At 69.6% G+C, this 115343-nt stretch carries 91 protein-coding genes, 2 rRNA genes, 1 other RNA gene, 1 pseudogene and 2 riboswitches (2 of these 97 only partly in view); of the genes and pseudogenes, 48 read left to right on the forward strand and 47 right to left on the reverse strand.

Translation table 11 applies throughout. From position 1 onward, the window contains the following. From JHW38_RS21025 to JHW38_RS21040, 4 genes are all read left to right on the forward strand, one after another. Positions 1-2130 (forward strand): 23S ribosomal RNA (locus tag JHW38_RS21025) (it extends 735 nt beyond the left edge of the window). A 175-nt stretch (positions 2131-2305) separates the two neighbouring features. Further along, positions 2306-2420, forward strand: a 5S ribosomal RNA gene (gene rrf / locus JHW38_RS21030). Between the two features lie 401 nt (positions 2421-2821). Continuing rightward, the gene (locus tag JHW38_RS21035; RefSeq protein ID WP_207523248.1) at positions 2822-4384 is read left to right on the forward strand and encodes a glycosyl hydrolase family 28-related protein; all 1563 of its coding nucleotides are present in this window, start codon (positions 2822-2824) and stop codon (positions 4382-4384) included. A 719-nt stretch (positions 4385-5103) separates the two neighbouring features. After that, on the forward strand, positions 5104-6936 hold the full coding sequence (locus JHW38_RS21040) for an ABC transporter ATP-binding protein (RefSeq protein WP_207526453.1): 1833 nt from the start codon (positions 5104-5106) through the stop codon (positions 6934-6936). A gap of 222 nt (positions 6937-7158) precedes the next feature. Here the strand turns inward: JHW38_RS21040 and JHW38_RS21045 are convergent, their stop codons facing one another. From JHW38_RS21045 to JHW38_RS25800, 14 genes are all read right to left on the reverse strand, one after another. Next, positions 7159-8682, reverse strand: a complete 1524-nt coding sequence (locus JHW38_RS21045) for a DNA polymerase Y family protein (RefSeq protein WP_207523249.1) — start codon at positions 8680-8682, stop codon at positions 7159-7161. Positions 8683-8920: 238 nt separating this feature from the next. Further along, positions 8921-9991: an ATP-binding protein gene (locus tag JHW38_RS21050; RefSeq protein ID WP_207523250.1), complete on the reverse strand. Its 1071-nt coding sequence runs from the start codon at positions 9989-9991 to the stop codon at positions 8921-8923. Positions 9992-10293: 302 nt separating this feature from the next. Further along, on the reverse strand, positions 10294-10956 hold the full coding sequence (rpiA, locus tag JHW38_RS21055; RefSeq protein WP_207523251.1) for a ribose-5-phosphate isomerase RpiA: 663 nt from the start codon (positions 10954-10956) through the stop codon (positions 10294-10296). Positions 10957-11072: 116 nt separating this feature from the next. Beyond that, positions 11073-11543, reverse strand: coding sequence for an EVE domain-containing protein (locus JHW38_RS21060; RefSeq protein ID WP_207523252.1), 471 nt, complete (start codon positions 11541-11543; stop codon positions 11073-11075). Positions 11544-11596: 53 nt separating this feature from the next. Further along, positions 11597-12190 carry a 5-formyltetrahydrofolate cyclo-ligase gene (locus JHW38_RS21065; RefSeq protein ID WP_207523253.1) on the reverse strand — a complete coding sequence of 198 codons (594 nt, stop codon included), beginning with the start codon at positions 12188-12190 and terminating at the stop codon, positions 11597-11599. A gap of 96 nt (positions 12191-12286) precedes the next feature. After that, positions 12287-12473: non-coding RNA, 6S RNA (ssrS, locus tag JHW38_RS21070), on the reverse strand. 196 nt (positions 12474-12669) lie between these two features. Then, a complete protein-coding gene (locus JHW38_RS21075; protein ID WP_206411498.1) occupies positions 12670-12978 on the reverse strand; it encodes a cell division protein ZapA in 309 nt (102 codons plus the stop codon). 47 nt (positions 12979-13025) lie between these two features. After that, the gene (locus tag JHW38_RS21080) at positions 13026-13247 is read right to left on the reverse strand and encodes a TIGR02449 family protein (RefSeq protein ID WP_207523254.1); all 222 of its coding nucleotides are present in this window, start codon (positions 13245-13247) and stop codon (positions 13026-13028) included. A gap of 259 nt (positions 13248-13506) precedes the next feature. Beyond that, entirely contained in the window at positions 13507-14580 is a 1074-nt protein-coding gene (locus JHW38_RS21085; protein ID WP_207523255.1) for a class I SAM-dependent methyltransferase, read from the reverse strand. Positions 14581-14622: 42 nt separating this feature from the next. Then, the gene (locus tag JHW38_RS21090; protein ID WP_207523256.1) at positions 14623-16107 is read right to left on the reverse strand and encodes a class-II fumarase/aspartase family protein; all 1485 of its coding nucleotides are present in this window, start codon (positions 16105-16107) and stop codon (positions 14623-14625) included. 52 nt (positions 16108-16159) lie between these two features. Continuing rightward, positions 16160-17557 carry an adenylosuccinate lyase gene (purB, locus tag JHW38_RS21095; RefSeq protein WP_207523257.1) on the reverse strand — a complete coding sequence of 466 codons (1398 nt, stop codon included), beginning with the start codon at positions 17555-17557 and terminating at the stop codon, positions 16160-16162. Positions 17558-17600: 43 nt separating this feature from the next. Then, positions 17601-18626, reverse strand: a complete 1026-nt coding sequence (locus JHW38_RS21100; RefSeq protein WP_207523258.1) for an HOASN domain-containing protein — start codon at positions 18624-18626, stop codon at positions 17601-17603. 9 nt (positions 18627-18635) lie between these two features. Further along, positions 18636-19655, reverse strand: coding sequence for an HOASN domain-containing protein (locus tag JHW38_RS21105; protein WP_207523259.1), 1020 nt, complete (start codon positions 19653-19655; stop codon positions 18636-18638). Between the two features lie 364 nt (positions 19656-20019). Then, entirely contained in the window at positions 20020-20673 is a 654-nt protein-coding gene (locus JHW38_RS25800) for a MerR family DNA-binding protein (RefSeq protein ID WP_207523260.1), read from the reverse strand. Positions 20674-20941: 268 nt separating this feature from the next. On the opposite strand from JHW38_RS25800, the gene JHW38_RS26060 reads away from it, so the two are divergent. Next, positions 20942-21139, forward strand: coding sequence for a DUF6053 domain-containing protein (locus JHW38_RS26060; protein ID WP_428995263.1), 198 nt, complete (start codon positions 20942-20944; stop codon positions 21137-21139). Here the strand turns inward: JHW38_RS26060 and JHW38_RS21115 are convergent. Then, entirely contained in the window at positions 21049-25686 is a 4638-nt protein-coding gene (locus tag JHW38_RS21115; RefSeq protein ID WP_207523261.1) for an EAL domain-containing protein, read from the reverse strand. The genes JHW38_RS26060 and JHW38_RS21115 overlap by 91 nt on opposite strands. A 210-nt stretch (positions 25687-25896) precedes the next feature. Here JHW38_RS21115 and JHW38_RS21120 point away from each other — a divergent pair, with 210 nt between their 5' ends. Both JHW38_RS21120 and JHW38_RS21125 read left to right on the forward strand, forming a co-directional pair. Beyond that, a complete protein-coding gene (locus tag JHW38_RS21120; RefSeq protein ID WP_207523262.1) occupies positions 25897-26445 on the forward strand; it encodes a UPF0149 family protein in 549 nt (182 codons plus the stop codon). Between the two features lies 1 nt (position 26446). Beyond that, a complete protein-coding gene (locus JHW38_RS21125; RefSeq protein WP_207523263.1) occupies positions 26447-27781 on the forward strand; it encodes an aminopeptidase P N-terminal domain-containing protein in 1335 nt (444 codons plus the stop codon). Between the two features lie 426 nt (positions 27782-28207). Here the strand turns inward: JHW38_RS21125 and JHW38_RS21130 are convergent, their stop codons facing one another. Further along, complete coding sequence (locus JHW38_RS21130) at positions 28208-29104, reverse strand: LysR family transcriptional regulator (RefSeq protein WP_207523264.1); 897 nt, start codon at positions 29102-29104, stop codon at positions 28208-28210. A gap of 99 nt (positions 29105-29203) precedes the next feature. Between JHW38_RS21130 and JHW38_RS21135 the strand changes: the two genes are divergently transcribed. Beyond that, a complete protein-coding gene (locus JHW38_RS21135) occupies positions 29204-29800 on the forward strand; it encodes a short chain dehydrogenase (RefSeq protein ID WP_207523265.1) in 597 nt (198 codons plus the stop codon). A 3-nt stretch (positions 29801-29803) separates the two neighbouring features. On the opposite strand, the gene JHW38_RS21140 is transcribed toward JHW38_RS21135, so the two are convergent. The 10 genes from JHW38_RS21140 to rph form a co-directional block, all read right to left on the reverse strand. After that, complete coding sequence (locus tag JHW38_RS21140) at positions 29804-30256, reverse strand: nuclear transport factor 2 family protein (protein ID WP_207523266.1); 453 nt, start codon at positions 30254-30256, stop codon at positions 29804-29806. A gap of 259 nt (positions 30257-30515) precedes the next feature. Continuing rightward, positions 30516-30956, reverse strand: a complete 441-nt coding sequence (locus tag JHW38_RS21145) for a YybH family protein (RefSeq protein ID WP_207523267.1) — start codon at positions 30954-30956, stop codon at positions 30516-30518. A 33-nt stretch (positions 30957-30989) separates the two neighbouring features. Further along, a complete protein-coding gene (pepQ, locus tag JHW38_RS21150) occupies positions 30990-32324 on the reverse strand; it encodes a Xaa-Pro dipeptidase (RefSeq protein ID WP_207523268.1) in 1335 nt (444 codons plus the stop codon). Positions 32325-32534: 210 nt separating this feature from the next. After that, entirely contained in the window at positions 32535-32882 is a 348-nt protein-coding gene (locus tag JHW38_RS21155) for a PilZ domain-containing protein (RefSeq protein ID WP_207523269.1), read from the reverse strand. Continuing rightward, on the reverse strand, positions 32879-35161 hold the full coding sequence (locus JHW38_RS21160; RefSeq protein WP_207523270.1) for a DUF1631 family protein: 2283 nt from the start codon (positions 35159-35161) through the stop codon (positions 32879-32881). Before JHW38_RS21160 ends, JHW38_RS21155 begins: the two co-directional genes overlap by 4 nt. A 253-nt stretch (positions 35162-35414) precedes the next feature. Continuing rightward, complete coding sequence (gene hemW, locus JHW38_RS21165) at positions 35415-36620, reverse strand: radical SAM family heme chaperone HemW (protein WP_207526454.1); 1206 nt, start codon at positions 36618-36620, stop codon at positions 35415-35417. Positions 36621-36774: 154 nt separating this feature from the next. Continuing rightward, complete coding sequence (locus JHW38_RS21170; protein ID WP_207523271.1) at positions 36775-37350, reverse strand: hypothetical protein; 576 nt, start codon at positions 37348-37350, stop codon at positions 36775-36777. Further along, positions 37347-37940, reverse strand: a complete 594-nt coding sequence (gene rdgB / locus JHW38_RS21175) for an RdgB/HAM1 family non-canonical purine NTP pyrophosphatase (RefSeq protein WP_207523272.1) — start codon at positions 37938-37940, stop codon at positions 37347-37349. Before rdgB ends, JHW38_RS21170 begins: the two co-directional genes overlap by 4 nt. Then, positions 37937-38329, reverse strand: a complete 393-nt coding sequence (locus JHW38_RS21180; RefSeq protein WP_207523273.1) for a VOC family protein — start codon at positions 38327-38329, stop codon at positions 37937-37939. The genes rdgB and JHW38_RS21180 overlap by 4 nt, the downstream gene beginning before the upstream one ends. Positions 38330-38618: 289 nt before the next feature. After that, positions 38619-39383: a ribonuclease PH gene (gene rph / locus JHW38_RS21185; protein ID WP_207523274.1), complete on the reverse strand. Its 765-nt coding sequence runs from the start codon at positions 39381-39383 to the stop codon at positions 38619-38621. A 70-nt stretch (positions 39384-39453) separates the two neighbouring features. On the opposite strand from rph, the gene JHW38_RS21190 reads away from it, so the two are divergent. From JHW38_RS21190 to JHW38_RS21210, 5 genes are all read left to right on the forward strand, one after another. Further along, positions 39454-40314: a YicC/YloC family endoribonuclease gene (locus JHW38_RS21190; RefSeq protein WP_207523275.1), complete on the forward strand. Its 861-nt coding sequence runs from the start codon at positions 39454-39456 to the stop codon at positions 40312-40314. Positions 40315-40437: 123 nt separating this feature from the next. Then, positions 40438-41058, forward strand: coding sequence for a guanylate kinase (gene gmk, locus JHW38_RS21195; protein ID WP_207523276.1), 621 nt, complete (start codon positions 40438-40440; stop codon positions 41056-41058). 222 nt (positions 41059-41280) lie between these two features. Beyond that, on the forward strand, positions 41281-41580 hold the full coding sequence (gene rpoZ, locus JHW38_RS21200; RefSeq protein ID WP_057946389.1) for a DNA-directed RNA polymerase subunit omega: 300 nt from the start codon (positions 41281-41283) through the stop codon (positions 41578-41580). A 385-nt stretch (positions 41581-41965) separates the two neighbouring features. Beyond that, positions 41966-44146 carry a RelA/SpoT family protein gene (locus tag JHW38_RS21205; RefSeq protein ID WP_207523277.1) on the forward strand — a complete coding sequence of 727 codons (2181 nt, stop codon included), beginning with the start codon at positions 41966-41968 and terminating at the stop codon, positions 44144-44146. Between the two features lie 186 nt (positions 44147-44332). After that, positions 44333-44716: a RidA family protein gene (locus JHW38_RS21210; RefSeq protein WP_207523278.1), complete on the forward strand. Its 384-nt coding sequence runs from the start codon at positions 44333-44335 to the stop codon at positions 44714-44716. Between the two features lie 275 nt (positions 44717-44991). On the opposite strand, the gene JHW38_RS21215 is transcribed toward JHW38_RS21210, so the two are convergent. Next, positions 44992-46056: an AraC family transcriptional regulator gene (locus JHW38_RS21215; RefSeq protein ID WP_207523279.1), complete on the reverse strand. Its 1065-nt coding sequence runs from the start codon at positions 46054-46056 to the stop codon at positions 44992-44994. A gap of 169 nt (positions 46057-46225) precedes the next feature. On the opposite strand from JHW38_RS21215, the gene JHW38_RS21220 reads away from it, so the two are divergent. The 5 genes from JHW38_RS21220 to recG all read left to right on the forward strand — a co-directional run bounded on the left by JHW38_RS21220 (position 46226) and on the right by recG (position 53723). Next, complete coding sequence (locus JHW38_RS21220) at positions 46226-47461, forward strand: parallel beta-helix domain-containing protein (RefSeq protein WP_207523280.1); 1236 nt, start codon at positions 46226-46228, stop codon at positions 47459-47461. Between the two features lie 12 nt (positions 47462-47473). After that, positions 47474-48652, forward strand: coding sequence for an SO2930 family diheme c-type cytochrome (locus JHW38_RS21225; RefSeq protein ID WP_207523281.1), 1179 nt, complete (start codon positions 47474-47476; stop codon positions 48650-48652). A gap of 112 nt (positions 48653-48764) precedes the next feature. Then, positions 48765-51188 (forward strand): TonB-dependent receptor, encoded by a 2424-nt coding sequence (locus tag JHW38_RS21230; RefSeq protein WP_207523282.1) that lies wholly within the window; start codon positions 48765-48767, stop codon positions 51186-51188. A gap of 87 nt (positions 51189-51275) precedes the next feature. Further along, entirely contained in the window at positions 51276-51527 is a 252-nt protein-coding gene (locus tag JHW38_RS21235; RefSeq protein WP_207523283.1) for a hypothetical protein, read from the forward strand. Positions 51528-51605: 78 nt separating this feature from the next. Continuing rightward, positions 51606-53723 (forward strand): ATP-dependent DNA helicase RecG, encoded by a 2118-nt coding sequence (gene recG / locus JHW38_RS21240; protein ID WP_207523284.1) that lies wholly within the window; start codon positions 51606-51608, stop codon positions 53721-53723. A gap of 114 nt (positions 53724-53837) precedes the next feature. Here the strand turns inward: recG and JHW38_RS21245 are convergent, their stop codons facing one another. Then, the gene (locus JHW38_RS21245) at positions 53838-54602 is read right to left on the reverse strand and encodes a thioesterase II family protein (protein ID WP_207523285.1); all 765 of its coding nucleotides are present in this window, start codon (positions 54600-54602) and stop codon (positions 53838-53840) included. 331 nt (positions 54603-54933) lie between these two features. On the opposite strand from JHW38_RS21245, the gene JHW38_RS21250 reads away from it, so the two are divergent. The 4 genes from JHW38_RS21250 to JHW38_RS21265 all read left to right on the forward strand — a co-directional run bounded on the left by JHW38_RS21250 (position 54934) and on the right by JHW38_RS21265 (position 58930). Continuing rightward, the gene (locus JHW38_RS21250) at positions 54934-55581 is read left to right on the forward strand and encodes a DUF4166 domain-containing protein (RefSeq protein WP_207523286.1); all 648 of its coding nucleotides are present in this window, start codon (positions 54934-54936) and stop codon (positions 55579-55581) included. Beyond that, positions 55578-56513 carry a nucleoside hydrolase gene (locus JHW38_RS21255; protein WP_207523287.1) on the forward strand — a complete coding sequence of 312 codons (936 nt, stop codon included), beginning with the start codon at positions 55578-55580 and terminating at the stop codon, positions 56511-56513. Before JHW38_RS21250 ends, JHW38_RS21255 begins: the two co-directional genes overlap by 4 nt. Positions 56514-56674: 161 nt before the next feature. After that, complete coding sequence (locus JHW38_RS21260; RefSeq protein WP_207523288.1) at positions 56675-56917, forward strand: type B 50S ribosomal protein L31; 243 nt, start codon at positions 56675-56677, stop codon at positions 56915-56917. Positions 56918-57625: 708 nt separating this feature from the next. Further along, complete coding sequence (locus JHW38_RS21265; protein ID WP_242691022.1) at positions 57626-58930, forward strand: citrate synthase; 1305 nt, start codon at positions 57626-57628, stop codon at positions 58928-58930. Between the two features lie 219 nt (positions 58931-59149). Here the strand turns inward: JHW38_RS21265 and JHW38_RS21270 are convergent, their stop codons facing one another. The 3 genes from JHW38_RS21270 to JHW38_RS21280 all read right to left on the reverse strand — a co-directional run bounded on the left by JHW38_RS21270 (position 59150) and on the right by JHW38_RS21280 (position 63844). Beyond that, positions 59150-60154, reverse strand: a complete 1005-nt coding sequence (locus tag JHW38_RS21270) for a hypothetical protein (RefSeq protein ID WP_207523289.1) — start codon at positions 60152-60154, stop codon at positions 59150-59152. Positions 60155-60239: 85 nt separating this feature from the next. Next, complete coding sequence (locus JHW38_RS21275; RefSeq protein ID WP_207523290.1) at positions 60240-60893, reverse strand: hypothetical protein; 654 nt, start codon at positions 60891-60893, stop codon at positions 60240-60242. Between the two features lie 386 nt (positions 60894-61279). Then, the gene (locus JHW38_RS21280) at positions 61280-63844 is read right to left on the reverse strand and encodes a penicillin-binding protein 1A (protein ID WP_207523291.1); all 2565 of its coding nucleotides are present in this window, start codon (positions 63842-63844) and stop codon (positions 61280-61282) included. A 609-nt stretch (positions 63845-64453) separates the two neighbouring features. Between JHW38_RS21280 and JHW38_RS21285 the strand changes: the two genes are divergently transcribed. The 14 genes from JHW38_RS21285 (at position 64454) to JHW38_RS21350 (ending at position 82349) form a co-directional block, all read left to right on the forward strand. After that, positions 64454-65512 (forward strand): pilus assembly protein PilM, encoded by a 1059-nt coding sequence (locus JHW38_RS21285; RefSeq protein ID WP_207523292.1) that lies wholly within the window; start codon positions 64454-64456, stop codon positions 65510-65512. Then, a complete protein-coding gene (locus JHW38_RS21290; RefSeq protein WP_207523293.1) occupies positions 65512-66333 on the forward strand; it encodes a PilN domain-containing protein in 822 nt (273 codons plus the stop codon). The genes JHW38_RS21285 and JHW38_RS21290 overlap by 1 nt, the downstream gene beginning before the upstream one ends. After that, positions 66330-67028: a type 4a pilus biogenesis protein PilO gene (locus JHW38_RS21295; protein ID WP_207523294.1), complete on the forward strand. Its 699-nt coding sequence runs from the start codon at positions 66330-66332 to the stop codon at positions 67026-67028. Before JHW38_RS21290 ends, JHW38_RS21295 begins: the two co-directional genes overlap by 4 nt. A gap of 1 nt (position 67029) precedes the next feature. Further along, positions 67030-67587 carry a pilus assembly protein PilP gene (locus tag JHW38_RS21300; protein ID WP_207523295.1) on the forward strand — a complete coding sequence of 186 codons (558 nt, stop codon included), beginning with the start codon at positions 67030-67032 and terminating at the stop codon, positions 67585-67587. A 12-nt stretch (positions 67588-67599) separates the two neighbouring features. Further along, the gene (locus JHW38_RS21305) at positions 67600-69699 is read left to right on the forward strand and encodes a type IV pilus secretin PilQ (protein ID WP_428995333.1); all 2100 of its coding nucleotides are present in this window, start codon (positions 67600-67602) and stop codon (positions 69697-69699) included. A 341-nt stretch (positions 69700-70040) separates the two neighbouring features. Further along, positions 70041-71060: an AAA family ATPase gene (locus JHW38_RS21310; RefSeq protein ID WP_207523297.1), complete on the forward strand. Its 1020-nt coding sequence runs from the start codon at positions 70041-70043 to the stop codon at positions 71058-71060. Positions 71061-71264: 204 nt separating this feature from the next. Next, positions 71265-72161, forward strand: coding sequence for a DUF58 domain-containing protein (locus JHW38_RS21315; RefSeq protein WP_207523298.1), 897 nt, complete (start codon positions 71265-71267; stop codon positions 72159-72161). Beyond that, positions 72161-72622, forward strand: coding sequence for a DUF4381 domain-containing protein (locus JHW38_RS21320; RefSeq protein WP_207523299.1), 462 nt, complete (start codon positions 72161-72163; stop codon positions 72620-72622). The genes JHW38_RS21315 and JHW38_RS21320 overlap by 1 nt, the downstream gene beginning before the upstream one ends. After that, positions 72619-73647 carry a vWA domain-containing protein gene (locus JHW38_RS21325; protein WP_207523300.1) on the forward strand — a complete coding sequence of 343 codons (1029 nt, stop codon included), beginning with the start codon at positions 72619-72621 and terminating at the stop codon, positions 73645-73647. Before JHW38_RS21320 ends, JHW38_RS21325 begins: the two co-directional genes overlap by 4 nt. Next, entirely contained in the window at positions 73644-75389 is a 1746-nt protein-coding gene (locus JHW38_RS21330; RefSeq protein WP_207523301.1) for a VWA domain-containing protein, read from the forward strand. Before JHW38_RS21325 ends, JHW38_RS21330 begins: the two co-directional genes overlap by 4 nt. 5 nt (positions 75390-75394) lie before the next feature. After that, entirely contained in the window at positions 75395-77116 is a 1722-nt protein-coding gene (locus JHW38_RS21335; RefSeq protein ID WP_207523302.1) for a BatD family protein, read from the forward strand. Between the two features lie 196 nt (positions 77117-77312). Further along, complete coding sequence (locus JHW38_RS21340; RefSeq protein ID WP_207523303.1) at positions 77313-78677, forward strand: dicarboxylate/amino acid:cation symporter; 1365 nt, start codon at positions 77313-77315, stop codon at positions 78675-78677. Between the two features lie 357 nt (positions 78678-79034). After that, positions 79035-81032: a transketolase gene (tkt, locus tag JHW38_RS21345; RefSeq protein WP_207523304.1), complete on the forward strand. Its 1998-nt coding sequence runs from the start codon at positions 79035-79037 to the stop codon at positions 81030-81032. 180 nt (positions 81033-81212) lie between these two features. Further along, the gene (locus JHW38_RS21350) at positions 81213-82349 is read left to right on the forward strand and encodes an acyltransferase family protein (RefSeq protein WP_207523305.1); all 1137 of its coding nucleotides are present in this window, start codon (positions 81213-81215) and stop codon (positions 82347-82349) included. A gap of 154 nt (positions 82350-82503) precedes the next feature. Here the strand turns inward: JHW38_RS21350 and JHW38_RS25610 are convergent. From JHW38_RS25610 to JHW38_RS21390, 9 genes and pseudogenes are all read right to left on the reverse strand, one after another. After that, positions 82504-82851: pseudogene (locus JHW38_RS25610) on the reverse strand (transposase); the annotation flags it as partial. A gap of 110 nt (positions 82852-82961) precedes the next feature. After that, positions 82962-84989 carry an acetyl-CoA hydrolase/transferase C-terminal domain-containing protein gene (locus JHW38_RS21355; protein ID WP_207523306.1) on the reverse strand — a complete coding sequence of 676 codons (2028 nt, stop codon included), beginning with the start codon at positions 84987-84989 and terminating at the stop codon, positions 82962-82964. Positions 84990-85128: 139 nt separating this feature from the next. Continuing rightward, positions 85129-85782, reverse strand: coding sequence for a molybdenum ABC transporter ATP-binding protein (modC, locus tag JHW38_RS21360; RefSeq protein WP_207523307.1), 654 nt, complete (start codon positions 85780-85782; stop codon positions 85129-85131). After that, complete coding sequence (gene modB, locus JHW38_RS21365; protein WP_207523308.1) at positions 85779-86483, reverse strand: molybdate ABC transporter permease subunit; 705 nt, start codon at positions 86481-86483, stop codon at positions 85779-85781. The genes modC and modB overlap by 4 nt, the downstream gene beginning before the upstream one ends. Before the next feature lie 206 nt (positions 86484-86689). Then, a complete protein-coding gene (gene modA / locus JHW38_RS21370) occupies positions 86690-87475 on the reverse strand; it encodes a molybdate ABC transporter substrate-binding protein (RefSeq protein WP_207523309.1) in 786 nt (261 codons plus the stop codon). A 171-nt stretch (positions 87476-87646) separates the two neighbouring features. Next, positions 87647-88192, reverse strand: a complete 546-nt coding sequence (locus JHW38_RS21375; protein WP_207523310.1) for a hypothetical protein — start codon at positions 88190-88192, stop codon at positions 87647-87649. Positions 88193-88200: 8 nt separating this feature from the next. Beyond that, on the reverse strand, positions 88201-89097 hold the full coding sequence (locus JHW38_RS21380; RefSeq protein WP_207523311.1) for an MBL fold metallo-hydrolase: 897 nt from the start codon (positions 89095-89097) through the stop codon (positions 88201-88203). A 68-nt stretch (positions 89098-89165) separates the two neighbouring features. Beyond that, complete coding sequence (locus JHW38_RS21385; protein ID WP_242691023.1) at positions 89166-90020, reverse strand: S1/P1 nuclease; 855 nt, start codon at positions 90018-90020, stop codon at positions 89166-89168. Positions 90021-90275: 255 nt separating this feature from the next. Beyond that, positions 90276-90899 carry an OmpW/AlkL family protein gene (locus tag JHW38_RS21390; protein ID WP_207523313.1) on the reverse strand — a complete coding sequence of 208 codons (624 nt, stop codon included), beginning with the start codon at positions 90897-90899 and terminating at the stop codon, positions 90276-90278. Positions 90900-91133: 234 nt separating this feature from the next. Between JHW38_RS21390 and gap the strand changes: the two genes are divergently transcribed. Continuing rightward, a complete protein-coding gene (gap, locus tag JHW38_RS21395; RefSeq protein WP_207523314.1) occupies positions 91134-92138 on the forward strand; it encodes a type I glyceraldehyde-3-phosphate dehydrogenase in 1005 nt (334 codons plus the stop codon). 166 nt (positions 92139-92304) lie between these two features. On the opposite strand, the gene metE is transcribed toward gap, so the two are convergent. Beyond that, positions 92305-94584: a 5-methyltetrahydropteroyltriglutamate--homocysteine S-methyltransferase gene (gene metE / locus JHW38_RS21400; RefSeq protein ID WP_207523315.1), complete on the reverse strand. Its 2280-nt coding sequence runs from the start codon at positions 94582-94584 to the stop codon at positions 92305-92307. Positions 94585-94871: 287 nt separating this feature from the next. Next, positions 94872-94981, reverse strand: a riboswitch (cobalamin riboswitch). Positions 94982-95437: 456 nt separating this feature from the next. On the opposite strand from metE, the gene JHW38_RS21405 reads away from it, so the two are divergent. Then, positions 95438-96610, forward strand: a complete 1173-nt coding sequence (locus JHW38_RS21405; protein ID WP_428995264.1) for a hypothetical protein — start codon at positions 95438-95440, stop codon at positions 96608-96610. A gap of 110 nt (positions 96611-96720) precedes the next feature. Here the strand turns inward: JHW38_RS21405 and JHW38_RS21410 are convergent, their stop codons facing one another. The 3 genes from JHW38_RS21410 to JHW38_RS21420 all read right to left on the reverse strand — a co-directional run bounded on the left by JHW38_RS21410 (position 96721) and on the right by JHW38_RS21420 (position 99481). Then, positions 96721-97767 carry an aldo/keto reductase gene (locus tag JHW38_RS21410; protein ID WP_207523317.1) on the reverse strand — a complete coding sequence of 349 codons (1047 nt, stop codon included), beginning with the start codon at positions 97765-97767 and terminating at the stop codon, positions 96721-96723. Between the two features lie 111 nt (positions 97768-97878). Further along, the gene (locus JHW38_RS21415; protein ID WP_428995265.1) at positions 97879-98289 is read right to left on the reverse strand and encodes an acyl-CoA thioesterase; all 411 of its coding nucleotides are present in this window, start codon (positions 98287-98289) and stop codon (positions 97879-97881) included. Between the two features lie 154 nt (positions 98290-98443). Further along, positions 98444-99481: a ribonucleotide-diphosphate reductase subunit beta gene (locus JHW38_RS21420; RefSeq protein WP_207523319.1), complete on the reverse strand. Its 1038-nt coding sequence runs from the start codon at positions 99479-99481 to the stop codon at positions 98444-98446. A gap of 76 nt (positions 99482-99557) precedes the next feature. Here JHW38_RS21420 and JHW38_RS21425 point away from each other — a divergent pair, with 76 nt between their 5' ends. After that, positions 99558-99929 carry a four helix bundle protein gene (locus JHW38_RS21425; protein ID WP_207523320.1) on the forward strand — a complete coding sequence of 124 codons (372 nt, stop codon included), beginning with the start codon at positions 99558-99560 and terminating at the stop codon, positions 99927-99929. A gap of 22 nt (positions 99930-99951) precedes the next feature. Here JHW38_RS21425 and JHW38_RS21430 read toward each other — a convergent pair whose 3' ends face one another. Beyond that, positions 99952-102306, reverse strand: a complete 2355-nt coding sequence (locus tag JHW38_RS21430) for a ribonucleoside-diphosphate reductase subunit alpha (RefSeq protein ID WP_242691428.1) — start codon at positions 102304-102306, stop codon at positions 99952-99954. A gap of 412 nt (positions 102307-102718) precedes the next feature. Next, positions 102719-103024: riboswitch (cobalamin riboswitch) on the reverse strand. Between the two features lie 124 nt (positions 103025-103148). On the opposite strand from JHW38_RS21430, the gene JHW38_RS21435 reads away from it, so the two are divergent. From JHW38_RS21435 to JHW38_RS21465, 7 genes are all read left to right on the forward strand, one after another. Further along, positions 103149-105980: a DUF2339 domain-containing protein gene (locus JHW38_RS21435; protein WP_207523322.1), complete on the forward strand. Its 2832-nt coding sequence runs from the start codon at positions 103149-103151 to the stop codon at positions 105978-105980. Further along, on the forward strand, positions 105977-107347 hold the full coding sequence (locus JHW38_RS21440) for a DUF3999 domain-containing protein (protein WP_207523323.1): 1371 nt from the start codon (positions 105977-105979) through the stop codon (positions 107345-107347). The genes JHW38_RS21435 and JHW38_RS21440 overlap by 4 nt, the downstream gene beginning before the upstream one ends. Positions 107348-108307: 960 nt before the next feature. Beyond that, positions 108308-109483, forward strand: coding sequence for a phosphoglycerate kinase (locus JHW38_RS21445; RefSeq protein ID WP_207523324.1), 1176 nt, complete (start codon positions 108308-108310; stop codon positions 109481-109483). A 3-nt stretch (positions 109484-109486) separates the two neighbouring features. After that, a complete protein-coding gene (locus tag JHW38_RS21450) occupies positions 109487-110137 on the forward strand; it encodes an HAD-IA family hydrolase (RefSeq protein WP_207523325.1) in 651 nt (216 codons plus the stop codon). Positions 110138-110346: 209 nt separating this feature from the next. Beyond that, positions 110347-110577: a DUF6289 family protein gene (locus tag JHW38_RS21455; protein WP_207523326.1), complete on the forward strand. Its 231-nt coding sequence runs from the start codon at positions 110347-110349 to the stop codon at positions 110575-110577. A 195-nt stretch (positions 110578-110772) separates the two neighbouring features. Next, the gene (locus tag JHW38_RS21460; protein ID WP_207523327.1) at positions 110773-110997 is read left to right on the forward strand and encodes a DUF6289 family protein; all 225 of its coding nucleotides are present in this window, start codon (positions 110773-110775) and stop codon (positions 110995-110997) included. A gap of 96 nt (positions 110998-111093) precedes the next feature. Next, entirely contained in the window at positions 111094-111300 is a 207-nt protein-coding gene (locus JHW38_RS21465; RefSeq protein WP_207523328.1) for a DUF6289 family protein, read from the forward strand. 214 nt (positions 111301-111514) lie between these two features. Here the strand turns inward: JHW38_RS21465 and JHW38_RS21470 are convergent, their stop codons facing one another. Beyond that, a complete protein-coding gene (locus tag JHW38_RS21470) occupies positions 111515-112492 on the reverse strand; it encodes a GlxA family transcriptional regulator (RefSeq protein WP_207523329.1) in 978 nt (325 codons plus the stop codon). A gap of 109 nt (positions 112493-112601) precedes the next feature. On the opposite strand from JHW38_RS21470, the gene JHW38_RS21475 reads away from it, so the two are divergent. After that, positions 112602-113243: an HD domain-containing protein gene (locus JHW38_RS21475; protein WP_207523330.1), complete on the forward strand. Its 642-nt coding sequence runs from the start codon at positions 112602-112604 to the stop codon at positions 113241-113243. 31 nt (positions 113244-113274) lie between these two features. Here JHW38_RS21475 and JHW38_RS21480 read toward each other — a convergent pair whose 3' ends face one another. Then, positions 113275-113901, reverse strand: coding sequence for a GNAT family N-acetyltransferase (locus JHW38_RS21480; protein WP_207523331.1), 627 nt, complete (start codon positions 113899-113901; stop codon positions 113275-113277). Positions 113902-114081: 180 nt separating this feature from the next. Here JHW38_RS21480 and pyk point away from each other — a divergent pair, with 180 nt between their 5' ends. Next, positions 114082-115343, forward strand: the 5' portion of a protein-coding gene (gene pyk, locus JHW38_RS21485) for a pyruvate kinase (protein ID WP_207523332.1). It continues 205 nt past the right edge of the window; the window shows 1262 of its 1467 coding nt (coding positions 1-1262); the start codon lies at positions 114082-114084; the stop codon falls past the right edge of the window.

Genomic DNA, 115343 nt, shown 5'->3' on the forward strand with positions numbered 1-115343 from the left:
GTAGGGGATGAGGTGTGATTAGGAGTGAAAAGCTAATCGAACCCGGAGATAGCTGGTTCTCCTCGAAAGCTATTTAGGTAGCGCCTCGGACGAATACTGCTGGGGGTAGAGCACTGTTATGGCTAGGGGGTCATTGCGACTTACCAAACCATGGCAAACTCCGAATACCAGTACGTACTATCCGGGAGACACACGGCGGGTGCTAACGTCCGTCGTGAAAAGGGAAACAACCCAGACCCACAGCTAAGGTCCCAAATTTATCGCTAAGTGGTGAACGATGTGGAAAGGCACAGACAGCCAGGAGGTTGGCTTAGAAGCAGCCACCCTTTAAAGAAAGCGTAATAGCTCACTGGTCGAGTCGGTCTGCGCGGAAGATTTAACGGGGCTAAGCGATAAACCGAAGCTTGGGGTGCATACTTCTGTATGCGCGGTAGAGGAGCGTTCCGTAAGCCGATGAAGGTGGATTGAGAAGTCTGCTGGAGGTATCGGAAGTGCGAATGCTGACATGAGTAACGATAATGCGGGTGAAAAGCCCGCACGCCGAAAGCCCAAGGTTTCCTTGCGCAACGTTAATCGACGCAGGGTGAGTCGGCCCCTAAGGCGAGGCAGAAATGCGTAGTCGATGGGAAGCAGGTTAATATTCCTGCACCTCGCGTAAGTGCGATGGAGGGACGGAGAAGGTTAGGCAGGCCAGGCGTTGGTTGTCCTGGTGAGAGAGTTGAGGCGGTCCCCTTAGGCAAATCCGGGGGGGCAACGTTGAGACTAAGGACCGGCCCATTAGGGCTAGGCTGCTGATATCACGCTTCCAGGAAAAGCTCCTAAGCTTCAGCTTACGCAGACCGTACCGTAAACCGACACAGGTGGGCAGGATGAGAATTCTAAGGCGCTTGAGAGAACTCGGGTGAAGGAACTAGGCAAAATAGCACCGTAACTTCGGGAGAAGGTGCGCCCTCCACGGTTAATAGCTGAGGGGGGCCGCAGTGACCAGGCCGCTGCGACTGTTTATCAAAAACACAGCACTCTGCAAACACGAAAGTGGACGTATAGGGTGTGACGCCTGCCCGGTGCTGGAAGGTTAATTGATGGGGTCAGCCGCAAGGCGAAGCTCTTGATCGAAGCCCCAGTAAACGGCGGCCGTAACTATAACGGTCCTAAGGTAGCGAAATTCCTTGTCGGGTAAGTTCCGACCTGCACGAATGGCGTAACGACAGCGGCGCTGTCTCCACCCGAGACTCAGTGAAATTGAAATCGCTGTGAAGATGCAGCGTTCCCGCGGCAAGACGGAAAGACCCCGTGAACCTTTACTATAGCTTTACATTGAACGTTGAGTTCGTCTGTGTAGGATAGGTGGGAGGCTATGAAACCATGGCGCTAGCTGTGGTGGAGCCATCCTTGAAATACCACCCTGTCGTGCTTGACGTTCTAACCTGGGCCCGTTATCCGGGTCGGGGACCATGTATGGTGGGTAGTTTGACTGGGGCGGTCTCCTCCCAAAGTGTAACGGAGGAGCACGAAGGTACGCTCAGCGCGGTCGGACATCGCGCACTGTGTGCAAAGGCATAAGCGTGCTTGACTGCAAGATCGACGGATCAAGCAGGTACGAAAGTAGGTCTTAGTGATCCGGTGGTTCTGTATGGAAGGGCCATCGCTCAACGGATAAAAGGTACTCCGGGGATAACAGGCTGATACCGCCCAAGAGTTCATATCGACGGCGGTGTTTGGCACCTCGATGTCGGCTCATCACATCCTGGGGCTGTAGTCGGTCCCAAGGGTATGGCTGTTCGCCATTTAAAGTGGTACGCGAGCTGGGTTCAGAACGTCGTGAGACAGTTCGGTCCCTATCTGTCGTGGGCGTTGGAGATTTGAGAGGGGCTGCTCCTAGTACGAGAGGACCGGAGTGGACGAACCTCTGGTGTTCCGGTTGTCACGCCAGTGGCACTGCCGGGTAGCTATGTTCGGAAGCGATAACCGCTGAAAGCATCTAAGCGGGAAGCGCGCCTCAAGATGAGATCTCCCGGGAGCTCGACTCCCCTAAAGGAACCATCAAGACTAGGTGGTTGATAGGCAGGGTGTGTAAGTGCGGCAACGCATTGAGCTAACCTGTACTAATGATCCGTGTGGCTTGACCATATAACCTCAAGTTGCCTTGGTCTCTATGTGACACGTCACCTGACGTTCCAAACCAAACACTGACTCGCTACATTCCACTCTATTCGCCGACAACGGGATCCATTCCGTTGAAAGCAAACCAACGTGAGCGTGAGCGCAACTCGATCCATCGAGACCTGCGACCCTCCACCCTCTCCCTGGTGATAATAGCTGTGTGGAACCACCCGATCCCATCCCGAACTCGGAAGTGAAACGCACATGCGCCGATGGTAGTGTGGCTTAAGCCATGCAAGAGTAGGTCATCGCCAGGGGCTTTACCCCAGAAGGCCGGATCCCAAAAGGATCCGGCCTTCTTCTTTGCGTCGAATAAAAGCAACCAGAACGACCAGTTACCTGCGGCCATCGCCGATAAACTAAGTCGCGCCGACGTTCTTTGCTGCGCAGATAACCAGCGCCGATAGCGCGACCTGGTCCGGCGCAGGCCATGCGGCCACATCGCAACCCGCAGAAAATCGGCGCCGCTCCGCCCGTCGAATCATCGATTGAATATCGCCGGCCCAGCCGCTTGCCGCTATCGGATATCGATTAAATACGGTCCGGCGCGCAAGGCCGGCAGGCCTCGGCCAAGACTCAGTCCCGGAGAATCGCGGCTGCAACAATCGACCGTGCAAGATGCGGCGCGATCGACCATTCCGTTCATAAGGACATCCCCATGCAAAGACGCCAGTTCATCGGAGCCCCTCTGGCCTTCACCGCCGCGGCCGCTGCGGCCGCGGTGCCTTCAGTGGGCAGAGCCGCGAGCCCAGTGCCGGCCGACGATTACGTGACGTTCGAAGATTACGGCGCCGTCGGCGACGGCACGGCCGACGACACCGCGGCGATCCAGGCCGCGATCAACGACAACCCGCGCCGGCAGATCTGGGCGACCCGGCGCAACTACCGCCTCACCGCCGCGCTGCGGATCCTGCATCCGGTCGAACTCTGCGCCGCGCAAGGCGGCACGCAGTTGTTGATGGACGTGGCCGATCGCGACCACGTCGTAATCGGCGACGGCACCGAGGCGGGCATGATGGCGAGCCTCAATGTCGTGATCGACGGGTTCACCTTCGTACCCGGCGCGAACGCCGGCGTCTCCACGACCGGCTCGTGCATCTTCTTCAACTTCGCCTCGTTCTTCGACATCCGCAACTGCGATTTCTACGGCCGCTACGGCAACCAGTCGCGTTCGTTCCGCGGGCTGACCTTGCACCGTGCATCCGACGGTTTCATCCGGCATTGCCGCTTGCGCTTTTTCCGCGACGACGGCATCCATACCCAGGGTTCGCCGCATTCGAGCAACCCCAATCCCTACCGAACCGTCGACGTGCGCATGGAATCGCTGCGCGTGTATTCCTGCGGCGGTCACCAGATCTATTTCGGGCCGCATACCGGCGGCATGTTCGTCAACGATGCGATCCTGCTGCAGGCGGGGCAAAAGCCGGCGTTCTATATCGATTCCGATCCGGTGACCGAGGACGGCACCAACTTCTTCATCGTCAACGTCAATATCGAAGGCGGCGAAACCGGCAGCCGCGGGATCGTGGTCAACAAGGGCCAGAGCGTGCAGATCGTCGGCGGTTGGATCGGCGGCATCGTCGGCAACGGCGCCGCGGTCGAACTCGGCGCAGGCGCGAGTTCCTGCGAGATCAACGGACTCAAGGCCGATTTCTGCGGCCTGATCGTGGCCGGGCCGGCCAATTCGATCAAAAACTGCGAAATCAGCGGCGATCTGAGCGCCACCGTCAACGGAATCGCGCTCGCGGCGAGCGCGAGCGACACGCTGATCAGCGGCTGCCGCATCCGCCAGTTCACCGGCGCGGCCATCGCCATCGCCAAGCAGAACGGAGTCGGGCCGGCGCGTTGCGTGATCGAAGGGCTGACCCTGCGGGATTCGCCGTCGGTGCCTTACATCGATGGCGCCGACTACCGCGAGGGGCCGGTGGTGGAAGCGATCCGCAGCGACGCGGCCGCCTACCTCGGCGCGGCCGCGTCGTTGCCGTTGAACTACGGCGCGCCGTTCTATCAGGTGACCGGCGGGACGCCGATCCAGGACATCTCGCCGCGCAATCCGGGCCGTCGCGTCGTCATCCAGGCCGGCATGAACGGAATCAGCTTCGTCGGCAACGGCGCGTTGCAGCTCAAGGGCGGCGCCGCCAACGTGTCGGTACCGGCGTTCCGCACGATCGAGTTCTTCTGCGACGGCGTGACCTGGTTCGAATCGGGCGGAAGCCGCTGAGCGATCGGAACCGAGCCCGGCCGGATTCGCGAGAGTTCTGCCGTGGTCGATCAGTGTCCGGGTGCAAACGCATCGACGAACTTCGGCTTGCCCCGAACCCGGATCGGAGTCGCAGCGACGCGTTCGAACCTGTCGTCGAACGCGCCGTTCTGGGCCGACCGCGACCGGCCAAGGCCGGATCGCCGCGAACCTGCCGACGCGAGCGATCGCATCGGCGGCGCCGGCCATGGCCAGTACAAAAAGAAACGCGCCGATTCAGCACGCGTGTAGTGAGCAACGACCTTCATACGGTTACACTCGCCAAGCTGCACGCATCCGGCATCGCGCCGAGCGCAGCTCGCCGGCCATGGCGCCCCCGACGGGGCATGGCCGCGCCGCCGAATCCCGCCGCGCCACGTCGCCCCGGGACCGGTTCCGTCGAAAGGAGAGGCGCAAGATGAAGTTCACAACCACCGGCAAGGTCCGTCACCGTTAAGTCGGTGCGTTCGGCTCCGGACCTGTTCCGGGCCGCGTTTGGCTGACCGCTGTTCGTTCCAGGCCGCTGCGGTGGCCCTGGATCGCTCGCGCGCGTCCGCCGCCTCACTCCCGCTCTGCCCGATCGGCGCCTTCGGCGCCCAGTCGCTCGCGTGCTTCGTCCGTCCGCGCCGGTTCCGGCGCGCCGTCGGACCGACGCCGCAGCGGGAGCCGTTCCAGTTCAAACAAGGCAACAAGCCATGATGATTTTTCGTTGGTTCGAATCGCTGATCGATCCGTTCCGGCCGGCGCCGGCGCAGATGCCGCCGCGTTCGGTCGCGCGGTTCTACTGGCATTTCATACGCCAGGCCTGGCCTATCTTCGTGATCCTGACCGTGGTCGGCTTCTTCGTCGCCATCGTCGAAGTGCTCATGTTCGACTACCTCGGCAAGGTGGTCGACCTGGTCAACACCACGCCCGCGTCGGAATTGTTCGCCAGTCACGGCGAACAGCTGCTGTGGATGGCGGTGGTGATGCTGGTCGCGCGGCCGGTATGCCTGGGCCTGCACGATCTGCTGCTGAACCAGACCGTGCACCCGAGCATGACCAACCTGGTGCGCTGGCAAACCCACCGCTACATGCTGCGGCAGAGCCTGGGCTTCTTCCAGAACGACTTCGCCGGCCGCGTCGCCAACCGGATCATGCAGACCGGTCCGTCGCTGCGCGAATCCACCACCCAGGCGTTCGACGCGATCTGGTACGTGATCGTGTACTCGGCCTCGGCGGTCTATCTGTTCGCCCAGGCCGATGTCTGGCTGGTGGCGCCGCTGCTGGTGTGGATCGTGTTGTTCATCGGCCTGATGCGCTACTTCGTGCCGCGGGTGAAGCTGCGTTCGTGGCGCGCCTCGGATGCGCGGTCCAAGCTGATGGGGCGCATCGTCGACGGCTACACCAACATCGCCACGCTCAAGCTGTTCGCGCATTCGCGGCGCGAAGAGGACTACGTGGCCGAGGCGATGGTCGAGCAGACCCAGCGTTCGCGCGAGATGACCCGCATGACCACGCTGATGGGCGTCAGCATCACCTTGCTCAACGGCCTGCTGATCGTCGGCACCACCGGGCTGGCGCTGTGGCTGTGGCACAAGGGCTCGATCACCGTCGGCGCGATCGCGTTGGCGACCGGCCTGGTGATCCGCATCCACAACATGTCGGGTTGGATCATGTGGACGGTCAACGGCATCTTCGAGGACATCGGCACGGTGCAGGACGGCATCGAGACGATCTCGCGGCCGCTGACCGTGGTCGACCGCGAAGACGCCCAACCGCTCGCGGTGACGCAGGGCGAAGTGCGCTTCGAGAACGTGCACTTCCACTACGGCAAGGACGCCGGGCTGATCGCCGACCTCGACCTCACGGTCAAGCCGGGCGAGAAGATCGGCCTGGTCGGGCCGTCGGGCGCGGGCAAGTCGACGCTGATGAACATCCTGTTGCGTCTGTACGACCTGGAAGGCGGCCGCATCATGGTCGACGGCCAGGACATCGCGCTGGTGACCCAGGAAAGCCTGCGTTCGCAGATCGGCGTGGTCACCCAGGACACTTCGCTGTTGCACCGTTCGATCCGCGACAACCTGCTGTACGGGCGTCCGCACGCGAGCGAGGAGGAGATGTTCGAGGCGGTGCGCAAGGCGCGGGCGGACGAGTTCGTGACCCAGTTGGTCGATGGCGAAGGGCGCGTGGGTTACGACGCCCTGGTCGGCGAACGCGGAGTGAAGCTGTCCGGCGGTCAACGCCAGCGCGTGGCGATCGCGCGGGTGCTGTTGAAGAACGCGCCGATCCTGATCCTCGACGAGGCGACCTCGGCGCTGGATTCGGAAGCCGAGGCGGCGATCCAGGAAAGCCTGGAGACCTTGATGGCCGGCAAGACGGTGATCGCGATCGCGCACCGGCTTTCGACCATCGCGCGGATGGACCGGTTGGTGGTGATGGACAAGGGACACATCATCGAGACCGGGACGCATGAGGAACTGATCGCGCGCGATGGCTTGTATGCGCGGCTTTGGAAGCGGCAGACCGGTGGGTTCGTCGCGGTCGAGGCGTAAAGCGGCCCTCACCCCAACCCCTCTCCCGCGGTGCGGGAGAGGGGCTTTTCCGCACCTTCTCCGTTTCGGAGGAGGGCTCTTTGTAGGAGCGGCGCGAGCCGCGACCGCGACAACGCAACTACGCCGTCGCTCTGCGCATGCAGGTGTTTCGCCTGCGCGAGGCTTTCGGCGTGGGTGTCGGTTCGCGGTCGCGGCTTGCGCCGCTCCTACAGGGGGAAACGGTCAGAACAGCGAACCGGTGGTGCCGCGGCCGTCGTCGGGCGTGCCTGAGCGTTTGCGCGCCCAGCCGCCGACGCCGGAGGGTTGGTGCGCGGAGCCCGCTGCGGCCGGTTTGGGTTTGGGTTTGGGTTTGGCCGCGGCGCGCTCGCGTTCCTGGCGGTGCGCGCTTTCGGCCATCGCCTTGAACTGGCGTTCGCGCTGCAGCCACAGCTCGTCCATGCTCGGGTCGGCGACCAGGGCGACGGCGCCGAGATCGGCTTCGCTGGCTTCGTCGGGAATGTGCTGGAACGGAATGCGCATCGGCGCGGCGCCTTGCGCCAGCGCGTCCTGCATCGCGCCGAAATACAGGCGGTTGTTGCCGTAGCGCTGGTTCACCTGATCCAGCACGCGGGTCAGCGCCTGATTGCGTTCGCGCTCGGGAAACAGGGCGACGCTGTCGCCGGCGCTCGGCAGAAGATCGATCAACGACACCGCGACCGACAACGGCGGGTAACGTTCGATCCGCCAGCGGCCGCTGGCGGCGGCGCGCAGCAGCGGTTCCAGCGCGTCGGCCATGAGCTTGAGCAAGGTCGGCGAGTCGTCCAGCGGCGCGAACGAGAGGTCGCGGCTGAAGCGTTGATCGCGGCCGACGAAGCGCACGTGCAGGCTCAGGCCGCGCGCCTTGCAACGCTCCTGGCGCAGGCGCATCGCCGCTTTCGCCAACAGTTTGAACAGCACCGAGCGCATGCCCTCGGCATTGCGCATCTGCGGATCGAGCACGTGCGAGTGCCCGACCGAGGCGACCGCGGCGCGTTGCCGCGTCGGCGGTTCGATGCCGCGCAACTGCGCCCAGAAGCGCTCGCCTTCGATGCCGCCCCAGATCGCCTTGAGCCGCTCGCGCGGCGCGCCGGTCAGCTGCTCGACCGTGTCGATGCCGGCGTCGTTGAGGCGTTGCAGCATCGATGGGCCGATCCCGCACAGGTCCTGCAACTGCAGGCCGTGCAGCGCGTGCGGCAGGTCGGCCAGTTCGACCACGGTCAGGCCGTCGACCTTGTCGAGGTCGGAGGCGGTCTTGGCCAGGAAGGTGTTGGGGGCGATGCCGACCGAGCAGCGGATCGGATCCAGCTCGCGGTCGATCAGGGTCTGCTTGATCCTGCGCGCGATCGCCACGGCGTTGTCGCGCTCGCGTTCGCGGCCGATCAGGCGGCAGGCGACTTCGTCGATCGACAAGGGCTTGCCGTCGATGGGGATGCAGTCGTTGATCGCAGCGATCAGGCGGTGGTGCAGCTCGACGTAGCGCGCCGGCCGCGCTTCGACCAAGGCGATGTCCGGGCAACGTTCGAGCGCTTCGCGCACCGGCGTGCCGGTCTTGACCCCGTGGACCTTGGCTTCGCGGCTGGCCGCGATGCAGCAGGTGGTGGCCGCCATCACCGGCAGCACGCCGACCGGGCGCCCGCGCAACTCCTTGCGGTCGAATTGTTCGACCGAGGCGAAGTAGGAATTGAAGTCGACGAACAGGCAGCGCAGGGTCACGGCGGCGGGAGCCATGCTTGGGGCGTCAGTATCGCGCTGTGCGGGGCAAGGCGCAGCGATGCGGCGGCTCATGTTCCTGGCTGGCCGTCGCAGGTGGTGAGATTGTTTTTAAATTCAGTTGGTTACGAAGTAAGTTCGGCGTAGCGACTGTAGGAGCGACGCGAGTCGCGACCACGAAACCCGCTTGCGTCGTCGCTGTGGTTTCGCGGTCGCGGCTTGCGCCGCTCCTACAGGGGGGATCGGAGCTGCACGGTTACTTCAAACGGTCGACGGCTTGATAGATCGCCGCGAGCGAGTGGCTGCGGTTGCCGCTGCCGGCGACCGCGGCGATGGCGGCATCGGCGTCGAGACCGCGTTCGCCGGCCAGCCGGCGGATCAGCACCGCGGCTTCGTCGAGCCGCAGTTCGCGCGCGTCGACGTGGGCGAAGCAGCGGCCCGGCCGCACCAGCGCGTCGTCGAGGTCGCCGACGTTCGGCAGGTTGGTCGAGAAGACGATCTTGCGCCCCTGCGCGCGCACCACGCCGTCGGCGATGGCGAGGAAGCGGTGCAGGTGCTCGTTGCCTTCGGCGCGCGGACGCAGCAGGTGGTCGGCGTCCTCGACGACGAAGGCGTGGTCGTCGCCGGTGATGAACTTGACGTAGATCTCGTCGCATTCCAGCGCTTTCTTGTCGCCGGTGTACAGCGCCTGCGCGCTGCCTTCGTTGCGGCGCGAAATCTCGCCGAGGATCGCGCGGATCAGCCGGGTCTTGCCGGTGCCGGGCCGGCCCTGCAGCACCAGCACGGTTTCCTTGGCGCGCAGGTAGCGGTCGATGAAGCCGGCGACGTCGCCGATGTCGGGATAGGCCTCGTCCAGAAGCACGTCGTCGGCCAGTTCCTCGATGCTGGCGCTTTGCAGTTGGCCGTTGCCGCTGAGGAAGTTCCAGTCGATGGAGAACATCGGCTCGCGGATGCGCACGGGTTCGATGCGCGCCTGCACGGCTTGCAGCACCGCTTCGGCGCGTTCGACCGAATCGGCCCAGATGCCGAAGTAGAACGAACAGTAGTCGGCCTTGCTGCCGGCGTGGGCGTCGACGAAGACGCCGTCGCCGTCGAGCAGCAGGTTGCGGCCGTTCGGGCGGTGCGCGGCCAGGCCGAGCTGGGTCGCGAGGTCGTCGAACATGGCGTCGACCTGGGTGCGCGCGGCCAGGCGCAGCGAGCGGTGGATCGGGTAGCGGGCGACGCCGCGCTCGAGCGCGTCGGCGAGGCGGGCGTTGAGGATCAGCGAGGGCAGATCCCAGAGCTGATGATTGAAGAACGCGCCGTAAGGCTTGTGGTCGGTACTCATGTCGATGTGGGCGGGTCGCCCGGGTTGTGGTCGCAGCGTCCGTTGCCGCGACTGGAACGCGCCGGCCGCAGACGGCGGGCGCGCGCATTGTCCGGCCGCGAGGGGCCGGATGGAACCGGGTGTCCGTTCGGAAGCGACGAACGGAGCGGGGTGTGCGGTCGCCGGCGCAGGCGCGGCCGGCATCCGCGAGAGCTGCGGTTCGGGCGGCTATTCGGCCGCGAGCGATGAAACCCGATCGGCCGCCCGGCCGCGAGAGGCCGGGCGCGATCGTATCCGCGGCCGCCGACGGCCGCGGCGGAAACTTACAGCACCACCGGTGGCTCGCCGCCGACGATGACCACATCGGCCTTGCGCCGCGCGAACAGGCCGACCGCGACCACGCCGGGAATCTGGTTGATCGCGTTCTCCAGCTTGACCGGTTCGGCGATGGCCAGATTGTGGATATCGAGGATGACGTTGCCGTTGTCGGTGACCACGCCGTTGCCGGCGGCGTCCTGGCGCCACACCGGCTGGCCGCCGGTCAGCGCGACGAGCTGGCGCGCGACCAGGCTGCGCGCCATCGGAATCACTTCCACCGGCAGCGGGAACTTGCCCAGCACCTTGACCTGCTTGGACGGGTCGACGATGCAGACGAACTTGGCGCTGGCTTCGGCGATGATCTTCTCGCGGGTCAGCGCGGCGCCGCCGCCCTTGATGAGGCACTTGTTCGGATCGCACTCGTCGGCGCCGTCGACGTACAGCGACAGCTGGCCGGCGCTGTTGAGGTCGAGCACCTCGATGCCGAGCTCGCGCAGCAGCGCCGTGCTCTGGTCGGAGCTCGACACCGCGCCCTTGATGCGGTCCTTGATGCGGCCCAGGGCCTGGATGAAATAGGCGACCGTGGAGCCGGTGCCGACGCCGACGATCATGCCGTCTTCGATGTAGTCGATGGCTTTTTCGGCGGCCAGGCGCTTTGCTTCGCTCATTTTGGGTTCGAGATTGGGGATTGGGGATTCGGGATTGGTAAAAGGCGGAACGTCGGGACGGGATGGAGGCGTGGGCTTTGCGAATCCCGAATCTCCGATCCCGAATCCCGGCTTCTCTACTCCATCGCCAGCAACAGCTTCCACTGCGCCGCCGACACCGGCAGCACCGAGAGGCGGTTGCCGCGGCGGGTCAGGGCGAAGTCCTCGCCGAGTTCGTCGGCGCGGGCCTTGATCTCGTCCAGGGCGATGGTGCGCGAGAGCTTGCGTTCGAAGGCCACGTCGACCAGCAGCCAGCGCGGGTCCTCGCGCGTGCTCTTGGCGTCGTAGTAATCGGATTTGGGGTCGAACTGGGTCGGGTCCGGATAGGCCTCGGCGGCGATGGTCGCCAGGCCGACGATGCCGGGCACCGCGGTGTTGGAGTGATAGAACAGGACGCCGTCGCCGACCTTCATGCCGTCGCGCATGTAGTTGCGGGCCTGGTAGTTGCGCACGCCGTTCCAGGGTTCGGTGCGTACGCGTTCGAGATCGTCGATGGAAAAAGTGTCCGGTTCGGACTTCATCAGCCAGTAGCGGCGTCGTGCAGTCATGCGGGGGGCTCGCAAGGTTCGGATGCAGGGGCAGTTGCATCGCGGTTGGGGATTCAGGCGTACAGCGCGGAGCGGCAATCCACAGTGCCCGCTTCGGTGCACACGGCGTCCAGCGCGACATCCCAGTCGGCGGCGTCGAGGCGCTCGACGCGCTGCAATTCGAATGCGGCGCCGACCAGCCAAGGGGGGGCGGGTCGGCGTTGGCGGAAGGCGAAGCTGCGATCGTACCAGCCCCCGCCCATGCCCAGTCTGTGGCCGCGGCCGTCGAATCCAACCAGCGGCAGGACGATCAGGCTCATGTCCTCGGGCAGCAGCAACGAGCTGTCGGCCACCGCCGGCTCCGGGATGCCGAAGCGGTTGGCGACCAGGTCGTCGCCCGGCCGCCACGGCGCGAAGCGCAGGCGCTGGTCCTCGTGCAGCACCGGCAGGCAGTAGACGCAGCCCGGTGGCAGGCGCAGCTGCCACGCGTGCAGGGCGATTTCGCCGTCGGTGGCCCAGTAGCCGGCGACGTAGCCGGTCTGCGGCGCGAACGGCAGCGCCGACAGTTGCGCGGCGAGCGCTTCGGCGCCGCCGATGCGGGCGGCGGCGGGCTGGGTGCGGCGCAGCGCGCGCAGTTCGCGGCGCAGGGTGGTGCGATGGTCCGTCATGCGATCGGGGGGCTCGGCATGGTGAGGCGGGCAAGCGTACATAAGGAAACGGGCGCGAAATCACCTGGGGTGACGTCGCGCCCGTTTCGGGAAAAGTAGTCCTCCGCCAATGGCGATGCTTGCGAAACGACCTTGAACCCGGGGTTCAAGTGGGAACGCTTGGACGCCTTCGGGCTTCCCGCTGCTAGGCGGACCTGCACTCCAGGCTTCCGGCGCGTCCCCGGTGTCGTCATTAAGGGACAAGGCGAATGTTTGCGCACGCCGTCGCGCACAGCAGAGGACGTGCGCGGAGTATAGCGCGCGCCTGCCGGCGCGCGAATCCGCTCGTCGGCGATGCTGCGTTGCGGTTCATGGGCTTGATGCTAGACGGCATGAACAGGGCGCGCCGTGATGCGCGTCGCGCGGGTTTCTAGCGCGTGCGCCCGCTTCGGGCGTGTCGTGCGGGCGCTGCGCGGAGCGCCGCCGCGGCGCCGGCGCGCTCAGCGCGAGGCGGCGGCATCGAACAGGCTGTCGAGCTTGCGGTGCAGGTCGTCGAGCGTGCGCGCGAGCTCGCGCTCGCGGCCGCCGCTTTCGCCGCGCAGCTGCTGCAGTTCGTGGGCGAAGTTCAGCGCGGCCAGCACCGCGACGCGGTCGAGCGCGGCCATGCGGTTGCCGCCGCGGATCTCGCGCATCTTGCCGTCGAGCATGCGCGCGGCGGCGAGCAGGTCTTCGCGCTCGTTGGGCTCGCAGCCGACCGTGTACTCGCGGTCGAGCAGGCGGATGCTGACGGCTTCGCTCGTCGTACTCATGCGGGCAGGCTCATGGGCGAGGTCGGGGGACGGCGGGGGCGAACGGCTCAGGTGTGCTGTTCCAGGGACTTGAGTCGGGCGATCATGGCTTCGACGCGGGTGCGGGCCTGCTCGTTCTTGGCCAGCAGGGCCGAACGTTCGCCGACCAGCTGCTCCTGTTGCTGGCGCAGGCTGCGGTTTTCGTCGCTGAGCCGGCGCACGCGCTCGCCGAGTTCGTCGACCCGGGTCAGCACGGCTTGCAGTTCGGCGATGAGTTCGGCGCGATCCATCCCGGCACGATGGCAGGAGCGGGCGGGCGCGGTCAAGGCGGGGCCGGGGACGGTTGGGCTGCGGTCACGCAGCCGCGCGGCTGCGCGGGCGCGGGCGGCGCCGTCGGCGCCTGGCGCGGCGGCGGTCTTCGCGCCGCCGAGGCGGCACGCCGCGCGGCCGGTGTGGCGGGCCGGGCCGCGCGGGTGCCTGTTGAGGGGTGGACCTGTCGGGACGGGTCCGCGGACGCGCCGGCCGGGCCGGCGGCGCGCCCGCGCCGGCTCAGGGCCGCAGTTCGAACAGCGCCGGCAGCGGCGGCCGGTCGGACGGGACTTTGCGGAAACGGCCGAAACCGGCCGCCGTGGCCATCTCGCGGGCGCGCTTCTCGCCCATGAACGCGCCGAGCCCGGCGCCGTGGTGGGACAGCGAGCAGGTCATGCAGTACAGCGTGCTCTGCGGGTACATCACCCGGCCGAACAGGTTCATGTTCTCGTGCAGTTCTTCCGACAGGTTCAGCTCGACCATCAGGTAGGTGCCGTCGTCGGCCGTGGTCGCGCGCAGGTCGTGCAGCATCTGCTGCGGGTCGGCGGCGTCGTGGATGACCACGAAGGTGGTCACGAAGTCGAACTTCTGCCCGACCACCGCGTCGGAGTCGGCGACCTCGAAGCGGACCCGGTCGCCGACCCCGGCCGCGTGCGCGTTGGCGCGCGCGCGTTCGATCGAGGGCAGGTGGAAGTCGACGCCGACCACGCGCGCCTTCGGGTAGGCCTGGGCCATCGTGATCGCGGCCAGGCCGCTGCCGCAGCCGAAGTCGAGCGCGGTGCCGCCGGCTTCGAGCTTCTCCTTGACCCCATCGAGCGAGGGAATCCAGCGCTGCACCAGGAAGTGCTTGTACCAGGGCATGGTCATGCGCTCCATGCCTTGCCAGGTTTCCAGCGGGTACGCCTCCTCCGGCGCGCCGCCGCCGTTGCGGAAGGCTTCGGCGATGCGCGGGGCCATGCTCACGAACGGCACGCTGAGCTGGAGGATGCCGCCGGCGAAGTACGGCGAATCCTCGTCGGCCAGCACCGGCGCGTATTCGGCCGGCAGGCGGTAGCGGCGGGTCGCCGCGTCGTACTGCACGTAATTGCCGGTGGCCATGCTGCCGAGCCACTCGCGCAGGTAGCGCGCGTTGAGGCCGGTGTCGTCGGCCAGTTCCTCCAACGTCACCGCGCCCAGGCGCGCCAGCGCCTTGAACAGGCCGAGCCGGTCGCCGAGGTAGAGCATCGCGCCGCGCAGGGTGTTGCCGTAATCCTCCATGATCCGGGCCGAGAACTGCTCGACCTTGCTGGGGTCCATCGCGTTGCCTTCGGCCATGGCCGTATCTCCCGTTGGGATGCTGATTGAGTGGTTGGGGGTTCAGTAGCGGCGGCGGCCGGCTTCGCTGAGCACGCTGTCGACGATGGTCTCGGCCATGCCCAGGTGCGCGGACGGTTCGAACAGCCGCGCCAGCCGGCCTTCGCCGACCGCGGCGAGCACGCGCGGGTCGGATTCCACCGCCTCGCGGATCGGCACGCGGTCGCGCTGGCAGGCCTGGGTGAGTTCGAAGATGATTTCGTAGGCGCTGCTCTTGCCGAGCTTGCCGGCCATTTCGAACACGAACGCTTCCATGCAGATCGAATCGCTGAACGCCTGCGCGTTGCGTTCCATCTTGGTGTGGTTGACGGTCAGGCCGGCGACGGTTTCGCCGAGCAGGCGGATCGCCATCAGCGCGTAGTGCGAGACGTCGGCGACCGCGCACCATTCCAGGCGGGTGCCGCGGTAATCGCGTTCGTGTTCCAGGATCATCGCGTCCAGCGCCAGCATCACCTGCGCCTTGGCCAGCCGCGCCATCACCACCACCTGCTCGCAGCCTTCCGGATTGCGTTTGTGCGGCATGGTGCTGCTGCCGATCTGTCCGGCGCTCCAGCCGACCTCGACCTCGCCGATCTCCCAGCGGTTGAGGGTGCGGATCTCGTCGGCGACGCGCGCCAGCGAGGCGGTGGTCATCGCCAGCACGCTGACGAATTCGGCGACCCGGTCGCGGGCGACGTGCCAGCCGGCCAGCGGCACTTCCAGGCCGAGCCGGCGCGCGAACGCGTCCAGCAGCGGCATCGCCTTGGGACCGAACGCGGCCATCGTGCCGACGCCGCCGAATAGCTGCACGACCAGCACGCGCTGGCGCGCCTGGCGCAGGCGTTCGCGGTGGCGCAGCAGTTCGTCGATCCAGCCTGCGACTTTAAGCCCGAAGGTGGTCGGCAGCGCCGGAATCGAGTGGGTGCGCGCGACCATGACCGAACAGCGGTGGCGGTCGGCCAGCACCGCCAGCTGCGCCAGCAGCGCGTCGAGCTCGCCCTTCATCGCGTCGAACACGTCGCGCATCTCCAGCGATTGCGCGGTGTCCTGGATGTCCTGGGTGGTGGCGCCGTAATGCACGAACTCGCGCGCCTCGGGGCTGCACTGCTCCTGCAGCGCGTGCAGCAGCGGCATCAGCGAATGGCCGGTGCGGGCGACGCCGTCGGCGATGCGCTGCAGGTCCATCGCCGGCAGGCGCGCGGCGCGCTGGATGTCCAGGGCCGCGGTGCGCGGCACGATGCCGACCTCGGCCTGGGCCAGGGCCAGCGCGGCCTCGACGTCGAGCCAGCGCTGCAGGCGGCAGCGGCTGCAGAAGATCGCCCGGGTCGCGGCGCAGGCGTAGCCGCCGCCGTGGGTCTTGGAGTCGAGCACGTGGCTGTGCTCGTGCTGGCAATCGTCGAGCGCGTGTTCGGCGCCGCTGGCGCATTGCGCGGACGCGGCGGGCGCCGCGAACGTGGCCAGGGGCGGCGCGATCGCGGAAACGATCGGGACTAGCGTTTGGGGTTCCATCGCATACCTTCCGTTCGGGAGTGGCGGGGTGGAAACGCTTTGCTTTGCGGGTTCAGCGGCCGGCGGCCGCGAGTGCGGGAACGATCGCTTCGGCGCGCGCGGCGCCGGCCGCGCCGGCGACGAGTTCGACCATGTGCGCGGCCAGCCCGGTGTAGGTGACCGGATCGAGCAGCGCCTCCAGCGCGCCGGGCGCGAATTCGCCGCGGATGCGCGCATCGGCGAGCAGCGCGTCGCGGAACGGCAGATCGTCGCGGCGCGCGTGCATCGAGGCTTCGTGCACGAGGTCGTGCGCGGTCTGCTTGCCGACCCGTTCGCCGAGGGCCAGCATCACCCGCTCGGACAGGATCCGGCCGCCGAGCAGGTCGAGGTTGTCGCGCATGCGCCGTTCGCGAATATCCAGGCCGGCGGCCAGCGCCTCGTCCATGCGCGCCAGCAACGCGCCGGCGTAGACGAAGATCTCCGGCAGCGCCGCCCATTCGATCCGCCACGCGGTGCCGTCGCGCTCGTGTTGCTGGAACGCGGCGTCGGTCAGCGCGACCATCTGCGCGCGGATCAGCCGCGACAGCGCGCTGATCAGGTCGATGGTCGACGGGTTCTGCTTGTGCGGCATGGTGCTGGAACCGATCTTGCCGGCCGGCGCGGCTTCGCGGACTTCGTCGATCTCGGTGCGCTGCAGGTGGTAGACCTCGTTGGCGATGCGGCCCATCGTCACCGCCACCTGCACCAGCAGGCCGGCGACGTCGAGGATGCGGTCGCGCGCGCTGTGCCAGCTGGTCAGCGGCGCGGCCAGGCCGAGCCGGGCCAGCGCGCGCTGCTGCAGTTCCAGGCCGCGCTCGCCGAACGCGGCCAGGGTGCCGACCGCGCCGGTGAGGTTGCCGACCATGACCCGCGCCTGCGCCTGATCGAAGCGTTGCAGGTGGCGGTCGATCTCGTCGACCCACACCGCGACCTTGTAGCCGAACGTGGTCGGCAGCGCCTGCTGGCCGTGGGTGCGCGCGACCATCGGCGTGCGCTTGTGCCGCAGCGCCAGCTCGAGCAGGCGCGCGCGGATCGAGCGCAGCCGCGCCAGCGCCAGGTCCCAGGCATCGCGGATCTGCAACACCAGGCCGGTGTCGAGGATGTCCTGGGTGGTGGCGCCGTAATGGGCGAACTCGCCCCAGCCGTCGCGGCACAGCGCGGCCAGGGCGCGGATCGTCGGCACCAGCACGTGGCCGGTTTCGCGGCTGTGGCGGCCGAGCGCGTCGAGGTCGAACAGGCCGGCCTCGGCGACGCGGGCGATTTCGCGCGCCGCCTGCGCCGGGATCAAGCCCATCTCGGCCTGCGTCAGCGCCAGCGCGCGCTCCACGTCGAGCCACTTCTGCAACTGGTTGCGGTCGCAGAAGACCGCCGCGAACTCGGGATCGGAGTAGACGCCTGCGTACAGGCGCGATTCGGTGGCGTGGCTGGGCATGGCGATGGGCTCTGCGTGGCGGCGGGGGCGTGAGCGGTGCGGCTTACGGCACGCGCTGCATTTCTTCCCAGACCGCGTCGTAGTACGCGCGCTCGACCCGGAAGTGCTGCGCCAGCGAGGTCAGGAACGACTTCTGGAAGCCGTGGTCGGGCAGGCGCTTGGCGATCAGGCTCCATTCGCGCTTGGCCCGCGGCGGCACCAGGCTGACGTGGATGCGGTAGTACTCGGCTTCGTCTTCGCTCAGGCCGGCCTTCAGCAGCGCCTTGTAGAGCTTCTCGTGATTGCCGGGCACGACGATCTCGGTGATGTAGAACACCGCCAGCCCCCAGCCCACGTCGGGATTGCGGAAGCTGCGCACGCGGTTGTTGAGGTAGGCGATTTCCTCGGGCAGGTCGCTGACGGCCTGGAAATCCGCATCCAGGTCGATCGCCTTGAGCAGCTTGGCGAGCAGGCGCGGGTGCGAGCCCTTTTCGTCTTCTTCGCCGAGTTCGCCGTACAGATAACGGCCGAGCGCGGCGGCTTCGTCGACGTCGACCAGATTGACCAGCAGGTCGGCGGCGTCGCGGTACAGGCGGAAGGTGCGGAACCACTGCCGGCGCAGGAACACCTGCAGCTGCGCGCGGCTGGCGCGGCCTTCGAAGATGTACTCCGACATCGGATGCTTTTCGCGCGAGCGCGAGGCGACTTCCTGCTCGATGCGGGCGAGGAACTCGGCTTCCGACAAGGGCTCGGGCACGTCGGCGGCGGGGATGTGCCGCTCCTCGACGCGATAGGCCTCGTTGGACAGCCAGCGCCGGGTCAGCGCGGTGCCGGTGTCGTCGCTGAGCGAGAGGATGTACAGCAGCTTCTGGTATTCGTCGTTGGCGGCGGGCTCGCCCTTGAGCGCGTCCTCGGCCAGCGACGATAGGGTCTTGCTGGCGGTGTGCAGGTGCGCGAACGGCGCTTCGGGATCGAGCGCGCGTGCCAGGATGCGGGCGCGGTTGCTTTGCAGCGCGTCGAGCTGCTGCAGCGAATGATTGGAGGCGGCGGTCGTCGTGGCGGGCATGGTGGCGTTCATGACTGCGTTCATGGCGTGGGCTCAGTGGAAGGAGGGGCCTTGCATCTGGCGCCACAGCAGATCGAAGTAGGCGCGGTTGATGTCGAAATGGCGGGCCAGCGACTGCATGAAGGTGCGCTGGAAGGATGCGCTGTGCGCGTACTTGGCGATCAGCTCCCACATCTCCTCGGTGTCGATCTCGTCCTGGGTGCCGTGCAGGCGGTGGAACTCGCTCGGGCCCTCGGGCACGCCCATGCGCTGGAGCAGCTCGTAGATGCGCAGGTGGTTGACGCAGCTGACCGATTCGACCGCGTACAGCAGCGACAGGCCCCAGGCCACGTCGGTGTGGCGCACGCAGCGGATGCGGTTGTTGAGGTAGGCCTTTTCCAGCGGGTGCAGCGCGGCGAAGTCGATCTCCAGCGGGATGTCGAAGTGCAGCATCAGGTGCGAGAGCAGGGCCGGGTGCGAGCGCTCGGGCGTTTCCGCGCCGGCTTCGCCGTAGAGGTTGCGGTAGAACACCGAGGCGTCGCGGATGTCGGGGAAGCGGAACGCCAGCTCGGCGAGCAGGCTGTAGAAGTTGTACGAGCGGTTCCAGTGGTGCTGCAGGAAGCTGCGCACCTCGCCGTGCGAGGGTTGGCCCTGGAACAGGTGCAGCGACATCGGGTGGCGCACGCGGGTGCGCGAGGCGATTTCCGCGTCGATGGCGGCACGGAAATCTGCCACCGACACCGGCTGGAACTCGGGCAGTTCCGGCGCGAACTCGTCTTCGACCGTGTAGATGCGGCTGGCGAACCAGCGCCGGGTCGGCTCGGTCTGCGGGTCGCCGGGCAGGTGCAGGTCGAGCAGGATCGATTGGTATTGCGCGTAGGCGTCGGCGTCGCCGGACAGGCCCTTGCGGGTCAGCGCGACGAGTTCGTCGGCGGCGAGCGCGACTTGCGCGCAGGACGCGTCCGGCGCGAGCGCGTCGCTGAGGTAAGCCGGCGTGTGCGCGGCGGCGGAGCCGGCGTGCGGCGGCGCGGCGCTGGCGTGCGGCGGGTCGAGGATCATGCGGGCGGTGCTCATGTGTTCCCCCTCTGGCTGGCGGTGGGATGGCTGGGCGCGCCGTTCGCGGGCGCGCAGGCGGACGCGCCGCGGCCGTTGCGGTCGCGATCGCGATGGAGTCTTTGCTGCGGATTCCCCGTGCGTGCTGACTTGAAGCGTGCTGATCTACAGCGTGCAGATCTACAGCGTGCCGATCCGAACCCAAAGATCCGCGCGGTGCGGGATCCGAGATGCCGACATTCGAAACGGCGTCGATTCGAACTGCGTCCGTCGACGCCGCGCCGAATCGGTACATCTTCGATCGACCGCGACGCGATCCGGCGGCCGCCGGATCGCGCGACGTCCGCTCAGCGCGAGCCGGCGGACGTCTCCCCTTGGTTCGGCGTCAGCGCGCGGCCGACGCGCCGGCGGCCAGGAATTCCTGGCGGCATTGCGCCGAGCAGAAGTAATAGTCCACGCCCGCCCGTACGGCCTGGTGCGACGCGGTTTCGATGTTCACCTGCATGCCGCAGACCGGATCGACCGCGTCGACGGCCTGGTTGGCGGCCGCTTCGGTCTCGCAGGTGCGCGCGGCCGAGCAGCAACTGCGCGGCGGCGCCTGGATGCCGTCGGCGGGTTTGTCCAATGGGTGCGAACCGCTCATGTGTTGCTCTCCTTCCAGTGCGTTGACGATCGGACACGATTCCACCGCGCCGCGGCCGGGGCAGGAGTCGAGCAGGACTTGCAGCAGATCGCGGATGTGGCTGAGTTCGGCGATCTTGGCCTCGACGTCGGCGAGCTTCTGCGTGGTCGCCGCGTTGACCCCGGCCATGTCGCTGCCGCGGCTGCCGAGCAAGGCCAGCAGTTCGCGGATTTCGGCGAGGGTGAAGCCGAGGTTCTTGGCCCGGCGGACGAATTGCAGCCGCGCCACGTCCTTGCTCTCGAAGCGCCGGTAGCCGGACATCTGACGCGTCGGCAACGGCAGCAATCCCTGTCGTTCGTAGTAGCGCACGGTGTCGATGCCGACGCCGACGCGTTGCGCGAACTCCCCGATCTTCAATGTCCACCTCCCTGTTCGTGGCGCTCGGTGTGCGGCCAGTGTTCGGTCTGGACCATAGTCCAGGGTCAAGCCTCCAGATCGGCGGCAGGTCCGGATGAATATTGACCGCCTTGGCTAATCCGCAACGTCCGGCCGAATCGTCGCGTCAAATCGCCATCGGTTGCGATTTGTGCGGGAATGCGGCGCGCTTGCGCCGTGACCTGGGTCGCGTTCGCACACAGACCCTCACGGAAGCTTCGCGGCGGGGAAGCTTTTGTGTGGCGCTTTTGTGCAAGGGCCTTCAGGCCCGAGGCGATCGTGTCGGATCGCTGCGGCCTGCGCGCAAAGCGTCGGGCCTGAAGGCCCTGCCACACGCCGTTTCGAAGAAGCGCGGCCTCAGAACGCCGCGCGCACGCTCTGCGGCGGCTGCCACTGCTTGATGAAGGCCAGGCAGGCGTCGGCTTCCAGCGGCTTGGCCAGCCAGTAGCCCTGGATTTCGTCGCAGCCGTGCGCGCGCAGGAATTCCATCTGCTCCTCCAGCTCCACGCCTTCGGCGACCACGTTGAGGCCGAGCGAATGCGCCATCGTGATGACGGTGGTGGTGATGGCTTCGTCGTCGGGATCGCGGGTCAGGTCGCTGATGAATTCCTTGTCGATCTTCAGCGTGTTGATCGGCAGGCGCTTGAGATACGCCAGCGACGAATAGCCGGTGCCGAAGTCGTCGACCGCCAGCGCCACGCCGAGTTCGCGCAGCGCCTGCATGGTGTTGGAGGTGTGCGCGGCATTGGACATGACCACGCTTTCGGTCAGTTCCAACTCCAGCCGCCACGGCGGGATGCCGCTTTCGCTGAGCGCACGGGCGACCATCTTCGGCAGGTCGCCGCGCAGCAGCTGGATCGCCGAGACGTTGACCGACACCGACAGCTGGTCGAGCCCGTGCTGGCGCCACTGGCGCAGGCGATTGCAGGCCTCGCGCATCGCCCATTCGCCGATTTCCAGGATCAGCCCGCTTTCCTCGGCCAGCGGAATGAACTGGGTCGGCGGGATGTTGCCGTACTCGGCGCTCTGCCAGCGCAGCAGCGCTTCCACGCCGGTGATGCGCGCTTCCGGCAGCGACAGCCGCGGCTGGAACACCAGCCGCAGTTCGTTGCGGTCGAGCACCTTGCGCAGCGCCGCGGAAATCGTCGCGCGCTGGCGGATCTCGATGTCCATCGCCTCGGTGTAGCGCATGAAGGTGCGCCGGCCGGCGGCCTTGGCCTGGTACATCGCGGTGTCGGCGTGCTTGAGCAGGTCGGTCGGCACCTGGGCGTGGTCGGGATAGACGCTGATGCCGATCGACGGCGAGATCGCCACGTCGTGGCGTTCGTCGAAGTCCAGCGGCGCCTCGAACGCCTTGATGATGCGGCGGGCCACGTCCTCGGCCTGCTCGGGCGTGTCCAGGTTCTCCAGCACCACGGTGAATTCGTCGCCGCCCAGGCGCGCCACGGTATGTTCGGCGCCGACGGTTTCCTGCAGGCGCACCGCGGCCGCGCGCAGGATGCGGTCGCCGGCGGCGTGGCCGAGCGAGTCGTTGATGTCCTTGAACCGGTCCAGATCGAGGAACAGCAGGGCGATGCGGTGGCCGTGGCGGCGCGCGCGCACGATCGCCCGCGACAGCCGCTCCGACAGCAGGGTGCGGTTCGGCAGGCTGGTCAGGGTGTCGTAGTTGGCCAGGTAGCGCAGTTCCTGTTCGGCGCGTTTCTGGTCGGTGATGTCGGTCAGCACCGCGACGTAATGGCCGCGCTGGCCGCTGCTGTCGAGCACGATCGAGGCCTGCAGCCAGCACAGGAACTCGTTGCCGTCCTTGCGCTGCTGCCAGATCTCGCCCGACCAGCGGCCGCTGCGCTGCAGCTCGTCGCGCATGTCCGAATAGAACTCCGGATCGTGCTGGCGGCTGTCGAGCAGGCCGGTGGTCTGGCCGATGACCTCGTTCTCGGGATAGCCGGTCATGCGCGAGAACGCGGGGTTGATCGAGACGAACACGAAGTCGCGGTCGAACACCGCCACCGCTTCGGCCATCGAGCGCAGCACTTCGCTGGCGATGCGGCGCTCGCGTTCGGCGCTGCGCACCGCGGTGACGTCGCGGCCGGTGCCGGCCACGCGCACCGGATGGCCTTCGCCGTCGCGCTCGACCACCCGGCCGCGCGCCCGCACCCAGCCCCATTCGCCCTTCGGCGTGCGCATGCGGTGCTCGGACAGGAACAGCGCGGCGTCGCCCTTGAGGTGCTTGCGCAGCAGCTCGGCGACGCGCGGCAGGTCGTCGGGATGGATCTCGTGGTCGTCGGCGATGTCGGCCTGCACGCCGATCTCCGGCGACTGCGCGTTGTGGTCGTCCACGCGCATGCGGTGCAGTTCGCGCCGGGTCAGGTCGTAGTCCCAGAACTGTTCGCCGGAGGCCCACAGCGCCAGTTTCAGGCGTTCTTCGCGTTCGCGGATCTGGGTGAAGTAGCCGCGTTCGCGCTGGCGCGTGCGGTGCCAGCGCCAGCCGAAGCTCAGCAGCACGCCGAGCGCGGCCAGGGCCGCGGCGGCGATCGCCAGCGGGTGCCGCCACAGCGGCGGGTCGACGCTGACCGGGATGGTCAGTTCCTGGGTGTTCCACACGCCGTCGCGGTTGGTCGACTGGGCGCGGAACAGATAGCGGCCCGGCGGCAGGCGGGTGTAGGTGATGTCCTGGCGCGGACCGTTGTCGATCCAGTCGCGGTCGAAGCCTTCCATCCGGTAGCGATAGCGGATGCCGCTGTTGGGGCCGAAGTCGAGCGCGCCGATGCGCAGGCGCAGGATGCCGGCGCCGTCGGGGATTTCCAGCTTCGACGACTGCCACAGCGCGCTGGCGCCGGCGCTGGTGTCCGAGCCGATCCACGCGCCGAGCAGGCGCACCGGCGGGGTGTAGCGCGAATCGGCGATGCGCGCCGGATCGAACAGGTTGAGCCCGCGCACGCCGCCGAACGCCAGGCGCCCGTCGGCCAGCGCGGCGACCGCGCCGGCGTTGAATTCCAGGTCCTGCAAGCCGTCGGCCAGGCCGTAGCGGCGCACCAGCGAGGCGCCCGGGTCGAAGCGCAGGATGCCGTTGTCGGTGCCCAGCCACAGGCGTCCGTCGGGACGCTCGGCGAGGGTGAACACCACCGGCACCGGATGATCGCCGAGCACTTCGGCCAGCGGGTGCTCGAAGCGGATGCGGCCGTCGCCGAATTCGACCACCCGGCTCAGGCCGGCCTGGGTGCCGACCCAGATCGAACCGTCGGCCGACTGGTGCAGCGCGCGCACCGTATTGCCCGGCAGGCTGTCGGCCTGATCGGTGACGTGGCGGTAGTGGCGCAGGTAGCCGGTCTTGGGATCGAGCAGGTCGAGGCCGCCGCCGGTGCCGAACCAGATCCGGCCGCTGCGGTCCTCGAGGATGGCGTTGACGCGCGGATGGCTCAGGCCCTTGGGATCGCCTTCGCGATAGGCGTAGCGCACCAGCACGCCGCTGTCGGGCTGGTAATGCAGCGCGCCGACGTCTTCGCCGCCGAGCCACAGGCTGCCGTCGCGGGCGAAACGCAGCGCGCGCAGGGCGGCGTCCTTGTAGCCGCGCAGGTCGACCGGCTCGATCCGGCCGGTGCCGGGATCCAGGCGCAGCAGGCCGCCGCCCGTGGCCAGCCACAAGCGCCCCGGCGGCGGCGCGCGGCGAGCGGCCGCGGTGGAAGCGTGCGCGTCGGTCGCGGGTGCGGGTGCGGGCGCGTGCGCATCGGCCGCAGGCGGTGGCGCCTGCGCATCGGGCTGGCGCGAGATCGCGTTGACCTGGCGCGACGCCGCCGGCAGCAGCGAGGTCATGTCCTGGAAGCGGTCGCCGGACAGGTCGTAGCGGCGCAGGTGGGCGTTGTCGGTGCCGATCCAGATCGCGCCGCTGTCGTCCTGGGCCAGGGCGCGGATGCTGGCGTCGGCGGCGGCGCGGTCCGGGCGCGAGTCTTCCAGGTCCAGCACATAGCTGAAACGGGTGCCGCGCGGATCGGCCACGGCCACGCCGCGGTACAGGCCGCCGGCCCACAGCAGCCCGCCCTGGTCGACCATCAGCGTGTCGACGGTGTCTTCCGGCAGGCTCGCATCGACCCCGGGTTCGGCGTGGATGCGCTGGCTGTGGCCGGTCTCCGGGTCGTAGCGGTACAGGCCGCTGCCGAAGCCGGCGATCCACAGCCGGCGGTCGTGCGCCTCGACCAGGGCGCGCGCGTCGCGCAGCCCGGCCAGGGCCTCGTCTTCGATCTTGACCAGCACGCCGGTGCGGCCGTCGAGCCGGTACAGGCCGTCGCCGGCGCCGGCCCAGAGCACGCCGCGGTGGTCGAAGGCGAGGCTGCGCAGCGGGATCGGCGCGCCGATGCGTTCGACCCGGCCGTCGGGCTTGATCCGGTGCAGGCCGGCGGCGCTGGCGAACCAGGCGCTGCCGTCGCGGCCCTGGGCCAGCCCTTGCCACGGCGCGGCGCGCGCGCCTTCGCCGGACAGCGGCAACAGCAGTTCGCGCGTGCCGGTCTGCGGGTCCAGCTTCTCCAGCCCGGCGAGGGTGCCGATCAGCACCTGCTCGCGCCACGGCAGCAGCGCCGCCACCTGCCGCCCGGCCTGCGACTCGGGCGCGCCGTAGCGGTGGATGCTGCCGCTGGCCAGGTCCAGCCGCGCCAGGTATTCGGAATGGGTGCCGATCCACAGCGCGCGCTGGCCGTCCAGCGCCAGCGCGGTGACGTAGCTGTCGGGCAGGCTGGCCGGGTCGCGCGGGTCGTGGCGGTAGGCGATGTAGCGCTGGCCGTCGTAGCGGTGCAGGCCGCCCTGGGTGCCGACCCAGACGAAGCCGTGCGCGTCCTGCTCGAACGCGGTCACCGAGTTCTGGCTCAGGCCGAGCTCGCTGCCCAGGCGCGAGAAATAGAAATCGCGGGTCGCCGCCGCCACGCGTTGCGGCCACGCCGCTGCGCACAGCAGGGCGATGAGGGCGGCGGACAGCAGGGCGGCGGGGGAGAAGGGACGCACGGACACCGTGATGCAATCGCGCAAGAGCCGCAGTGTAGGCAGGCGCCGATGGCGGCAACAAGCTCTCGCGCGGCCCGATCTCGCCGCGGCTGCGGCGGCGCTGGCGAAACCGTGCGCTGGAGGCGGGCCGCGACGGCGCGCGTGTAGGCCGCGTGAGGATCGGCGCGGGCCGGCTTGCGCGCTAAACTGCCGGCATTCCCCCTCATTGGCGTGCCCGTGCCCGCGAACCCCCTTCCCCTGTTGTCCGAGGTCGAGGCCGAAAGCCAGGCCCTGACCCTGAGCACTTCCGCTTCCGAACTGCACGGCGCGCTGTGCGGCTGGCTCGCCGGCGGCGGCGCCGACGTGCGCGAATGGCCGGCCAAGGTGCTCGCCGACGCCGCCACCGCGACCCCGGCCGCCGGCGGCGCGCTCGACCGCCTGCGTCTGGTCAGTTCGGCGCAGATGGGCGACGACGAATTCGGTTTCGAACTGCTGCTGCCCGGCGCCGAGGCCTCGCTGAGCGAGCGCAGCGGCGCGCTGTTCGACTGGTGCCGCGGTTTCCTCGGCGGCTTCGGCCTGGCCGCGGGCGCGGCGCCGAACCTGTCGGAGGAAAGCCAGGAAGCGCTGACCGACCTGGCCAAGTTCGCCGCCACCGCGCCGCAGGAAGAAGGCGACGAGGAAGACGAGGAAGCGCTGACCGAGCTGGAGGAGTTCGTGCGCATCGCCGCGCTTGGACTGCACGGCGACGTGGCCCTGGCCGCGCGCCGCCGGCAGCGGTTGAACTGAGATGTTCGCCGCGCTGACCATGCCGGCCAAGGCGCACGCGCGCCGGCGCCGGCAGCTGATGGAAATGGCCGGCCCCGACGCGATCGTGATCGTGCCCTCGGCGCACGAGCTGATCCGCAGCCGCGACACCCATTACCCGTTCCGCCAGGACTCCGACCTGAGCTACCTCAGCGGTTTCCCCGAGCCCGACTCGGTGCTGGTGCTGGTGCCCGGCCGGGTCCACGGCGAAGTGCTGCTGTTCTGCCGCGAGCGCGACCGCGAGCGCGAGGCCTGGGACGGCCCGCGCTACGGCCCGGAAGACGCGGTCGAGGCGTTCGGCCTCGACGACGCGTACCCGATCGCCGACCTCGACGACATCCTGCCGGGGCTGCTGGAAGGCCGCTCGCGGGTGTACTACCACTTCGGCCGCGACGCCGAGTTCGACCTCAAGCTGATCGGCTGGCTCAACCGGGTGCGGGCGATGGTGCGCCAGGGCGCGCAGCCGCCGCACGAGTTCCTGGAACTGGGCCATCTGCTCGACGAACTGCGATTGTTCAAGGACCGCGACGAACTGCGCTTCATGCAGCGCGCCGCCGACATCAGCGTGCTCGCCCACGAAGCGGCGATGCGCGCGGCGCGGCCCGGCGCGCACGAATACGAACTGCAGGCCGAGATCGAATGCGTGTTCCGCCGCTTCGACGCCGAGCCGGCCTACGGCAGCATCGTCGGCGCCGGCGCCAACGCCTGCGTGCTGCACTACCGCGCCAACAACGCCCAGGCCCGCGACGGCGACCTCGTCCTGATCGACGCCGGCGCCGAATACCGCGGCTACGCCGCCGACATCACCCGCACCTTCCCGGTCAACGGCCGCTTCACGGCCGAACAGCGCGCGCTGCACGATCTGGTCGGCGCGGCCCAGGCCGCGGCGCTGGCGCAGGCGCGCCCCGGCGCGACGTACGAAGCCGGCCACAACGCCGCGGTGGAGACGCTGACCGAAGGCCTGCTGCGGCTCGGCCTGCTCAAGGGCACGCTGGAGCGCAACCTCGCCGACGGCCACTACAAGCGCTTCTACCGGCACAAGACCGGGCATTGGCTCGGCATGGACGTGCACGACGTCGGCGAGTACCGCATCGACGGCGAATCGCGCCTGCTCGAGCCCGGCATGGTGTTCACCATCGAACCGGGCCTGTACGTCTCGCCCGACGACAGCACGGTGGAGCCGAAGTGGCGCGGCATCGGCATCCGCACCGAGGACGATGTGGCGATCACCAAGGACGGGCACGAAGTGCTGACCGCACGGTTGGCGCGCAGCGCCGACGAGATCGAAGCGCTGATGGCGCAGCGGCGGGCGGCGTAGCTGGCGCGCAGGTTCGGCGGCTCGATGACTCTGAAGTCTCTGGATCCCCGCTTTCGCGGGGATGACGTTCTGTAAGAGGCGCCGCGAAACCTGCCTGCCGTCATGCCCGCGGACGCGGGCATCCAGGGCTTTACCGCGACATGGCTCTGAAGTCTCTGGATCCCCGCGTTCGCGGGGATGACGGCTGAAACAGACGCAGCGAAACCCACCTATCGTCATTCCCGCGAACGCGGGAATCCAGGGCTTCATCGGGACATCGCTCTGAAGTCTCCGGCCCCCGCTTTCGCGGGGACGACGGTTCGAGAGAACCGCAACGCAGCGACTGTAGGAGCGGTGCGAGCCGCGACCGCGACCACGCAACTACGACGAACCCTTCGCCGCGAATGCGGTGTCGCGGCTCGCGCCGCTCCTACAGTCGGGCATCCGTCATTCCAGCGGCCCCAGCCGCTCCATCACCAGCTCGACGAATCGGCTCAGCTTCGGCAGCGGCTGGCGGTCGCGCGGGTACAGCAGGTGCACCGGCCGCGGCGGCGGCAGGTCGTCTTCGAACAAGGCCACCAGGCGGCCGGCGGCGATGTCGTCGGCCAGCAGCACTTCGGGTTGCAGCACGATGCCGCAGCCGTCCAGCGCCGCGCGCCGCAAGGCTTCGCCGTGGTTCGAAGCGAACCGCCCGTGCAACGGCAGCGCTTCGCCGCCGAGGCTGGCGAAGCGCCAGCCGGCGTTGGGATGCCACAGCAGGTGGTTGAGGCAGCTGTGATGGACCAGGTCGGCCGGGCCGGCCGGGGTGCCGCGCTCGCGCAGGTACGACGGCGCCGCGCACACCATCATCCGATACGGGCGCAGCGGCCGCGCCACCAGATGATCGGAATCGGGCAGCGGGCCGATCCGGATCGCCGCGTCGAAACCCTCGGCGATCAGGTCGATCGTGCGGTCTTCCAGCGCCAGATCGACGCTGACGTCGGGATAGGCGCGCAGGTACCGGGTCACCAGCGGCGCCACCGCGACGGGGCCCAGCGTCAGCGGCGCGGTCACGCGCAAGTGGCCGCGCGGGCGCGCACCGTCGCCGAGGCGCTCGGTCACGGTCTCGGCGCGGCGCACCTGCTCCAACACCTGCCGCGCCTCGGCCAGGAACGCGACCCCGGCTTCGGTCAGCCGCTGCTTGCGGGTATCGCGCTGCAACAGCCGCGCGCCGAGGCGTTCTTCGAGTTGCCGGATGTGCTTGCCGACCATCACCGCCGACAGCCGCTGCGCCTGCGCGGCCGCGGCGAAGCTGCCGGTGTCGGCGACCGAGACGAACACCGCCATCGCGCGCAGCAGGTCCATGGCTAACTCAGGGTTAGGGGAGCGCGAAATGCTAGCGCATTCACCGTGCACGGCCCGGCGCGCAGACTGGCGCCTGTTCTCCCACCCGGACATGCCCCCATGAAGATCCTGCTCGTCGGCGCCAGCGGCACCCTCGGCCGCGCCATCGCCCAGACCCTGTCGCACCACGAACTGCTGCTGGCCAGCCGCAACAGCGCGCAATACCCGGTCGACATCACCGACGACGCCAGCGTCGAGGCGCTGCTGCGCAAGACCGGCAAGCTCGACGCCATCGTCTCCGCCGCCGGCGCGCTGCACTTCGGCCCGCTCGGCGAAATGACCCCGGCGCAGTTCGCCGTCGGCCTCAACGACAAGCTGCTCGGTCAGGTGCGCCTGGCGCTGCTGGGCCAGCATCACCTCAACGATGGCGGCTCGATCACCCTGACCACCGGCATCGTCTCGGCCGAACCGATCCGCGCCGGCGCCAACGCCAGCGCGGTCAACCGCGCGCTGGAAGGCTTCGTCGCCGGCGCCGCGTGCGAGCTGGCGCGCGGCCTGCGCATCAACGCGGTCAGCCCGAACGTGCTCAGCGAATCGATGGACGCTTACGGCGCGTTCTTCCCCGGCTTCGAGCCGGTGCCGGCGGCGCGCGCCGCGCTGGCCTACCAGCGCAGCGTCGAGGGCGTGCAGAGCGGCCGCACCTTCAACGTCTGGTAAGGCTTACGGCGGCTCGGGCAGGCGCAGCGACGCTTGCCCGAGCACGTAGCGCCAGCCTTGCGGCGTGCGCGCGTAGGTGTCGCTGTACCACAGCCGATACTCGAACGGCGCGCCGTCGGTGCGGCCCTTGAGCCAGAGCCTGGCGGTGACCACACCGGTGTCGCCCCACACCCGCACGCTGCGTTCGCTGGCGTCCTGGCGCTCGTAGACGGTGCGGGCGGCGCGGGCTTCTTCGAGCAAGGCGGCCTTGTCGCTGGTTTGTCCGCGGCCGCCGATCAGGACGAAATCGTCGTGCAGGATCGCGGCCATCGTCGCCGCGTCGTTGGCTTTGACCGCGGCCTGGTAGCGGATGTCGAGCGCTTCCAGCGCGGCGCGGTCGCTGGCTTCGGACGCGGCGGCGGGCGGAACCAGGCCGGCGGCGCCGGCGAGCAGGGAAACGGCGAAGGCGGTGCGCATCGGCGGGCTCCGGGACGGGGACCGCTGCATCCTCGCGCTGCGGTGTCGGGCGCGCTCGCCGGATTCGGACAAGGTCGCCTTGGGCGGCCTGAATCTTGTGCGCAACGAACTTCAGTGGCGAGGCTTCCTGCGCTTGCCGCAGGGCTTCAGGCCCGACGCTTTTGTTTCGACCGCGGCGATCCGAGCGAACCGCGTCGGGCCTAAGGGACCTCCCGCAAGAGCGGAAGCCCGAAGGCCGGCGCGCTAGCGCAGAGGCGGCTTACTCCGCCCCGTCGCGCTTGAGCATGGCCTTGCCGCTGGCATGATCGATCGGCGCGGACGTGTGCTCGTGCACGATCTTCCAGGCCCCATCGCGCCGCGCCAGCGCCAGGCTGATGCGGTTGTCGAGCGAACGCAGCCGCGTGCCGTCGGCCGCATGCGCCGCGTACGTCAGCACGGCATGCCCGTAAGCGAGCTCCGCGCCGGCCTGCGACTGCGCCTGCGCATACGTCACCGCGACGGTTTCCGCGCCGAGCGAGCCGAACCACTCTTGCGCCATCGCCCGCCACGCCGCGAGGCCGCGCAGTTCCCAGCGGCCCCACATGTCGAACACATGCACGTCCTCGGCGTACAGCGCGGCGAAGGCGTCGACGTCCTTGGCCGCGACCGCCGCGGCGTAGCCGTCGAGCGCGGCCAGGAACGGATCGTGGGTCTGGCTCATGCGGATGCTCCGATAACGCGGGTGAGGCGGCGCTCAGGCCGCCGCGGCGAATTCTTCGCGGGTCAGGTTGACCGGCGCGGCGTCGGTGCAGACCACGTCGTCCTCGATGCGGATGCCGCCGAACGGGCGGAACGCATCGATCCGCGCCCAGTCGACCGCATCGGCGTGTTCGCCGCGCTTGAGCCCGTCGAGCAAGAGATCGACGAAGTACAGGCCCGGCTCGATCGTCACCGCCATGCCCGGTTCCAGCACCCGGGTCAGGCGCAGATACGGATGCCCGGCCGGCTTGTCGATGCGGCCGCCGCGGTCGCTGGCGGCGAAACCGGCGACTTCGTGCACCTGCAGGCCGATGCCGTGGCCGATGCCGTGCGGGAAGAACACGCCGCTGACGCCGTTGGCGACCGCCGCTTCCGGCGAGACCTTGAGCACGCCGAAGTCCTTGAGGATTCCGGCCAGGGCCAGATGCGCGTCCAGATGCAGCTGCTTGTAGTCGAAGCCGGCGCGCACCTGCGCGCACATGCGCTGCTGGGCGGCGTCGACCGCATCGATCAGCGCCTGGAATTCGCCGCCGGCATCGCTGGCGTAGGTGCGGGTGATGTCGCACGCGTAGCCGACGTGGCTGGCGCCGGCGTCGATCAGGAAGCTGCGCGACTGCACCGGCGCTTCGCGGCCGAGCTCCATGTAGTGCAGCACCGCGCCGTTTTCGTTGAGCGCGACGATGTTGCCGTACGGCAGTTCGTTGGCGTCCTGGCGCGCGGCGGCGCAGTAGGCCAGATGGATGTCGAACTCGCTGGCGCCGGCGCGGAACGCGGCCTCGGCGGCGCGGTGCGCGCGCACGCCCTTGCGCGTGGCCTCGCGCATCATCGCCACTTCGTACGCGGTCTTGAACGCGCGGTGGTATTCCAGGTAGTCGACGACCGCCTGCGGATTGTTCGGCGCGTAATCGCCGAGCGCGCTCTGCGTTTCGCCGAGAATCGCGCAGCGCGCCGGATCCTTGGGCAGATGCGCCAGCGCCTCGGCCGGCTCGCGGATCACGATCACTTCGAAATGTTCGACCCACACGCCGGCCGGCGCCTGCGGGACCACGTGCCAGTAGTCGAACGGCTGCAGGTAGATCAATTTCGGCTTGGCGCCCGGAGTGAACACCAGCCAGCTGCCGGGGTTGCGCACCAGCGGCACCCAGGCCTTGAACTGCGGGTTGACCGCGTACGGATAGTCGCGGTCGTCGAACACCTGATAGTGCAGGGTGCCGCTGGGCACCAGCAGATGGTCGAAGCCGCCGCGCTCCAGCGCTTGCGCGGCGCGGCGCTGTTGCTCGCCGATGTGCTGCGCGTAGAGATCGGCGGGGGAGGCGGCGGAAGCGGTCATGGCGGCGGACTGGCTGTGCGGGCGGGAGGCCGGAGCCGGCATTTTGCCGCATCTGCGTGGGGCGGAGCTTGCGGGATCGGGTGGGGCCCTCACCCCAACCCCTCTCCCGCAAGCGGGAGAGGGGCTCAAATCACGAGCGTCGCCAGCTTTCCCTTCTCCCGCTCGCGGGAGAAGGTGCCCCGAAGGGGCGGATGAGGGCCGCGCCCCCTTTTACTCGTAACTGCCGCCCGGCGAATCCAGCCACTGGCGCAAATGCGCCATCCCGTCCTCGGGCATCGCGATGAAGCGGAACCCGGCCCAGGTCTGCCCCGGCATGCTCGCGCTGTCCTGCCACAGCAGGTGCGCGCCGACCTCGATCGGCGCCTGCCGCGGCGCGTCGCGCAGATCGAAGCGCAGTTGGTACAGCGCGTCGTCGGCCAGCGCCGCGCTGGCGATCATCATCATGCCGGTCTCCGACAGGTTGCCGAGATGGCCGATGGTCTGCTCGGTCATGGTGTCGATCACCTGCACCGTATCGACGATGCGGCGCCGGCGCGCGCGGCGGAATTCCTCGTTCATGCCGGTTCTCCGGCGCCGTCGCCGTCGCGGCCGCGCCCGCCGAAGCCTCGCAGCGCGCCCAGCGCGGCGTGCCAGGCGCGGTCGACCAGACGGTTGCGCTCCTGCTCGACCACCCGCGCCTGGCCGCGCGCGAGCATCCGCGCCAGCGCGTCGAGCGAGTGCTCGGCCACGCGCTGGCCGCGCTGGTTGACGAACAAGGCGTTGTCGGTGACCGGGCTGAACCACGACAGCCGGCGCCGCACCGCGTCGCCCTGCTGGTTCTGCACGAATTCGAACCAGGTGCCGAACGGCAAGGCGCGCAGGCGTTCGAAGCAGGCCTGCTCGGCCTCGTCGCGCGGCGGCAGCGGCGCGCGCGGTTGCGCGGCGGCGTTGTCTTCGCCCAGGCGGCTGCGCTGGCGCAGCTTCATCGCCAGCTCGGTGCGCGAGGCGGCGTCTTCGTTGGCGGCGGTGCCGAGAGTCAGCTGGCGGGCGATCGCGCGCGCGTCGTCGCCGTGGTAGCCGACCAGGGTCAGCGCGTGTTCGATGTCGCCGTCCAGCCCGCACAGCGCATCGCTGCCGCCGCCCTGGTTGGCGGAAACGATTTGGCCGGTGATCTGCAATTGCCGCTGCCACGCCGGCGAGTCCTCGCCGTGGCGCAGCTGGGTCAGGGTCAGCACGTCGGTCCAGGCCTGGTTGAGCAGGGTCTGGACGAAGCGCGGCAGGCGCTGGCCGGCGACGGTCTGCTCCAAGGCTTCCTGAGCGCGGCGCTTGGCCAGTTCCAGCTTTTCCTTGCCGCGCGCGGCTTCGACGAAGCGGCGTTCGGCGACCTCGGCCTTGCGCGCCTGCGCGTGCAGGTGCTCCTGCAAGCGCTGGTTGGCCGAGTCGAAGGACTGCGCCGAGCCGCGCTGCTCGACCACGTGCTCCACCGCCTGGCGCAGCGGTTCGTGCAGTTGCGGGTCGGCTTCCTCGCTCGGCGTCCAACGCGCGCCGGCTTCGGCCACGGTGTTGAGCAGTTGCAGCGCCGGATGGCCGTCGCCGGCCAGCAGCGAGCGGTCCTGCAACGCGGCGTGCAGCAGCGGCGGCTGCAGCCGGGTCAGCAGGCTGGAAATCAGCGCGTCGCCGCGCAGGCGCTGTTCGATCTCGTCGAACAGCAGGCCGAGCAGCTCGAACACGTCGCCGTCCTCGCGCGACAGCGCGGCCTCGCCGCCGGCCGCGGCGCGGCGCTGGGCGAGCACGGCCTGGCGCAGGTCGGCGATCTTGCGCAGCGGCTGGGCGCCGCGCGCGGCGGCTTCGTCCAGGCGGGTCAGGCCTTCGACCAGCTCGGCGGTGGACAACGGCAGCGACGGCTGCGGCGCGTCGGGCGACGGCGCGCGCGGGCGCAGCTTGTCGACCAGATCGCGGCGCTCGGCCAGCCAGCGCTGCAAGGTGGCGAAATCGGGCGCGCCGCCGGCGTCGGCCGGCGCGGTGTTCCAGGCGGTGTGCGGCTGCGGGCCGGCCGCACGCGGCGCAGCCTCGGGCGCCGGCGCGCGTTCGCCGTCGCGGGCGCTCGCATCGGCCGCCGGCGCGGGCTTCTCCTGCGCGCTGGGACGCGTGCGCAGCGGCACGAACGACAGGCTCGGCAGCACGTTCTCGCGCACCAGCAGCGCGTTCATCGATTCCACCAGCGCGGCATAGCCCAGCATCACCTGTTGGTCGAACACCCGGTACAGGTCCAGCCGCGATTCCAGCGAAATCTGCAGCGGCTGGCAGGCCTGGGCGAAACCGCGAATCAGCCGCTGCGGGCCGACCGGCAGGCGTTCGCCGTCGAACGCCGGCGCGCCGGCGAGCACGCCGAAGCGCTGGCCGAGCAGCATCAGGCCGAGCCCGGCGCGCGATTCGTGGCGGCTCGACAGGGCGCGCAGCACGGTGTTTTCGTCGACTTCGCTGTCGTCGACCAACCGCAGCTCGCGAAACTCAGGCGCCGCAGAAACCGCTAAGCGAGTCGTCCGCTCCGCCTCCCGAATGCCACAAAGCGAAGCCTCCAACCCCAGCAAATACCGCGGAATCAAATCCGACCGCCGCAACCGCACCAGCCGCAGCGTCTCCAAATACCCCGACTGCAACCCCGGATTGCGCGCCTGATCGGCCTGCCGGAACAACTGCTGCTCGAACTCGGCCAGCATCCGCTCCATCTGCGGCGCGATCTCGTCGCTGACCAGCGCATAGAGCTGTTCCAACAGGCGGCGCACGCGGCGCGGCAGCGCGGCCGTGGCCAAGGTGGCGCGCGGCGTAGCGTTCAAAGGGTCGAACGTGGCGGGCATGTGCATTGAGTACTGACGACCGCGAAATATAACCACGCCTCCCCGGGGCCCGCCCAGTCCGGAGATGCCGGACGCAGCGGACCGCCGACGGGAGGCGACCATTGGCACAAACGCTTTGTCCCCGAAGCGCCGGCCAAACGCAGTCTCAGCGCCGGGATGTGTCTGGCCCGTGATGCCGCCGGCGCGTCTGATTCAGTTTGCAAGCCCGGCTTTTCTCCGGCCCGGGCCGGCGAATCCGATGGGCGAACCGGACTCAGGGCCGCGGCAGGGCCGCGGTGCCCGCCGCGTCGGCATCCGCGTCCTCGGCCAGGAACAGCGCGACCACGTCGTTGGTGAAGCGCCGGCCGAGCTCGGTCGGGCGGACCCGGTCGCCGTCGCGCTCCAGCCAGCCGGCGGCATAGGCGGCGTCGAGCTGCGCGGCGATCTGCGCGCGGGTCAGCCCGGTCGAGGCCTCGAACGAATCCAGCGAGAAACCCTCGACCAGCCGCAGCGTATTGAGCATGTATTCGAACGGCCGCCGCTCCGGCGCGATCCGGTCGTCGCCGCCGATCGCTTCCGCCCGCCCGGCGTTGACCAGGTACTGGGTCGGGTGCTTGAGCTTCCAGCGGCGCAGGATGGTCTGCTCGGCGCCGAGGCTGATCTTGCCGTGGGCGCCGGCGCCGATCCCGAGGTAATCGCCGTAGCGCCAGTAATTGAGGTTGTGCTGGCACTGCCGGCCCGGCCGCGCGTAGGCGCTGACCTCGTACTGGCCGTAGCCGCGCTCGGCCAGCAGCGCCTGGCAGCGCTCCTGGATGTCCCAGGCGCGGTCCTCGTCGGGAAGGTCCTGCGGCGGCCGCGCCGCGAACACCGTGTTCGGTTCCAGGGTCAGCTGGTAATGCGAGACGTGCGCCGGCTCCAGCGCGAACGCGCGCTCCAGGTCGTGCTCGGCCATCGCCAGGGTCTGGCCGGGCAGGGCGTACATCAGGTCGAGGTTGAAATTGTCGAAGCCGGCGTCCTGGGCCAGCTTCACCGCCGCCTCGGCCTCGGCGCTGCCGTGGATCCGGCCGAGCCGGCGCAGGCATTCGTCGTCGAAGCTCTGGATGCCGAAGCTCAGCCGGTTGACCCCGGCCGCCTTGTACAGCTCGAAGCGGCCGTGCTCGGCGGTGCCCGGGTTGGTTTCCAGGGTGATCTCGCAACCCGGGGCGAAGCGCAGGCGCGCGCTGGCGCCCTGCAGGAAGCGGTCGATCGCCTCCGGCGGAAACAGGCTCGGGGTGCCGCCGCCGAAGAATACGCTGTGCACGGTGCGGCCCCAGACCAGCGGCAGGTCGTGCTCGAGGTCGGCGATCAGGGCGTCGACGTACGCCGCGAACGGCGGCGCGCCGCGGGCTTCGTGCGAATTGAAATCGCAGTACGGGCATTTGCGCACGCACCACGGCAGGTGCACGTACAGCGACAGCGGCGGGGGAACCAGGGCGGGAATCAAAAGACGCAGACCGGGCGGAGCGCGCCCGGAGCCGAAGGAGGGGAAGCGGCCAGTTTACCGGCCCGGCCGCGATCCGGCATCGAACCGGCCGGGGCGGCGGCGAGCAGGCGCCGGGCGCCCGCGGGGAACCGACGGTCGCCGGGTTCCGGCTTCAGCGGTCCAGCGTCGCCCCGAACCGCCGCGCGGCCAGCAGCGCGCGCAGGTTCGAATCCAGCGACACCTCGGGCCGGGCCTGCACGACTTGGCGGATGATCGAGGCCAGCGGCTCGCCGCGGCCGTCGCCGGACATGTCGCCGTCGAACAGGGTCGCGGTGGTCCAGCGCCGGTGCGCGGCCGGGGCCAGGCGCAGTTCCAGGGTCGAGGTCAGGCGCAGGCGTCCGTCCTTGGCCCGGTGCAGGGTCATGCTCTGCACCTCGGACGGCTCGAACACCCGGGTGCGGTGGCCGCTGGTGATGTTGGCGTAGCGGATCGCGCCGCCGTGGCCGTCGTCCAGGCCGACCCGCTGCACCGCCGCGGCGGCGACCAGCCCGACCAGCCCGCCGAGCAGCGCCAGCGCCAGCTGCAGTTCGTGGCCGAAGCTGTTGGCGCCGGCCTGCAGGCCGTCCTGGCGGATCCACACCGCGATCGGCAGCGCGAGCAGATACAGCACCGCGACCGTGGCTACGGTGTGGCCGCCGGTGCGGAACGCCCGGCGCGGCGGCGCGGCGGCGCGCAGCATGCGGTTCATCCGCGCAGCTCCGGCAGGCGCGCGCGCAGCGCGGCCAGCGCGCGGGCGCGGTGGCTGACCCGGTTCTTCAGCGCGTCGTCGATCTCGCCGGCGCTGATGCCGTGCTCGGTATCGAAGAACACCGGCTGGTAGCCGAAGCCGCGGCTGCCCTGGCGCTGGTGCAGCACGCGCCCGTTCCAGACGCCTTCGGCGATGATCGGACGCGGATCGCCGGCATGCCGCAGCAGCACGATCACGGCATAGAAATGCGCGCCGCGGCGCTCGTCGGGCACGTCCTTGAGCGCGGCCAGCAGCTTGTCGATATTGGCCTCGTTGTCGCCGTGGCGGGCGTAGCGCGCCGAGTACAGCCCCGGGGCGCCGCCGAGCGCGTCCACGCAAATGCCCGAGTCGTCGGCCAGCGCCGGCAGCCCGGTGACCGCGCAGGCATGGCGCGCCTTCAGCAATGCGTTCTCGACGAACGTGCTGCCGGTTTCCTCGATGTCCTCGACCCCCAAGTCGGTTTGCGCCACCAGTTCGATGCCGGTGTCGCCGAGCAGGTCTCGCAGTTCCACCAGTTTCCCGGCGTTGCTGCTGGCCAGCACCAGTTTCATGCTTTCAATTCCAGCAAATCCCAGCGATTACCGTACAGATCTTCGAATACGGCGACCGTGCCGTAGGTCTCGACGCGCGGAGATTCCAGGAAGCGCACGCCCTGGGCGAGCATCGCGGCATGGTCGCGGTGGAAGTCGTCGGTGTGCAGGAAGAAGCCGACCCGGCCGCCGGTCTGGTCGCCGATGCGCGCGCGCTGGGCTTCGTCGGACGCCTGCGCGAGCAGCAGCGCGGTGTGCGCGCCGGCGGCCGGCGCGACCCGCACCCAGCGCTTGCCGCCGCCGAGGTCGACGTCTTCGAGCAGGGCGAAGCCGAGCGCGCGGGTGTAGTGATCGATGGCGCGGTCGTAGTCGTCCACGACCAGGGTGATGCTGCCGATGCTGCGGTTCATGCCGATGCCTTGCGGAAGAAGTTGAGCGAAGTCGCGCCGCGCGACGCAGCGATTGAACCCGCGCGCGGCGGAAAAGTTCAGCGCGGCGCGCGCGAACTGCGATGCAGTGCGCGCTCGCCGGACGCGGCCGGGGAGGGAACGGAAAAACGAAAACGGGCGGTGAGGAAAGAGATAACGAGCGAAGGGCGGATATCCCCTACTCGTCGCCTCTATCCTCACCGCCCGCTCGTGTGCGCGGCGGCGCGGCGCGCGCCGGCGGCGAAGCCGGGCGGCCGCGGTTGCGCCGGCCTCAGCGGGCCAGCGCTTCGCGCTGCTTTTCCAACAGTTCGCCGATCCCGGCCTGGGCCAGCGCCAGCAGCGCGTCGAGCTCGTCGCGTCGGAACGCGTGGCCTTCGGCGGTGCCCTGCAGCTCGATGAAACCGCCGCCGTCGTTCATGACCACGTTCATGTCGGTGTCGCAGTCGCTGTCTTCGGCGTAGTCCAGGTCCAGCACCGGGGCGCCGCGGTAGACGCCGACCGACACCGCCGCGACCGCGCCGAAGATCGGGTCGCGATTGATTTCGCGCCGCGCCTGCAGCCAGCGCACCGCGTCGACCAGGGCCACGTAGGCGCCGGTGATCGCGGCGGTGCGGGTGCCGCCGTCGGCCTGCAGCACGTCGCAGTCCAGGGTGATGGTGCGCTCGCCGAGCGCCTTGCGGTCGACGCAGGCGCGCAGGGCGCGGCCGATCAGGCGCTGGATTTCCAGGGTCCGGCCGCCCTGCTTGCCGCGCGCGGCCTCGCGGTCGCTGCGGGTGTGGGTCGCGCGCGGCAGCATGCCGTACTCGGCGGTGACCCAGCCCTCGCCCTTGCCGCGCAGGAACGCCGGCACCTTGTTCTCGACGCTGGCGGTGCACAGCACCCGGGTCTGGCCGAAGCTGACCAGCACCGAGCCCTCGGCGTGGCGGGTGTAGCCGCGCTCGATGCCGACTTCGCGCAATTGGCTGGCCAGGCGGCCGCTGGGGCGGGCGACGGGGCCGGCCGGGGCCTGGGCGGGGGCGGCGATGGGACCGGTCATGGCGCGGCGTTACCGTTTTGAGGGCCGGCGAGTTTACCATTCACCCCCCGTAAGGCTCGGAAACCTGCGCATGATCCGCAGCATGACCGCCTTCGCCAGCGGCGAACGCGCGACACCCTGGGGCACGCTCGGCTGCGAGCTGCGCTCGGTCAACCACCGCTTCCTCGAACTCGGCGTGCGCCTGGCCGACGAGCTGCGCGTGCTCGAACCGGCCCTGCGCGAGCGCATCGCCGCGCGCGTCGGCCGCGGCAAGCTCGACCTGACCCTGCGCCTGCGCCTGCCCGAAGGCGGCGACGCCTTGCAGCTCAACCCGACCCGCCTGCGCGAGCTCAGCGAGCTGGCGATCGACCTGTCCGCGCGCTTCCCGGCGCTGCGCACCGAGTTCACCGAACTGCTGCAGTTCCCCGGCGTGCTGCAGGCGCCCGCGGCCGACCCGGCCGCGTTGCAGGCGCAAGCGCTGGCGCTGCTGGACGGCGTGCTCGACGAATTCGTCGCCTCGCGCGAACGCGAGGGCGGCAAGCTCGCCGCGGCGATCGGCGAGCGCGTCGACGGCATCGAACGCATCGCCGCGGACGTGCGCACGATGATGCCGGCGATCCGCGCCGGCCAGCGCACCAAGCTGGAAACCCGCCTGGCCGACCTGGCCCAGCCGGCCGACAACGGCCGCCTGGAGCAGGAACTGGTGCTGTGGCTGCAAAAGCTCGACGTCGAGGAAGAACTCGACCGGCTCGAATCGCACGTCGCCGAGGCCCGGCGCGTGCTCAAGCTGCGCGAAGCGGTCGGCCGGCGCCTGGATTTCCTGCTGCAGGAATTCAACCGCGAAGCCAACACCCTGGGCTCCAAATCGGTCGACGCGCGCAGCTCCGCCGCGGCGGTCGAGCTCAAGGTGCTGATCGATCAGGCGCGCGAGCAGATCCAGAACATCGAGTAGCCGGGATTGGGGATTGGGGATTCGGGATTGGCAGAGCGGTCCGGCCGCGCCATCGAATCTCCGGGCCCTTATGCCACTTTCGCTCTTACCAATCCCGAATCCCGAATCCCGAATCCCAGCCCAATGCGCGGAACCCTCTACATCGTCGCCGCTCCCTCGGGAGCCGGAAAATCCAGCATCGTCAACGCGGTGCTCGCGCGCGACCCGAACATCCGCCTGTCGATCTCGTTCACCTCGCGCAAGCCGCGTCCGGGCGAGCGCCATGCCGAGCACTACCACTTCGTCAGCGAACAGGAATTCGAGGCGATGGTCGCCGAGGGCGACTTCTTCGAGCACGCGCGCGTGCACGGCGACTGGAAGGGCTCGGCGCGGCAGTCGGTGGAACCGTTCCTGGCGGCCGGCAAGGACGTGCTGCTGGAGATCGACTGGCAGGGCGCGCGCCAGGTGCGCAACAAGGTGCCCGACGCGGTCAGCGTGTTCATCCTGCCGCCGTCGCGGCGCGCGCTGGAGTCGCGCATGCGTTCGCGCGGGCAGGACAGCGAGGAAGTGATCGGCCAGCGCCTGGCCGCGGCGCGCGAGGAAATGTCGCATTACGGCGAGTTCGACTACGTCATCGTCAACGAGGTGTTCGACACCGCGGTCGACGAGATGTGCGCGATCTTCACCGCCAGCCGGCTGCGGCGCGAGGCGCAGGTGGCGCGGCATTCGCGGCTCATCACCGCGTTGTTGGTCGACGAGGGCTGAGGCCGGTCCTCCCTGTAGGAGCGGCGCGAGCCGCGACCGCAGGGGTCCGGGCTCGCGCCGTATCTGAGGTCTCGCGGTCGCGGCTTGCGCCGCTCCTACAGGGGGCTAGCGGGTTGATTCGTAAGGGTTAATTGGCGGAAACCTTGCGTTTCGGGGCGGCTGCGCCTAGACTTCCCGGTCCCCATCCGTTTGCAAGACGGCCGACCCGGCCGCAGGAGCCCCATGGCCCGCATCACCGTCGAAGATTGCCTGGAAGTGGTCCCCAACCGCTTCGAACTCGTCATGCTGGCCGCCAAGCGCGCCCGCCAGCTGGCCAACGGCGTCGAGCCGCAGCTGGACAACAGCGAAGCCAACGACAAGCCGACCGTGCTGGCGCTGCGCGAAATCGCCGCGCGCCAGGTCAACCCGGACTACATCGACGCGGTCGAGAAGGCCGAGCGCGAGCGCAAGGAACGCGAAGCCCTGGAATGGGCCGCGGCCGAAGTGGTCGCCGACGACGACCTGTCCAAGGGCGACGACTGAGTTCCGGGCCCGCCGCGCGCGGGCCTCGCAAGACGCGGTTTCCGCCCTGCCGGGCGCGCCGCGACCGAAAAACGGCTCCGCCTTGGCGGGGCCGTTTTCTTTTGTGCGCACACAGCGGGCCGCTGCAGCGGAGGCTTTGTGGGAGGGGCTTGAGCTCCGACGCTTTTGCGCCGGATCGCGTCGGGGCTCAAGCCCCTCCCACAAGGCGGCGGCGAAGCCCCTCGCAGACGGCGCCCCCGCGCCCAATCCCGGCGTAATTCCTGAACCGGACCACGGCCCGCCGGCACGCACTGCGACCGCCGGCTTGCGCCGTAGCGCACTGCCGCCACATTCAGGACATGACGATGCGTTGCCACTGACGCGGTCAGCCGCGTAAATTTCCGTTATGACCCCTGCCGAGCCCGCGCTGAACACCTATCCCGCCGCTCCCGACGACACGGAGCTGCCGGACTACGTGCGCGAGCTCGAGCTCGCCGCGCACTACCTGCCCGAAGCCCAGCGCCAGCAACTGCGCCGCGCCTGGGCGGTCGGCGCGGCCGCGCACGCCGGGCAGACGCGCAAGTCCGGCGAGCCCTACATCACCCACCCGGTCGCGGTGGCCAAGGTGCTGGCCGAGCAAGGGCTCGACATCGAGACCCTGGTCGCGGCGATCCTGCACGACACCATCGAAGACACCCCGGTCACGCGCGAGTGCCTGGCCACCGAGTTCGGCGCGACCGTGGCCGAACTGGTCGACGGCGTCACCAAGCTCGACAAGCTGCAGTTCCGCGACCGCCAGGAAGCGGCCGCGGAAAGTTTCCGCAAGATGCTGCTGGCGATGGCGCGCGACCTGCGCGTGATCCTGATCAAGCTCGCCGACCGCCTGCACAACATGCGCACCCTCGGCGCGCAAAGCGCCGAGGCGCGACAACGCATCGCCCTGGAAACGCTGGAGATCTACGCCCCGATCGCCCAGCGCCTGGGCATGAACCTGATCAAGGCCGAACTGCAGGACCTGGGCTTCCGCGCCATGCACCCGTGGCGCCACGCGGTCATCGAAAAGCGCATCCGCACCCAGCCGGTGGTGCGGCGCGAATCGCTGGTGCAGATCGAAGCGCATCTGGCCCAGCGGCTGGCGAAAGAGAAACTGACCCATCGGCTGATCAGCCGGGTGAAGTCGCCGTGGAGCATCTACACCAAGATGCACCACGAGCATAAGAGCTTCAATCAGGTCATGGACGTGTTCGGCTTCCGGGTCGTGGTCAAGACCGTGCCGGACTGCTACCACGCGCTCGGCGTGGTGCATTCGGCGTACAAGCCGCTGGACGGGCGCTTCCGCGATTTCATCGCGATCCCCAAGGCCAACGGCTACCAGTCGCTGCATACCGTGCTGTTCGGCCCCTACGGCTCGCCGGTGGAAGTGCAGATCCGCACCGAGGACATGGACCTGGTCGCCGAGCGCGGCATCGCCGCGCACTGGTCGTACAAGCACGGCGGCGAAGGCCCGAACAGCGCGCAGTCGCGCGCGCACAGCTGGATCGCCAATCTGGTCGAGTCGCAGCGCGCCACCGGTTCGTCGCTGGAGTTCCTCGAAAACGTCAAGGTCGACCTGTTCCCGGACGAGGTCTACCTGTTCACGCCGAAGGGCGACATCCTGTCGCTGCCGCGCAATTCCACCGCGCTGGACTTCGCCTACGCGGTGCACACCGACGTCGGCAACCGCGCGGTCGCCGCGCGCGTCGACGGCAAGCTGGTGCCGCTGCGGACCAAGCTGGCGAGCGGGCAGCGGGTCGAAGTCATCACCGCCAAGTCGTCCTCGCCGAAACCGCAGTGGCTGGAGTTCGTGGTCTCGGGCAAGGCCCGCACCTCGATCCGGCAACAGCTCAAGCAGCTCGAACACGAAGACGCGGTGCAGCTCGGCCACCGCATGCTCGACCGCGCGCTGGAATCGCTGGAAACCTCGCTCGACCGCACCCCGGCGCTGCGCCTGGAGGCCTACCTCAGCGAGAACCGCTACCCGCGCCTGGAAGCGTTGCTGGCCGACATCGCGCTCGGCAACCGCATGCCGAACCAGGTCGCGCTGGCGCTGGCGCGCGAAGCGCCGGGCAAGACCCGCGGCCGCGCCATCGACCGCCCGCGCCTGCCCGAGGACAAGATCCTCATCACCGGCGCCGAACGCGGCGTCATCAGCTTCGCCAATTGCTGCCTGCCGCTGCCGGGCGACGAGATCATGGGCTACCACACCGCCGGCCGCGGCATCGTGGTGCACCGGCTGGATTGCCCGAACGTCGCCGACTACCGCAAGTCGCCCGACCGCTGGGTCTCGATCGGCTGGGACCGCCAGGTCTCCGGCGATTTCGCCGCCGCGCTGCGGATCGAAGTCGACAACCGCCCCGGCTCGCTGGCGCAGGTCGCCGCGGCGATCGCCGAGGCCGAATCCAACATCGACCGGGTCGAGTACCTGGAACGCGACGCCAACATCGCGGTGATGCGTTTCGCCATCGAAGTGCACGACCGCCGCCATCTGGCCGACGTGATGCGGCGGGTGCGGCGCCTGACGGTGGTGTTGGGCGTGCAGCGGATGTGATCGGCGGCGGCCGCTGGCCGTCGCGGGGAATGAGGGAATGGGAGGCGCGTTGGGGTCGCGGCGGCAATGCGGCCTCATACTGGCGCGTGTCGCGTAACGCGCGGCGCTGTCCTGGCGGTTTGCGCCGTCTCGTCCAGCCGCTACGATGCCCGCGTTCCCCATTCCCTCCTTCCCGGCTCCCAACTCATGTCCCGCGAAATCATCCAGACCGACAAAGCCCCCGCCGCCATCGGCCCGTACTCGCAAGCCGTGCGCGTGGGCGACACCGTGTACCTCTCCGGCCAGATCGCGCTCGACCCGTCCAGCGGGCTGGTCGTGGAAGGCGACATCGAAGCGCAGGCGCACCGCGCGTTCCAGAACCTCAAGGCGGTCTGCGAAGCCGCCGGCGGCTCGCTGGCCGATATCGCCCGGCTGGGCCTGTACCTCACCGACCTCGGCGCGTTCGGCAAGGTCAACGCGGTGATGGGCGAATACTTCAACGCGCCGTATCCGGCGCGCTCGACCGTCGAAGTCTCGGCGCTGCCGCGCGGCGTGGCGTTCGAAGTCGATGCGGTGATGGTGTTGCGCTGAGGCGCTCGCCGCATCGATAGCGCCAAGAAAGGCCGCTCCCTCCGGAGCGGCCTTTTTGATTGCGGCCGCAGCCTTGGTTTCCCCCTGTAGGAGCGGCGCAAGCCGCGACCGCGCCAATCGAACCGCCGCGCAAGCCGCCCCGGCCGCGCAACACCGAAAACCGCTTGCCGACGACGCGGCCGCGAAGCCGCATGAGCGCTGCATGCGTTCGTCGTAGTCGGATTGGCGCGGTCGCGGTTCGCGCCGCTCCTACAGGAAGCAACCGAAGTTGCGCGTCAGCGCCGCTCGCGCGCCATTTCCGTCCACAACCGCTCGCGCAACGCCCGCGGCGTCTCCCCCGTCAGCCGCTTGAACGCCCGGCGAAAATCGCGCGGATCCTTGTAGCCGATGGCCGCGCCGACACTGGCGATACTCGGTCCGCGTTCGCGCAGCAACGCATACGCAGCATCGATGCGCAGCCGGTCGTGGATCGCGTGGAAACTCGTGCCTTCCCCGGTCAACTGCCGCCGCAGCGTGCGCTCGCTGACATGCATCTGCGCCGCGATATCGGTCAGCTTCGGATCCTGCGGCAACTGCGCGCGCAGCAAACGCTCGACCGCGGCCGTGGCCTCGCCGGGCACCGCGCCGGACGGCATCTGCGCCTCGCACAGCGCCAGCACCTGTTTGGACGCGATCGGATTGTGGGTCGGCAGCGGCGCCGCCAGCCAGTGCGCGTCCAGCACCAGCCGGTCCTGCGGCTGGTCGAACGCGAGCGGGCATTCGAACACCTGCTCGTACTGCTCGCGGTACTCCGGCTCGGGATAGCTGAATTCCAGGCGCCGCGGCCGCAGCGTGTCGCCGACCAGCCCGCGCGCCAGCGCCAGGCAACTGCTGAAGAATTCTTCGGCGACGAAACGGTGGATCGACGGGAACGCGATGGTCATCTGGCCGGCCAGCGCCAACGTCCCCGATTCGGACGCGCTTTCGACGAAGCGCATCAGGCTGCCGACCACGGGCGTGAAGCGCAGCCCGATCTGCAGCGCTTCGCCGAACGTCGCCGCAGTGGTCATGGCCAGGCCGAGCAGGCCGAAACTGCCGACGTGCTGGACCCGGCCGATGTCCAGGCCGATGCTCGGCGGCAGCACCTTGAGCGCGCGTTCGATCACGATCGCGGTCGGCCGGTCGGGCAGGCGCACGCCGGGGTCGCTGACCTGGGCGCGGCTCAGGCCGGTGCCGGCGAACCAGTCGTCGCTGGGCGCGCCGATCCGGTCCGCGGTTTCCAGCAGACCCCACAACAGGTTCGGCGACATCAGCGCGACGTCGCCGCTGGCGTCGGTGTTTGGTTCGGATGGCTGGCGCATCGCCCCTCACGATACTTGGCCGCACGGTTGACCGCGAATCCCCCCCTAGTGTGCCGCAATCGCCCTCACGCGCGCTCGCGCAGGCGGCGGAGACTCACCGCTTAGCCATCGCCGGCATGCCGCGCCGCAACACGCGCGACGCGGCGCCGCCACTGTCCCGGGGAGCCCTATGAACCAGCCGAAGTTGCCGTTGCGCGCCTGCGTCCTCGCCCTGGCCCTCGCCGCCGCCGCCTGCGGCCCCGAACAAGCCCAGCACACGCCGACCGCGCAGGTCGCCGCCGGCGACGCGGCCTTCGCCGACAAGTTCCGCACCCAGTTGCTCGACGCCAAGCCGGGCGACGTGATCGAAGTGCCGCCGGGGCGCTACAGCTTCGACCGCAGCCTGACCCTGCGCGTGGACGGCGTGACCATCCGCGGCGCCGGTCCGGACAAGTCGGTGCTCAGCTTCAAGGGTCAGAAGGCCGGCGCCGAAGGCCTGCTGGTCAACGCCAGCAATTTCCTGATCGAAAACATCGCCATCGAAGACAGCAAGGGCGACGGGCTCAAGGTCAACGAAGGCGAACACATCACCATCCGCAACGTGCGGGTCGAGTGGACCGGCGGGCCGAGCACCAAGAACGGCGGCTACGGGCTGTATCCGGTCAAGACCCGCAACGTGCTGATCGAGAACTCGGTGGCGATCGGCGCGTCCGACGCCGGCATCTACGTCGGCCAGTCGCGCGACGTGATCGTGCGCAACAGCCGCGCCGAGTTCAACGTCGCCGGCATCGAGATCGAAAACACCGTCAACGCCGACGTGCACGACAACACCGCCACCAACAACACCGGCGGCATCCTGGTGTTCAACATGCCGGCGCTGTCGCAGCAGGGCGGGGCGATCCGGGTGTTCAAGAACAAAGTGTTCAAGAACAACACCGCCAACTTCGGCGCCAAGGGCACGCCGGTGGCGAGCGTGCCGGCCGGCAGCGGCGTGGTCGTCAACTCCAACGACGATGTCGAGATCTTCGACAACGACATCAGCGACAACGCCACCACCAACATCATCGTCTCCAGCGTGTATTCGACCGGCTACAAGGACGACAAGGCGTCGAAGGACTTCGATCCGTATCCCGAACGCATCAACATCTACGGCAACCGGCTCAAGGGCGGCGGCGATTCGCCCGACGGGTTCGACCTGAAGGCGCTCAAGACCGCGCTGTACGGCCTCAGCGGCCAGTTGCCGGACGTGCTGTGGGACGGTTACGCCAACAAGGATCGCAAGGAAGGGCCGCAGATCTGCATCCGCGACGTGTCCGGCGTGGTCAACGCCGACGGCCCCGGCGGCTACAAGAATCCGAGCAAGGACGTCAAACCTTATGCGTGCGAGCTGACCAAGCTGCCGGCCATCGACCTCAAGCGCGGTTGAGCGATGTCGCCGATGTCGATGCGTTGGGTCGTGGCCGTGCTGGTGTCGTTGCTGGTCGCAGGTTGCAGCAAGCCGCAGGAAGCGCCGCGCGCCGGTGAGTCCGCCGCGGCGGCGTTGGCCGCCGACGCGCCGTGGGCGCCGGTGCGCTTCTTCGCCGACGGCCAGCCCGAGGACTTGGCCGAATGGAACGTGCTGCGGGTGGCCGGCGGCCGCCTGCAGCTGAACCGCGAAGTGTTGCCTTACGAGCTCAACACCGCGTTGTTCTCCGATTACGCGCACAAGCTGCGTACGGTGTGGATGCCCAAGGGCCAGGCGGCGAACTACGATCCGGATCAGGAATTCGATTTCCCGGTCGGCACCGTCTTCAGCAAAACCTTCTACTACCCGCGCGGCGAAGGCGAAGCGGTGCTGCGCAGCTACGACGAAGGCCCGGACCTGCGCGGCGGCGGCCTGCAGCTGAGCAAGGTGCGGCTGGTGGAAACCCGCCTGCTGCTGCGCCGCGACAGCGGCTGGGTCGCGCTGCCGTACGTGTGGAACCGCGAGCAGACGAAGGCGAAGCTGATGCGCGGCGGCGAGTTGGTGTCGCTGGAACTGGTCGCCGCCGACGGTGGCCGCGAAACCGCCGACTACGCCGTGCCCGACCAGAACCAGTGCGCCGGCTGCCACGGCACCGACATGAAATCCAAGGCGCTGCACCCGATCGGCCCGAAGGCGCGCCACCTCAATCGCGATTTCGCTTACGACGACGGCTTGCAGAACCAGATCGCGCGCTGGACCCAGGTCGGTTACCTCAAGGGCGCGCCGGCGCCGCAGCAGGCGCCGCGCGACGCGAACTGGCACGACCCGGCCGCGCCGCTGGAGGCGCGCGCCCGCGCCTACCTCGACATCAACTGCGGCCACTGTCACAGCCCGAAGGGCCCGGGCAATACCTCGGGCCTGTGGTTGAACGCGGCGACGCAGGAGCCGCTGCGACTGGGGCGGTGCAAGCTGCCGATCGCGGCCGGCCACGGCACCGGCGACCATCGCTACGGCGTGGTGCCGGGCAAGCCGGACGAATCGATCCTGATCCACCGCATGCGCAGCGACGATCCCTCGGTGATGATGCCCGAGCTCGGCCGCAGCGTCGTGCACGAGGAAGGCGTGCAACTGATCCGCGACTGGATCGCCGCGCAACGGGGGGAGTGCGGCTGAGCGGCGATCCGGCCAACGAGTGAAAGGAAACACCGAGAAAACAAGGCGCACCGGACGAACGCGCCGCTACACACCGACGAACGCAAGAACGAACGAGAGGGGAGAGCTTTCGATGTCGTTGCGCAAACACCGTTTGGTCATCGCGACCCACACCGTGCTGTCCGCCCTGTGCGGCGGCGCCTTCGTCCTGGCCGCACCGGCCGCCTTCGCCCAGGAGTCCGGGCCCAAGGAACTGGACAAGATCACCGTCACCGCGCAGAGCCGCCAGCAGGAATTGCAGGACGTGCCGATCGCCCTGCAGGTGGTCACCGACAAACTCATCGACGACGTCGCCGCGCAGGACCTCGGCGATCTCGACAGCTTCGTCCCGGGCCTGGTGATCGATAGCCTGCAGCCGACCCAGCCGGGCTTCGAGCTGCGCGGCATCAGCACCGACGACTTCGGCATCGGCACCGACCCGGCCGTGGGCGTGTACGTCGACGGCGTCTACGCCGGCCGCGGCGGGGGCGTGCTGCTGCCGTTCACCGACGTCGAACGCATCGAGGTGCTCAAGGGCCCGCAAGGCACGCTGTTCGGCCGCAACACCGCGGCCGGCGCGATCTCGATCATCACCCGCAAGCCCGACACCGCCGCGACCCAGGTCAAGACCAAGCTACGCATCGGCAACTACGGCAAGCAGTACGTCGACGGCATGCTGAACCTGCCGGTCAGCGAGGATTCGGCGTTCCGCTTCAACGCCCTGGTCAACCACGCCGACGGCTGGATCCAGGACGCCGAAACCGGCCGCGACCTCAACCCGGAAAACAACTGGGCGACCCGCGCCGCGTTCAAGACCCGCTTCGGCGAACGCACCAGCGCGCTGATCAGCTGGGACCACGAAAGCCTCGACCAGCTCGGCCAGGCCACCACCGGCATCGTCGCGCTGCCGCCGGCGCCGGGGCTGCCGCCGCTGCCGGTCGACGAACGCGCGTATCTGGATCCGCGCAAGATCGCCACCGTCAGCGACGCCGAAGGCAACGAGGAATCGCGCCGCTTCGACGGCGTGACCCTGATCGTCGACCACGGCACCGACTGGGGCGGCTTCACCTCGACCACGTCATGGCGCGACTACGACTCGGTCAACCGGGTCGAGGAAGACGGCACCAACCGCCGCTATCTCTACGTCGACTCGACCAACACCGAGAGCAACCGCAGCTTCTACCAGGAGTTCAAGTTCAGCGGCAGCACCGACAAGCTCGACTGGGTCGCCGGCGCCAGCTACTTCGACGAACGCGCGCGCCAGACCAGCGAAGTCAATGCGATGACCGATTCGGTCGACACCATCGTGCACAACCTCGGCATGGCGCCGACGCCGAACGGCTATCTGTTCGGCTATGTCGACAGCCAGCTCGAAGCGCTCGGGATTCCGATCCGCCTGCTCGGCCACCGCTGGAACGAGACCTTCCGCAACACCCTCGACACCAAGGCCTACGCGGTGTTCGGCGACGTGATCTGGCACGTCAACGACAAGCTCAACCTGACCGTCGGCCTGCGCTACACCCGCGACGAGAAGAAGTTCAGCTGGCTCAACACGCCGCGCTCGGCGCCGGAGCTCGACGCCGCGCTCGACCAGCTCGACAAGCTCGGCTTCTTCGCCCTGGCCGGCATCCCGCGCGACTTCTTCGTCTTCGACGTGGCCTTCATCGACCCGCCGGCGATGATGAACAAAGGCGTGCTGCGGCGCACCTCGAACAGTTGGAGCGACCTGAGCCCGCGCTTCGTCGTCGACTACCACGTCAACGACGAGACCATGCTGTTCGCCTCGCTGGCCAAGGGTTACAAGGCCGGCGGCTTCAACTCGCTGCAGATCGGCAGCAGCTTCGAGAACGAGGACGTCTGGAACTTCGAGACCGGCATCAAGACCTCGTTCCCGCAGCAGCGCATCCAGCTCAACGCCTCGCTGTTCTACTACGTCTACGACAACCGCCAGGCGGTGCGGCTGGACAGCAGCACCGACATCCCGCGCTTCGTCATCGACACCTCGGACCTGGAAGCCTACGGCCTGGACTTCGACATGCGCTGGCAGGCCACCGACAACTTCGGCCTCGACTTCAACGCCAGCTTCATCGATTCCACCTACAAGAACTACGTCACCTCCGACGGCATCGACGCCAGCGGCGATCCGACCGGCCTGCCGTACTGGTCCGCGGCCGGCGGCCTGTACTACCGCATCCCGATGGAGGCCAACGGCGACATCAACGTCTCGCTGCGCCATTCCTATCGCGGCAAGGTGCGTTGCAGCGAGGAGTCGCGGGCGCAGAACCGCTGCGGCGTGAGCCCGGCGCTGGACCTGGGCGAAGCGCAGAACCGCACCGACCTGCGCATCGCCTGGACCTCGCCGCAGGACCGCTGGGGCCTGGCGGTGTACGGCAACAACCTGTTCGACAACCAGTACGTCAATTCGCTCGGCACGTACGGTAAGAACGTGCTCGGCACGGTCGGCGCGCGCCTGACCGAGCCGCGCACGTACGGGGTGGAGTTCATGGCGAAGTATTGAGCGCTGCGATAACGTCGGCGGTGCGTGCGAGGCGCGCGCCGCCGGCGGGACCGCCGGACGCTGCCGATCGATAAGGAAGTCGAAGCCATGAAGCTGTGGATCGCCCAGGCCGCCATCGTCGTCTGCCTGTCGGCGCTGGTCGTGGCGGCGGCCAGCCGGACCGCGCTGGCGACGGAAACGTGGTTGTACGCCGGCACCGCGATCGCGGCCGCAGTGTCGCTGCTGGTCTCGCGGCGGCAAGGCTGGCGATGGGGCGCCGCCGCGGCGTTGGCGTCGGGCGTCGCCGGCCTGACCTTGCTGACGACGCTGGGATTGGTGCTGAATCTGCTGGGTTCCTGACGACGCCGCAGCGCCGCGCGGCGCGGACGCCGCCGCGTCGGGGTTTTGGTTTGCGCGCGTTGTCGGCATCCTTAGCGCATGGCAAGACACCCGCACGGCCCCGCCGTCGACCTCGAAACCCAACCGCTGCCGCGCATGCCCGGGGTCGGGCCGCGCGTGGCCGAAAAGCTCGCGGCGCGCGGGCTGCTGACGCTGCAGGATTTCTGGCTGCAACTGCCGCGCCAGTACGAAGACCGGACCCAGCTCACCGCGATCGGCCAGCTGCGCCCCGGCGTGCCGGCGCAGGTCGAAGGGCGGGTCGAAGCGGTCGAGCGCGGTTTCCGCTATCGGCCGATGCTGCGCGTCGCGGTCGGCGACGACTCGCGCGGCAACGTGGTGCTGCGCTTCTTCCATTTCCGCGCCGCCCAGGTCGCGCAGTTCCAGGTCGGCGCGCGGGTGCGGCTGTACGGCACGCCCAAGCCCGGCCAGAACGGGCTGGAGATCGTGCATCCCAGCTACCGCATCCTCGGCGACGACGCCGAGGTCGAACTCGGGCAGTCGCTGGATCCGGTGTATCCGGCCGTCGAAGGCATCGGCCCGGCGATGCTGCGCAAGCTGATCGGCTACGCGCTCGACCGCCTGCCCGACGAAGCCTCGCTGGAACTGCTGCCGGACGAACTGCGCCGACGTCTGCAACTGCCGACCCTGCGCGCCGCGCTGCTGACCGTGCACCGCCCGCCGGCCGACGCCGACGTGGCCGCGCTGATCGACGGCCGCCATCCGGCGCAGCGGCGGCTGGCGCTGGAAGAACTGCTCGCGCATCACCTGAGCCTGCGCCGCCAGCGCATCAGCCAGCAGGCGCACAAGGCGCGGCCGCTGAAGCAGACCGCGCTGGCCGAGAAGCTGCGCAAGTCGCTGCCGTTCAAGCTCACCGGCGCGCAGCGGCGGGTGTTCGACGAGATCCGCGCCGACCTCGCCAAGCCCTCGCCGATGCTGCGGCTGGTGCAGGGCGACGTCGGCAGCGGCAAGACCGTGGTCGCCGCGCTGGCGGCGATGCTGGCGGTGCAGCACGGCCGCCAGGCCGCGCTGATGGCGCCGACCGAACTGTTGGCCGAGCAGCACCTCAACAACCTGCGCAAGTGGCTGGAGCCGCTGGACATCCGGGTCGCGTGGCTGGCCGGCAAAGTCACCGGCAAGGCCCGCAAGCAGGCGCTGGAGCAGGTCGCCGACGGCAGCGCCCAGGTCGTGGTCGGCACCCACGCGCTGATGCAGGAAGGCGTGGCGTTTCACGACCTCGCCCTGGCCATCGTCGACGAACAGCACCGCTTCGGCGTGCACCAGCGTCTGGCGCTGCGCGACAAGGGCGCCGGCGGCGCGGTCGGGGAGGATGCGATCGTGCCGCACCAGTTGGTGATGACCGCCACGCCGATCCCGCGCACCCTCGCGATGACCGCCTACGCCGACCTCGACGTGTCGGCGATCGACGAACTGCCGCCGGGGCGCACGCCGGTGCAGACCGTCGCGCTCAGCGAGGAGCGCCGGCCCGAGCTGGTCCAGCGTATCCGCACCGCCTGCGCCGAGGGCCGCCAGGCCTATTGGGTCTGCACGCTGATCGACGAGTCCGACGAAGTCGCCGCGCAGGCCGCGCAGAGCACGTTCGAAGACCTGTCGAAGCAGCTCGCGCCGCTGCGCGTCGGGCTGGTGCACGGGCGCATGAAGGCCAAGGAAAAGCAGGAAACGATGCGCGCGTTCAAGGACGGCGAACTCGATCTGTTGGTCGCGACCACGGTGATCGAAGTCGGCGTCGACGTGCCCAACGCGTCGCTGATGATCATCGAGAACGCCGAGCGCCTGGGCCTGGCCCAGTTGCATCAGCTGCGCGGCCGGGTCGGCCGCGGCAGCGCGGCGTCGAGTTGCGTGCTGCTGTATCGCGCGCCGTTGTCGGGGCTGGCGCGGCAGCGCCTGGAGACGATGCGGCAGACCCACGACGGTTTCGTGATCGCGCAAAAAGACCTGGAATTGCGCGGCCCCGGCGAATTGCTCGGGACCCGCCAGACCGGCCTGGCCGGCTTCCGCGTCGCCGATCTCGGCCGCGACGCCGACCTGCTGCCGCTGGTGCAGGAACTCGGCGAACGCCTGTTGACGCAATCGCCGCAACTGGCCGAGCGCATCGTCTCGCGCTGGGTCGGCGGTGCGGCGCGGTACGCGTCGGCGTAAAGGCTTGCATCGAGGCAACGGCTTGCGTCGGCGCGAAAGCGCGCGCCGATGCGAGTGCCGACGCGAGTGCCGATGCGAGTGCCCGCTCCGGCGCGAACGCCGCCGCGGCGCGGCTCAGGCGACGACGCGGTCGCTGCCGACGAAGCGCGCCAGCGCCGCGTTGACCCGCTCCAGCACCTGCGCGCGGCTGTGTTCGACGAAGAAATGCCCGCCGGGAATCCAGTGGATCTCGCACGCGCCGCCGGCGACTTCGCGCCAGCCTTCCACCGCGGCTTCGCCGACTTCGTGGTCCTCGGTGCCGGCCAGCACCACGAGCGGGCAGGGCAGCGCGACCGGCGTCGCGCGGTATTCGGCGGCGATCTTGAAGTCGGCGCGCAGCAGCGGGATCAGGAACTGGACCAACTCGCGGTTGTTGAGCACTTCTTCGGGCGTGCCGTTGAGCTCGCGCAGTTTGGCGATGAACTGCGCTTCCGGCAGGTCGTGGGCGGACTCGCGGGTGGCCGGAAAATGCGGCGCGCGGCTGCCCGAAGCGATCAGCAGGCGCGGCGACGGCAGGCCGAAACCGGCGGCGCGGCGGGCGAATTCGTAAGCCACGCGGCTGCCGAGGCTGTGGCCGAACAGGACGTAGGGCTTGTCGGACAGTTCGCGGAAGGCCGCGGCCAATCCGGCGACCAGCGCGTCCATGTCGGTGTGCGCCAGTTCGAGGATGCGCGAGGCGCGGCCCGGCGGCTGCACCGCGGCCAGTTCGACCCCGGCCGGCAGTTGCGCCGCCCAGGGCACGTAGGTCGCGGCGGAACCGCCGGCGTACGGCAGGCATACCAGCCGCAACGCCGCGGACGGCCGCGGCAACGGACGGACGAACCATTTGCTGGCGCTCAAGCGACACTCCAATCGTCGGTGATGGCGGGCCGGCGCCATGCGCGCGGCGCGGCGCGCCAGCGGGCGTAGCGAGTTCCGGCGTTCGCCCGGATCGTGCGGTTCGCGGCGCGCGCCCGTGCCGGCCGCGCGCATCGCGTTCGAGTCCGGATAGTAAACCGCCCGGGTTGCCGCCGATGCGACGCGGCCGGCATCGCGGCGAGCAGGCCGGCGCCGGCGCGTCGCCGCGGCTGTGTGCCGGCCGTGTCGGCTGCCCCGCCGGCGCCGCCGCAGGCTCCCACAACCGCCATTTTTTTGGCATATAGTGTCCCGCCCGCTGGAGATTCGGCCCCGGATGCCGGGATTTCCCCACAACGCGGCGATCGATTGGTTCGGCCCCGACTTCGCGCGGCTGCACCCGTTGCTGCAGGCATTGCACCGCCACGGCGGCGCCCTGGCCGGCGAGATCGAACTGCGCACCGGCTCCGGCCTGGCCGGCGTCCTCGGCCGCCGCCTCGCCCGGCGCCTGGGCATTCCCACCGACCGCGCGCGCCGCGGTTTCCGCGTCGACATCGTCCACGAGCCCGGCCGCATGCTGTGGCTGCGCCGCTTCGACGACGGCAGCGAACTGCGTTCGGTGTTCGAACCGGTCGGCCGCTACCCCGACGGGCATTGGCTCGAAGCCACCGGCCCGGTGCGCATGCGCCTGGGCGTGGACCTCGACGGCGGCGGCTGGCGCTGGCGCTTGCTCGGCCTGAGCGCGCGCGGCCTGCCGCTGCCGCGCTTTTTGTTTCCGCGCACCGATGCGTACAAGCGCATCGAATCCATCGACGGCGAAGCGCGCTATCGCTTCGCCGTGGCGTTTTCCTGGTTTCCCTTCGGCGAACTGCTGCGCTACCAAGGCGCACTGCACGCCGTCCCGGCCGTTACGGCCTCAGCGGCCGATCCGGCCGGCGCAGCGGATGCCGCTGCGCAACGTTGCGCACAACGAGTGATTTCATGACCGATCGCATTCCCCTGCTCATCGACACCGACCCCGGCGTGGACGACGCCCTGGCGTTGCTGATGGCGTTCAACGACCCGCGCCACCGCATCGTCGGCCTGACCATCGCCGCCGGCAACGTCGGCCTCAAGCACACCGTGGCCAACGCGCTGAAGCTGTGCGAAGTGGCGGGCCAGGACATTCCGGTGTTCGCCGGCGCCGACGCGCCGCTGCTGCATCCCTCGCCCGACGCCGGCTACGTGCACGGCCAGGACGGTTTCGGCGATGTCGGCTACGAGGCCGCCAAGCGCGCAGTCGAAGCCGAGCACGCGGCGCTGGCGATCATCCGCCTGTCGCACGAACACGCCGGCAAATTGTTGCTGGTCGCGCTCGGTCCGCTGACCAACGTCGCGCTCGCGCTCAAGCTCGATCCGACCCTGCCGCAGCGCATCGCGCGCCTGGTGGTGATGGGCGGCGCGGTGACCTGCCAGGGCAACATCACGCCGGCGGCGGAGTTCAACATCTACTTCGATCCGGAAGCCGCGCACATCGTGTTCGAAGCGTTCGAACATATCGACCTGGCCGACTGGGAGGCGGTGATCGCGCACGGCCTGCACCACGATCGCGTGGTCGGCTGGCTCGCCGCCGGTTCCGAGCGCGGCCGTTTCTACGAGCGCATTTCCGAGAAGACCCGCTTGTGGTCGATCGACCGCCGCGGCGACGAATGGCATGCCGCCGACGCGCTGGCGATGGCGTACGCGCTCGAACCCGACGGCGCGCTCGACGTGCAGGACCGGCCTGTGTCGATCGAACTGGAAGGCACCCACAGCCGCGGCGCGACCGTCGTCGACTGGCGTCGGCAGGAAGGGCGGCCGGATGGGGTGTCGATCCTGATGAAATACGATCAGGCCCGGTTCGAGCGCCTGATCGCTGCGGCGCTGGCGGCCGGCTGAGCCTGCGCGGGCCGCGCCTCGTCCCGCTGCGGGCGGGGCGCCGGCCCCTGCGGGTTCTCAAGCTGGCCTGCGATGAATTCCTTTCGCTGCATGGACTTGCGCTACCCCGGGAGGGGTGGCTATACTGCCCGACTTTCCCGCACACCTTAAGGTTGAGTGCCATGAAGGCAGGCATCCATCCCGAATACCGCGACGTCGTGTTCCAGGACGTCACCACCGATTTCCAGATCCTGACCCGTTCGACCCTGTCGAGCAAGGAAACGATCAAGCTCGACGGTGCTGAGTATCCGCTGATCAAGGTCGACATCTCGTCGGCTTCGCACCCGTTCTATACGGGCAAGCACAAGATCATGGACACCAGCGGCCGCGTCGACAAGTTCCGCAAGCGTTACGGCGCGAAGTAACAACGCGTCGAGCCGGAGCGATCCGGCCGGAGTTCGTCGCTGCACATCGCTGTACGCACAACGGCTGCCCGCAAGGGCGGCCGTTTGCGTTTGCGCCGGTTTTTCCGGGGTATGGGGCGCGGCGTCCTTGTCGCGGCTCGCGACGATTCGAGCGGAAGGCGTCGGGATTGAGGTCGCTCCGACCGCGGGGCGCTGAAGACAGGCCGGCAAAAGCGGCCGAAGTCCTCGCGCAGAATCCGCTCCGAATCGCTTCCCGCGCCAACGCGCGGCCACTCGGCTGTCGCGGGAGGGGCTTGAGTCCCGACGCTGTTCGGCCAGCGCATCGCGGACCCACCGCAAACCGCAGCCAAGCGTCGCGCCCAAGGCCGAGCCACCGAACCGCGCGCAACCAGCCGGCCGTTGCGGCAAGCCGTCCGGCGCCCGCAGGCGCCCACGGCGGCGCCTGGGCCGATCCGGGGCCGCCACCGCCCGATGCCGTCGCCGCGGGCACGGCCAGCCGCCAGATCCCGGCAAACGGCCGGTCGAATATCGACCGCGCAGGGCCTCGGCGACGCAACGAAGCGTCGCGTCCGCACGGCCGTGCCGACCAAAGTCCGAGCTTGGGCTCGGAACGCGTTGTGCGATAATTCACTATCGCAACGTGCTTGCGACCCCCCGTTGCCCTCCTGACGCGGCCATCCCTGCGGCAGGCAGACTGAGGAGTGTTTCGTGTCCGAAGATTCCACCAAACGCCTGGACCAGGTGAACATCACCGCCGGCGACAAGAATTTCGCCCTGCCGGTGCAGCATCCCACCCTCGGCGCGTCCTGCGTCGACATCGGCAAGCTGCCGAAGGAAACCGGGATGTTCACCTACGACCCGGGCTTCACCGCGACGGCGAGCTGCAAGTCGGCCATCACCTACATCGACGGCGACGCCGGCGTGCTGCTGTACCGCGGCTACCCGATCGAGCAGCTGGCCGAGAAGTCGAACTTCCTCGAAGTCGCCTACCTGCTGATGAACGGCGAACTGCCGAGCGCGGGCGAGTTCTCCAAGTTCGAACACGAGGTCACGCATCACACGATGATGCACGAGGCCTTCCGCACCTTCCTGTACGGCTTCCGCCACGACGCCCATCCGATGGCGATGCTGGTCGGCATGCTCGGCTCGATGGCGAGCTTCTACCACAACGAACTCGACCTGGAAGATCCGGAACAGCGCCGCCTGGCCGCGATCCGTCTGATCGCCAAGGTCCCGACCATCGCCGCGGCCTGCCACCGTTATTCGATCGGCTGGCCGATCCGCTATCCCAAGAACAGCCTCGACTACACCACGCGCTTCCTGCACATGCTGTTCGAAGTGCCGAGCGAGCCGCTGGAACTGAGCCCGGTCGCGGCCAAGGCGATGGACCTGTTGTTCATCCTGCACGCCGACCACGAGCAGAACGCCTCGACCTCGACCGTGCGCCTGGTCGGTTCCACCGGCGCCAACCCGTACGTCAGCGTCGCCTCCGGCGTCGCCGCGCTGTGGGGACCGGCGCACGGCGGCGCCAACGAAGCCGTGCTCAAGATGCTCAACGAGATCGGCCGTCCCGAGAACGTCAAGTCGGCGGTCGAGAAGGCCAAGGACAAGGAATCGGGCTTCCGCCTGATGGGCTTCGGCCACCGCGTCTACAAGAACTACGACCCGCGCGCCGCGCTGGTGCGCAAGATGACCCACGACGTGCTCGGCGAGCTCGGCATCAACGACCCGCTGCTCGACGTGGCGATGAAGCTGGAAGAAGCGGCGCTGAAGGACGATTACTTCGTCCAGCGCAAGCTCTACCCGAACGTCGATTTCTACTCGGGCATCATCTACAAGGCGCTCGGCATCCCGGTGGAGATGTTCACGGTGATGTTCGCCATCGCCCGCACCGCCGGCTGGGTCTCGCACTGGCTGGAACAGCAGAACGACCCGGAAAACAAGATCGGCCGTCCGCGCCAGATCTACACCGGCCACGGCGTGCGCGATTACGTGGCGGCCGACAAGCGCTGATCCTGCGTCGCCGGTCCGCTGCCTGCGGATCGGCGCGAAGGCCCGCGCCGCCAGAACGCCCCGCTTCGGCGGGGCGTTTTCGTATGCGCCGTCGGCGAGCGGGCCGCCCAGCCGTTCCTGCGCCGGTCCGCCGCGTGCGGACCGGCCCGAGGCCCGCGTCGCCGGAACGCCCCGCTTCGGCGGGGCGTTTTCGTTTGCGCCGTTGGCGAACGGGCGGGCTCAGCCGTCGATGTCGGGAAAGCGCTGGCGGGCGCAGTCGCGCAGGCGCTGCGTGCCGGCGGGATCGCTCGCCTCCAGTTCGTCGGCCAGATCCATCTGCGCGCCGGGATCGCCGCCGAACGCCGCACGCCGGCGCAGGCGTGCGACCAGATCGCGTTGGCCGGGCGTGGCGCGGCCGTCCTCGGAGCTGCCGGCCGCTTCCAGGCTGCGCGCCAGCGCGTTGTAGCCGGCCGGCGCGCCGCGTTCGAGCAGCCAGGCGGCGATGGCCTGCGCCGACTCCCAGTCGTCGTCGTACAGCGCGAGCTTGGCCAGGGTCGCGGCGGCGCGCCAATGGCCCAGGCGCGCGGCCGCGATCAGTTCGGTTTCGCCGGCCGGGGTGCGCGCGCCGGCGGCGAGCGCGGCGCGGAAACGCCGCTCGCCCGCGTCCGCGAGCGGCGGCACGCCGGCGCCGGCCTGGCCGCAGTCGAGCCGCGCGGGCGCTTGCCGCGCCTGCGCCGTCGCGTCCCACGCGGCCTGCGCGTCGAGCGCGCCGCGCAGGCGCGCGGCCACGGCGGCGCCGTCCAGGCCGGTCCAGGCGGCGCGTTCGCGGCGGCGGCTCAGGTTCTGCTCCAGCGCGCGGTCGGATTCGGCGTCGGCTTGCCGGCGCGCGCGCGACGGCCCGGCTTCGCCGCGCTCGATGCAGGCGTCGAAGCGCTTTTGCGACAGCTTCCAGCACGCGGCCGCGATCCGCACCGGGTAGCGCAACGCCAGGGTTTCCAGCGCGTAACGCTCCTGGCCGGGGCGGGCAGCCACCGCGGCGCGCGCGTGCTCGTCGGCGACGCCGCGCTGGAGCACGGTGCCGTCCTCGAGCTGCCATTGGTAGGGCTCGCCGACCCAGTGCGGGTCCAGTTGCAGGTAATGCGCCGGTTCGGCGGCGCCGGCCGTGGCGGGCGACAGCGCGGCGGCAAGCCAGAGCATCGCGGCCAGCGCGGGTGCGGTGCGGCAGTGGGGCGGGGCGGCGATCATCGTGCGGTCCTTGCAGCGTCGCCGCAGTATTCCATGGCCTGTCGACGCGCGGCCGCCGTCGCGGCGACCGCGCCGTCCGTTGCGCTCAGCCGTGCTCGAACTGCGAGATTTCCTCGTCCGCCAGCAGCTGCCGCAACTGCGCGGTCGAGGCGCGACGCATCGGTTTTTCGTCGACGTTGGACAAAGGCGCCTGGCGCAGCACGTCCAGCGGCAACACGGTCAGGTCGAAGCCGAGTTCCTCGGCGCTGAACACCCACACCGGGAAGTCCTCGCTGCGTTCGCGGTCCAGGCGCAGGCGGCGTTCGCGGGTTTCGGTGGGGATGTGGTGCTGTTCGAGGAAGCGCGGCACCGCTTCGAAGTCGTCGCAGTACAGGTGCAAGGCGACCGGGCTGCGCGCGTCGGCGGTGCCGTCCAGGACCGGGCCGACCAGGCGCGGTTCGAAAGCGGCGAAGAATTCCATCGCCCGCAGCGCCGCTTCGCGGCGCTGGCGCAATCCGTCGGCGTGCTCGCTGTGGAACAGGCGCTGGTACTCGCGCAGCGCTTGTTCGATTTCGCGGTTGGCCGGCAGCGAGGCGTCGTCGTGGATGCCGAGCCGTTCGGCGGCCTTGAGCTTGGCCTGGTGGTAGTCGCGATAGCCGCTTTCGGCCATCAGCCGGGCCGCCTCGTGGGCGACGCTGCGGCGGCGTTCGCGGGTGCGGGTCTGCGCATGCTGGTGTGCGTGCTGTCGGGCCTGGTGCATCTCGACCTCCGGGCGGGCACTCACGGCGAGGGCGCTCGCCGCGGCCGGGGTGCACCGGCAGCCCAAAGCTAGCACGTCCGTGCGGCACGGCAATGTCTGTTGCGGCCTGTGCGGCGAGGTGCCAGAACCGGCAAGCGGGCAGCGTTCAGGCGGGCGTCGGCGCTGCGCGAAGGGCAGGGGACGGTGGTCCCGGGTCGTTGCCTGTCGGCGGCGAAGCCTTCGGGCCCGATGCGCCTGGCTCGGATCGCCGGCGACCGCAATCGAAAGCGCCGGGCCTGAAGGTTCTCCCGCAAAAGCCGTGGCTCGGGCAAGATGCAGGGGTTCGGGCAAAAAAAAGCCGCACGCGCGAGGCGTGCGGCTTTCATCGTTTCGCGGCGAGGCTGCGGTCAGAAAATATCGAACGATTCTTCCGACGGCGCCTGATCCTCGTTGCCGTAATCGGTGTAGGTCTGCATCCGCTCGAGGTCTTCGGCCTTGACCCATTCGACGATGCCGCCGGCGCCGTCGGGAATCAGCGAACCGTTGGCGCCGACCGAAACCTTGACCATGCCTTCCGGCGGCTCGTTGTCGTGCAGCGGCTGGTCCTTGAGCGCCACGCGCATGTAGTCGATCCAGATCGGCAGCGCGGCCTTGCCGCCGTACTCGCGGTAGCCCAGCGACTTGTAGTTGTCGCGGCCGACCCAGACGGTGGTGACGTAAGGCCCGCCGAAGCCGGAGAACCAGGCGTCGCGGTGGTCGTTGGTCGAGCCGGTCTTGCCGCCGACGTCGTCGCGGCCGAGCACCTTGGCCGCGGTGCCGGTGCCGCGCTTGACCACGTCGCGCAGCATCGAAACGATCTGGTAGGCGATGCGGTCGTCGATCGCGCGCGGCGCAACCTTGATCTGCGCGATCTCCTCCGGCGTCAGCTTCTTGGCCGTTACCTCGGGCTTGGCCTTGTCCTTCTTGTCCTTGTCCTTCTTGTCCTTGTCCTTGGCGGCCTTGGGATCGGGCTTCTTGGCGTCGGCGATCGCGCCCGGCGCGGGGCCGAGGTTGAAGCCGTCGACGATGTTGCTGGCCGGCAGCGCCGCGCTGGCGGTGCCGCCGCGGCCGACGCACTGCGCGCAGGCGGTGGCGGGCTTTTCCTTGAACACCACCGCGCCGGCGCGGTCCTTGACCTCGTCGATGAACCACGGGTCGACGCGGAAGCCGCCGTTGGCGAAGGTGGCGTAGCCGCGCGCGACCGACAGCGGGGTCAGCGAGGCGGTGCCCAGCGACATCGACAGGTTCGGCGGCAGCTGTTCGATGTCGAAGCCGAAGTGGCTGATGTACTTGCGCGCGAAGTCGACGCCGATCGCGTCGAGCAGGCGCACCGAGACCAGATTGCGCGATTGCACCATCGCTTCGCGCACGCGCATCGGGCCAGCGAAATTGCCGCTGTCGTTCTGCGGACGCCAGATGTGGCCGCGGCGGTCCTTGAACACCACCGGCGCGTCGAGCACGATCGAGGCCGGGTTGTAGCCGCGTTCGAACGCGGCCGCGTACACGAACGGCTTGAAGCTCGAACCCGGCTGGCGCCGCGCCTGGGTGGCGCGGTTGAACTTGGCGCCGGCGAAGCTGTAGCCGCCGGACAGCGCGCGCAGCGCGCCGTTGCTCGGCTCCAGCGACACCAGCGCGGCCTGCGCCTGCGGCAGCTGGTCGAGGCGATAGCTCACCGTCGGCGGCGCCGCGGTTTCGCCCGGCTTGGGTTCGGCGGCGGCGGTTTCGAGCTTGGCCACGCGCGCCAGATCGCCGCGCTTGAGCAGGCTGCCGGGGCTGCGGCCGAGGAAGCCCTGCTTCTCGCCGAGGCTCAGTTCGGTGCCGTCGGCCAGCACCACGGTGGCCTGCGAGCCGGCCACCGACAGCACCACCGACGGCAGCAGGTTGGCCTGCGCCGGAATGCCGCGCAGACGCACGCGCGCGGCGGTGGCGTCTTCGCTCGGCGCCAGTTCGAAGTGCTGCTCCACGCCGTGCCAGCCGTGGCGGCGGTCGTACACCGACAGGCCGTCGCGGATCGCCTTGTCGGCGGCGACCTGCAGGTCCGGGTCGATCGTGGTGGTGACGTGGTAACCCTTGGTCAGCGCTTCGGCGCCGTAGCGGGCGACCATTTCCTGACGCACCATTTCGGCCACGTACGGCGCATACACCTCGACCGGGCGCTCGTGCGGGCTGGCGTGCATCGGCACCGCCTTGGCCGCGTCGGCTTCGGCGCGCGGCACGAAGTTCTGCTCGGCCATGCGGTCGAGGATGTAGTCGCGGCGGATCTTGGCGCGGTCGGGATTGCTCAGCGGATTGCCGCTGGACGGGAACTTCGGAATGCCGGCGAGCGACGCCATCTCGTCCAGGCTCAGCTCGTTCATCTTCTTGCCGTAATAGAACTCCGCCGCCGCGCCGACGCCGTAGGCGCGGTTGCCGAAGAAGCTCTTGTTCAAGTACAGCTCGAAGATCTCGTCCTTGCTCAGCTCGCGCTCCATGCGCATCGCCAGCAGCATTTCGCCGAGCTTGCGCTTGTAGCTGTATTCCGAGCTCAGGAAGTACTGGCGCGCGACCTGCTGGGTGATGGTCGAGCCGCCGGGCACGCGCTTGTCGTCGGTGGTCGCCAGCAGCCACACCGCGCGCGCGATGCCTTTGTAGTCGATGCCGTGGTGGGTGTAGAAGCGCGAGTCTTCGATCGCGATGAACGCGTTCTTGAGCCGGTCGGGCACGTCCTCGATCGCTACCGGGTAGCGCCGGGTCTCGCCGAACATCGCCATCAGGCGGCCGTCGCGGGCGTAGACGTACATCGGCTCCTGCAGCTCGATCGTGCGCAGGGTCTCAACGTCCGGCAGCTTGGGCACGATCAGGTAATACAGCGTGCCGAGCGCGATCGCGCCCAGCAGGGCCGCACCGATGAACGCGTACAGCGCCCAGCGCAGCCAACGGCGAAGTCGGGACATCTATCGGTTTCCGGGTGTCGTGTGGTCGTGGCGGGGAAGTATAGAGGAGGCGCGGAACGCGACCCGGGTCGCGCTTCGCCGGCGGCGGGGTGACGCGGCGCGGCACCCCGGCCCGCGCCGGGGCGCTGCGCCGCCGGTCCCGCCGCCCGGCCCGGGTCGAGGGCGCGGCGACAGGCGGATCCGGTCGGGCGGGGCGGTCCGCGACGGTCGCGCCGCTCACCCAGTCTCACGGATATCTGTTACGGCTTGCGCGAGCTGTGAACGCGAGCGCACTGCGCGGTGGCGGTTCGAGCGCGATTTGCAGCGGCCGGCACGGATCGGCGCGCGAACGCGAACGCAGGATCGGCTGAACCGGGGCCAGGGCCTCCGGACCGCCTCCGCGACGCACGCCCCGGCTGCGTGGAGGCTCCGGAAGCGGGGTTCCGGTCGCAGTCATGGCATATGTCACTCCGGTGGACTGACGGTGGCGGTCACGTGACGCCCAATGTCAAAAAAGCACGACTGGGTTGGCAATCGTGAAAGAAGTGGTTGCCAGCCTGTGAAAAGTCCGTTATCTAAGCCGGGGCCACACGAAGTGCGCGTAAGCGCTTGTGGCATGGGGAGATAACTGTGGGACTCATCACAAAAAGCCAGCCGGCTCTCGTCGGCGTGGATATCAGTTCGACCGCGGTAAAGTTGCTGCAACTTTCGCGTGCCGGCAATCGCTACCGCGTTGAGCATTACGCGGTCGAGCCGTTGCCGCCGAACGCGGTGGTGGAAAAGAACATCGTCGAGGTCGAAGCGGTGGGCGAGGCGATCAAACGCGCCGTCGCCCGCTCGGGGACCCGCGTCAAGCACGCCGCCGCGGCGGTCGCCGGTTCCTCGGTGATCACCCGCGTCATCGGCATGCCGGCCGACCTGGACGAAGACGATCTGGAGTCGCAGGTCGAGCTGGAAGCGGCCAATTACGTGCCGTATCCGATCGATGAGGTCAACCACGATTTCGAAGTGCTCGGCCCGATGCCGGGCAGCCCGGATATGGTCCAGGTGCTGCTGGCGGCCTCGCGCTCGGAGAACGTGGAGGTGCGCGCCTCGGCGCTGGAGCTCGGCGGCCTGACCCCGAAGGTCATGGACGTGGAAGCCTTCGCGATCGAGAACGCGTTCGCGCTGCTCGCCGACACCTTGAGCAGCCCGCGCGACGGCCTGGTCGCCCTGGTCGACTCCGGCGCGACCATGACCACGCTGAACGTGTTGCGCAACGGCCGCAGCCTGTATCACCGCGAGCAGGTGTTCGGCGGCAAGCAGCTGACCGACGAGGTCATGCGCCGCTACGGCCTGAGCTACGAGGAAGCCGGTCTGGCCAAGCGCCAGGGCGGGCTGCCGGAAAGCTACCAGGCCGAAGTGCTGGAGCCGTTCAAGGAAGCGATGGTCCAGCAGGTCAGCCGCCTGCTGCAGTTCTTCTATGCCGGCAGCGAGTTCAACCGCGTCGACCAGATCGTCCTGGCCGGCGGCGGCGCCTCGATCCCGCGCATCGCCGAGATGGTGGAAGAGCAGCTCGGCATTCCGACCACGGTGGCCAACCCGCTCGCCCACATGACCCTGGGGCCGCGCGTGCAGGCGCACGCGTTGGCGCAGGACGCTCCCGCGCTGATGATCGCCTGCGGCCTGGCCCTGAGGAGCTTCGACTGATGGCACGCATCAACCTCCTCCCGTGGCGCGCCGAGCGCCGCAAGGCCCGGCAGAAGGAATTCGTCGCGATGCTGGGCCTGTCGGCCCTGGCCGCGGCGGCGCTGTCGGTGCTGATCGTCTTCTATTACAGCAACGAAATCAGCGGGCAGCAGAAGCGCAACGCGTTCCTCGACGGCCAGATCGTCGAAGTCGACAAGAAGATCAAGGAGATCGAGGAGCTCGACAAGAAGAAGGCCAAGCTGCTCGCGCGCAAGGAAGTGATCGAGAAGCTGCAGTCCAACCGTTCGCAGATGGTGCACCTGTTCGATTCGCTGGTGCGCACCATTCCCGACGGCGCGGTGCTGACCGCGATCAAGCAGGACGCCGAGACCCTGACCCTGGAAGGCCGCGCGCAGTCCAACGCCCGCGTCAGTACCTACATGCGCAACCTCGAGGTCTCCGGCTGGATGAGCAAGCCGGACCTGACCATCATCGAGGCCAAGGACGGTGGCGGTAAGGGCTTGCCGTACGAGTTCAAGCTGACGGTGAAGCTGGCGAATCCGAACGCGCCGAAGGACGAGGACGGCGACGGCATTCCGGACGCGCCCGCCGCGGCCCCGGCCGCCGCGACCGCTGCCGCGCCCGGCGCCGACGGCGCAGCCGCTGCGGCCCCGGCCGGCGCTGCGCCCGCCGCGGCCGCTCCGGCGGCGCCCGCCGGCGCCGCCAAGCCCGGCCAGGCGCCCGCCGCGCCGGCCGCGACGCCGGCGGCCAAGCCCGCCGCCGCTCCGGCCAAGCCCGCCGCGCCCGCGGCCGCCCCCACCAAGACTGGAGCCGCGTCGTGAGCAAGAAGGCTTCGATGAAGAACTTGGACTTCAACAACATCGGCAGCTGGCCGCGGCAGGCGCAGATCATCTTCTGCGCGCTGATCGGCCTGGTGATCGTCGGTCTGGCCTGGTACCTGTTCGTCAGCGGCAAGCGCGAGGAACTGGAGCAGCTGGACCGCAAGGAAACCGAGCTGCGCCAGACCTTCGAGACCAAGCAGGGGCGCGCCGCCAACCTCGAGCCGCTCAAGCAGCAGCTCGCGCAGATGGAACAGCAGCTGCAACAGATGCTGCGCCAGTTGCCGAGCAAGACCGAAATGCCCGACCTGATCGTCGACATCTCGCAGACCGCGCTGGCCACCGGCATCTCCAACGAGCTGTTCCAGCCCGGCGCCGAGGTTCCCAAGGAGTTCTACGCCGAGAAGCCGATCGCCCTGCGCATGGTCGGCACGTACCACCAGTTCGGCGCCTTCGTCAGCGGCGTGGCCTCGCTGCCGCGCGTGGTCATCATGACCATGCACGACATCTCGTTGAAGCCGAAGGGCAACAACAACAAGGACGCGATGGGCGGGATCACTCCGAACAGCCCGCTGGAACTGGCCGGCACGGTCAAGACCTACCGCTACCTGGACGAGGAAGAGATGGCTGCACAGAGCCCGCCGGCCGACGGTTCGGGCGACGCGTCCAAGCCCGCCGGCAAGAAGGAGGGCACCTGACATGCGCGCTCAATTTCTGTCGCGACCGGCCGCTTCGCGTCTGACCGCCGCCTGCGCCGTGGTCCTGGCGCTGTCGGCCACCGGCTGCTTCCGCAGCATCACCAGCACCCCCGGCGACGCTCCGAACCTGGAGAAGTGGGTCGCCGAGGTCAAGGCGCGTCCGGCCCCGGCGCTGGATCCGCTGCCGGTGATGCAGCAGTTCGAAACCTTCGAGTACGCCGCGCAGGAAATGCGCGACCCGTTCAGCACCGCGTTCACCGACGAGGACACCAGCTCCGGCCCGCGTCCGGACAAGGTGCGCCGCAAGCAGCCGCTGGAAGCGTTCCCGCTCGACGGCCTGGACATGGTCGGCACCCTGGGCAGCGGCAAAAACGTCGTGGCGCTGGTGATGGCGCCGGACAAAGTGACTTATCGTGTTCGACCCGGTGCGTACATGGGGCAGAACGACGGTCGTGTGACCGGCGTATCTGAGGAGCGCATCGACTTGGTGGAACTGGTGCCGGATGGCGCCGGCGGCTGGCTGGAACGACCGGCCTCCGTGGCGCTGGAAGATCAATAAGGGGATAGCATGATGATCGTATTCAACGCCAACCGCATGCCGTCGGACCGACGCCCCATGGCATCCGGCGCCCGCATGTCCGCCCCCCGTCTGGCCGGGCTCGCGCTCGGCCTGCTCGCCGGCATCAGCGCGGTCAACGCCGCCGAACCCGTCGCGGCCGCCAAGCCCGCAGCGGCGCCGGCGCCCGCGGTCGCACCGACCCCGAGCTTTGATCCGGCCAAGCAACTGCCGGGCGCGATCTCGGTCGCCAACATCGACTTCAAGCGCGGCGACGGCGGCTCCGGCAAGCTGATCCTGCGCTTCAGCGGCGAAGGCGCGGTCCCCGACATGCGCAGCCAGGGCTCGCAGGTCACCATCGACGTCGGCAACGCCAAGCTGCCGCCGGAGCTGCAGCGCCCGCTCAACGTCGCCGACTTCGCCACCCCGGTCCAGCGCATCGACGCGCGCGCCAGCGGCAGCGGCTCGCAGCTGGTGCTCAACACCGCCGGCGGCTACGACACGATGGCCTACCAGACCGGCCGCGACTACATCGTCGAAGTCGTGCCGCGCAGCGCCGACGCGGGCAACCGCGCGGTCGGCGCGGCGGGCGCCAAGCCGACCGCCGGCGCGTCGCCGACCTCGGGCACCGTCAGCGGCAGCGCCGCCGCCGGGGTGCGCAGCTACGCCGGCCGCCCGGTGACCTTCAACTTCCAGGACGTGCCGGTGCGCACCGTGCTGCAGTTGGTCGCCGAGGAGTCCAACCTCAACATCGTCGCCGCCGACACCGTGCAGGGCAACGTGACCCTGCGCCTGGTGAACGTGCCGTGGGATCAGGCGCTGGACATCGTCCTGCAGGCCAAGGGCCTGGACAAGCGCCGCAGCGGCAACGTGGTGTGGGTCGCGCCGCAGGCCGAAGTGGCCAAGTACGAGCAGGACCGCGAAGACGCGCGCATCGCGCTCGACAACCGCGTCGACCTGATCACCGAGTACGTGCAGGTCAACTACCACAACGCCGCGCAGATCTATAAGGCGCTGACCGAAGCCAAGGGCATCGGCGGCGGTGGCGGCGGCAGCAGCAACAGCAACAGTAGCAACGAGAACGGCTTTCTCTCGCAGCGCGGGCGGCTGGTGGCGGACGAACGCACCAACACCCTGATGATCAGCGACATTCCGAAGAAAGTCGCGCAGATGAAGGAGCTGATCAAGGTCATCGACCGTCCGGTCGACCAGGTCCTGATCGAGGCGCGCATCGTCATCGCCAACGAAAGCTTCGCCCGCGACCTGGGCGCGCGCTTCGGCGTGTCGGGCCAGAAGGGCGATGTGATCACCAGCGGCACGCTGGAGAGCATCAACAACTATCGCAACACCACCGCCAAGAACGAGCTGATCCGCCGCCAGTCCGACGGCCTGCTCAGCGATGCGGTCGCCGCCGACAACCGCGGCGACATCGCCAAGGGCACCGCCCTGCGCGACCAGGCCCGCTCGCTGCTGCAGACCATCACCAACCCGGCGTTCCTGTTCCCGGCCAGCCTCAACAGCAACGTCGGCGTGCTGAACCCGGCCGGCGCGCTGGCGTTCACCATCCTCGGCAAGTACGTCAACCTGGACATGGAGTTCAGCGCGATGCAGACCGAGGGCCGCGGCGAAGTGGTGTCGAACCCGCGCGTGGTGACCAGCAACCAGCGCGAAGCGGTGATCAGCCAGGGCCAGGAAGTCGGCTACGTGACCATCGCTCCGCAGCAGGGCGGCAACAGCATTCCGATCCCGAACGTCCAGTTCAAGGACGTGCTGATGGAGATGAAGGTCAACCCGACCATCACCAACGACGGCCGCGTGTTCCTGAACATGGACGTCAAGAAGGACGAGATCAACGGCTTCGTCAACACCTCGATCGGCGACGTGCCGCAGATCAACAAGCGCAACATCAACACCGCGGTGCTGGTGGAAGACGGCCAGACCGTCGTGATCGGCGGCGTGTACGAGTTCCGCGACCGCAGCGATCTGTCCAAGGTGCCGTTCCTGGCCGACATCCCGTTCCTCGGCAACCTGTTCAAGAAAAAGAGCCGCAGCAAGGAAAAGGCCGAGCTGCTGATCTTCGTGACGCCGAAGGTGATGAAGGTCGCGCAGCGCTGAACGCGGCTGTGCGCCTGCGCAGAGGGCCTACGGGCCCTCTGCGCGTTTGTGCCGCCCGCCGCCGCGGCCCCGGGACGGGCGCCGCCGCGCGTCCGCGGGGCCTGCGGCCGATCCGCTCCGGCGAACCCCGCGGCGGCCGACCCCCGCTGCGAGCAACCCCGCTGCAAGCAACCCCGCCGCGATCAACCTGCTAACGTCGCCCACGGGCGCCCGCAAAACCCGGCGCACTTTGCCGGGTCGCGCCGTTGGTTGAACCTCGCGGCCGGACTTCGGTCAAAATCGCCCTAACCGCTGCAAGCCGCGTCCGCGCGCTTGCCCGTTTCGCCCGCAATGGATTCCGGATGGACAGCGCTACCGACCGCTCGCAAGCCCCCGCCGCCCCCGCCGATGTCGCCCGCCTGCACGATGCGTTCAGGCAACTGCGCGATGCCCTCGCCGTCGAGATCGTCGGCCAGGCCGAACTGATCGAGCGCCTGTTGATCGCCCTGCTCGCCGACGGCCACCTGCTGGTCGAAGGCGCGCCCGGGCTGGCCAAGACCAGCGCCGTGCGCGCGCTGGCCGCGCGCCTGGAGGCCGAGTTCGCGCGCGTCCAGTTCACTCCCGACCTGCTGCCGGCCGACTTGACCGGCACCGAGGTGTGGCGTCCGCAGGAAGGCCGCTTCGAATTCCAGGCCGGCCCGATCTTCCATCCGATCCTGCTCGCCGACGAAATCAACCGCGCGCCGGCCAAGGTGCAGTCGGCCCTGCTGGAAGCGATGGGCGAGCGCCAGGTCACCGTCGGCCGCGCCACCTACGCGCTGCCGCCGCTGTTCCTGGTGATGGCCACGCAGAACCCGATCGAGCAGGAAGGCACGTTCCCGCTGCCCGAGGCCCAGCTCGACCGCTTCCTCATGCACGTGCGGATCGGCTATCCCGAGGCCGCGGCCGAGGCCGAGATCCTGCGGCTGGCGCGCGAACGCGCGCGGCAGACGCTCAAGCCCGAACCCGTAGCGGTGCCGCGGATGCCGCTGGCGGACGTGTTCGCCGCGCGCTCGGCGGTGCTGGACCTGCACGTCGCGCCGGCGGTGGAGCGCTATCTGGTCGAAATCGTGCTGGCCTCGCGCGACGCCGCGCGCTACGACGCGACGCTGGCGCGGCGCATCGCCTGGGGCGCCAGCCCGCGCGGTTCGATCGCGCTGGAACGCTGCGCGCGCGCCCACGCCTGGTTGGCCGGGCGCGATTTCGTGACCCCCGACGACGTCCGCGCGATCGCGCCGGAAGTGCTGCGCCATCGCATCCTGCCGAGCTACGAAGCCACCGCCGAGGGTTGGGACGGCGATCGCCTGCTCGGCGAATTGCTGAAGAAGGTGCCGCTGCCTTGAGGGCTGGCGGTCGCGACCGGCGCTGCGCCGTGCAGGTTCGTCGCGCGCGGCGGCCGCTCGCCGGCGCGATGCGGGACGATGCGATGCGGGACGACGCGAAACGGGAAGGCGCGATGCAGGGAAGCGCGATGCAAACAGGCGCGATGCGGGCAAGTTCGATCGGAGCGAGTTCGATGCGTGCGCCATCGGCGCCGGAGCCGGCGCATGAGTGAAGGCATCGTTCCGAGCCTGGCCGAACTGGTCGCTTTGCGCGCCGCCGTGAGCGGCCGCCGGCCCGCCCGCCAGGGCCGCCACGGGGTCAGCGGGCAGGCCTTGTCGCCGCTGCGCGGACGCGGCATGGAGTACGCCGAATCGCGCGAATACTCCAACGGCGACGACGCCCGCCACATCGACTGGCGGCTGACCGCGCGCACCGGCCGCGCCCACACCAAATTGTTCCAGGCCGAGCGCGAGCGCTTGAGCCTGATCGTCGCCGACACGTCGCCGGCGATGTATTTCGGCACCCGCGTGCGCTTCAAGTCGGTGCAGGCCGCGCGCGCCGGCGCGGTCGCGGCCTGGGCCGCGGCGCGCGACGGCGACCGCATCGCCGCCTTGCGCGGCAGCCTGCGCGAGCCGCCGGTCAATCCCGGCAGCGGCCCGCGCGGCGCGCTGCGCGTGCTCGACGCGATGGTGCGCTGGTATGCGCAGGCGCCGGCCGAAGACGCCGGCCTGGAGGTCGCGCTCGACCACGCCTCGCGCCTGCTGCGCCCCGGTTCGCGCATGGTGGTGCTGGCCGAACCCGGCAGCGTCGCGGCATTGCCGCAGCGGCGCTGGGCGGTGCTGGCGCAACACCACGAAGTGATCGTGCTGCTGCTGACCGACCCGATCGAAACCGCGCCGCCGGCCGCCGCGCTGCCGTTCAGCCGCGACGGCCAGCGCATCGAGCTCGACCTCGGCGCGCCGGCGCAGCGCCAGCGCTGGCACGCCAGCTTCGTCGGCCCGATCGAGGCGGCGCTGGAAAAACTGCCGGCGCGCGGCGTGCGCGTGCAGGCGCTGTCGACCGATGCGGCCAGCGAATCCTGGCTGCCGCTGCTGGGCCGCGCGCGGCCGCTGGTGGCCTGATGGCGGGGCAACAAACGCTCGCCTTGCGCGACGTGCACCTGCCGGGTGCGCCGTCGTGGTGGCCGTTGGCGCCGGGCTGGTGGCTGCTGCTGGCGGTATCGGCCGCGCTGGCGTTGTCGCTGTGGTGGTGGCAACGCCGCCGCGCGCGCCGCAAGCGCGAGGCCGAGCGCGTGTTCGACGAAGCCCTGGCCGCCGCGGCCACGCCGGTCGCGCAGGTCGCGGCGATATCCGAATTGCTGCGCCGCGCCGGCCGCCGCCGCGACCGCGCCGCCGACACCCTCGACGGGCAGGCGTGGCTGGAATTCCTCGACCGCGGCAGCAAGCGCGACGACTTCGCCGCCGGCCCCGGCCGGCTGCTGCTGGAGGGCGGCTACCGGCGCCAGGTCGATCCGGCCCAGGTGCAAGCGTTGCGCGAACTCGCGCGGCGCCGCTTCCTGCAATGGATGGGCGTGCGCGCATGAGTGCGTTGGGCTCGGTGGGCGCATTGATCGGCGACTGGCGCGATCTGCTGGCGTGGCCGTGGTGGCTGGCGGCGTTGCCGCTGCCTTGGCTGGCGCGCTGGCTGCTGCCGCCGGCGCGCGACGGTTCGGCGGCGTTGAAAGTCCCGTTCGGCGCGCGCCTGGACGCGGTCGCCGCGGCCGGCGGGCGCGGCCTGCGCGGCGGCGGTCCCGGCTGGCTGCTGTGGCTGGCGTGGGCGCTGCTGTGCGTGGCCGCGGCGCGGCCGCAGCAACTCGGCGAGCCGATCCGGCCGCCGCAGGTCGGTCGCGGCATGATGCTGGTGCTGGACCTGTCGGGCAGCATGAGCGAACTCGACATGACCCTGGGCCGGCGCACCGTCGACCGCCTGACCGCGGCCAAGGCGGTGCTGGCCGACTTCCTCGACCGCCGCGTCGGCGACCGTGTCGGCCTGGTGGTGTTCGGCAACCGCGCCTACGTGCTGGCGCCGCTGACCCTGGACCGCGACACCGTGCGCGACCAGCTCGGCAATAGCCAGGTCGGGCTGGCCGGGCAGGAAACCGCGATCGGCGAGGCCATCGGCCTGGCGGTGCGGCGCCTGCGCCAGCTGCCCGAACGCGAGCGGGTGGCGATCCTGCTGACCGACGGCGCCAACACGCCCGGCACGCCCGACCCGATGCGCGCGGCCCAGATCGCCCACGACGAAGGCGTGCGCGTCCACACCATCGCCTTCGGCGGCGACGGCGGCGGCATGACCTTGTTCGGCGTGCGCCTGCCGGTGCCCGGCGGCGGCGCCGAGGTCGACGAACCGGCGCTGCGCCGCATCGCCGATCAGACCGGCGGCCGCTTCTTCCGCGCCCGCGACACCAGCGAGCTGGCCGGCATCTACGCCGCGATCGACCGGCTCGAACCGGTCAAGCGCGAAGGCAAGGCGGTGCGTCCGCGCATCGAGCGCTACCCGCTGCCGCTGGCCGGGGCGATGGTGTTGGCCTTGCTCGCGTTCCTGTGGCCGCGGCGGAGGCCGGCATGAATCCCGGGTCCTGGTTCGAACACCTCGCGCCGCTGACCTTCCTGCGCCCGCAGTGGCTGTGGGCGCTGCTGGCGCTGCCGCTGCTGGCCGGCTGGTGGTGGCGCCGCCGGCGCCGCAGCAGCGTCTGGCAGGGCGCGGTCGACGCGCATCTGCTGCGGCATCTGCTCGACGCGACCCCGGGCCGGCGCTCGCAGCTGGCCGCGGGCGCGGCCGCGCTCGGCGCCGCGCTGGCGGTGCTGGCGCTGGCCGGGCCCAGTTGGTCGCAAGGCGAACAGCCGCTGTGGCAGGGCAGCACGCCGATGGTGGTGGCGCTGGACCTGTCCAGCCGCACCCTCGCCGGCGATCTGCCGCCGAGCCGCCTGGCCCAGGCCAAGGCCAAGCTGGCCGAACTGCTGCGCCGCCGCGCCGGCAGCGGCCAGACCGCCCTGGTCGCGTTCGCCGACGACGCCTACACCGTGGCGCCGCTGACCGACGACCCCGACAACGTGGCGGTGTTCCTCGACGCGCTGGCGCCGGACATCATGCCCGGCGACGGCCAGAACGCCGACCGCGCGATCGCCTGGTCGGCCAGGCTGCTGCGCCAGGGCGGTTTCAACCGCGGCCGCATCGTGCTGATCACCGACCGCAGCGACGGCGCCGCCGAGCGCGCCGCGGCCAAGGCCGGCGGCGACGGCTACGCGGTGTCGGTGCTCGGCCTGGGCACCGCCGCCGGTGCGGCGTTCCAGCGGCCCGACGGGCGCATCGTCAAGGTCAAGCTCGACGCCCCGGCGCTGGCCGCGCTGGCCCGCGCCGGCGGCGGCCGCTATGCCGCGCTGAGCGCCGACGACAGCGATTTGCGCGCGCTCGACATCGCCGGCGGCGGCCGCGGCGACGCCGGCGCCGGCGGCGGCATGGGCGAGAAGCGGCTGGCGCGCGAGGACGACGGTTACTGGCTGCTGCCGCCGCTGCTGGTGCTGGCGCTGCTGGCGTTCCGTCGCCGCAGCGGCGCCGGCGCGCTGGCGTTGCTGCTGTGCCTGGGGCTGCCGCTGGCGCCGCGGCCGGCCGCGGCGCAGTCGCTGTGGCAGCGCGCCGACCAGGGCGCGCACGCGCGCATCGTCGAAGGCAACGACGCCTATCGCGCCGGCCAGTTCGAACGCGCCGCCGAGCTGTACCAGCGCGCGCAGGGCGCCGATGCGCAGTACAACCTCGGCAACGCGCTGGCGCGCCAGGGCCGTTATCCCGAGGCCATCGCCGCCTACGACCGCGCGCTCAAGCAGACCCCGGGCATGGAAGACGCGATCGCCAACAAGCGCGCGGTCGAAGCGGCGATGAAGCGGCCGCCGCAGCAGAACCAGGACGGGCAGAAACCGCAGAAGCAACAGCCCGGGAAGCAGGACCCGAAGCCCTCGCCGCAAGGCCAGAATCCGCAGCAGGACGGCAAGCCGCAGCAGCAACCGCAGAAGCCCGATCCGGACGGTCAGCAGAAGACTCCGCAAAAACCCAGCGACGACCCGGAAGAACAGCGCCGCGCCGACCAGGCCCAGCGCGAACGCATGCAGCGCGAGCTCGAACGCCAGCGCGCCCAGCAGGGCAAGACCCCGCCCGGCGAACGCGAGGCGGCGCGCACCCCGGCCCAGCGCGAACGCCAGCAGGCCAACGACGCCTGGCTCAAGCGCGTGCCCGACGACCCCGGCAGCCTGCTGCGGGAGAGATTCAAGATCGAATACGCGCGCCGGCAGATGTCGGCGCTGGAAGGGGATTGAGGCCGATGTCGCGCTACTTGCTCAAATTCGCGCTGTTCCTGCTGCTGGCCGGCTTCAGCGCCGGCGCCGCGGCGCAGGCGCGCGCGTGGCTGGACCGCACCAGCATCCGCGCGGGCGAAACCGTCACCTTGAACGTGGAGACCACCGCCTCGGTCGGCGGCGCGCCCGATTACGCGCCGCTGGCGGCGAATTTCGAAACCGTCGGCACCAGCGACGACACCCGCATCGAACCGAGCCCGCGCGGGCTGATCGCGCGCACCCGCTACAGCATCGAACTGCGTCCGCTGCGCAGCGGACGCATCCAGATCCCCGGGCTCAACGTCGCCGGCATCCGCACCCAGCCGCTGGAGCTGTACGTGGAAGCCGCGCCGGCGCCGGCGCCGGAACAGGCCACCGGCGCCAGCGACGTGTTCATCGATGCGGTGCCCGACGACAACAATCCCTACGTGCAGCAGGCGGTGGGCTGGGTGGTGCGGCTGTACGCCTCCAGCCAGGTGCTCGGCGGCAAGATCGATCAGGCCGTGCCCGACGGCGCTTCGCTGACCAAGATCGGCGACGACGTGCAGTACCAGCGCACCCTCAACGGCCAGCTCTACACCGTGGTCGAGCGCCGCTTCCTGCTGGTGCCCGAGCGCAGCGGCGCGCTGACCATGCCGGCGGCGGTGTTCGAAGGCCGGGTCGGCACCACCCTGATCGAACAGCTCACCGGTTCCGGCGGCGATGCGCGCCGCGCGGTCAGCCGCGCGCGCACCTTGCAGGTGCGGCCGGTGCCGGCCGATGCGCCGCAGCCGTGGCTGCCGCTGCGCAGCCTGACCCTGAGCTACCGCACCACGCCGCAGCAGTTGCGGGTCGGCAATTCGGCCAGCGTGATCGTCGAGGCCAGCGTCGACGGCGCCGGCCTGGCGCAGATGCCGGAACTGCAGCTGCCGCCGATGGACGGGGTGCAGGTGTTCGCCGATCCGGTCCAGGCCGACGAGACCTTCGTCGGCGGCCGGCCGCGGGTGAAGCTGACCCGCAAGTTCTCGCTGGTGCCCTCGCGCGAAGGCGAGGTGCGGCTGGAAGGCCTGCGCCTGGATTGGTGGGACGTGACCGCGCGCGCCGCGCGCACCGCCAGCCTGCCGCCGCTGAGCTGGACCGTGGGCCGCGGCATCGGCGGCACCGGCTCGGCCGCGCCGGCGGTGAATCCGGCGGTGGCCGCGGCGCGCAGCGGCGGCGCCGATGCGGCGTCCGCCGACACCGCGCCGGCCGACGCCGCGCCCGCCGCCGGCGGCGCGGTGCACAAGGGCTGGGCGATCGCCGCGGTGCTGTTCGCGCTGCTGTGGCTGGGCACGCTGGTGTGGGCGCTGCAACTGCGCGCGCAGCCGCGCGCCGTGGCCGCGTCCGCTGCGCCCGCCGCGGCGCCGGGCCAGGCCGCGGCGGCGCCGTTGAAGTTGAACCTGCCGGCGTTGCGCGAACTGATCGACCGCGGCGACTTCGACCACATCGCCAGCGTGCTGCGCGGACTGGCCTCGCCGCCGGCGGCCGACGACGACGAACTGGTCGAACGCCTCGCCGACCCGGCCCAGCGCGACGCCGTGCAGGCGCTGCGCCGCGCGCGCTGGGGCGGCGGCGACGGCGTCGCCGCGCGCAACCGCCTGCGCGCCGCGTTCGCGCAGGGGCCGCAATGGCGCCAGGGCGCCGCGCAATCCGCCTCGCCGCTGCCGCCGCTGTATCCGCCTGCGAGTTGATCGCTGGCGGTGGGGCTTCGGTCCCGAGGCTCCTGCGCCGGATCGATTCGATCTGACCGGAAAGCGTCGGGGCTGAAGTCTCCCGCACAGGCCGACTGATCGGCCGAAAACCCCTCCAAACCCCACCGTCCGGGCGTTTCCGACCCCCTGGTGTATCCTGCCCGCTGTTTTGGCCGGGCCGGTAACGAGCGAATCCATGAGCGAAACCCCGAACGCGCGCAAGCCGCTGCCGTTGCACTGGAAGATGGCGATCGGCTTCCTGGCCGGCCTCGGCCTGGGCCTGATCGTCTACGCTGCGGGCGTGGGGGGAATCAGCTGGGCGCAGCTCAGCGGCCAAGCCTGCGAGGCCGGCGCCGCCGGCTGGCGCTGCGAGTCGCTGCTCAAGCTGTTCACCGAAGTCATCACCGGCCCGGCCGGCGAAATCTTCCTGCGCCTGATCTTCATGCTGGTGATCCCGCTGCTGTTCTCGGCCCTGGTCATGGGCGTCAGCGAGATGGGCGACATTCGTTCGTTCGGCCGGGTCGGCTGGCGCACGCTCGGGCTGACCGTGGTGATGTCGGGCCTGGCGGTGCTGCTGGGCCTGGTGATGGTCAACGTGTTCCAACCCGGGGCCGGCATGGACCCGGCGCAGGCGCAGCAGTTGATGAGCGAAAACGCCGAGCGCGCGCAGAGCATCGTCAAGGGCAGCACCGACGCGCCCAAGGGCATCCAGATGCTGGTGTCGATCGTGCCCAGCAACGTGGTCCAGGCCGCGGCCGACGACGCCATCCTGGCGGTGATGTTCTTCGCCCTGATGATCGGCGTGGGCATGGTGCTGACCAAGTCCAAGGCGGTCGACACGCTGCGCGACGGCATCCAGGGCCTGTTCGAAATCTCGATGACCCTGATCGGCCTGGTCATCAAGCTGGCGCCGTACGCGGTGTTCTGCTTCATGTTCAACCTGTCCTCGCAGTTCGGCTGGGACCTGCTGTTCAAGCTGGCCAAGTACGTGGCGGTGGTGGTGTCGGCGCTGGCGATCCACCTGTTCGTGGTCTATGCGCTGGCGATCAAGTTCATCGGCGGACGCTCGCCGCTGCAATTCTTCAAGGGCGCGCAGGAAGCGATGGTGCTGGCGTTCTCCACCGCGTCCAGCAACGCGACCCTGCCGACCGCGCTGCGCGTGGCCGACGAACTCAAGCTGCCGCGGCGGATCTCGCGCTTCGTGCTGACCGTCGGCGCGACCGCGAACCAGAACGGCACCGCGCTGTTCGAAGGCGTCACGGTGATCTTCCTGGCCCAGTTCTTCGGCGTGGACCTGAGCTTGGGCCAGCAGGTCATGGTCATGCTGGTGTGCATCCTGGGCGGCATCGGCACCGCCGGCGTCCCCTCGGGCTCGCTGCCGGTGGTGGCGATGATCTGCGCGATGGTCAAGGTGCCGCCGGAAGGCATCGGCCTGATCCTCGGCGTCAACCACTTCCTCGACATGTGCCGGACCACGCTCAACGTCACTGGCGACATCGCGATCGCCTCGATGGTGTCGCGCGGGGTCGAGGATCCGCCGGCGGAGACGCTGGCGGATTGATCCGCGCTCGCCGAAAAGCCCGCCGCCCGGCGGGCTTTTTCGTTGCGGCGGTTGCTTCCTGTAGGAGCGGCGCGAGCCGCGACTGCGGCAACGCAACTACGGCGGAAGCTTCGACGCAGCTGTGTTGTCGCGGTCGCGGCTCGCGCCGCTCCTACAGGGGGCTTGCATGCCGAATCTGCCGGTTCGGGACGCCGGGCGCCGCTTGGGGCGCTCCGAGGACGGCCCTGAACGGGCTCGGGGCGACATCCTCGCCCCGGGATGGGACAATGGCGCCTCTCCGCCGGCCCGCCGCCCGCATCCGGGCTCGTTCGCCAGCCGGCTCCCGCTCCGCCTCCCAGCCTCAGCCGCCCGAGCCCCATGACGACGCCCAGCCGCCGCGATCTTGCCAACGCCATCCGATTCCTCGCCATCGACGCGGTGCAGGCCGCCAACTCCGGCCACCCCGGCATGCCGATGGGCATGGCCGACATCGCCGAAGTGCTGTGGAACGACTTCCTGAGCCACAACCCGGCCGACCCGAAGTGGTTCAACCGCGACCGCTTCATCCTCTCCAACGGCCACGGCTCGATGCTGCAGTACGCGCTGCTGCACCTGTCCGGCTACGACCTGTCGATCGACGAGCTCAAGCGTTTCCGCCAGCTGCACTCCAAGACCCCGGGCCACCCGGAGAACTTCGAGACTCCGGGCGTGGAAACCACCACCGGCCCGCTCGGCCAGGGCCTGGCCAATGCGGTCGGCATGGCGCTGGCGGAGAAGATCCTGGCCCAGCGTTTCAACCGCGAAGGCCACGACGTCGTCGACCACCGCACCTGGGTGTTCCTCGGCGACGGCTGCCTGATGGAAGGCATCTCGCACGAAGTCGCTTCGCTGGCCGGCACCTGGGGCCTGGGCAAGCTGGTCGCGTTCTGGGACGACAACAAGATCTCGATCGACGGCAACACCGACGGCTGGTTCACCGACGACACCGCGGCGCGCTTCGAGGCCTACGGCTGGCGGGTGATCCGCAAGGTCAACGGCCAGGACCCGGTCGAGATCAAGACCGCGATCGAAACCGCGCTCAAGCACGGCGACAAGCCGACCCTGATCTGCTGCCGCACCACCATCGGTTTCGGTTCGCCGGCCAAGGCGGGCAAGGAGTCCTCGCACGGCGCGCCGCTGGGCAAGGACGAAGTCGCCGCGACCCGCGCCGAGCTGGAGTGGCCGTACGCCGAATTCGAAATCCCGCAGGACATCTACGCCGGCTGGCGCAACCGCGACCACGCCGGCGCGCAGGCGCAGTGGCAGCAGGGCTTCGACGCCTACGCCGCGCAGTTCCCGGCCGAAGCCGCCGAGCTCGGGCGCCGCATCGCCGGCGAGCTGCCGGCCGACTTCCTCGCCCAGGCCGACGCCTACATCGCCAAGCTGCAAGCCGACGGCCAGACCATCGCCTCGCGCAAGGCCTCGCAGATGGCGATCGAGACCTTCGCCCCGCTGCTGCCGGAACTGATCGGCGGCTCGGCCGACCTGGCCCATTCCAACCTGACCTTGTGGAAGGCCAGCAAGTCGGTCGCCAGCAACGATCCGAACGCGAACTACGTCTACTACGGCGTGCGCGAGTTCGGCATGACCGCGATCAGCAACGGCTTGAACCTGCACGGCGGCTTCATCCCGTTCGACGCCACCTTCCTGGTGTTCAGCGACTACGCCCGCAACGCGGTGCGCATGAGCGCGCTGATGGGCGCGCACGCGATCCACGTCTACACCCACGACTCCATCGGCCTGGGCGAAGACGGCCCGACCCACCAGCCGATCGAGCACCTCGCCAGCCTGCGCTACATCCCGCACAACGACGTGTGGCGCCCGTGCGACGCGGTCGAATCGGCGACCGCGTGGAAGGCCGCGATCGCGCGCCTGGACGGCCCGAGCTGCCTGGTGTTCTCGCGCCAGAACCTGCCGCACCAGCCGCGCGACGCGCAGCAGGTCGCGCAGATCGAGCGCGGCGGGTACGTGCTGCGCGACAGCGAAGGCGCGCCGGAGGTGATCCTGCTGGCGACCGGTTCGGAAGTCGGCCTGGCCACCCAGGCCGCCGACCAGCTCGGCGCCGAAGGGGTCAAGGTGCGGGTGGTGTCGATGCCCTCGACCGACGTGTTCGACCGCCAGCCGCTGGACTACCGCGAGTCGGTGCTGCCCAACGCGGTGCGCAAGCGCGTGGCGATCGAAGCCGGCGTCAGCGATTTCTGGCGCAAGTACGTCGGCCTGGACGGCGACGTGGTCGGCATCGACCGCTTCGGCGCCTCGGCTCCGGCCGAAGCGCTATTCCCGTACTTCGGCTTCACCGTCGAGCGCGTCGTGGCGACGGTCAAGAAGCTGGGCTGATCGCGGCGACATCGGCCGCTCCGCGCGGAGCGGTAACTAAACGGGGACGCAACGCGTCCCCGTTCGTTTTTGCGGCGGGTGCGCAACGCACTTCTTAAGTATCGGCACGGCCAATACCATGGGCGCAGCAGACGCCGCGCCCGGCGCCTGCGCGACTTTCGACCGGGCGCCGGAATCTGCATGCCGTCTTCCAGCCCATCCACCGAAGCCGCGCCGCGCCTGCCGCAACTGGACGCCTTGCGCGGCTTGGCCGCGCTGTACGTCGTGGTCTACCACGTCATGGCCATGCCGCAGCCGCTGCTGGCGGTGCCGGCGTCGGCGCTGCCGGCGATCGCGATGGGCGGCAGCGGCGTGGTGCTGTTCTTCGTCATGAGCGCGTTCTCGCTGTGCCTGACCTGGCCGCGCCACGCCGCCAGCGGCGCCGCGTTGTCCAGTTTCTATCTCAGCCGGCTGTTCCGCATCGCGCCGCTGCTGCTGGCGCTGCTCGCGGTCATGGTGCTGCGCGACCAGCTGCGCGCGCCGGCGCGGTACGGCGCGCAGGAAATCGCCTGGAACGCATCGATGCTGTTCGGTCTGTCGCCGCAGTGGCAGGCCGGCATCGTCATGGGCAGTTGGACCATCGGCGTGGAGATGCTGTTCTACGCGGTGTTCCCGCTGCTGGCGCTGTATGTGCGGCGTCTGCCGGCGCAACTGGCGCTGCTCGCGGCGAGCTACGCGCTGGCGCTGTGGGCCGCGCACGCGGCGCCGCCGGCGTTGGCCTTCCTCGGCAACGGCTACGGCCTGCTGACCCAGCTGCCGATCTTCGTGCTCGGCTGCGTGCTTTTCGGCCTGTGGCGGAGCTTGCGCGCATTGCCGGCCGCGCCGCGGCGCGTGCTGGGCCTCGGCGCGCTCGCCGCGGGCGCGGCGGCGCTGGCGATGCTGGCTTACGGCCTGCTGCCGACCGGCGCCTGGGCGTCGGGCTGGCACCAGAGCGCGCTGGCGTACGGGCTGATGCTGCTGGGGCTGCTGCTGGCCGGCGAAGGTCTTGTCGTGCGCGTGCTGCTCAATCGCGCGACGTGTTTTCTGGGGGCGATCAGTTACTCCTTGTATCTGGTGCATCCGTTCGTGGTGTCGCGCTTGTACGGCGCGTTCGCGCATTTCTACGCGGCGCTGCCGGACGGCGCCGCGTATGCGGCGTGCCTGGCGCTGAGTCTGGTCCTGTCGATTCCTGCGGCGTGGTTGACGTACCGGTGGGTGGAGCAGCCGGGCATCCGTTGGGGGCGTCGGGCGTTCGAGTGGGCGAGGGCGCGCCGGGCTCGAGCGGGCGAGGCAGCCTAAGCGTGCAGGGGAGCGGCGCGAGCTCGCGCGCCTGCCGCTGCGCCCATACCGCGTCCCAATACGGATAGTCGCCGATCCTGCTGACCAGCCCGGCGCGCTTGGGCTGTGCGACCAAGCGGCGCGCGGTGTCCAACGGGTCGTCCTCGTCGCCCAAGGCTTCGCCGTGGAAGCCCGGCATCCACACGTAGCCTTTTCGATTCGATGCGCGGTTGACCGCGCGCGCGGCGCGGCCTTTCATCGAGGCGACCACGCTTTCCAGGCGGATTCCCTGGCCGAGCTGGATCAGCCCGAGCCAGTGGTCGGGCATCAGCACCCAGCACAGCAACTGCGCGCCGAGCCATTTGTCCGGATCGACGATGGACGCCGCCGCGATGCGCGCGATGGGGTCGCTGGCGAAGATGCGGCGGCGCCGGATGCAGGTGGCCGCGACCACGTGGATGCGCCGGGCCTGCGGGTCGGCGATGGGCGCAGGATCTGCGCGGGTGTCGTGCGTCGGGTTCATGGCCGCAGCATCGCGGCTGCGGACGAGAGCGGCTATCGGACGTCGTCCGGCCGGCGGCTAGGAGAAATCTGCGCGCGAGGGTCGGAAAGCGACGCGCGCGATCTCGCGCCTCAGGCGGTTTCGCGCAGCGCCAGCGCGACCAGCCGCGCTTCGATCCTCTCGCCGAAGCCGCTCGGCTGCGCCAACCCCATCCGCTGCATCGCCTCGGCATCCGCCGCGCCGGACGAGAACAAGGCCTTGAACACGGTGCGCGCCTTCGCGCCGCTGCCGGCGGTATTCGCCTTGAGCCACGCCAGCGCCTTCACCAACCGCTGCTCGACCGCGGTGAAATCGCTGCCGAGCGGATAGTCGGGCAACGCGCCCTGCGCGCGCAGCGGCGCCAGGGCGTCGCGCAGGCGCTGCGGGTCGTTGCGGTCGCTGAGGCGGTAGGTCGCGCGCGGCAGCTTGCCGTGGCGCATCGCGCTGTCCAGCAGCGGGAACTGATGCCCGGCCGCGGCGACGGCGACCATCGCCTGTATGCAGTCCTCGTCGGTCTTGCCGCGCAGGTCGGCGATGCCGTATTCGGTGACGTAGACATCGCGCAGATGGCGCGGAATCGTCGCCTGCGCATAATTCCACACTACGTTCGAACGCGTTTCGCCGCCGCTGTCGCGGGTCGCGCGCAGCATCAGCACCGAACGCGCGTCGGGCAGGGCGTGGGCCATCGCGACGAAGTTGTACTGGCCGCCGACGCCCGACACCACCCGGCCGTCGTCGAGCGTGTCCGACACCGCCGCGCCGAGCGCGGTGGCCATCATGCAGCTGTTGAAGAAGCGCGCGTCGTGGCGTTGCAGCCGTTCGAGCGTTTCGTTGCCGCCGTAGAGCTCGTTGACCTCGCTGATGCGGCGCATGCTGATGCCGCGGCGCCGGTCTTCGGGCATGTCGCGCAGCCAGTCGTAGAAATCCTGCGAGCCCAGGTAGAAGCCGCCCTGCAAGTATTCGCCTTCGCGTTCCAGCCGCTCCAGATCGGCGGCATCGGCGCGGCCTTCGTGCAGGCGGCGCATGAAGTCGAGATCGTCGACGACCTTGCGCTTGATGACGCCGACTTCGACGAGGCGGCGGAAGCCTTCGTTGAGCATTTCGCTGCAGCCAAAAAGCCCGACGCTAAAGGGTAGGAGCGGCGCAACCGGCGCCATCGCGTTACGGGTACTGGACAGGTCAACGCGACCCGAAGCCGTTCCTCCAAGCGCCGGAATCCCCACACTGCTCGACTCCCCGCTCTGATCGTAACCCAGCGCTCGCAGCACCCGCCAATACGCCGCATTATCCGTATGCCTCAAAACCAACGCATGACACAACGCATCAGCCAACGTCCCGATCCCGATCTGCAACGTCCCGCCATCGCGCACCAACGTGCTGGCATGAAACCCGATCGCATAATCCGCATCGCTGACCGGTTGCCGCGGCAGCCCGAACAGCTTCGGATGCGGCCCCGGCGGGCTCACCACCGCATCGAAGAACGACGCCTCCACCGCCGCGCTGCCATCGAGCCACGGCAGCAGCGGATCCACTTCGGCGATCAACAGCGGCCGCGGCAACCCGCGCGCGACGATCGCATCGACCGCATCGAAGGTCAGATCGGTATTGCACGACAGCGACAACCGCCCGCTGCCGGACGGATCCGCCGCGACCTTCTGCACCACCGCATTGACCCCGCGGTCGGCCAGCGCGCGCGCGACGTGGGTGTAGTTGAGGCTGGCGTAGCGGCTCTGCGCCGCCTGCGAATTCAGCAGCGCGCCGGATTGCAGGTAGAACTCCTCCACTTCCATGTGCGCCGGCAGCGCGTTGCGCTTGAGCGCCTGCACATAGGCCAGGCGCGGGTAGTCGTCGCCGAAGTGGCGCTGCGCGAACGGCTTCAGGAACCGAGCTTCCAGGCCCTTGCCGGCGCCGGGCGGATCCAGCGACAGCGCGGTGTACAGGTGCAGGCGCCGCGACGGTTCGCGCTCGGCGCGCGCGTACAGCGCGTTGAGCAGCCGGTGCGGCTTGCCGAGCCCGAGCGGGGCGCCGACTTGCAGCGGCCCGTCGATGCGCCGGTAGAGCAGCTCGACGGCCTCGTCGAGCGACTGGAAATACAGGGGTTCGCGGGCGGATTCGGTCATCGGCCGAGTATGGCATCGGCCCCGTCAACGCGGCGGTTTGATCGCGCGGCGGGGCGAGGAGGTAGCGGATAGGAACCAGGAGATAGCAGGAGCCGGGGCTTTCGCTATCTCGTGGCTCACACTCGCAGTCTCCTGGGCATCAGCCGACCCGGTGTACGTCCTCGGCGATCCGCCGCACTTCCTCGGGGTAGTGGCTGACGTAGATCATCGGCAGCCCGCTTTCTTCGCGCACGCGTTGCAGGTACGGCAGCAGTTCGTCGCGGCGGTTCATGTCGAGCATCGACAAGGGTTCGTCGAGCAGCAGGATGCGCGGCTGCGACAGCAGCGCGCGGCCCAGCGCCACGCGCTGCGTTTCGCCGCCCGACAGGCTGCCGGTGCCGCGCGCGAGCAGGTGGCCGATGCCGAGCAGTTCGACGATGTCGGCCGGTTCGAAGCGGCGTTCGCGCGCGGCCGCGCCGCGCAGGCCGTAGAGCAGGTTGGCGCGCACGTCCAGGTGCGGGAACAGGCGCGCGTCCTGGAACACGTAGCCGATGCGGCGGCGGTGCGCGGGCAGGTCGATGCGGCGCTCGCGGTCGAACAGGGTTTCGCCGGCGACGACGATGCGGCCGCGGCTCGGCCGCAGCAGCCCGGCGATGGCGTGCAGCAGCGAGGTCTTGCCGGCGCCGGAGTCGCCGACCACGGCGATCACCCGGGCCGGGCTGCGGATCGCGAACGCGCGCCGGAACGCGCCGCGGCGCAGTTCGATGTCGATGTCGAAGCCGCAGGCGGCGTCGTCGGCTGGGTTCGCGCTCATCGCTGGGTCCCCGCGCGCTGGCGCTGCACCAGCCATTCCGATGCGAACACCGCCGCGAACGACAGCGCCACCGCGACCAGCGCCAGCCGCAGCACGCCGGATTCGGCGCCGGGGGTCTGCATCAGGCCCCAGATCGCCGACGACAGGGTCTGGGTTTCGCCGGCGATGTTGGACACGAACGTGATGGTGGCGCCGAACTCGCCCAATGCTTTGGCGAAGCACAGCACCGCGCCGGCCAGCAGCCCAGGCCAGGCCAGCGGCAAGGTCACGCCGAAGAACACCCGCCACGGATTGGCGCCGAGCGTGGACGCCGCTTGTTCCAGACGTGGATCGACCGCTTCGATCGACAGCCGGATCGCCCGCACCATCAGCGGGAAACCCATGATCGCGCTGGCCAGGGCGGCGCCGGTCCAGCGGAACGCGAACACGATGCCGAAATGTTCCGACAGGAAGCGACCGATCGGCCCCTGGGTGCCGAAGCCGAGCAGCAGCGCGTAACCGGTCACCACCGGCGGCAGCACCAGCGGCAGGTACATCAGCGTGTCGACCAGCAGCTTGCCTGGAAAGCGCTTGCGCGCCAGCAGCCAGCCCACCGCCACGCCGAACGGCAGGCTGCACGCGGTGGCGGCCGCAGCGACCTTGAGGCTGAGCGCGATCGCGGTCAGCTCGGCGCCGCTGAAGCCGGCGAATCCGCTGCTCATCTGGCTCCCGCGTTCATTCGGATCCTGCGTTCATCTGAATTCTGTGCCGATTTGAATCCGGTACTGATTCAAATCCGGTGCTGATTTGAATCCGGTGTTGATTTGAATCCGGCACGGATTCGAACCCGGCGCTGATTCGAACCCGACGCCTGCCCGAGTCCGGCGCTCATTCGCATCCTGGCCCGGTCGCGCGAGCGCAGCGCCGCTCACGGTTGCGGCGCGAAACCGTGGCGGCGGAAGATCGCCGCGGCCTGCTTGCCGTGCAGCCACTGCGCGAACGCGGCGGCGCCGTTGTGCTGGCTGGCCTTGACCACCGCCACGGGATAGACGATCGGCGCGTGGCTGCCGGCGGGGAAGGTCGCCAGCACCCGCACCTTCGGCTCGGCCTGGGCGTCGCTGCCGTAGACCACGCCCAACGGCGCTTCGCCGCGCGCGACCAGCATCAGCGCCGCGCGCACGTTCTCGCCTTCGGCCACGCGCGGTTGCAGTTGTTCCCACACGCCGAATTTCTCGAACGCGGCGCGCGCGTACTTGCCGGCCGGCACGCTCGCGGTCAGCGCCAGCGCGAGGCGGCCGTCGCCGAGCAGCGGGCGCAGGTCGACGCCGGGCTTCAGCGTCACCGGCTTGGCCTTGCTGTCCTTCGGCGCGATCAGCACCAGGGTGTTGCCGAGCACGTTGCGGCGGCTGGCGTCAACCAGCAGCTGGCGCTGTTGCAGGTAGTCCATCCAGTCCAGGTCGGCGGAGAAGAACAAATCGGCCGGCGCGCCCTGTTCGATCTGCCGCGCCAGCGCCGAACTGGCGGCGTAGGAGGCGCGCACCGGGGTGCCGGTCTGGCGCTCGTACGCGGCGGCGGCTTCGTCGAGCGATTCCTTGAGGCTGGCGGCGGCGAACACGGTGATCGGGGTTTTCCGCTCCTGCGCCGGCGCGGCGGTAGCGACGAGGGCGAAACCGAGGGCGCACAGGGCGCCGAGGAAGCGGCGACGGAGGTTCATGGCAGGAGTCGGCGGGGAGGTGGGGTCAGAGTAACCCGGTCGCAGGTTTTGGCGCTTCTGTAGGAGCGGCGCGAGCCGCGACCGCGAAACCGCATTGACGACGCAAATCCGTAACCCCGCGGTCGCGGCTCGCGCCGCTCCTGCAGGGGCTGGAACGAACAAGCGACGCCCTCAAACGTCCGCGTCGCCGACCCGGATCGACTCCACCTGCCGCACCCACCGCGCCGGCCGCGATTCGCCGGGCACGATCAGCCGCCACGGGCCGTCTTCGGCCGGCAGCTCGGCACCGTTGCAGCGGCGGGTCAGCACCACCGGGCGGTTGCCCAAACTCGGGTCGAGTTCGCCGAGCGAAAACGCGGCGCGGTAGCCGTCGCGCGCGCGCACTTGCGCGATCCGCGACAGTTGCGCGCCGCGCAGCGGCTCGGCCGGCATCGCGCCGCTGGCGCGCAGCAGCGCGACCAGGGCCACGCCTTCGCAGCTGAGCTTGCGCCCATGCGCCATGCCTTCGGCCTTGATCTGCGGCAGCTTGGCCAGCACCGCTTCGTCGAGTTTGACCTCGACCGCGCCCTGCGGCGCGGCGGCGGCGGGCGCGGCTTCGCCGTGCGCATGCCGCGGCGAAGCGGCCAGGGCCATCGCCGGCAGCAGGCCCAGCGCCAGCAGCGCGGCCAGCAGCGGCGACGAGGTCGGAACGAACGGACGGCGATCGATGCGGCGCATGCGCGTGCTCACAGTTGGTCCAGCGGAAGTTTCAGATAGCGCACGCCGTTGGCTTCCGGTTCCGGCAGCGCGCCGCCGCGCAGGTTGACCTGCAACGCCGGCAGGATCAACGCCGGCACCGCCAGGCTGCGGTCGCGCGCTTCGCGCAGGGCGACGAATTCGGCTTCGCCGGTGTCGGCGCGCACGTGCAGGTTGTCGCGCTTCTGCGCGCCGATGCTGGTCTCGCAGGCCGGCTCGCGCCCGCCCTGGCCGTAGTCGTGGCAGACGAACACGCGGGTCGCGTCGGGCAGGCGGTACAGGCGCTGGATCGACTGGAACAGCATCGCCGCGTCGCCGCCGGGGAAGTCGCAGCGCGCGGTGCCGCTGTCGGGCATGAACAAGGAATCGCCGACGAACAGCGCGTCGCCGATCAAATAAGCGAGGCTGTCCTGGGTGTGCCCCGGCACCGGGATCGCGCGCGCCGGCAAGGAACCGATGGCGAAGTCTTCGTCGTCGTCGAACAGATGGTCGAAGCCGGGTTCGGCGCCGTCGGGCAGGCCGAACAGCGGCGCGAACACCCGCCGCACTTCGCCGATGCGGCGGCCGATCGCCAGCCGCGGCGCGGCGCCGGCCTGCGCGCGCAGGCGTTCGCGCAGCGCGTGCGCGCCGCTGAGGTGGTCGGCGTGGGCGTGGGTTTCCAGCAGCCAATCGATGCGCAGGCCGTCGTCGCGGGCGCGTTCGAGCAGCGCCGCGGCGCTGGCCAGGCCGGTGCGGCCCGAACGCGGGTCGAAGTCCAGCACCGGGTCGACGATCGCCGCCGCGCGCGTGGCCGGGTCGGCGACCAGATAGCTCCAGGTGCCGGTGTCGCGATGGTGGAACGCGCGGACCTGCGGCGCGGCGGCGTTGGAGTCGGGGCCCGACGGCATGGCGGCTCTCGATGCGGCGGGACCCGCGCGGACGTCGCCGCGCGGGCCGGGGCGGCGCGGCGCGCCGGTCAGCGGCCCGGCGCCAGCGCGGCGTCGAGCACCTTGGCCAGATGTTCGCCGCCCAGGCGCAGTTGGGTCTCGGCCAGCGGGCGCCAGGTGGCGACGTAGTCCGGAGCCAGCTTGTGGGTGGGCGGGTAGAACCCCGGTTGCCGCACCAGTTTGCACGATTCCTCGGCCCAGTCGGCGGCCGGCGGCGGCAGCCCGACCGCGCTGACCGCGGGCACCTGGATCCGCTTGAGCTTGGCCAGATAACGCTCGTCGCCGAGCTTGCTCATGCTGAGCATGCCGCTGTCCCACAGCGAGTGCAGGTTGGCGCCGTAACCGCCGGGGCGCTCGGGCTGGCCGGGAATGGCGAGCTGGAAGTCGTTGCCGCCCTTGTCGCGGGCGTAGCCGGCGTGCAGCGGCTGGTGCACGTCGCCGACGATGTGGACGACGAACTTCAGCGCCTGCAGGCGTTCGGCCTTGGATTTGCTGCGGTCGGCGAGAATCGCGGTCTGCGCCTGGATCGCGCCGACCGCGCAGTTGCCGTTGGGGCAATCGCGCGCGGCGTCGTAATGGCAGTCGCCGTCTTCGGGCAGGTTGACGTAATGCCACTTGGCGCTGCGCTTGCCCAGGTCCGGGTCGTTGGCGCGCAGTTCGTCGGCCCAGTTGGCGATGCCGGGCAGGGTCGGGTCGGGCTCGCCGGCGAGCAGCTTGGCCGCCTCGGCGCGCGCGGCCGGGGACATCCCGTCCCAGGCCAGTTCGGCGACCAGGCGGTGGCCTTGCGGGCCCCAGGCCAGCGCCGGCAGCGGCAGGGCGAGGACGAGGGCGGCGGCGCCGAGCAGGCGGCGGGCGGAGCGGGCGGAAGCGCGGGTTTCGGTCATGGCGCGCACTGTACCGGAGCCGGCGGCGCGGGCCGCTGTCCGAAGCTGGCGGTGCGGACGGGCGGCGGCTGGAACGAAAGCGTCGGGCCTGAAGGCCTTCCCGCAAAAGCGAGCCTCTTGCATCGCGGCGGGCCCGGTTTCGCTCGTGTGGGAGGGCTTTCAGGCCCGACGCTTTCCGCTCAGCGGCTGCACCGCTGCAAACGACGAGGCCGCGCCCTCGACAGGCGCGGCCCCGCCCGGCGACGCGAACTGCGCTCAGAACTTGATGACGTAAGCCAGCCCGTACACGAACGGATCGATATTGGCCTTGCCGATCTTCGTGCCGTTGAGCTTCACGTCGCTGCCGATGTCCATCCAGCGCGCATCGACCCGGATCGCGCCGCGCTCGTTGAGGATGAAGTCCACGCCCACGTGCGCGGCCACGCCGACCGAATCCTCCAGCTTGAGCTTGGCGCCGCGCAGCGGGCCAGTGGTCTTTTCGCTGAAGAAGGTCGTGTAGTTCACGCCGAGGCCGACGAACGGCGAGACCGTGCCCTGGCTGTTCCAGTGGTATTGCAGCGAAAACGTCGGCGGCAGGTGCTTGGTGGTGGCGACCTTGCCGAGGCCCTTGATGTCGATGTCGTGCTTGAACGGGGTGGCCGCCAGCACTTCGATGCCGATGTTGTCGCGGAAGAAGTATTCGAGGGTGATGGTCGGCTGGACGTTGTCGCCGATCTCGAGTTTGGCCGTGCCGTTGAGCAGGGTGCCGTTGTTGGACTTGGGCTGGACCTGGTGGGCGCCGATGCCGAGCGTGAAGTTGCCGGCCTGCTGGGCCAGGGCCGGGTGGGCCGCGCACGCGAGCGCAGCGGCGATGAGGCCGCCGATCAGTCGATGGTTCATTCCTTGAGTCCCCCTTGCAGATGAGTGCGGAATGCAGAGTTTTCTGAACAGGCCGAAGCCTGCCGCGCACTCTAAAGGCGCAGGAAAACTGCAAACCTTGATTGCCATCGCAGTCCCGCTGCGGCTCACCGACGCTCTCCGCCGCGGCATCGCCGGACTGCGACGCCGGCCCCGCCTTGCTAGAATGGCGGTTTCCCCACTTCGACCCGCCCCGGCGGACGCAGGAGTTAGTCAATGACGATCAAGGTAGGCATCAACGGCTTCGGCCGCATCGGGCGCAACGTGCTGCGCGCGGCCGTGCAGAACTTCGAGGGCGAGATCGAAATCGTCGCCATCAACGACCTGCTGGAGCCGGACTACCTGGCCTACATGCTGCAGTACGACTCGGTCCACGGCCGGTTCAAGGGCACCGTGGCGGTCGAAGGCAACACCCTGGTCGTCAACGGCAAGAAGATCCGCCTGACCCAGGAACGCGATCCGGCCAACCTCAAGTGGGACGAGGTCGGCGCCGACGTGGTCATCGAATCCACCGGCCTGTTCCTCGACAAGACCACCGCGCAGAAGCACCTCGACGCGGGCGCCAAGAAGGTGGTGCTGTCGGCGCCGTCGAAGGACGACACGCCGATGTTCGTCTACGGCGTCAACGACAAGACCTACAAGGGCGAGGCGATCGTGTCGAACGCTTCGTGCACGACCAACTGCCTGGCGCCGCTGGCCAAGGTGCTCAACGACAAGTGGGGCATCAAGCGCGGCCTGATGACCACCGTGCACGCCGCCACCGCGACCCAGAAGACCGTCGACGGCCCGTCCAACAAGGACTGGCGCGGCGGCCGCGGCATCCTCGAAAACATCATCCCGTCGAGCACCGGCGCGGCCAAGGCGGTCGGCGTGGTGATCCCGGAGCTCAACAAGAAGCTCACCGGCATGTCGTTCCGCGTGCCGACCTCGGACGTGTCGGTGGTCGACCTGACCGTCGAGCTCGTCAAGGACGCCACCTACGCCGAGATCTGCGCGGAAATGAAGGCGCAGTCGGAAGGCGCGCTGAAGGGCGTGCTCGGCTACACCGAAGACAAGGTCGTGGCGACCGACTTCCGCGGCGACGCGCGCACCTCGATCTTCGACGCCGAAGCCGGCATCGCGCTCGACGGCACCTTCGTCAAGCTGGTGAGCTGGTACGACAACGAGTGGGGCTACTCGAACAAGTGCCTGGAAATGGTCAAGGTGGTCGCGGGCAAGTAAGCCGCGGCGCTGCGATCGGAACGAGAAAGCCCCGCATCCGCGGGGCTTTTTCTTTATCGGGTTCGGTTGGGCCGAGCGGAAAGCATCGGGCCTCAAGGACCGACGCTTTCCTTGCAAACCGCGACAAAACCAGCCGCCGCCCCGCGCACGAGGCGGCGGCCGAACCTCAGGCCGGCTGCTCCACCGACTCGCGCAAGCCGCGCGCCGAAGCCACCATCGCCTGCAACGCCGAGCGCACCTCCGGCCAGCCGCGCGTCTTCAACCCGCAGTCCGGATTGACCCACAGCTGCGCCGGGTCGAGCACGTCCAGCGCCTTGTCCAGCAGCTCGCGCATCTCGGCCTGGTCGGGCACGCGCGGGGAGTGGATGTCGTACACGCCCGGGCCGATGCCGTTGGGGTAGCGGTAGCGCACGAACGCGTCGAGCAGTTCCATGCGCGAGCGCGAGGTCTCGATCGAGATCACGTCGGCGTCGAGCGCGGCGACCGCGTCGATGATGTCGTTGAACTCGGCGTAGCACATGTGGGTGTGGATCTGGGTCGCGTCGCCCACGCCGCTGGCGGCGAGGCGGAAGCTTTCGCCGGCCCAGGCCAGGTACGCCGGCCAGTCGGCGCGGCGCAGCGGCAGGCCTTCGCGCAGCGCCGGCTCGTCGATCTGGATCGCGGCGATGCCGGCGGTTTCCAGGTCCAGCACTTCCTCGCGCAACGCCAGCGCGATCTGCCGGCAGCTGTCGGCGCGCGGTTGGTCGTCGCGCACGAACGACCACTGCAGGATCGTCACCGGCCCGGTCAGCATGCCCTTGACCGGCTTGTCGGTGCGGTCCTGGGCGAAGCGGCTCCATTCCACCGTCATCGCGCGCGGCCGCGCCACGTCGCCGAACAGCACCGGCGGCTTGACGCAGCGCGAGCCGTAGCTCTGCACCCAGCCGTGCGAGGTGAAGGCGAAGCCGTCGAGCTGTTCGCCGAAGTACTCGACCATGTCGTTGCGCTCGAACTCGCCGTGCACCAGCACGTCGATGCCGAGCGCTTCCTGCTCGCGCAGGCACTGCACGGTTTCGTTTTCGAGGAACGCGCGGTAACCGGCGTCGTCGAGGCGCCCGGCCTTGTGTTCGGCGCGGGCCTGACGCACCTGCGCGGTCTGCGGGAACGAACCGATGGTGGTGGTCGGGAACAGCGGCAGCTTCAGCCGCTGCTGCTGCAAGGCGATGCGCTGCGGGTAAGCGCTGGCGCGGCGGGTCATCGCCGGCTCGACCGCGGCCAGGCGCTTGCGCACCTGCGCGTTGCGCAGCAGCGGCGAGGCCAGGCGCGCGGCGCGCGCGCTGGCGGCCTTGGCCAGTTCGCCTTCGGCCGCGGCGTCGCCGGCCAGGGCGCCGGCGATCAGGCGCAGTTCTTCGATCTTCTGCTTCGCATACGCCATCCACTGCTTCAGCGGGCCCGGCAGCTTGCGTTCGAGTTCCAGGTCGGTCGGCACGTGCAGCAGCGAACACGACGGCGCCAGCCAGCGCGCGCGTTCGCCGGCGCGGCGGGCCAGGCTCAGCGCGGCGTCGAGATCGGCGCGCCAGATGTTGCGGCCGTCGACCACGCCCAGGCTCAGCGCGCGGTTCTCCGGCAGCAGCGGCAGCACCGCTTCGAGCTGCTGCGGCGCGCGCACCAGATCCAGATGCAGCGCTTCGACCGGCAACTGCGCGGCCAGCGCGGCGTTGTCGCCGAGCGCGCCGAAGTAGGTCGCGAGCAGGCGCTGCGGCGAATCGGCCTGGGCCAGCGCGTCGTAGGCGCGGCGGTAAGCGGCGCGGTCGGCGTCGTCGAGGTCGAGCACCAGCGCGGGCTCGTCGATCTGCACCCAGTCGGCGCCGGCGGCCTTGAGCTTGGCCAGCAGCTCGGCGTAGGCCGGCAGCAGCGCGTCGAGCAGTTCGCGCGGGTCGCCGCCGTCGTTGCGCTTGCCGAGCTTGAGCAGGGTCACCGGGCCGAGCAGCACCGGCCGCGCCTTCAGGCCGAGCGCCTGCGCCTGGGCCAGTTCGGCCAGCGGCTTGTCGGCGCGCAGGGCGAAGCGCTGGTCGCGTTCGAACTGCGGGACCAGGTAGTGGTAGTTGGTGTCGAACCACTTGGTCATTTCCAGCGCGCGCAGATCGCGGCGGCCGTCCTGCAGGCCGCGGGCGAGGGCGAAGTAGCCGGTCAGCGGGTTGTCCTCGAACGCGGCGCGGTGCGAGGCCGGCACCGCGTCGAACAGCACCGCGGTGTCGAGGACGTGGTCGTAGAGCGAGAAATCGTTGCTGGGGACGCTGTCGGCGCCGGCGGCGACGGCCAGCCGCCAGTGGCGTTCGCGCAGCTCGGCGGCGGCCGATTGCAGCGCGGCCGCGTCGCTGTCGCCCTTCCAGAACGATTCCAGGGCTTGCTTGAGCTCGCGCCGCGCGCCGATGCGCGGGAAGCCGAGTGGGGTGACGCTGATCATGATGAATACCTGCGATGCATGGGCATGACGCAGGGCAACGAAGGAGACCACGGCCGCGCCCGCCCGGGCGCCTGTGCGCCGGACTGCGGATCGATCCGTTGGCTTCGACCTCCGCCCCCGCGGGCGAGCCGGCCCGCGGCGGGCATCGCGCGGACGCGACGGCGCAACGGGTCGGAGTCGGACGGAAGGCGTGCCTTCCGGTCGCGGCAGGTCTTCGGGCTCGGGACGTGGGCGCGGCGTGGCCGGTGCGGCGCGCGAGTCCATCCACTCGCGCGCCGGCGCCGGCCTCGTCGCCTCGCCGTTCCTACTGAGGCCGCTTCCCAGGCGTACCGCCCAGTGCCAAGGCCCGTTCGTTTCCCATACCGCTGCGGGGCAGCTCCGGATTCGCACCGGATTCCCTCTGGCCGGACGCGGCGCGAACCGCGCCCGGCGTGTCCCATCGCTTTATCTGCATGAAGCGATGTTCACCGAGACGCCGCCAAGGTACGCAGCGGCCGGGGCGAAGTCAAATGACAGGGAGCTTTCTGCGGAGGTGGTCGCAGCGGGGACGATGGCGCCGGGCCTGAAGGTCGTCCCAAGCCCTTCGGCGACCTTCCCCAGCGAGCCTTCAGACCCGACGCTTTCCGCTCCTCCCGACGCGCTCCCACTCGCTTTTTGCCGCACTTGCCGGTTACGCGCGCGACCGCCTGCCCCTCGCGCCGGGTTCATCCGCGCCTCGCCAACATGAAGCCCGGCCCGCCTACGCGCGCGGTCCTCGTTGAGCTTCAACGAGGCTGCCGCTAACGTTTGCAGGCGCAGCGCGCGGCGCGGGCCAGGACGGTCCCGCGCGATCCCGACTCCGGTGGCTCGACACATGTTTCCGCAACGCTCCCCGTTCCGACCCCGCAGGCTGTTGGCAGCCTCGCTCGCGCTGCTGTGCGCGCTGGCGCTGGCCGCCTGCGGCAAGGACGAAGCGGCCCAGCCCGGCGCCGCGGTGACCCTGGGCAGCCAGAACGACGTGCCCAAGCCGGCGCAGGTGCCGGTCAGCGAGGAGGACATCCTCAAGGGCACCTACTGGCCGCCGGCCAAGCTCGACGGCGGCGTCGCCCGGATCAGCTGCGAATACGACTACCCGCGCTTCGGCGACGGCGACAAGCTCGAATCGCTGGATTTCTTCAGCCTGGTCGACGCGATGTCGCCGTGCCAGCAGCGCGGCGTGGTGCGGGTGCGCTACCAGGGCAAGATCGGCGCCGGCTTCACCGCGCTGGCGCAGCGGGTCGCGGCGATGGCCGCGCGCATGGAGATTCCGACCCGCATCCTCGACATCGATTCCAGCGGCGGCCACGTCGAGGAAGCGCTGCGCGCCGGCGACTCGATCGCCGAGTCGGGCTGGGCGATCTGGGTGCGCGAGGAATCGGTCTGCCACAGCGCCTGCGTGCTGATCCTGGCCGCCGGCGACACCCGCTCGATCGAGGGCAAGGTCGGCATCCACCGGCTGATGCGCGACCGCTCCACCGCGACCTCGCGCGCCGAACTCAGCCGCGAGCTGCGCCAGATCAACCAGCAGGTGCGCGATTACCTGGAACGCAACGGCGTCGCCACCGCGGTCTCGGACCTGATGATGACCGTGGCCAACCGCGACCTGCGCATCCTGACTCCGGACGAACTCAAGCAATACGGCCTGGACGGCACCAACGCCGCCCAGGACGACCTCGACCGGATCCGCCTGGCGCGCAAGTGCGGCGACGACTTCGTGCGCCGCCGCGAAGCCTTCCGCCGCGCCTTCGACGCGCAATGCATGGGCACCGGCAAGAGCTTCGAGTCGATGCCCGAATGCGCCGAGCAACTGCAGGCGAAGTTCGGCTTCCCGGACAAGACCTGCCCCGGCGAAAGCCCGGCCGACCTGTATGCGCGCGATCTGCCGCCGCCGTTGCTGGACGAAACCGCGGTCGCCGGCGACGAGGGCAAGAGCGCCGAAGCCAAGCCCGGCGAGAACGCGGCCGAAAAGCCGGGCAAGTCCGAGCCGCCTGCGAAACCGGCCAAGTAAACCCATCGCGATTTCCGCGCTCCGGCCGGCTTCGTTCCCGACTGTAGGAGCGGCGCGAGCCGCGACCGCGACACTTCGATGACGACGTTTCTTCCGCGCCGCCGTCTGGCTTACCAGTCGCGCCGCACCTGCGCGCCGCCGAACATCGCGCCGACGATGCCGGGCAGGGCGAGGAAATCGTGCGGGAAACCGAGCGCGACCGCGCTGGCCCGTTCCAGCCGCTCGATCTGCGCCGCGCCGAGTTCGACCTGCAGCGCGCCGAGGTTCTGCAGCAACTGCGCTTCGGTACGCGCGCCGATCACCGGCACGATCGCGCCGGGCCGTTGCAGCGTCCACGCCAGCGCGACCTGCGCCGGCGCGCGTTCGAGCTCGCGCGCGACGTCGACCACGACTTCGGCGATGTCGAGCGCGCGTTCGGTCAAAGCGCCGTTGCCGATCGCGACCGCGCGCCGTCCCTGCGCCGTGGCCGGGTCGAGATCGGCGCGCGAGTACTTGCCGGTCAGCACGCCCGACGCCAGCGGCGACCACGCGCTGACGCCGAGGCCGAGTTCGCGCGCCATCGGCAGCAGCTCGCGCTCGCTGTCGCGCTGGGCCAGGCTGTACTCGGTCTGCAGCGCCACCAGCGGCGACCAGCCGCGCAGTTCGGCCAGGGTCTGCATGCGCGCGGCCTGCCACGCCGGCAGGTCGGACACGCCGGCGTACAACACCTTGCCCGCGCGGACGAGGTCGTCGAAGCCGCGCATGACTTCCTCGACCGGCGTGGTCGCGTCCCAGGCGTGCAGGTAGAGCAGGTCGATGTAGTCGCTGCCGAGCCGGCGCAGGCTGGCTTCGACCGAACGGCGCAGGTTCTTGCGGTGGTTGCCGCCGGCGTTGGGGTCGCCCGGGTCGGTGCACAGCGAGAATTTGGTCGCGATCACCAGTCGATCGCGGCGGCCTTGGGCGAACTGGCCGAGCAGGGTTTCCGAACTGCCGCCGGTGTAGAAATTCGCGGTGTCGAAGTAATTGCCGCCGCGTTCGAGATACGCGTCGAACACGCGCCGGGCTTCGGCGGCGTCGCTGCCCCAGCCCCAGTCCTCGCCGAAGGTCATGGTGCCCAGGCAGATCGGGCTGATGCGCAGGCCGGAGCGGCCGAGGGTGCGGTAGTGGTCGAGTTGCATGGCGGTAGTCCGCAGCGAAGGTGCGGCGACTTTAGGAATCGCGCGCGCTTCGGAATATCCGCAGCTTGCGCCGGCGCCGTGCGGCGCCGGATCAATGCGTTGCAGTCTTGCTTACGGCAGCGGCGGCACCGCGGTCGGCTTGCCTTCGACGTCGAGCGCGATCATGGTGAAGCGGCCGCGCGTGGCCAGTTGCGATTCGCCGGTCAGCAGGTCCTCGCGGATCATTTCCACTTCGACCTGCATCGAAGTGCGGCCGGTTTCGACCACGCGCGCGATCAGCTCGACCAGCGCGCCCTTGGGCACCGGCAGGTGGAAGTCGATCTGCTCCGAACGCGCGGTGACCACGGTGCGGCGCGCGTAGCGCGAGGCGGCGATGAAAGCGGCCTTGTCCATCCACGCCAGCGCCTGGCCGCCGAACAGCGTGCCGAGGTGGTTGGTGTGGTCGGGGAACACGATCTCGGTCATGCGGGCTTCGGTCATGGCGGAGGTGTCGGCGTTGGGGGATGGGATGAGATCGAACATTCCAGGACAACGTGCTCCCTCTCCCGTTTACGGGAGAGGGTTGGGGTGAGGGAAGACGGTTGCGAAGATGCCGGGCGAGAGCGCGTGCCCTCACCCCAACCCCTCTCCCGCAAGCGGGAGAGGGGCTTCAAGCACGGGAGCGAGGCTCGAAGCCTCAGAACGCCTCGTCGAACGCCACTTCGCCCTGCACGCCGACCTGATACGCCGACACGCGGCGCTCGAAGAAGTTGGTCACTTCCTGCACGTCCTGCAGGTCCATGAACGCGAACGGGTTGGTCGAGCCGAAGTGCTTGGGCATGCCGAGCTGGACCATGCGCTGGTCGGCGCAGTATTCCAGGTACTGGCGCATGTCCTTCAGCGACAGGCCGACCACGCCGCCGGACAGCACGTCCTGGGCGAACAGGTATTCGCAATCCACCGCTTCTTCGAACATCTTGACCACCTGCGCGCGCAGGTCGGCGTCGAACAGGTCCGGTTCTTCCTCGCGCGCGGTGCGGATGACTTCGAACGCGAACGCCATATGGCAGCTCTCGTCGCGGAACACCCAGTTGGTGCCCGAGGCCAGGCCGTTGAGCAGGCCGCGCGAACGCAGGTAGTACACGTAGGCGAACGCGGCGAAGAAGAACAGGCCTTCGATGCAGCCGGCGAAGCAGATCAGGTTCAGCAGGAACTGGCGGCGCTGCTCGCGCGTCTCGACCCGCTTCAGGTCCTGGATCGAGTCGATCCAGCGGAAGCAGAACTCGGCCTTGGCCCGGATCGAGGGAATTTTCTCGACCGCGTCGAAGGCCTTGGCGCGCTCGTTCGGGTCGGGCAGGTAGGTGTCGAGCAGGGTCAGGTAGAACTGCACGTGCAGCGCTTCCTCGTACAGCTGCCGCGACAGGTACATGCGCGCTTCCGGCGCGTTGATGTGCTGGTACAGGTTCAGCACCAGGTTGTTGGCGACGATGCTGTCGCCGGTGGCGAAGAACGCGACCAAGCGCTCGACCAGATGCCGCTCGGCCGGGCCGAACTTGTGCTTGAGGTCGTTGACGTCCTGGGAGAAATCCACTTCCTCGACGGTCCAGGTGTTGCGGATGGCGTCGCGGTACATCTCGTAGAACTGCGCGTAGCGCATCGGGCGCAGAGTGAGATCGAAACCGGGATCCAGGAGCTTAGGAGCTAGCGAAGAGGAGCTAGGAGATAGCGGGGACATCGCTGACGAAGACATGGGCTGTTTTCCTAATGCAGGTGTGCGTGCGATCTGGGACCTTGAGAACAAGGGGGAGGCCGTGCACTACCAAGAAACTGTGATCTGGAACAAAGCCGTCCGGCTGGCCGAGAAGGTTTGTCTCATTTCGGCGATGCTGCCGGACGCGGAGAAATTCGGTGTACGACTGCAACTGACGCGGGCTGCAATATCGGTTGCGAGCAATACAGCGGAAGGATGGGCGAGGGAGTCGAAGAAAGAGCGAAGACAATTCCTGTCGATCGCGAACGGTTCCCTAGCCGAGCTGCACACCCAATTGCTGATATGCGAGCGGGTGAAATGGCTGAACGGCGCGGACTTGTCGGAGATAAAAACTCTGATCGACGAAGTCGGTCGCATGCTAACCGTCCTGAGAAGAGCGGCCAGGCTCCCTGACCGCTCAGCTATCTCCTAACTCTTACCCGCTATCTCCTGCCTTACTGGCAAGCCTCGCAGGCTTCCGGATTTTCCAGCGAGCAGGCGATCGCGTCGCTCTCGCTGTACTCCGGCTTCGGCGCCACCGGCGCGGCGGCCGGCGCGCTGACCGTGGTCTTGGCGATCTTGGTCGCCGGACGCGAACGCAGGTAATACGTGGTCTTCAGGCCCTTCTTCCACGCGTACATGTACATCGAGCTGAGCTGGCCGATGTTCGGGCTCTCGATGAACAGGTTCAACGACTGGCTTTGATCGATGAACGCGCCGCGGTCGGCGGCCATGTCGATCAGCGAGCGCATCGGCAGTTCCCACGCGGTGCGGTAGACCTGGCGCAGCGATTCGGGAATCTCGGCGACCGACTGGATCGAGCCTTCGGCCATCTTGATCCGGTCGCGCATTTCCGGGGTCCACATGCCGAGCTTCTTGAGCTCCTCGACCAGGTACTTGTTGACGACCAGGAAGTCGCCCGACAGGGTCTCGCGCTTGAACAGGTTCGACACCTGCGGCTCGATGCATTCGTAGCAGCCGGCGATCGAGGCGATGGTCGCGGTCGGGGCGATCGCCACCAGCAGCGAGTTGCGCAGGCCGTGCTGCTGGATGCGCGCGCGCAGCTCGGTCCAGCGCTCGGGCTGCGACGGTTCCACGCCCCAGGCTTCGAACTGCAGTTCGCCGATGCTGGCGCGGGTGTCTTCGTAGCCCGGGTGCTTGCCGTGCTCCATCGCCAGCTCGTTCGACGCCGACAGGGCGTGGAAGTAGATGGCTTCGGCGATCTCGCGGCCGAGCTTGCGCGCCGGCTCGGAGTCGAACGGCAGGCGCAGCTTGAAGAACACGTCCTGCAGGCCCATCGTGCCGAGGCCGACCGGACGCCAGCGCAGGTTGGCGCGGCGCGCGGTTTCGATCGGATAGAAGTTCAGGTCGATCACGCGGTCGAGCTGGCGCACGGCCAGGCGCACGGTCTCGGCGAGCTTGTCGAAATCGAACGCACCCTTGCCGTCTTCGAAGATCTCGACGTGGTGCGACAGGTTGATCGAGCCGAGGTTGCACACCGCGGTCTCGTCCTGCGAGGTCACTTCGAGGATCTCGGTGCACAGGTTCGACAGGTGCACCACGTTGCCGTCGCGCAGGGTCTGGTTGCAGGCGCGGTTGGACTTGTCCTTGAAGTTCATCCAGCCGTTGCCGGTCTGCGCCAGGGTGCGCATCATCCGGCCGTAGATGTCGCGCGCCTTGACCTTCTTGACCGCCTGGCCGGCGGCTTCGGCGGCGCGGTAGGCGCGTTCGAACGACTCGCCCCACAGGTCGGTCAGCTGCGGCACCTTGGCCGGGTCGAACAGCGACCAGTCGGCGTCGGCCTCGACCCGGCGCATGAATTCGTCGGGAATCCAGTTGGCGAGGTTGAGGTTGTGGGTGCGGCGCGCTTCGTCGCCGGTGTTGTCGCGCAGTTCCAGGAACTCCTCGATGTCGGCGTGCCACGGCTCCAGGTACACGCAGGCCGCGCCCTTGCGCTTGCCGCCCTGGTTGACCGCGGCGACGGAGGCGTCGAGCGTCTTCAGCCACGGCACGATGCCGTTGGACAAACCGTTCGTCGAGCGGATCAGCGAGCCGCGCGCGCGGATGCGGGTGTAGCTCAGGCCGATGCCGCCGCTGAACTTGCTCAGTTTGGCCACGTCCATGTAGCGCTTGTAGATCGCTTCCAGCGAGTCTTCCGGCGAATCCAGCAGGAAGCAGCTCGACAGCTGCTCGTGGGTGGTGCCGGAGTTGAACAGGGTCGGCGAGGACGGGATGTAGTCGAGCTGGGCCATGCGCCGGTACAGCGCCAGCGCGTCGGACACGTCTTCGCTCAGCGCGCAGGCGATGCGCAGGAAGAACTGCTGCGGGGTCTCGATGACGGTGCGCGCGGTCGGGTGGCGCAGCAGGTAGCGGTCGTACAGGGTGCGCAGGCCGAAGTAGTCGAACTTGGCGTCGAGGTTGCGGTCGATCGCGTCGTTGAGCTTGCGCGCGTTGGCCTGGACGAAGTCGAGCAGGCGCTGGTTGATCAGGCCCAGGTCGAAGCCGCGCTGGACCGACTGCGAGAACGCGTGGATCTCGATCCCGGCGACTTCCTTCTCGATCACCCCGGCCAGCAGGCGCGCGGCGAGGCGGCCGTATTCGGGTTCTTCGGCGGTCAGCAGCGCGGCGGTGCGGATCGACAGTTCGTCGAGCTCGCGCGTGGTCGCGCCGTCGTACAGGCCGGAGATGGTGCGGGTGGACACGCGCATCGGGTCGACCGAGTACAAGCCTTCGGCGCAGCGGGTCACCGCGCGCACGATCTTGTTGAGGTCGACCGGCTCGCGGCGGCCGCTGCGCTTGGTCACGCTCATCGTCAGGTTCGCGGCCGGCGGGGTCAGGGCGAAACCCGGGGCGTCCTGTGCGCTGCGTTGCGGTTTGACGTTGGCGACGGGGGCGGCGGCGGCGTCCGCGGCGGGGGCGACGGACGAATCGGTTTCTAGAGTGGTCATGGCATTGCTCCGGGGCGTGGGTGCACGGTGCGGAGAACGCGGACGCGCCATCGACAGCGGACCGCGATAGCGGCGTCGCCGAAGGCACGGCCGCGCCCCCGCGGGCGCGGAGCAATCGGAGCGCTGGGCTGGGTGTCGCGCGCGCCGGACCGTTCCGGGCACGTGCCGCTCCGCGCATGGCGCCGAAGCGGTCGGACGCGACGGTGGCCCCGTCGTGCCGCGACACCGGCCGGTCTTCGCTCGAAGACTCCATTGGGCCGGGACCGCGCGGTTGTGCGACGCGCGGCTGTCGGCAGGTCTTCGGGCTCGGGACTTGCGGAGACTAAAGAGCGCAGAGCGGTGAGCAGTGGGCGATGCCTCGCCCGTCCACTTCCCACCGTTCTGCGCTCTTGGGGCCTCCGGTTCCTTGCGGGCCGCTTCCCGGGCGTTCGTCGCGCCCAGTGCCATGACCCGTTCGTTTCCCATACCGCTGCGGGGCAGCGCCGGCTTCGGACCCCTCCGCGCGGCTGCGCGGACGGTTCCCTACCGGCTTCCCTTTTCAGCCGGTCTCTCGACCGGCACCGACGGGCACAACATAGTGGGGTTGAGCGATTTCGTCAACGCGATATGTGGTGAGTCAGGAAGATCTGCATGGGGTGAAGGCGACCCACGCAGGGGGCCAAGGTTGGTGTAACGTGCCCGCCATAAGGATAGGGGAAAGCGTGATGGAATCGCTGATTGTGTTGCTGGTCCTGGCCGTGCTGGCGGTGCCTGTGCTGCTGGTGGTGGCGCTGGTCCAGCTGAGCTCGTTGCGCGGCCGGGTGACCGGGCTGGAGCGCGAGGTGGAACGCCTGCGCCGATCGGGCGGACCGGCGCGCAGCGAGGAGACGCTGACCGACTGGATCGCGCGCGAGGCCCGCGAGGAGTCCGCGCGCGAGGCCCGCGAGGCCGCCGCGCGCAGCCAGCCCGCGAGCGCGCCGGCCGCGAGCGCGGCAGCGCCGCCTGCGCCGGCTGCGTCGCCGCCACCCCGACCCGCCGCCGCGCAACCGCCGCAACCCGCGCCGGGCCCCGCCGTGCCGCCGCCGTTGCCGCCTGCGTCCGCGGCGCCCGCTCCGGCGCCGCCCGCCGCGCCGCCGCGCCCGCAGGCTCCGCGCGCCCCGGCCGCGCCGCCGCCGCCGGATTTCGTCACCGTCGCCGCGCGCTGGGTGCGGCGCTGGTTCACCGAGGGCAACGTGCCGGTCAAGGTCGGCATGCTGGTGCTGCTGGCCGGCGTCGCCGCGCTGCTGAAGTACGCCAGCGACCAGGGCTGGGTGCGGCTGCCGATCGAACTGCGCCTGGCCGGCGTCGCCGCCGCGGCGATGGCCGCGCTGGTGTTCGGCTGGCGCCAGCGCGAGCGCAAGCGGGTGTTCGGCCTGAGCCTGCAGGGCGGCGCGATCGGCGTGCTGCTGCTGGTGGTGTTCGCCGCGTTCAAGCTGTACGGCATGATCCCGGCCGGCGCCGCGTTCGCGCTCAGCGTGGTGCTGGTGGCCGGCACCGGCGTGCTGTCGGTGAAGCAGAACGCGCTGGCGCTGGCGGTGTTCGCGATCCTCGCCGGTTTCCTCGCGCCGATCTGGCTGTCGACCGGCTCGGGCAACCACGTCGCCTTGTTCGGTTACTACGCCGTGCTCAACGCCGGCATCTTCGCCATCGCCTGGTGGCGGCCGTGGCGCGCGCTGAACCTGCTCGGTTTCGCCTTCACCTGGGGCATCGGAACGCTGTGGGGCGTGCTCAAGTACCGGCCCGAGCATTACTCGACCACCGAACCGTTCCTGCTGCTGTTCTTCGCGTTCTATCTGCTGATCCCGGTGCTGTACGCGCGCCGCCGCGCCGCCGGCCGCCGCGACCTGATCGACGGCTGCCTGGTGTTCGGCACGCCGCTGGTGGCGTTCACCCTGCAGGCCGGCCTGCTCGAAGGCGCGCGCATGCCGCTGGCGTTCTGCGCGCTGGGCCTGGGCGCGCTGTACGCGGCGCTGGCGTGGTGGCTGCGCCGCGATCAGCGCTTCGTCGCGCTGAGCGTGCCGTACGCCCTGCTCGCGGTCGGCTTCGCCACCCTGGCGGTGCCGCTGGCGTTGGCCGCGGAAGCCACCGCCTGCGTGTTCGCGCTGGAAGGCGCGGCGCTGGCGTGGCTGGGACTGCGCCAGCAGCGGCTGTTGCCGCAGTTGACCGGCGCGGGCCTGCAAGTGGCGGCCGCGATGGCGTTCGCCATCGGCGCCAGCGACAGCGTGTGGGAAGCGCAGCGCGCGCTGCTCAACGCCAACTTCGCCGGCGCCTTGCTGATCGCGCTGGCGGGGCTGGCCAGCGCGGCGAGCTATCGGCGCAGCGAAAACCTCAAGCCGATCGCGCTGGTTTATTACGTCTGGGGATTGGCGTGGTGGCTGGGCGCGTTCGGCAGCCAGATCGTCGGCTTCGTCGATGCGCCGGCGCGCGTGGATGCGTGGCTGATCCTGGTCGTCGTCAGCGGCTGGATCGCCGCGGAAGCCTACGCCCGCCATGCCTGGAAGGCGCTGTCGGCGACCGCGATGCTGGCGCTGGGCTGCGGCGTCTTGTTCGCGTTCGGCCAGATCGACCGCCACGCCTGGCCGCTGCGCCACTGGGGCTGGCTGGCTTGGGCCGTCTACGCGGCGCTGGGCTGGCGCATCCTGCAGGCGCTGCGCGAGCGCGCTCGCGGCGAACTCGCGTTCGCGCATCAAGCCTGGCTGTGGTCGTGGGCCGTGGCGCTGGGAGCCAGCCTGAGCCTGTGGCTGCGCGATGGCGGCGGCTTCGGTTCGGGTTGGATCGTCGCCGGCGCGGTGTCGCCCGCGCTGGCGATCGCCGCTGCCTGCCTGTGGCGGCCGCAGTGGATCGGCCTGCCGGTGGCGCAGCGCTTCGAGCAATGGCGCAGCGGCGCCAGCGCCGGCTTCATGCTGATTCCCGGCGCGGTCGTAGCGATCTGCCTGGTCTCCGACGCCGCGCCGCGCCCGCTGATCTGGCTGCCGTTGTTGAATCCGGCAAGCCTGACGCAATGGACCGCGCTGCTGCTGTTGGGCGCGTGGCTGGCTTCGCCGCTGGTCGGCGCCGAACTGCGCCGGCGCCGGGTGCCGCTGCTGGCGCTCGGCGGTTTCGCCCTGATCACCGTCGAGGTCTTGCGCAGCGCGCACTTCTGGGGCGGCGTGGCGTGGGACGCGTCGATGTTCCAGGCCAGCCTGGTGCAGACCAGCCTGACCGTGGTCTGGAGCGTGCTCGGCGTGGCCGGCTGGATCGCCGGCTCGCGCCGCGGCCAGCGCGGGCTGTGGCTGGCCGGCGCGGTGCTGATGGGCGTGGTGCTGGCCAAGCTGGTGTTCGTCGACCGCGGCCATCTGGGCAATCTGCTCGGCATCGCGTCGTTCATCGCGTATGGCCTGCTATGCACCCTGGTCGGCTACTTCGCGCCGGCGCCGCCGTCGCGCGATGCGCGCGCTGACGGCGGTTCCGAGCCCGAACCAGAACCCGATTCGACCTCCGATTCCGAACGCCCCCGCGCGCAGGACGCCTCCGCATGAAGCCTCGTTTGTTCGTTCTCGCCCTGTTGACGCTCGCGCTGCCGCTGGCGGCCGCGCCGCGCCAGGACTACGCGCAGCAATGGCCGCTGCGACTGAGCCGCGACGACGGCGGCGCGTACCGGGTCGTGCTCGACCCGGCCGTGTACGCGCAGGCGCAAAGCGCGCAACTGCGCGACGTCGAAGTGATCGACGCCAGCGGCGCCAGCGTGCCGGCCGAGGTGTTCGCGCCCGAGCAGCCGCTGGCGCGCGCGCCGCAACGGGCGACGCTGCCGTGGTTCCCGCTGCCGGCGGCGCCGTCGGGCGGCGCGGCGCAAGGCTGGGAACTGATCAGCGAAGTCGAAACCGACGGCCGCCTGCGCCGGGTCGAGGCGCGCAGCACCGCGGGCGACGCGGCCAAGCTGCCGCAGACCGCACTGCTGATCGACGCCAGCGCGGTGCGCGCGCCGATCCAGGCGCTGCAACTGCAATGGGCGCCGGGCGCGGCGCTGGACGCGGCGTACTCGGTCGAGGCCAGCGACGATCTCGACCAGTGGCGCAGCGTGACGAGCAGCGGCCGGCTGGTCGACCTGGAACGCGACGGCCGGCGCTTGCAGCAGCGCCGCATCGCCTTCGACGCGGTCGGCGAACAGGCGCGCTATCTGCGCTTGACCCCGCAGGATCCGCAGCGCGCCGCGCAGATCGTCGCGGTCGAGGCCGAACTGGCCGCGGGCGCGGCCAGCGCGCCGTTGCAATGGCGCGAACTCAAGGGCGCGCGGGTCGAACTCAAGGACGGCGGCGTCGCGTTCGAATACCGCCTCGACGGCCGTTTCCCGATCCAGCAGGCCGACGTCGCGCTGCCCGGCAACCACGCGCTGCAATGGCGCCTGGACAGCCGCGACAACGAAGACGAAGGCTGGCGCGCGCAGGCGGGGCCGTGGATGGCTTACGCCGTCGGCGCGGGCGACCGTTCCGCCGCGCGCCAACTCGCCGGCGTTTCGCGCGACCGCTTGTGGCGCTTGCGCGCGAGCGGCGCGGTGCCGGGCGAGCCGGTGCTGCGCTTGGGGTATCGGCCGGAAGTGGCGGTGTTCCTGGCGCAGGGGCAGCCGCCGTATGCGTTGGTGGCCGGCAGCGCGCGCGCGGTGCGTGCGGATTCGCCGTTGGCGCAGTTGGTCGAGGCCTTGCGCAAGTCGCGCGGCGACGATTGGCGGCCGGCGGATGCGAGTTTGGGTGCGGCCAGCGATCTGGGCGGCGCGGAAGCGTTGAAGCCCATGCCGGCCAAGCGCGATTGGAGTTCGTGGTTGTTGTGGGCGGTGTTGGTGGCCGGGGCGGTGATCGTGGCGGGGTTTGCTATGAGTTTGTTGCGAGCGGGGAAGGGGCCGGAGGCTTAGGCGGCGTCGTTTTGGGCTCGATGGCGTTGCCGCTGTTGCTGTGGTTACGAGTGACGACAAGCGACAATCCAAAGCTTCCGTCCGCAAGCGGCCGGGTCACTTTCTTTGTCTTGCCAAAGAAAGTAACCAAAGAAAGGCGCTTTCCTTGTTTTCGAATCAAGAGCCACTAAGGTTCGATGCCTGCGCAGGGATGCGGGACAAGGGGCATCCTGCCCCGGTCCCGCACGCGCGCATCCATGCGCGCGCCCTCCGGGTCTCTGTTTGCCTGTGGCGAGTTCGGGGCGGCGGGGGGAGCCAAGAGCAACGGAAACAGCGCAGCAACGGCGACAGCAAAATCAAAATGGATTCCGGCTTTCGCCGGAACGACGAGGTTGATGTTTCGTATCGATGCCGCCGTTCCGGCGAAAGCCGGAGTTCAGTTTGCTGTTGCTGCTGAATTAGTTTTTTGCTCCCCCCGCCGCTGCGAACTCGCCACAGGCAACCGTAGACCCGAAGGGCGCGCGCATGGATGCGCGCGTGCGGGACCGGGCCAGGATGGCCCTTGTCCCGCATGCCCGCGCAAGCCACGAACGATAGTGGCTCTTGATTCGAAACAGGGTAAGCGCCTTTCTTTGGTTACTTTCTTTGGCAAGACAAAGAAAGTGACCCGGCCGCTTGCGGACGGAAGCTCTGGATTTTTGCTTGTCGTCACTCGTAGCCTCGGCAAAAGCAAAAGCAGCAGAAAAAAGTTCCGGCCTTCGCAGGTAATGACGAATCTGAGGCGAGGATCTGAAGGATCTAGGCTTCGCGCCGCCCCGGCGCTACTCACCATCGCCGCCCGCAATCGCTACCAAGCCCCACAATTCAGCCCCCAAGGTTCCCTTCGCCCCCCGCCCCCGCGACAATACCCACCCCAAGCCGCGCCCCAAGCCGGCCGCGGCCCCCGCCGCACCCCCATCCCCGCATCGCCCAGGAGGCACCGTGTCCATCGTCCGCATGACCGACCTAGATCTCGCCGGCAAGCGAGTGCTGATCCGCGAAGATCTCAACGTCCCCATCGACGACGGCCGCATCACCTCCGAACTGCGCATCCTCGCCGCGATCCCGACCCTGAAGCTGGCGCTGGAGAAGGGCGCGGCGGTCATGGTGACCTCGCACCTGGGCCGGCCCAAGGAAGGCCAGTGGAGCGAAGCCGATTCGCTGGCGCCGGTGGCCCAGCGCCTGTCGGAACTGCTCGGCATCGAGGTGCCGCTGGTCAAGGACTGGGTCGACGGCGTCGAAGTGAAGCCGGGCCAGCTGGTGCTGCTGGAGAATTGCCGCATGAACGTCGGCGAAGGCAAGGACGACGAAGCGCTGGCGAAGAAGTACGCCGCGCTGTGCGACGTGTTCGTCATGGACGCGTTCGGCACCGCGCACCGCGCCCAGGCCTCGACCCACGGCGCGATCCGCTACGCCAAGACCGCCGCCGGCGGCCCGCTGCTGATGGCCGAGCTCGACGCGCTGGCCAAGGCGCTGGACAACCCGGCGCGGCCGCTGCTGGCGATCGTCGCCGGCTCCAAGGTCTCGACCAAGCTCGAGCTGCTGGCCTCGCTGGTCGGCAAGGTCGACCAGCTCATCGTCGGCGGCGGCATCGCCAACACCTTCATCGCCGCGAGGGGCCACGGCGTCGGCAAGTCGCTGGTCGAGAACGACCTGATCGACACCGCGAAGAAGATCATGGCCGACGCCCAGGCGCGCGGCGCCGACATTCCGGTGCCGAGCGACGTGGTGGTCGCGCCCGCGTTCGCCGCCGACGCGCCGGCCACGGTCAAGGCCGTCGATGCCGTCGGCGCGGACGACATGATCCTCGACATCGGCCCGGACACCGCCGCGCGCTACGCGGCGCTGATCGCCCAGGCCGGCACCGTGGTCTGGAACGGCCCGGTCGGCGTGTTCGAATTCGATGCGTTCGGCAAGGGCACCGAAGCGCTGGCGCGCGCGATCGCCGCGTCGAAGGCGTTTTCGATCGCCGGCGGCGGCGACACCCTGGCGGCGGTGGACAAGTACGGCATCAACGACGAAGTGAGCTACATCTCCACCGGCGGCGGCGCGTTCCTGGAATTCCTGGAAGGCAAGGAACTGCCGGCGGTGGCCGTGCTCAAGCAGCGCGCGGGCTGAGCGATGAGCGCACAACGTCCGGTCCTGTTCTTCGATCTCGACGGCACCCTGATCGATTCCTCCGTCGGCATCACCCGCTCGATCGCCTACGCGCTGGAAACCCTGCACCACCCGGTCCCCGACGCGCAGGCGCTGCGCGGCTGGATCGGCCCGGCCCTGCGCACCAGCTTCCAGCCGCTGCTCGGCGACGACGACAAGGTCGAGCAGGCGGTCGCGCTGTACCTGGAACGCTACGCGCGCGAGGGCTGGACCGAGCACAGCGTTTACGACGGCATCGCCGAGCTGCTCGACGGCCTGCGCGCGGCCGGTTACCGCATGGCCGTGGTCACCGCCAAGAATGAGGGCAACGCGCGGCTGATCCTCAGCCATCTGCCGTTCGGCGCTTACTTCGAGGACATCGTCGGTTCCACCGAAGACGGCCGCTTGACCCACAAGGTCGAGCTGATCGCCGAGGCCTTGCAGCGCTTCGGCCTGCAGCCGGCGCAGTGCGTGATGATCGGCGACCGCAGCATGGACATGGACGGCGCAGCGCAGCACGGCATGGCCGGCGTCGGCGTGCTGTGGGGGTTCGGCAGCGAGCAGGAGCTGCGCGAGGCCGGTGCGCAGCGCATCGCGCTGGCGCCGGCGCAGCTGCCGGAACTGCTCGCCGCCTGAGCGCGGCCGAGCGGCGAGGGACACCGAAGCGGCCGCGATGCGGCCGCTTCTTTTTTGCGGCCCCGGAGCCGCCCGCCCGCTCGTCGCCGGACGCCCGTTGCCGGCGCAGTTGCGCGACCGCGGTCACGCCGCGGTCGCGCGCGGCATCGCGAACGCGCGTGCTAGCGTCGGTGCGCGGCCAAGGAGGCCGCTTACCGGAGTAACGAGCGATGAGCCGTCTGCTTCAAGCCGCCGCCCTGAGCCTGCTGGTGTCGCTGATGGCGACCAGCGCCGTATCGGTGCCGCGCTATCCGCCGCTGGCGCCGGGCTACCAGCGCGATTTCTACGACGACCAGGGCCGCGTGGTCGGCCGCTGGGTCAACGACTGCGACAACGAGCACTTCAGCCAGTGGGGCGCCACCACCGGCCGCTGGCAGGATTCGCCGACGATCTGCCTGTGAGCCTCGCGCCGCGGCGGCCCGGGCCGCCGCGGTTTTCCGCGGTTTGCGCACCGGCCAAAACCGCCAAAAGCCAAACCAATCACGCTTGCACAATCGCATGACAGTGCAGATGACAACCGTCCCCTCAACCCGCGGCCGCGCTCGGCTAGGTTGCTTGCGCGGCGACTGACGCCGCGAACTCGGGAGAGCAACTGCATGCGTCGTATCGGATTGTTCGCCGCGGTCTGCGCCGTGGCGCTGGCGGGCGCGGCTTCGTTCGCCGCCGCCGCCAACAGCTGGCAGGGCACCTGGACCTACTACAACGCCGAAGGCGCGGTGATCGGCGGCTGGACCGCGGGTTGCGGCTCCGACGACAAGCGTTGGGGCGACACCAGCGGCAGCAACAAGCGCTTCAGCCAGGGCTGCGCGTCGCAAGAGTGAGCCGCACCCCGCCGGCCGCGAACGATGCCGCCACGACGAGGCGGCGCGCATCGCGGCCGGTTTCGCCATCACCGTAGATCGAAGGAGTAACGCGTAATGCGCAAAGCCGCTCTCGCAGTCTTCGCCCTCGCGCTCGTCGCCGGCGCCGCGCTCGCCGCGCCGCCGTATCAGGGCTATTCGGTCAGTTATTTCGACGCCAACGGCGAACTCGTCGGCGGCGTCACCGCGCATTGCAGCGGCGAGCTGCTGCAATGGGGCGTGCGTACCGAGCATTACCAGCGCAGAACCTGGGTCTGCGACTGACGATTCGCTGCCGCGCGCCCGCCGCAACCCGTGACTGCGGCGCCGGCGCGCGGCGCGACCTTGCAAGGGGAGGGGCCAGGAGCGACCCGCCACAGGACCGGCTGGAGGGGAGGGGCTTCGGCCTGCGGCGCGGTCGCACAGTCGGGCCGGCGCCTTGGGAACGCCGCGTCCGGGCCGAAGCTCCTCCCATGCCATAGCGCGCGACGCGCGCGGCTCAGCCGGCGGCGACGGCGAAGCGTTTGCGGTATTCGGCCGGCGTCACCCCGACATGGCGCGCGAACGCGCGCCGCATCGCGTCGGCATTCGGAAAACCGCACTGCGCCGCGACCTGCTTCGGCGCTTCGCGCCCTTGCTCCAGCCGCGAACGCGCCGCGGCCACGCGCGCCTGTTCGACCCACGCCGCCGGCGAGGCGCCGACTTCGTTGCGGAACAAGCGCGAGAAATGCCGCGCGCTCAAATCCAGGCGTTCGGCCAGCCGCGCGACGCTGTGGTCCAGCGCGGGATGCGCCGCGACCCAGCGCTGCAACTCCTGCAAGGCCGAACGTCCCGCCGGCGCGGCGCCGCCGTCGCGGCTGAACTGCAATTGCCCGCCGGGCCGCTTGAAGAACATCACCAACTGGCCGGCCACGCGCAGCGCGAGCTCGCGGCCGAGGTCTTCCTCGACCAAGGCCAGGGCCAGATCGAGCCCGGCGGTGACGCCGGCGGCGGTGCGCACCGGCCCGTCGCGGACCTGGATCGCGTCGGCGTCGACGCGCACCTGCGGATAGCGCTGCGCCAACCGCGCCGCGACCGCCCAATGCGTGGCCGCGCGCCGGCCGTCGAGCAATCCCGCCGCGGCGAGCAGGAACGCGCCGCTGCACACCGAGCCGTAGCGCCGCGCCTTCGGCGCGCGCTGGCGCAGCCATTCGATCAGGCGGCGGTCGGACGGCGCGTCGTCGGCGTTCGGGCGGCCGGCGACCAGCAAGGTGTCGATGGCTTCGTCGGGATCGCGGCCGAGCACGTAGTCCGGGATCAGCCGCACGCCCGAGGAACTGCGCACCGGCCCGGCCTGCGCCGCCGCGACCCGCAGCCGGTAGACCTCGCGCCCGGCCTGGGCGTTGGCCTCGGCGAACACGTCCAGCGGGCCCGATACGTCCAGCAGCTGGACCCCGGGCAGGGCCGCCAGCACCACGGTTTTGATTTTGCCGCGCATCGGCGTCCGCCTTGGCCGGGTTATGTCCGTTTTTTGAGTATTGCATGCATTGAGGACAGGCGTCGGCGGTTCCATCCTGCCATTCAACCCACATCGCAGGAGTTCCGACATGTCCGCCATCGAAGCCGGCGCCGCCATTCCCGACAGCGCGCTGGCGCGCGCGATCGGCGAATTCGTCCGCGATACCGAAAACGAACTGCTGTTCAACCATTCCAGCCGCGTGTACCACTTCGGCGCGCTGGCCGGCCTGCGCCGCGGCCTGCGTTTCGACCGCGAGCTGCTGTACGCCGGCGCGATGTTCCACGACCTCGGCCTGATGCCCGCGCACAGCAGCCGCGAGCAGCGCTTCGAAGTCGACGGCGCCCACGCCGCGCGCGAGTTCCTGCTCGCCCACGGCATCCCCGAGGACGAGGCCTATACGGTGTGGACGGCGATCGCGCTGCACACCACGCCGGGCATCCCGCAGCACATGCATCCGGTGGTCGCGTTGGTCACCGCCGGGGTCGAGATGGACGTGCTCGGGATCGATTACGAGAGCTACGCCGACGCGCAGCGCGAGGCGGTGGTGCGCGCGTTTCCGCGCACCCCGCATTTCAAGGAAGACATCATCCAGGCGTTCTACGAGGGCATCCGGCACAAGCCGCAGACCGCGTTCGGCAACGTCAAGGCCGATGTGCTCGCCGACAAGGAACCGCACTCGCACCGCGGCGACTTCTGCGCGCTGATCCGCGCTTCGCGCTGGCACGGCTGACGCGGGCCGGCGGCCCGCGCCCGCGTTGCGCTCAGCGTGCGGCCGCGGCGGCCGCCGCGCGGCGGTCGCGCCAGTCGCTGGCCAACAGACCCAGCAACTCGCTGTCGGTGACCCGGTCGCCGACGAAGAAGCTCTCGCGCAGCCGGCCTTCGGTCAGGAAGCCGTGGCGGTGCAGCAGCGCGCGCGAGGCCTGGTTGTCCGGATCGATGCTGGCGTCGATGCGGTGGAAACCGATCGCGTCGATCGCCCAGTCCAGCGCCAGCCCGGTCGCCTCGCCGGCCAGCCCGCGGCCCCAATAGTCCGGATGCAGCGCATAGCCGAGTTCGGCGCGGCGGTGCGCGGCGTCGAAGCGGAACAGGGTGCAGGTGCCGACCAGCGCGTCGGTTTCGTCGACGACCACCCAGTTGATGAGCTTGCGCTCGGCCATGTTGGTCTGGATCTGCGCGATCAGTTCGCGCGCTTCGACGATGTCCTGCATCGGCGGCCGGCTCCAGAACCGGGCCACGCGCGCGTCGCCGAAGATCGCGAACAAGGCCGCGTCGTCGCTGTCGCGCGGGCCGCGCAGGCGCACGCGCGGGCCGTGCAGCGAAGGAAAGCCGTCGAGGGCGGCGAGGGCGTCGGCGATGGCCTGGCTGTGCGGCGAAAGCGGTAGCGGCATGACGGTTCCGGAGGACGGTGGACCGCCCGGCGCGGGCCGTGGGCGGCGAAGTGGGGACGATGTCGCATGCGCTGCGGTATGCATCGCGGCGAATGCTTGCGCGTGCCGGCCGGTGCGCCGCGCGGGCCGCGCAATGCAGCCAAGCTATGCTAGCTTGGCCGGCAGTCCAGAGAGTCTGCCATGTCCCACAGTCCGCGACGCACCAAGATCCTCGCCACGCTCGGCCCGGCCACCGATCCGCCGGGCGTTCTCGATGCCCTGCTCAAAGCCGGCGTCGATGTGGTCCGCCTGAATTTCTCCCACGGCGATCCGTCCTCGCAGGTCGCCCGCGCCCAGGCCGTGCGCGAGGCCGCGCAACGGGTCGGGGTCGAAGTCGGCATCCTCGCCGACCTGCCGGGCCCGAAGATCCGCATCGAGCGTTTCGCCGAAGGCCGGGTGCTGCTCAAGGCCGGCGACCGCTTCGACCTGATCGCCGCGGAAAACCCGCCGCCGGGCAACCTGCGCGAAGTCGGCGTGAGCTACCTCGGCCTGCCCGGCGACGTCGCCCCCGGCGACGTGCTGCTGCTCGACGACGGCCTGCTGCAACTGCGCGTCGGCGCGGTCGACGGCGAGCGCATCGTCACCACCGTGCTCAACGACGGCGCGCTGTCGGACCGCAAGGGCCTCAACAAGCTCGGCGGCGGCCTGTCGCTGGGCGCGCTGACCGAGCGCGACAAGGAACTGATCGGCGTCGCCGCCGAGATCGGCGTGGACTTCATCGCGGTCTCGTTCTGCCGCAACGCCGCCGACATGAACGAGGCCCGCCGCATCGCCCGCGCCGCCGGCTGCGACGCGGCGCTGGTGTCGAAGATCGAGCGCGCCGAAGCGATCGAGAACCTGACCGAGATCGTCGACGCCAGCGACGTGGTCATGGTCGCGCGCGGCGACCTCGGCGTTGAGATCGGCGACGCCGAGCTGCCGGGCCTGCAGAAGAAGATCATCCGCGAATCGCTGGCGCGCAACCGGGTCGTCATCACCGCGACCCAGATGCTGCAGTCGATGGTCGACAACCCGATCCCGACCCGCGCCGAAGTGCTCGACGTCGCCAACGCGGTCATCGACGGCACCGACGCGGTGATGCTGTCGCAGGAATCGGCCGCCGGCCGTTATCCGGTCAAGGCGGTCGAGGCGATGTCGCGCATCTGCCTCGGCGCCGAGCGCCAGTTCGACCACGACACCGACTTCGAAGCCGCGCCGCGCAATCTCGAACGCGCCGACCAGGCCATCGCGATGGCGGCGATGTTCCTGTCCGAACACATCGGCGTGCGCGCGATCGTGGCGATGACCGAATCCGGCGGCACCGTGCGCTTCCTGTCGCGCTTCCGCTCGAACGCGCCGATCTACGCGTTCTCGCGCCACGCCGGCGCGCGCCGGCGCATGGCGCTGATGCGCGACGTCTATCC

This window comes from Lysobacter enzymogenes, assembly GCF_017355525.1.
GTDB lineage: Bacteria > Pseudomonadota > Gammaproteobacteria > Xanthomonadales > Xanthomonadaceae > Lysobacter > Lysobacter enzymogenes_C.

Bases quoted from the DNA above. Each gene is read 5' to 3' on its own strand.
- JHW38_RS21415 (WP_428995265.1), bottom strand. From the start codon at position 98,289: ATGTTCGATCTCATCCCATCCCCCAACGCCGACACCTCCGCCATGACC.
- modB (WP_207523308.1), bottom strand. From the start codon at position 86,483: ATGAGCAGCGGATTCGCCGGCTTCAGCGGCGCCGAGCTGACCGCGATC.
- JHW38_RS21105 (WP_207523259.1), bottom strand. From the start codon at position 19,655: ATGAGCACCGCCCGCATGATCCTCGACCCGCCGCACGCCAGCGCCGCG.
- JHW38_RS21080 (WP_207523254.1), bottom strand. From the start codon at position 13,247: ATGGATCGCGCCGAACTCATCGCCGAACTGCAAGCCGTGCTGACCCGG.
- JHW38_RS21100 (WP_207523258.1), bottom strand. From the start codon at position 18,626: ATGAACGCAGTCATGAACGCCACCATGCCCGCCACGACGACCGCCGCC.
- JHW38_RS21325 (WP_207523300.1), top strand. From the start codon at position 72,619: ATGAGTGCGTTGGGCTCGGTGGGCGCATTGATCGGCGACTGGCGCGAT.
- JHW38_RS21340 (WP_207523303.1), top strand. From the start codon at position 77,313: ATGAGCGAAACCCCGAACGCGCGCAAGCCGCTGCCGTTGCACTGGAAG.
- JHW38_RS21350 (WP_207523305.1), top strand. From the start codon at position 81,213: ATGCCGTCTTCCAGCCCATCCACCGAAGCCGCGCCGCGCCTGCCGCAA.
- JHW38_RS21475 (WP_207523330.1), top strand. From the start codon at position 112,602: ATGTCCGCCATCGAAGCCGGCGCCGCCATTCCCGACAGCGCGCTGGCG.
- metE (WP_207523315.1), bottom strand. From the start codon at position 94,584: ATGATCAGCGTCACCCCACTCGGCTTCCCGCGCATCGGCGCGCGGCGC.
- JHW38_RS21050 (WP_207523250.1), bottom strand. From the start codon at position 9,991: ATGAGTACCGACCACAAGCCTTACGGCGCGTTCTTCAATCATCAGCTC.
- JHW38_RS21335 (WP_207523302.1), top strand. From the start codon at position 75,395: ATGTCGCGCTACTTGCTCAAATTCGCGCTGTTCCTGCTGCTGGCCGGC.
- JHW38_RS21430 (WP_242691428.1), bottom strand. From the start codon at position 102,306: ATGAGCGTGACCAAGCGCAGCGGCCGCCGCGAGCCGGTCGACCTCAAC.
- modC (WP_207523307.1), bottom strand. From the start codon at position 85,782: ATGAGCGCGAACCCAGCCGACGACGCCGCCTGCGGCTTCGACATCGAC.
- JHW38_RS21380 (WP_207523311.1), bottom strand. From the start codon at position 89,097: ATGCCGTCGGGCCCCGACTCCAACGCCGCCGCGCCGCAGGTCCGCGCG.
- JHW38_RS21375 (WP_207523310.1), bottom strand. From the start codon at position 88,192: ATGCGCCGCATCGATCGCCGTCCGTTCGTTCCGACCTCGTCGCCGCTG.
- JHW38_RS21435 (WP_207523322.1), top strand. From the start codon at position 103,149: ATGGAATCGCTGATTGTGTTGCTGGTCCTGGCCGTGCTGGCGGTGCCT.
- JHW38_RS21190 (WP_207523275.1), top strand. From the start codon at position 39,454: ATGATCCGCAGCATGACCGCCTTCGCCAGCGGCGAACGCGCGACACCC.
- JHW38_RS21035 (WP_207523248.1), top strand. From the start codon at position 2,822: ATGCAAAGACGCCAGTTCATCGGAGCCCCTCTGGCCTTCACCGCCGCG.
- JHW38_RS21390 (WP_207523313.1), bottom strand. From the start codon at position 90,899: ATGAACCATCGACTGATCGGCGGCCTCATCGCCGCTGCGCTCGCGTGC.
- purB (WP_207523257.1), bottom strand. From the start codon at position 17,557: ATGCCCAGCCACGCCACCGAATCGCGCCTGTACGCAGGCGTCTACTCC.
- JHW38_RS21205 (WP_207523277.1), top strand. From the start codon at position 41,966: ATGACCCCTGCCGAGCCCGCGCTGAACACCTATCCCGCCGCTCCCGAC.
- gap (WP_207523314.1), top strand. From the start codon at position 91,134: ATGACGATCAAGGTAGGCATCAACGGCTTCGGCCGCATCGGGCGCAAC.
- JHW38_RS21125 (WP_207523263.1), top strand. From the start codon at position 26,447: ATGTTCGCCGCGCTGACCATGCCGGCCAAGGCGCACGCGCGCCGGCGC.
- JHW38_RS21160 (WP_207523270.1), bottom strand. From the start codon at position 35,161: ATGCCCGCCACGTTCGACCCTTTGAACGCTACGCCGCGCGCCACCTTG.
- JHW38_RS21230 (WP_207523282.1), top strand. From the start codon at position 48,765: ATGTCGTTGCGCAAACACCGTTTGGTCATCGCGACCCACACCGTGCTG.
- JHW38_RS21465 (WP_207523328.1), top strand. From the start codon at position 111,094: ATGCGCAAAGCCGCTCTCGCAGTCTTCGCCCTCGCGCTCGTCGCCGGC.
- JHW38_RS21455 (WP_207523326.1), top strand. From the start codon at position 110,347: ATGAGCCGTCTGCTTCAAGCCGCCGCCCTGAGCCTGCTGGTGTCGCTG.
- JHW38_RS21480 (WP_207523331.1), bottom strand. From the start codon at position 113,901: ATGCCGCTACCGCTTTCGCCGCACAGCCAGGCCATCGCCGACGCCCTC.
- JHW38_RS21180 (WP_207523273.1), bottom strand. From the start codon at position 38,329: ATGAACCGCAGCATCGGCAGCATCACCCTGGTCGTGGACGACTACGAC.
- JHW38_RS21280 (WP_207523291.1), bottom strand. From the start codon at position 63,844: ATGTCCCGACTTCGCCGTTGGCTGCGCTGGGCGCTGTACGCGTTCATC.
- JHW38_RS21255 (WP_207523287.1), top strand. From the start codon at position 55,578: ATGACCGATCGCATTCCCCTGCTCATCGACACCGACCCCGGCGTGGAC.
- JHW38_RS21310 (WP_207523297.1), top strand. From the start codon at position 70,041: ATGGACAGCGCTACCGACCGCTCGCAAGCCCCCGCCGCCCCCGCCGAT.
- JHW38_RS21220 (WP_207523280.1), top strand. From the start codon at position 46,226: ATGAACCAGCCGAAGTTGCCGTTGCGCGCCTGCGTCCTCGCCCTGGCC.
- JHW38_RS21085 (WP_207523255.1), bottom strand. From the start codon at position 14,580: ATGGCCGAAGGCAACGCGATGGACCCCAGCAAGGTCGAGCAGTTCTCG.
- JHW38_RS21420 (WP_207523319.1), bottom strand. From the start codon at position 99,481: ATGTCCCCGCTATCTCCTAGCTCCTCTTCGCTAGCTCCTAAGCTCCTG.
- modA (WP_207523309.1), bottom strand. From the start codon at position 87,475: ATGAACCTCCGTCGCCGCTTCCTCGGCGCCCTGTGCGCCCTCGGTTTC.
- JHW38_RS21330 (WP_207523301.1), top strand. From the start codon at position 73,644: ATGAATCCCGGGTCCTGGTTCGAACACCTCGCGCCGCTGACCTTCCTG.
- gmk (WP_207523276.1), top strand. From the start codon at position 40,438: ATGCGCGGAACCCTCTACATCGTCGCCGCTCCCTCGGGAGCCGGAAAA.
- rph (WP_207523274.1), bottom strand. From the start codon at position 39,383: ATGACCGGTCCCATCGCCGCCCCCGCCCAGGCCCCGGCCGGCCCCGTC.
- JHW38_RS21440 (WP_207523323.1), top strand. From the start codon at position 105,977: ATGAAGCCTCGTTTGTTCGTTCTCGCCCTGTTGACGCTCGCGCTGCCG.
- JHW38_RS21275 (WP_207523290.1), bottom strand. From the start codon at position 60,893: ATGCACCAGGCCCGACAGCACGCACACCAGCATGCGCAGACCCGCACC.
- recG (WP_207523284.1), top strand. From the start codon at position 51,606: ATGGCAAGACACCCGCACGGCCCCGCCGTCGACCTCGAAACCCAACCG.
- JHW38_RS21135 (WP_207523265.1), top strand. From the start codon at position 29,204: ATGAAGATCCTGCTCGTCGGCGCCAGCGGCACCCTCGGCCGCGCCATC.
- JHW38_RS21320 (WP_207523299.1), top strand. From the start codon at position 72,161: ATGGCGGGGCAACAAACGCTCGCCTTGCGCGACGTGCACCTGCCGGGT.
- JHW38_RS21450 (WP_207523325.1), top strand. From the start codon at position 109,487: ATGAGCGCACAACGTCCGGTCCTGTTCTTCGATCTCGACGGCACCCTG.
- JHW38_RS21460 (WP_207523327.1), top strand. From the start codon at position 110,773: ATGCGTCGTATCGGATTGTTCGCCGCGGTCTGCGCCGTGGCGCTGGCG.
- tkt (WP_207523304.1), top strand. From the start codon at position 79,035: ATGACGACGCCCAGCCGCCGCGATCTTGCCAACGCCATCCGATTCCTC.
- JHW38_RS21470 (WP_207523329.1), bottom strand. From the start codon at position 112,492: ATGCGCGGCAAAATCAAAACCGTGGTGCTGGCGGCCCTGCCCGGGGTC.
- JHW38_RS21145 (WP_207523267.1), bottom strand. From the start codon at position 30,956: ATGAGCCAGACCCACGATCCGTTCCTGGCCGCGCTCGACGGCTACGCC.
- JHW38_RS21045 (WP_207523249.1), bottom strand. From the start codon at position 8,682: ATGGCTCCCGCCGCCGTGACCCTGCGCTGCCTGTTCGTCGACTTCAAT.
- JHW38_RS21410 (WP_207523317.1), bottom strand. From the start codon at position 97,767: ATGCAACTCGACCACTACCGCACCCTCGGCCGCTCCGGCCTGCGCATC.
- JHW38_RS21355 (WP_207523306.1), bottom strand. From the start codon at position 84,989: ATGACCGAATCCGCCCGCGAACCCCTGTATTTCCAGTCGCTCGACGAG.
- JHW38_RS21305 (WP_428995333.1), top strand. From the start codon at position 67,600: ATGATCGTATTCAACGCCAACCGCATGCCGTCGGACCGACGCCCCATG.
- JHW38_RS21250 (WP_207523286.1), top strand. From the start codon at position 54,934: ATGCCGGGATTTCCCCACAACGCGGCGATCGATTGGTTCGGCCCCGAC.
- JHW38_RS21300 (WP_207523295.1), top strand. From the start codon at position 67,030: ATGCGCGCTCAATTTCTGTCGCGACCGGCCGCTTCGCGTCTGACCGCC.
- JHW38_RS21060 (WP_207523252.1), bottom strand. From the start codon at position 11,543: ATGACTGCACGACGCCGCTACTGGCTGATGAAGTCCGAACCGGACACT.
- JHW38_RS21215 (WP_207523279.1), bottom strand. From the start codon at position 46,056: ATGCGCCAGCCATCCGAACCAAACACCGACGCCAGCGGCGACGTCGCG.
- JHW38_RS21225 (WP_207523281.1), top strand. From the start codon at position 47,474: ATGTCGATGCGTTGGGTCGTGGCCGTGCTGGTGTCGTTGCTGGTCGCA.
- JHW38_RS21130 (WP_207523264.1), bottom strand. From the start codon at position 29,104: ATGGACCTGCTGCGCGCGATGGCGGTGTTCGTCTCGGTCGCCGACACC.
- JHW38_RS21140 (WP_207523266.1), bottom strand. From the start codon at position 30,256: ATGCGCACCGCCTTCGCCGTTTCCCTGCTCGCCGGCGCCGCCGGCCTG.
- JHW38_RS21260 (WP_207523288.1), top strand. From the start codon at position 56,675: ATGAAGGCAGGCATCCATCCCGAATACCGCGACGTCGTGTTCCAGGAC.
- JHW38_RS21090 (WP_207523256.1), bottom strand. From the start codon at position 16,107: ATGGAACCCCAAACGCTAGTCCCGATCGTTTCCGCGATCGCGCCGCCC.
- JHW38_RS21065 (WP_207523253.1), bottom strand. From the start codon at position 12,190: ATGACGGACCATCGCACCACCCTGCGCCGCGAACTGCGCGCGCTGCGC.
- JHW38_RS21210 (WP_207523278.1), top strand. From the start codon at position 44,333: ATGTCCCGCGAAATCATCCAGACCGACAAAGCCCCCGCCGCCATCGGC.
- pepQ (WP_207523268.1), bottom strand. From the start codon at position 32,324: ATGACCGCTTCCGCCGCCTCCCCCGCCGATCTCTACGCGCAGCACATC.
- JHW38_RS21155 (WP_207523269.1), bottom strand. From the start codon at position 32,882: ATGAACGAGGAATTCCGCCGCGCGCGCCGGCGCCGCATCGTCGATACG.
- JHW38_RS21290 (WP_207523293.1), top strand. From the start codon at position 65,512: ATGGCACGCATCAACCTCCTCCCGTGGCGCGCCGAGCGCCGCAAGGCC.
- rpiA (WP_207523251.1), bottom strand. From the start codon at position 10,956: ATGAGCGAAGCAAAGCGCCTGGCCGCCGAAAAAGCCATCGACTACATC.
- JHW38_RS21170 (WP_207523271.1), bottom strand. From the start codon at position 37,350: ATGAACCGCATGCTGCGCGCCGCCGCGCCGCCGCGCCGGGCGTTCCGC.
- JHW38_RS21075 (WP_206411498.1), bottom strand. From the start codon at position 12,978: ATGAGTACGACGAGCGAAGCCGTCAGCATCCGCCTGCTCGACCGCGAG.
- JHW38_RS21270 (WP_207523289.1), bottom strand. From the start codon at position 60,154: ATGATCGCCGCCCCGCCCCACTGCCGCACCGCACCCGCGCTGGCCGCG.
- JHW38_RS21385 (WP_242691023.1), bottom strand. From the start codon at position 90,020: ATGACCGAAACCCGCGCTTCCGCCCGCTCCGCCCGCCGCCTGCTCGGC.
- JHW38_RS21315 (WP_207523298.1), top strand. From the start codon at position 71,265: ATGAGTGAAGGCATCGTTCCGAGCCTGGCCGAACTGGTCGCTTTGCGC.
- rpoZ (WP_057946389.1), top strand. From the start codon at position 41,281: ATGGCCCGCATCACCGTCGAAGATTGCCTGGAAGTGGTCCCCAACCGC.
- JHW38_RS21235 (WP_207523283.1), top strand. From the start codon at position 51,276: ATGAAGCTGTGGATCGCCCAGGCCGCCATCGTCGTCTGCCTGTCGGCG.
- rdgB (WP_207523272.1), bottom strand. From the start codon at position 37,940: ATGAAACTGGTGCTGGCCAGCAGCAACGCCGGGAAACTGGTGGAACTG.
- JHW38_RS21405 (WP_428995264.1), top strand. From the start codon at position 95,438: ATGTTTCCGCAACGCTCCCCGTTCCGACCCCGCAGGCTGTTGGCAGCC.